The organism is Bifidobacterium pullorum DSM 20433, assembly GCF_000771405.1.
Lineage (GTDB): Bacteria > Actinomycetota > Actinomycetes > Actinomycetales > Bifidobacteriaceae > Bifidobacterium > Bifidobacterium pullorum.
Window position 1 is genome coordinate 1 of sequence record NZ_JDUI01000007.1, and the last position, 115,343, is coordinate 115,343.

Below are 115,343 nucleotides of genomic sequence, written 5' to 3' on the forward strand. Positions count from 1 at the left end.
CGAAACCTCAACAAACAATTGAACAAAAACATTTCGGGCACCCACGGGCGTGGCGATGCACCGCACCCCCTCGTCGCGGTGGTATTGTGTTTCGTGAAACACAAAGGAGTCAACGATGTCCCATTCAGAAGTGACATTTCTAAAAGGCAAGACGAAGCAAACCATCCCACCGGCCAAGGTGAAACAGGCAGCGCTCCTCGCCAAGGCGTATCTGGACGCCCAGTCCCCGCAGGACGGTACGCATCAGTCGATGGCCTCCTTGGCCTCCCGCCTCGATAACCCAGAGGTGCAGGCGGCATCCGAAGCCTTCACCGATTTCCTCGAAGGGCTCCCCGCCGAGCACTTGCGGGACCTCGAAGTGCTGTACTACCAGCAGAACCCCTACACGAGCTTCGCGGAAGGGTGGGATGAGCTGGCGGTTAGGTTCAAGACCGTCACCCATGACGAGCTGGTCCGCGACGTATCCGGACACGCCAGGCTGATTGCCGGGCTGCCCGCCCGGCTCGACCAGTAGTTTTTCACCGCTGGCGGCCACCCGATGTCCCTCACCCTGCCGAAGCTGTCGAAGCCGGTCAATTCCTGCAAGGCATACCTCGGACCAATCTCTTTGAGAACCCCTCGGTTTATTCTGAACCGCACCCCGATTGTTGGACTGAAGAAATTCAGATTCGATGATCGGAGGTGCGGTTTTTCGTATGTGTGAGGGTCGGAGAAGGCATTATGACGACGGGTTCCGGCGAGAGGCATTGAAGCTCATCAGAGCGGGTGTGGGCTGCAAGTCGTTGGCCCGCCGGCTTGCGATGCCGGTGTATACCGCGAAACAATGGGTCATGCTGTATAGATCCGGCGGGGAGGAGGCGGTCATGGGCTCGCGGGGCAATCGACGGTACGCTTGGGAGACGAAGGTCGCGGCCGCGCGCGACCACGTCGAGAACGGCCTGACCAAGACGGAGGTCATGGCCGAGCACGGCATCGCCAGCATCGCGACGCTGGAGCGCTGGTGCCGCGAGTACCGGGCCGGCGGCGCGGATGCGTTGAGGCCGAAGCCCAAGGGCAGGCCCAAAGGCTCGAGATCCAGACCGAAACCCGAGCCGACGCGCGAGCAGGAGCTCGCCGAGGAGATCGCCTATCCGAGGGCGAAGGTCGCGTACCTGGAAAAACTGCGGGCCCTGCGGGCGAACAAGTCACGAGACGCGAGAAAAGCGCCGTCGTCCGACTGCTCGCAGGGCAGGGACACCGGCTCGACCATTTGCTGAGGATAGCCGGGCTGGCCAGATCCACATACTTCCATCACCTGTCGCACCCGGGGCATGTGACGCGGGCCGACCTCGAACCGTTGGTCGGCGAGATCTGGGCGCGGACGGCGAACGGATGCGGCCACCGGCAGATCCACATGTGCCTGGTCCACGAGTTCGGCCAGAAGGTATCGGCCAAGACCGTGCTCAGGGTCATGCGCCGCATGGGGCTCAGATGCCCGATCCGCGCGGCCAACCCCTGGAGGAAATACAGCTCGTACAGGGGCGACACGGGCGGGAAGGTGCCGAACCTTCAAACGCGACTTCGAGGCGGACGGGCCGTTCGAGAAGCTCGGCACCGACGTCACCGAGTTCAAGGTCGCCGGCTCCAAGGCGTACCTCGCGCCCGTGTACGACATGGCCAGCAAGGAGATCACGGCCTGGGACGCCGGCCGGCACCCCGACATGAACCAGCAGAAGCGCCTGCTCGCCATGCTCGGGGACAAGCTGCCCGACGGCGCGAACCCGATCCTGCATTCCGACATGGGATGGCAGTACCAGCACCCGTGGTGGAGAAAGGAGCTCGAACGGCTGAACATCCGCCAGTCCATGAGCCGCAAGGGCAACTGCCTGGACAACGCCGCCACCGAACAGGTGTTCGGCCACCTCAAGGACGAGTTCTACCGGGGACGCGAATTCGACTCGTACGAGCAGTTCAAGTCCGAGCTCGACGCCTATATCATCCACTGGAACACCAAACGACGCCAGATACGACTCGAGGGACACACCCCGGAGGAATACCGGAGCATGTCCCTCGCAGCCTAGAACGGTATCCTAATAAACAACGTCCAACAAACGGGGCGCAGTTCACTATCGGTGCGTTAGGAGAACGACATGATTGACCTTTCCCGTTTCGCCGAGGTGCTCACCCTCTACAAGCAAGACTTCGTTGCCGTCACCTGGGGTAACGAGAAGTACAAGTGGGAGGCCGTGAAGCACTTCCAGGACAACTGGGACATCAATGCTGACGACTTCGCCGAGATGCTCGAAAGAGCGCTGGCCAAGACCTACAACCTACTTGCCTCCATGAACAGCTACCCCAAGGGGATGATCGTCAACAGCGCCAAAGCCGCGCCCGAGGACGTGCGGGCTATGTTCATGGCCCTCTTCGACGAGAGCCGCGACTACTGGGAGCGCATCAACGAATTCAAGCAGCGGAGCAACGACCTGCTCGAGCAGACCGGGCAGAAGGGCCAGAGCTACCAGACCGAGAACGCCATAACCACCTACCTCTGGCTGCGCTACCCGGACCGCTACTACATCTATAAGTACGGCGAGGTGCGCAAGACGGCACAGGAGCTCGGCAGCGACTGCGTTATCAAACAGGGGCGGTACGCAGACAACGTTCGCAACCACCTGGCGCTATACGACGAGATCAACGCCGAGCTTCGCAAGGACGAGGAGCTTCGGGCTCTCCTCAGCGCAAGCCTCACCCCAGACTGCTATCCCGACCCGGAGATGCGCACGCTTACCATCGACTTCGGCTTCTACATCAGCCGATACCTGCACGACCACAATAAAGACGACGACAAGTGGTGGCCCGATAAGAGCGAGTACGACCCGGGCCTCACCGCCGACGACTGGGCGGTCCTGCTCGGAGACCCTGAGGTGTTCACCGAGAGCAGCCTGCAGATCATGCGGCGCCTGCTGGACTACGGTGGCGCCGCCACGTGCACGCAGCTCGCCGTGAAATACGGCGAGGCCAAGAACTTCTACAACAGCGGTTCCGTAGCCCTTGCCAAGCGCGTCGCCGAGAAGACCGGATGCGCAGTGATGGACCGCGACTCCGAGAACTCCCGATGGTGGCCCGTGCTCTACGTCGGCAGACATGCCGGCAAGGACGAGGACGGCTCATACGTATGGAAGCTGCGCGACGAGCTCGCCGAGGCCCTCGGCAAGGCGAACCTCGACGGCGTGCGCCTCTACGCGTCTGCCGGCGGCGACGAGGACGAGCCCGGCTACTGGTGGCTCAACGCCAACCCGAAGATCTGGAGCTTCGCCGACATAGCCGTCGGCGAGGTGCAGGACTACACCCTCTACAACGAGAACGGCAACAAGCGCCGAATCTTCCAGAACTTCCTGGACGCCAAGGCCGGCGACATGATCATCGGCTACGAGTCATACCCCGTGAAGCAGGTCGTCGCCATCGCCAAGGTGAGCGCCGAGCAGGACGGAGAGAGGCTCTACTTCGAGAAGGTGGAGGGCCTGGCGACCCCCATAGACTACAAGACGCTGAGGGAGTGCCCCGAGCTCGAGCGGATGGAGTACTTCGTCAACCAGCAGGGCAGCCTCTTCAAGCTGACGCCCGGCGAGTACGACTTCATCCTCGACCTGGTGCGCGAGGAGAACCCGCTGCCCGACGAGAAGAAGGCCGACCGCTACGACAAGGCGGCGTTCCTCAAGGACGTGTACATGGACGACGCCCGCTACGAGCAGCTGCGGGCGATCCTGATGCACAAGAAGAACGTGATCCTGCAGGGCGCGCCTGGCGTCGGCAAGACCTTCTGCGCGCGCAGGCTCGCCTGGTCGATCATGGAGGAGAAGGACGACAGCCGCATCGAGTTCGTGCAGTTCCACCAGAACTACTCCTACGAGGACTTCGTCATGGGCTACCGGCCCGAGGGAGACACGTTCGAGCTCAAGTACGGCATCTTCTACCGATTCTGCCAGAAGGCCGCCAACCAGCCCGACAGGCCATTCTTCTTCATCATCGACGAGATCAACCGGGGCAACATGAGCAAGATCTTCGGCGAGCTGCTCATGCTCATCGAGGCCGACTACCGTGGCACCAAGGCGACCCTCGCGTACAACGGCCTGCAGTTCAGCGTGCCGGAGAACCTCTACATCATCGGCATGATGAACACCGCCGACAGGTCCCTCGCCATGATCGACTACGCCCTGAGGCGCCGGTTCAGCTTCTTCGACATGGAGCCCGGCTTCGACACCAAGGGATTCTCGGAGTACCGCGAGGGCCTGGGCAGCGAGACGATTGACGAACTGGTCGGCAAGGTGAAGGACCTCAACGCAGAGATCGCCCGCGACAAGTCGCTCGGCAGGGGCTTCTGCATAGGCCACAGCTACTTCTGCGGGAGGAAGGCCACCGACGACGCCGACGAGTGGGGCAAGCAGGTCGTCGACTTCGACATCCTGCCTATGCTTCGCGAGTACTGGTTCGACGACGAGGCAAAGGTGACCCGCTGGGACAACATACTGCACGGGGTGTTCCAGTAGTGGCCACGAAGGACAAGAGCATCTTCATCAAGAACGTCTACTACATGCTCGCCTACGCGTTCCGGGCGTTGAAGATGGGCGAGTACGATGACCTCGCCGGCGAGGACTTCGAGCACATGCACGACCTCTTCGCCGCCATACTCGCCAAGGGTATCGCTCGGCAGGTGAAGCAGGGCCTCTACCGGGAGTACCTGGGGCGCACGGAGGACCTAGCGACGGTGCGTGGGAAGATAGAGCTGCAGGGAACCCTGCTCAACCGGATAGCTCGGAGCCGGCGCATAACGTGCGAGTTCGACGAGCTCTCCGAGAACAACGTGCACAACCAGGTGCTCAAGACCACGTCGATGATCCTTCTGAGGCACGGCGAGGTGAGCGAGGAGCGTCGCGCGGACCTGCGCAAGGTGATGCTGTACTTCTCCGACGTTGATGAGATCGAGCCGGCCGAGATCCGCTGGGACGCCATACGCTTCCAGCGCAGCAACGTCTCGTACCGCTTCCTGCTGAGCATCTGCCAGCTCGTGCTCGAGGGCATGCTGATCACGACCGACGAGGGCGAGCGAAAACTTGCGAGATTCGTCGACGACCAGCTCATGAGCAGACTGTACGAGAAGTTCATCCTCGAGTACTACGCGGCCGAGTGCGACTGCGCTAGCGCGTCGTCTCCGCAGATCAAGTGGGCGCTCGACGACGGCCTCGGGACCATGCTGCCCGTCATGCAGAGCGACATCGTGCTGAGCCGCAGGAACAGGGTGCTCATCATCGACGCGAAATACTACACGCACGCAACGCAGCAGTCATTCAACGTCGCCACGATCCACTCCGCGAACCTGTACCAGATCTTCACCTACGTGAAGAACAAGGAGGCGGAGCTCGCCGACCTGGAGCACGAGGTGAGCGGCATGCTGCTCTACGCCAAGACCGATGAGGAGATCCAGCCCGACGGCGTGTATCAGATGAGCGGCAACCAGATAAGCGTGAAGACGCTGGATCTGAACATGGAGTTCGAGGAGATACGCAAACAGCTCGATACGATTGCAGTGTCGCACTTTGTAAGGAGCGCCAATGGATGACGACTTTAGCTTTACAATCGAAATACCCTGTGATGAGGATGGGTTCGTATTGATGCAATGCCCTCAATGTGGCGAATTCTTCAAGCTTAGACCTACCGATTATGAGTCTGACGACGTTCTCGAGGTGAGTTGTCCCGCATGCGGCATCGCATCCGAAAACTACCTTACAGAAGACGTCATTGAGCTGGCCATGGTTGTCGCAAAGAATAGAGTATTCGAGGCTTGAACTGGTCTGGTTTTTGTTCCGCCTTTATAGTAAGGCGGCTTGTGTCGCCTGGTTCGTATAGTACTCGGTTTCGACCTGCTCGGGTGTCCTGTAGCCCAGGCTGGCGTGGAGGCGTTTCGAGTTCCACCATGAGACCCATCGGAACGTCGCCAGCTCCAGGTCGCCCACGTCCCGGAACGGCTTGCGCCGCCAGACCAGCTCGGTCTTGTACGCGCCGTCGGCGGACTCGGCCATGGCGTTGTCGTAGGAGTCGCCGACCGTGCCGGTCGAGGGCAGCATCCCGTACTCGCGCACGCGCGTGGTGTACACCGTGCCGATGTACCGGGAGCCGTGGTCGCAGTGGTGGACGAGCCCCCGGGTGCCGCCGTGCCCCGCGGCCCAGGAGATCGCCTGCTCCAGCGCCTGCAGGGGCAGCTCCTCGGTGTTCATGCTGGTGGCGCACGCCCATCCCACGATGCGGCGGGCGAATACGTCGGTGACGAACGCGGCGTAGCCGAACCGCCCGTCCGTCATGCGCACGTAGGCGATGTCGGCCACGTGCAGCCGGTTCGGCGCCATGGCCCGGAACCTGCGCTCCACGAGGTCGGGCCCGCCGCCCGCGCCCTTCGCCGGCCCGGTGGTCGCCGGCGTCCTGCCGCGCCTGACGCCTTGCATGCCGAGCTCGCGCATGATGTTCATCACCTGGGCGCGGCCGACCTCGGACGGATCCCACCCCTCGGCGAGCAGCCGGGCATGGACCTTCCCGTATCCGTACACGGCCATGAAGAAATCCGAATGGATCCGGAGGATGTCCCGGGCCGGCGCCTCGTGGCGCGCCTTCATGCGGCCGGGCGGCCTGGTCTTGAACATGCGGTAGCCGCGCGGCGTGAGAAACCCGCAATCCGACGCCGCGCCCAGCACCCTGCAAATCGGCCCGACCCCGAAACAATCCCGATGCGCGTCGACGTACGCGGCCATCAGGGCCGTGTCCGGTCGAGCCGCGCCGCGAAAAAAGCCGACGCCGTCGTCAAAATCTCGTTCGCCCGCCGCAGCTCCGCGTTCTCCGCCCGCAGACGCCTGAGCCCGGCCATCGCCTCCTGCGCGGACTGTTCCGACTGTTCCGCGGCCGACGCATCCGACTGGTTCCGCCAACGCCGCAGCGTCTCGGACGAGACGCCCGGATCCCCGGCCACCTCGGCGATCGCCTTCGTCTCCGACGAATACGAGGGACGGGACTCCGTCAACAGCCTGACGGCCTTCGCCTTGAACTCATCCGTGTATCTCGTGCCCTTGGACATGATTCCATCATCTCCCATCGAGTTAGGTGAAATGCGGAACAAAAACCAGGCCATATCAGCTCGGGCAGGTCAGCTCGGTGGAGCGCATCATCGCCCTGGCAGCCGAGCCCATCGGCGCGCTGGCGGGCGGACCGTTCGCGGACATGATCGGAGAGGACATCGCCCTGTACCTGTGCGCGGTGGGACTGGCCGCATCCACGGCCTGGGCGTTGGACGAACACGGGATCCTGTCCTTCCGTAAGCCGGACGAATGGCAGTGCTGAATCCGCAGCCCCGTCCTTCCCACGCGACAGAACATGTCATGATCGGCATGATCGCGGAATCATTCGCTCCAGGGAATCGGTGCGGACTATTGTCATGCGTTGGGAGCAATTTCGCGACCGCGTTTGACATTTCCAGGGAGACCTCGTAGATTGGACCCGTCTAAAATCGTGTGGACTTTTCTGGGCGTAAGCCACCTTTTTGCCACGCAGCCGAGCGTCGGTCGCGTGGTTTTTGTATTGGTCGGCAACATCCGACGAGATGACCTCTCTTCCGAAGACTCGGGACGTGTGAAGCTTGCCTTGCATGGGATGGGGCGAAGGAAGGAGAGAGTATGGAAAACGCAATCGATTCGCAGACGACGTCTGTGGTTACCTCGGCTTCGGGACATCGCCAGGTAACGGCTGCCCTGCAGGTATTTGCAGGTGGTGCCTGCTACGGCGCAATGGCCACTACGTACAAGCTCGCCTACGCGGCGGGTTACACTTCGGCGCAGGTGGTGGCGAGTCAGGCGTGGTTCGGCTGCCTGTTCTTCATCCTCGCAACGGTCGTACGTTTGCTGCGCGGCGGCCGTCTGAGCCGTCTTGGGGGCGCACAGGTGTTCAAGCTCATGGGGCTTGGTGCCCTCACCTGCACCACCTCGATTCTGTATTGCTATGCCATGAGCGTGCTGCCTGCTCCGGTGGCCCTCACACTGCTGTTTCAGTTCACTTGGATGGGACTTGTCTGGCAAACCATTATGATGCGGCGCGCGCCCAGGCTTCTTGCGATCGCCTCGGCCGCGCTCATCGTGTTCGGCACCGTGTTCGCGAGCGGCGTCTACAGGACGGGACTCGCCGGCTACAATCCTGTCGCGCTCGTCTGCGCCCTCGGCGCAGCGGTCACCTGTTCGTTGTTCGTCACACTTTCCGGAAAGGTCAAGGTGGACTGCTCCAACGAACAGCGAGGTGTTGTCGTGTGTCTGGGCGCGGGTCTCATGTCGCTCACCGTGTGCCCGGACTACCTCTTCTCCGGTGTTGTTTTCCAAGGCATCCTGCCTTTCGCCGCCATAGCGGGATTCTTCGGTCTTACATGTCCGGTGCTGCTCTTTGGCCTAGGCTCCCCGCACCTTCCCGCCGGGCTCTCGACCGTTATGGCCGCTGCGGAGCTTCCCGCCGGCCTCCTCATCGCCATGATCGTGCTCGGCGAGCCGCTTGGCATTGCCGAGTGGCTGGGCGTGGTTGTGATTCTTGCTGGAGTGTGCCTTGCACAGGTGCCTGGTTTCCTCGCGCGGCACCGCGAGGAAGTCTGACCGCCGTTCCGATGGCTTATGCGGAGAGCAAGGCGCTCCTCAGGGAGTGGGGCCTGCCCGAGACGCTGCGCGGCGTGGGCGCCATCGCCTTGGGATACGCCGCGGGGCCCGAGGGCGCGGCCGCCCCGCGCAAGGACGGCTATGTTGTGCGCATCTAGCAGGATTTGGTCTTGCCAGAGGCGTCCGTCCTCCTCGGCGGGAATGCAAGCCGCTCGGAAGCTGTCGAGCGAACATCGGCGTTGAGTTCATATTGAGTTCAACTCAAGTGCTCGAAAATTGCCAGATTCCGGCGAATAGGGGGACACCGATACACCACGTGGACGAGAGGCTATGGAAGTGCACGATTTGATTACTGAGTGGGAGTGATGTAGACAGGGCGCACATAACGGCCCGATACGATGACATTGACTCTGTAGGGAGGTCTTCGGACCTCCCTTTGCTATTGTCTGGTCCTATTCCGGCTCTCGTGCGGGCATTCGTTGGCGCATTCGGTCGTACGCATGGGCCGGTTCCCTGTAGCGTCAGTCCAAGTGCAATCTATGGTGATGCTACCGGGAGTGTTCCATCCAAGACTGATCTGGCTGCGAATTACACTTGTATACCAATCGAACGGGAAGAGCGATTGGGACGGATATGGAAGAAGCCTTGACCTCAGCGAGCATGTGTTTCGCTCGCAAACCTGTGCCGAAATCATGGAAACGATGGGGGCTGTACCTCATTGAGTCCATGGTTCTCATCGGCCTGCTGTTCCTGATGTCTCGTCTGGTACCGGTTATGCCTTCATTCGTGATTGCGCTGCTTTGGGCGGTGCTGACTTTTGTCATGACGATCGGTCATGTTTACCGTGTCGTTGTAAAGAAGACATATCGTCAGGTCAGATATCGTGAAGGCGGTATGCACGCCCGCTTCAACAATGGGCGAATTCTGTCCATCATTATTGGATTCGTGTTTTCCGCGGTATGTTCGGCCGGATTGATCCTGAGCACTCCTCGATGGGGAACCCTCGAATGGATCCTTACCGTGATTTCGATTCCGCTGTATATTGTCGTGTTCCTTGTCGCGGACAAGTTGTCGCGTAGGGAATATACGGAGAATTACCGTTTGTCGGGCTGTTTGTTCTGGAGCTATATCGTCGTGGGGGTGCTACTGGTTGTTTTGTATACCGTCGCCACGTTGGTACGGCCGATGACGACGTACGACAGTGCGGTTGATGCGTTCCTGGCTGCGAAGAACCCTCTCGAAGGCGCATCTTCCACGTTGGTGTCCGAGTCGGGGATATTGATGAGTTTCGTGGATGGGATGAAGCTGTATGGCATCTCGACGGCATCCCACGTGTCCGCGGCCATCTCATTCGCGATCGTGATCATCTTGTCTGTTTCCACGTTCTTCGGCATCGCGGGTTTACTGAGGGTGGCTTCCATCGATATCGGTGAGATGAAGAGGGTGTTTTCGCCTTTGCCGGCGGAGGGACAGAAGATTGCGGATCTGCATGTCAAGAAGGCGTATATCGTCGTGGCTGCGGCTATGCCTGCCGTCCTGATCGCATCATTCGTCGGCGCCGATTCCTGGATGGCCACTGTAGCGACGACTCGAGGATATACCATGGCCGAACGATTCGTCCGTGACCAGATGGATCTTGCCATATATGTGCTCGACGGCAAATACTACGACCAGCGGGCAGTCGAAATGGTGCGTGAGGAAACCGAAAGGAAGGTCGCCAAGCTCAGCGAGAAGAATAGCGAGGTGCTAACGAATCTCATTAACGAATCGTTCGATAAGCGTCTCGAGAATGTGGATGACTACCTTGATTGGTACTACAGCCTGCCTGCCGATTACGAACGATTGGCGAGTATGATCACCGGTTCCGCGGAGGAATTCGTAACCGATCAGTTCACCGCGCACATCGAAAACGGCATCGACGACTCCGCTATTGACGAGCAGTTGGAGCGTTACGCCGCCCAGATCGACCAATATCGCACGGATGCGGAGGAGGAGCTCGCCGCGTATGAAATGGATGACGTACCCGAATGGCTGATCGTCGAGAAGGAAGAACTGGATGACGATTTCTTCTCCGACTCGTTTGAACCGGCCCAGCGGCTACTCGATGCGAATGATCGGGTCGTGATAAGCAGTACGATCGGCCTGGCCGCCGGTGTGCTCATGAAAGCGGCATCGAAACAGTTCTTTAAGAAATTCGTAAGTCAGATCGGAAGCAAACTCGGTGCGAGCGCTATAGGAAGCGCCATCGGCGGTACTGCGGGTACCGTTGCGGGTCCACTCGGCACGGTTGCGGGGCTTGCCGCCGGTGCCGCGGTCGGAGTCGGCGTGGACGCATTGATGTTGAACATCGACGAATGGCAGAACCGCGACGAGTACAAGGCGGAGATCGTCGAAGCCATCGAGGAACAACGCAGTGAGGTTTTGGGCGCATTGGGATAGGAGCCAGTCTGTTCTTCATCCACGCATGGTCTTCGCGGCAAGGCTGAACGAAGAGGCACGATATGGCGGAGCATCGACTCGGCATCGGCGTATTTCGCTGCAATGTCGTGTCGTGACATGGATGGAATACGACCGTGACGGGGGATGATTTCTGCCGCGACACGCCATTGATGAAACGCTACGTAGCCACGCTGCATGACTCTCGGGCGAACATCAGGTAAACTCAGGGTGTTCACTGTTGAAAACCGAGTAAAAAGGTGGCGAGTCCGTTGGACGTTTCATTCATGTACTTCATCCAACAGATCCTCACCAACCCCGCATTGACCGTGACTACGTTGCTCACGCTTGGCGTGATCTTCGTCAACGGATGGACCGACGCCCCCAACGCCATCGCCACCTGTGTGACCACGCGCTGCATGCGTGTACGCTCCGCGGTCATCATGGCCGCGGTCTTCAATTTCCTGGGTGTGTTCATCATGACCCAGCTGAACGCCTCGGTGGCCTCCACCATCAGCAACATGGTGGATTTCGGCGGCAACACGCATGAGGCGCTGATCGCCCTGTGCGCCGCGCTGTTCTCCATCGTCGTCTACAGCGTGATCGCTTCGCTGTTCGGCATCCCCACCTCGGAAAGCCACAGTCTGATCGCCGGCCTGTCCGGTGCGGCCATCGCCATCCAGAGCGGCATCGGCGGCATCAACATGGACGAGTGGGTCAAGGTGCTGTACGGTCTGGTGGCCAGCCTGGTCATCGGCTTCGCGATGGGCTGGGTCGTCTGCAAGCTGGTCACGGTGATCTGCGCCGGCATGGACCGCCGCCGCACCAACGGGTTCTTCAAATACGCGCAGATCGTGGGCGCCGCCTCGATGAGCTTCATGCACGGCGCGCAGGACGGCCAGAAGTTCATCGGCGTGCTGTTCCTGGGCATGGCGTTCTGCAACGGGCAGTCCAGCGTGGCCGGCGTGGTGATCCCGGTGTGGCTGATGCTGCTGTGCAGCGTCATCATGGGCCTGGGCACCTCGGTGGGCGGCGAGCGCATCATCAAGTCGGTCGGCCAGGACATGGTCAAGCTGGAGAAGTTTCAGGGCTTCTCCGCCGACCTGTCGAGCGCGTTGTGTCTGCTGCTGATGACGGTGCTCGGCATCCCCGTGTCCACCACGCACACCAAGACCAGCGCCATCATGGGCGTCGGCGCGGTCAAGCGTCTGTCCGCCATCAACTTCGGCGTGGTCAAGGACATGATGCTCACCTGGGTGTTCACATTCCCCGGCTGCGGCATCATCAGTTACATCATGGCCAAACTGTTCATGTTCATCTTCTAACGGAAGGAACTGCTTCACATGGCAAGAAAGAACGACGCGTTCTATTTCGACTCCTTTGACAGGAGCGCCGAATACGCCTGTCAGGCCGTGCAGCTGCTGGCGGACGTCATGCGCCATTACGACCCGGATACGCTCCAGGAGCGCATGGGGCAGATGCACGCCATCGAGCAGGCGGCCGACGAGGTGCGTCACGCGTTGGTCGACGAGCTGGTCACCGCGTTCATCACCCCGATCGACCGCGAGGACATCGCGCTGCTCAGCGACTATCTGGATAGCGTGGTCGATGAGATCGAAGGCGTGCTGCACCGGCTGTACTACGATAACGTCCGCGAGATCCGCCCCGATGCGCTCGTCACCCTCGACAAGGTGGTCGAGGAGGTGGGCCAGATGAGGGACCTGGTCGCCGAGATGCGCCGGTTCAAGCGGTCCAAGACCCTGCGCGAGCGTGTGTTCGCGATCAACCGCATCGAGCAGGATGCGGATACGATGTTCGTGGATGCGTTGCGCACGCTGCACACCGCCGAGACCGACCCGCTGCGCGTGTTCGCCTGGCATGAGGTGTACACGCAGCTGGAGGAGTGCGCCGACGCCTGCGAGAAGGTGGCCGACGTCATCGACAACGTGGTGATGAAGAACAGCTGAGCCTACCGCTCGCCCTTGAGCCAGGCGATGGCCAGCTGCGTGCGGTTGGTCATGCCGAGCTTGTCCAGGATTCCGCTGATGCGGTTGCGCACGGTGCCCTCCGACAGGCACAGACATGCCGCGATGTCACGGTTGTCGAGTCCCTGCGCGACCAGCGCGGCGATGTCCCGCTCGCGGTCGCTCAGATTCGGGAACGGATTGCTGGGCACGTCGCCGTCGTGGCGGTGGGGCCGTTCCTCCGTCAGTTTGCCGAGCACCTCGGCGCCGAGTACGACCTGCCCCGCCATCACGGCCTGCAAGGCGGGGGCGACGGCGGACACGTCCTGCTTGATGAGGTATCCACGGGCGCCGATGGCGATGGCCTCGTCGATATAGGCCCGGTCCGAGAACGTGGTCAGGAACAGGATGCGCGCGGCATGGTCGAACGCCAGGATGCGCCGGGCCGTGTCCAATCCGCTCACGCCGGGCATCTGGATATCGAGCAGCAGCACGTCCGGCCGGTGATGCGGGCCGGATCGAAAGCGTTCCACGGCGTCGGTTCCGTTGTTCGCCGTCCAGAGCACCTCGGCCGCCCCGGTGGCGGAGAGGATGGTGGCCAGCGACTGGCAGACGATGGGGTCGTCATCCACGATGGCGGTTTTCATGCGTGCCCTCCCTCGGCGGTCCATGGTGTTTTGGGAATCGATGCGAAGACGCGCCATCCGTCGTTGAACGGTCCGCACAGCGCCGTGCCTCCCAACGCCCTGACACGGGCCTCGATATCGGCCAGCCCCATGCCACGCGGAGCGGTGGCCGCGGCGTGCGGCATGCGGCCTCCGTCATCCTGCACGGTCAGCTGCCAGAAGGCGGGGAACTCGTGCAACAGCACCGATACCTGCGCGGCGTCGCTGTGATGGGCCACATTCGACACGGCCTCGCGGATCACCGCGGCCAGGCACCGTGCAACCGGCGCGGGCGCCGTTCTGATATCGTTGCGCAGCCGAACGTCGAAATCCGCCGCACCGTCGAACGCGTGCGCCGCGGCATGGATCTGCGCGGCGAAATCCGTGCCGTCATCCTCCAGATCGTGGACGGAACGGCGGATCATCGTCATCGCCTGGTCCGCCGTATCGTGGATCTGCGCGAACCCACGGGCGGCATCGTGCGCGCCGCCGGCCTCGGCCACCAGCCGTCCCGCCTCGGCCTGCATGATGGCGCGGGTGAGCAGATGGCCGACGTTGTCATGGATATCGCGGGCGATGCGCGTGCGTTCGTTGACGGTGGCCGTATGGATGGCCGCGGCGCGTTCCTCGCTGCCGTCGGCGAGCCGGATCCGGTAGCGGCGCAGCATGTCCCGGGACTCATCCTCGATCCGGGTCCTGCCGGCGTCGAGCGCGTTGCAGCGTCTCGCGGATTCCCCGAGCAGCGCACCCACCGCCGCAACAACGACGATGAGATACGAATCCGGCCCGGCCTGCCCGCGGTCGGCACCCAATCCGAACAGGCGCATCGCCAACGGCGCGATCCACAGCCAGCACGACACGGCCATCATCCAACGCGGCGGCCCGTCCGCACCGCTCCCGCGGACGGGCGATGCGCCGGCACGTATTAAGCGGAGGGGCCGCAGACGCATGGCGTCATAGGCGATTGTCGGCAGGAACCAGAGGAATTCGGCGGACAGGCAAGCCATAACCGCGTAGCAGCCCGGCATCAGGGGACGAAGCCGTGCGGCCGGCAGCCATTCGCACAGCGACGTGCAGCAGACCGCGGCCAGCAGCGCCACGACCGAACCCGGCCGCATATCGCCGGTGAGGGTGATATGCAGGATCAGGCACAAGGCGAACAGTACGGCCTTGTCGAGGAGTGTGCGCATGTCTCCACCATACCGTGACTTCGGGGACGGGCATGGTGACATTCGTCACGATCCGGGCGGGAACAATGACGTGTCTCACCATGCAGGCCCCGCCGGCATCCTGCATCATGGAGATACCTACACAAGACAGGAGGCAGCGATGACCACATCCGTTCCACCCGCGGTCAGCGTTCATGGGCTGGTCAAACGGTACGGCGACGTGCTCGCCCTCGACTATTTCGACCTGGACGTCAGACAGGGGGAGATCTTCGGCCTGCTCGGCCCGAACGGTTCGGGCAAAACCACCGCCATCAACTGCATCCTGGCGCTGCTGACCTACGACGCCGGGCAGGTGGGCGTCTTCGGATCGCCGATGACGCCCACCAGCTATGCGCTCAAACGACGCATCGGCGTCGTGCCGCAGGAGGTCGCCGTCTTCTACGAGCTGACCGTCGAGGAGAACATCGACTATTTCTGCTCCCTGTACGTGCCCGACAGACGCACCCGAACCCCCATGGTCGACGAGGCCATCGCCTTCGTGGGACTCGACGACTACCGGCGGTTCCGTCCGGGCAAGCTCTCCGGCGGTCTGCTGCGCAGACTCAACATCGCCTGCGGCATAGCGCACAGGCCCGACCTCATCTTCTTCGACGAGCCGACCGTGGCCGTGGACCCGCAAAGCCGCAACGCCATCCTGGAGGGCATCATGACCCTGCGCGACCGCGGCACCACCGTCGTGTACACCAGCCACTACATGGAGGAGGTCGAGCAGATCTGCGACCGGATCCTCATCATGGACCACGGCCGGCATCTGGCGCTCGGCACCGCCGAGGAACTCAAACTCATGATCGACACCGGCGAACGCATCACCGTCCAGACCCTGGACCTCACCCCGGCCACCCTGGAACAGGTCGACGCCCTGCCCGCGGTCATCGAGGCCACCTACGACGGCCAGCAGCTGGACATCCGCTGCCGGCGCGGCGAGACCAACCTCATCGACATACTCGGCGTGCTGGAGCGATCCGGCACCAACATCGGACACCTGACCTCGCGCCCGCCGAGCCTGAACGACGTGTTCCTCGAACTGACCGGCACGGCGCTGCGCGACTGAAAGGAGCGGACGATGCTCACCACATTCATCGCACAGATCAAAACCATGCTGCACCGGCCGGCCATGATCTTCTGGGCGCTCGCCTTCCCGATCATCCTGGCCACCATGTTCCACGCCATGTTCCAGAACATCGCGAGCAGCTACAGCATCGAGGCCCAGCCCATAGACATCGTGCGTGACGACGCATGGGACGGCCTGACAGGCGCGCAGGACCTCGTGGAAGCCCTGCAGGACGCCGACACGGCCGTGCTCAAGGCCACGCAGGTGCCGGACGCGGACGCGGCGCTCGCCGACCTGCGTGAGGGTCGCGCGGTGGGCTATCTGGCCGCGCGGGACGGCGAACTGGCGTTCGTCATCAGCGATTCGGCCGCGACCACGGCCGAATCGGACGGGGCCGTGGGCATAACCCTCAGCATCATCTCGGATGCCGTGGCGCGGTACAACGACACGGCGCAGCTGGGGGAGGCGGTGGGGCGGTACGCTCCCGAAGCCTTTCTGGACGACTCCTTCACCGGGCAGCTGGGGGCCACCGCGGGGTTGAGCGAGGAGATCCGGCTCACCCGCACGGCCCCGGACGAACCCGTGCGCTACCAGTTCGCACTGCTGGGCATGGCCTGTCTGATGACCATGACCCTGGCCATCGGCGCCATCAGCGAATCCCAGCCGAATCTGTCCACCCTCGGCGCGCGCCGCTGCCTGGCGCCGCTGCCGAAGTGGCGCATACTGACGGCGGGGTTCCTGGCCGCCTGGCTGGTGTCCGCATGCTGCATGAGCCTGTCGTTTGTCGTCATCCGATACGTGTTCGGCGTGGGCGTGGCGGGGCGTGAACCGTTCGCGTTCCTTGGCATCGGCGTGGCCACGTTCATGGCGTCGTCGCTGGGCTCGCTGATCGGCGCGTTGCCGAAACTGGGCGTGGGCCCGAAGGTGGGCATCTCCACCGGCATGACATGTCTGCTGTCGTTGTTCGCCGGGCTCTACGGCCAGCCGGCCATGCAGCTGGGCGACATGATCCAGCGGGAGCTGCCGCTGCTGGCGGACATCAACCCCGTCCGGCAGGTCTCCCAGCTGTTCCACGACATCCTGTACTACGACAGCCTGCAGCCCTTCGTCCGCACGGCCGCGCTGCTGGCGGTGATGAGCATCGTATTCCTGGCCATTGCGGCGCTGATGTTGAGGAGGCAACGCTATGAACACCTTTAAGGCCGCATTGCGGGTCATCTGGCGGCACCGCGCCTATCTGCTCGTCTACCTGTTCGGACTGAGCCTGATGATGATCGTCCTGATGTCCGGCTCGGTGGCCGGCGCGCAGCAGGATGCGGCGTCCGCCGACGTCTACGAGCCCGATAGGGCCACGGTCGCCGTGGTGGACCGCGACGGCGGTGAGGCCGGCATCGCGCAGGGATTGCGCGAGGGGCTTTCCGACGGCTGCGATCTGATTGCGCTCGACGATACCGAGCGCGCGTTGCAGGACGCCGTGGCCACGAACTATGTGGGCCTGATCATCATCGTGCCGGAGGGTTACGCCGCACGGTTCGCCGAGGCGGTCCGCACAGGCGGCGACGTGCCGGCGGTGCGGACCGTGACCAGCTACACCTCCGGCGTGGGGGCGATGGCGAGGATGCAGATGGAAGGGTTGCTATCGTCGCTCCGATCGGAGTACCGCGCGCGGCTGGTGCATGCGGGAGTCGACGCGGACGCCGACGGGACGCTGCTGGCGCACAGCGTGCAACAGGTGGTGGACGAGGCGCAGGCCGACGGGCGCGACGGCATCGCCGTGGCGCAGACGGGAACGGCCGGCGACTCCCGCACCGGGGCGTCGGTGTTCGGCGTGTCGATGAGATTCGGCGGGTATCCGATCATGGCGTCGATGACCGTGACCGTGGCGCTGGTGGCCGGTGTGTTCAACGCGGGTCGGGTCCGGCGCAGGCTGGCCGCGTCGGCGGAGCATCCCTCTCGGCGGGGGATGGGCGTGTTCCTGGCCTGCCTGCTGCTCGGCGTCATCGCGTCGGCCTATTACCTGGCGCTGTCGGCGCTGCTGATGCTGCCGTTGGGCACGGACGCCTCGATCGCGCCGGAGTCCTTCGCGCTGTGCGCGGTGACGGTGCTGACGTACGCGCTGATGGCCGTGGCGTTGGGATTCGCGCTCGGGCAGTGCGGCGTGTCCGAGGAGGCGGCGAACGGGTTCGCGAATGTGTTCTCGCTGGTGGTCGCCTTCACCGGCGGCGCTTGGTTCCCCGCCTCGCTGATGCCGGACGCCATGCTGGTGCTCGGCCATCTGCTGCCCGGCTGGTGGTACGGCGACGCGCTGGGCGCGGCGCTGGGACTGGGGGAGCATGCCGCCTCCGGTCCGGATGCGGGGGCGTGGGCGTCATCGACCGGTCTGGTGCTGATGTATGCGGCCGCCTTCACCTGCGTGGGATTGGCCGTGGGCGCCATCCGGGCGCGCCGGCCGCGCTCGGATACCGCGGAGAGGACCACCGAGCTGGCCGTCGGCTGAGTGCGATCGGTGGACGGTTCCGGGCCGCGCCGCCGGCCGCGATGATAGAATGCGGGCGTGAGTAGAGGACACGGAACGGCTGCGGCAGCATCGGACGTCCATGCCAAGGCGGACGCGAAGTACGTCCAAATGACCCGATCCCCGCTGGAACCGCTGATTCTGCGTCTGGCCGTGCCGGCCATCGTCTCGAATCTCGTCACCGTGACCTACAACATGGCCGACACCTGGTTCATCGGCCGGCTCGGCACCTCGCAGTCCGGCGCCGTGGGCGTGGCCTTCTCGGTGATGACCATCATGCAGGCCATCGGCTTCTTCTTCGGCCAGGGCGGCGGCAACTCGCTGTCGCGAGAGCTCGGCAAACGCAACGAGGAGCGCGCCTCAAGACTGCTGTCGGTCGCCTTCTTCGGATCGGTGGGCTTCGGCGTACTGCTGGGTGTGCTGGGGCTGCTGGTCCTGCAGCCGCTGGTGCACGGACTGGGCGCCACCGACACCATCGCCCCCTATGCGGTGCAGTACCTGACGCCGCTGCTGGTCGCCACGCCCTGCGTCACCGGCTCGTTCACGATGAACGGCCTGCTGCGCTTCCAGGGGTTGTCCGCCTATTCGATGATCGGTCTGGTCACCGGGGCGATCCTGAACATCGCTCTGGCCCCGGCGCTGATCTTCGGCGCCGGTCTGGGCATCTTCGGCGCGGGCTTGGCCACCGCGATCTGCCAGACCATCAGCTTCACGATCCTGACCGTGATGTGCGTCAAGGTGGGCGTGGTCCGGCTGTCCCCGCGATGGTTCCAGCCGGACATGCTGCTCATCCGGGAGATGATCGGCGGGGGACTGCCGTCGCTGCTGCGCAACGGCGTGGGGTCGGTGGCCGTGACCTGCGTGAATCTGGCCGCGAACCCGTTCGGCGATGCGGCGATCGCGGCCATGGCGATCGTCAACCGCATTGCGTTGACCGCCAACTCGATGATCGTCGGTTTCGGACAAGGGTTCCAGCCGGTGTGCGGCTATAACTACGGCGCCGGTCTGTTCGCCCGCGTCCGCCGCGGATTCTGGTTCGGTGTGCGCGTGGAGACGGCGATCCTGGTCTGCGCGACCGTGGTGTTCGCGCTGTTCGCCCCCGAATTGGTCGGCCTGTTCCGGGCCGACCCCGACGTGATCCGGATCGGCGAGGTGGCGTTGCGGCTGCAGTGCTGCACGCTGTGGATGAACGGGTTCAACATGATGTCGAATATGAGCCAGCAGACCATGGGCAGGACGTTGGCGGCCTCGATCCTGGGTGTGGCCCGTCAGGGGCTGTTCCTGGTGCCGCTGGTCTGGCTGCTGCCGGCGATCCTGCCGGCGTTCGGCCTGCCGGCGCTGCTGGGCATCCAGATGGCCCAGCCGATCTCCGACCTGCTGACGTTCGCGATCACGGTGCCGATCCAGCTGCGTATGCTGTGGGGGCTGAAGACGGCGGATGGTCTCCAAATGACCGCGACTTCGCTGTCGTCGACCATGCGCTGACCCGACGGGCCGAGGCCATCGGCCGCGGAGCGTGCCGATGACCCCGGAATCAGCGATGTCAGGCGTGCCGGTCGTCGTCGATGGCGCGGATGGACGGGATCAGTACCATCGTTACGGCTAGGGCGAGTATGGCGACGCCGGATCCCATGAACCAGACCGTCGCGCCGACCGAATCGACGAACAGCGAGGATATGGCGGTACCGAGCGGTAGAGCCCACGCCATCAGACTGCCGTACAGGCCGAACACGCGCCCGAGATACTCGGGGGCGATGCGTTCCTGGATGAGTGCGATCTGCGGCGCGGAGTACAGCGGCGAGCTAAATCCCATGACCACGGCCGAGGCCAGGAACGCCGGGAACATGGAGGGGGCGGCCGAGCCCGCGATCAACGTGGCCACGCCGTATGTGACCGTGGCCAACTCCACGCTCACAACCCGGCGTCGGAATCCGCCGGTGGCGCCGATGACAAGACTGCTCACCAGCATGCCGGCGGAGAATGCGACCTCGGCGGTCGCGGCTCCGGAGGTGCCGCTGTTGAAATGGTCCAGACACATGACGGGGAACAGGGCGCTCACCGGCGAAATGACCAATGAGAACGCGAATCCGCAGATCAGCAGAGCGAACAGACCGCTGTCCGCCCGGAGTACACGGAAGCCATCCCGGGTCTCCGAGAGCATGCGTCCGACCGCCACGGACAAGCCCTCGGAGTCCGTCGCGGTAGTGGAGACCGGACGGACGTACGTGGTCAGGCGCGTCATCCATACGGCCAGGGAGGCCACAAGTGCGCCGACCACATCGATCAGGGCCATGACTCCTAACCCGAATATCGGATACAGGACGGCGGCCATCGCGTAACCGGCGATGTAGCCGAGCGATTGCACGCATTGGGCGATGCCGGACAGCCGACCTAGCTGCTCCGCCGGGGCCACCATCGGGGTGAGCGCGTTGAACGCCGGCGTATGCAGGGACGAGCCAATCGCCCGCAGGAACAGCGATGCCATGATCAGCCACACCGGTGCGTGTCCGAGCAGGGCCGCCATGGCCACGACAAGACTGATGGCGGCGATGAACAGGTCCGAACCGATAAGGGTGGCCGTAATCGGATGCCGGTCCACAATGACACCGGCGAACGGGCCGATAAGCGCCAGTGGCAGGAACCCCGCCATGGAGGCGAGCGTGATCGTGCCGGCGGAACCGCCCTGCGCCGCAATATGCCAGATCAGCCCCATCTGCACGATGGAACTGGTCAATACGGAGAAAAGCTCGCCACCCCACACGATGGCGATGGTCGAAACCCAGGCATATGGGCGCGACGGAACAGGTTTGGGGGTATTCATAACAAACTCCTATGGTCTGGTACGGAATCGTGATGCCGATGCCACGCCACGGAGCACGGGTCCGCGGCGGATCAGACCAGACGCATACGCACGATGTACATCCAAATCTCCTTTGACGAAATGGGACGATGAAAGTCATTGTAGCGCAGGCAAGTCGTCGGTATATGCATTGGCGGCGGACAGGCACCCTAAGCCCTCCGCTGCCGATGCATATACCGGAGATGCTCAGACCGCGGCGTCGTTCTTCGCCGTCGGAACGCTCAGGAAATGCTCCTCGCTCGGCAGGACCAGGCTGAGGATCAGCGCGACGACGAAGGCCACCGCAATGCAGTTCGAGGCGAAGATCTGCTGGAACAGGGCGGGGAAGTGCACGAAGATGTCGCTCACCTGCGTGAATCCGATGCCGATCGTCAGGCTCAGCGCCGCGATGGTGATGTTGCGCTGGGTGAAGCCCGCCTCGGCGATCATCTGGAATCCGGAGAGGATGATGTTGCCGAACATCATGATCGTGCAGCCGCCGAGCACCGCCTGCGGCATCGAGTTGAACACCTCGGCGATGGCCGGCACGAAGCTGGCCAGGATCAGGATCAGACCGCCGGAGAGGATCACCTTGCGGTTGACCACCTTGGTCATGGCCACCAGGCCGATGTTCTGGGCGAAGCTGGTCAGCGGCAGGCATCCGAACAGGCCGGAGACCGAGGAGATCAGGCCGTCGCCGGCGATCGCGCCCGCCGTCTCGCGTTCGGTGGGCAGACGGTTCAGACCCACCTTCGTCAGCGCGGCCGTGTCTCCCAGCACCTCCACGGAGGAGACCACGTACAGCAGGCCCAGCGAGATGATCGCACCCGGGTCGAACTCGGGCTTGAACGGCATGATCCGCGGCACGGACACGATCTGAAGATCGGCGAAACCGGAGAAATCTACCTTGCCCATGATGATGGCGACCACATAGCCGACCACCAGGCCGAACAGTACCGAAAGCTGCTTGGCCGTGCCCTTCATCAGCAGCTGGAACGCCAGACAGGCGACCAGCGAGATCAGGCCCAGCGTCAGGTTCTGCCAGCTGCCGAAATCCTCGGCACCGGAGCCACCGCCGAAACTTTCGGCGCCCACGGTCAGCAGCGAGAAACCGATCGATGTGACCACAATGGCCGAGACGATCGGTGGGACGAACCGACGCCAATATTTGGCGGTCAGACCCAGGACCAGCTCCAGCAGGCCGCCGACCAGCACAGCACCGACCACGGCGCCGTATCCCTTGTCCGCGCAGATCGCCACGGCGGCCGCCACATAGGTGAACGAGATGCCCGTCACCATCGGCAGACGGGAGCCGATCATCCATGCGCCGTACAATTGCAGGCATGTGCCCAGACCTGCGGTCAGCAGACCGGCCTGAATGACGGTGGCCGACTGCTCCGGCGTCATGTTCGCGGCGGAAGCGACGATGAAAATCGGCGCCAGATTGGCCACGAACATGGCCATGACATGCTGCAATCCAAACGGTATTCCGCGCCAGAACGATACCGGCGCATCCAGACTGCTGAGCGCCTCGAACGAAATACCCGAAGCCTTACCGCTCTTCTTCTCACTCATTCGGTGTTCCTTCCGCACGCCGTGCCGCGTGTTATCTCTTCATCGGACGGGCGATCGACGTCGCACGACCGTGTCTACGATCAGTGACGGAATTCGATCGAACCGGTCTGCGGATCCATCGATTCCACGATCGCCAGCGAGTCCACGTCGTAACCCTCCTCGCGCAGCTTGTCGCCGCCGCCCTGGAAGCCCTTTTCGACGGCGATGCCGATGCCCTCGACGGCGGCGCCGGCATGCTCGCAGATATCGATCAGGCCGCGCAGCGCCTTGCCGTTGGCGAGGAAATCGTCGATGAGCAGGACGTGGTCCTCGGGGCCCAGATACTTCCTGGACACGATGACGGGGAACTCGCGCTGCTTGGTGAACGAATACACGGTGGACACATACTGGTCGCCGTCCAGGTTGATCGACTGCGCCTTCTTGGCGAACACCACGGGCACGTCGCCGAAATGGCGGGCGGCCACGCAGGCCATGCCGATGCCGGAGGCCTCGATGGTGAGGATCTTGGTGATCTGGCGCCCGGCGAAATGCTCGGCCCAGGCCCTGCCCATGGCGTCGTACAACGCCACGTCGCACTGATGGTTCAGAAAGGCGTCGACCTTGAGCACATTGCCCTGCTTGACGGTGCCTTCTTTGCGGATACGTTCCTCAAGTTCCTTCATGGATCGTCCCTTTGCTCTGCTGATGGATGGGAAACGTGCTGACGCGCGTATGAGTCCCCAGCTTACGTCCGTCCGCTGACGGGAGCCGACGGTGTTTTCCCGTGCCGCCGTTAGCCGTCATGGTAGGCTGTGCACTGCCGGAAAGAGAGGAAGGCATCGTGCGAAGAACCATGCGGTATTCGGGTATGGACGGTATCAAGGGACTGGCCTTGATCGGCGTCATTTGGTACCACCTGTCGCAGAGGACGCTGCCCGGCGGCTTCATCGGCGTCGAGGTGTTCTATACGGTATCCGGTTTCCTGCTCGCCACGAGTCTGCTCAACGAGTATCGGGAGCGGGGCGCCATCAGGGTCGGCCGGTTCTATGTGCGTCGTCTGCTGCGGCTGTGGCCCGCGCTGGTCGTGATGGTTCCGGCGGTCGCATGCCTGGGTATGATCATCGACCGCGACACGCTGGTGGGCATCGCGGGGCGCAGCATGGCCGCGCTGACCTTCTCCACAAACTGGTATGAGATCGCCACCGGAGGCAGCTACTTCGCATCCACGTCCCCGCAGCTGCTGCGGCATCTGTGGTTCGTGGCGTTGATGGCGCAGGTCATCGTCGTCCTACCGGTTCTGGTCGCGCTGACCGAACGTCTGGTCGGCGAGAGACTGCGGCCATTGGTGCCGCTGGCGCTCGCCGTCATATCCGTGGTGCTGATGGGCGTGCTGTATACGCCGGGCGCCGACCCGACCATGGTGTACTTCAACACGGGCACGCACTGCTTCGGCATCCTGTTCGGCGTATTCCTGGCCTGGCTGGCCGCCGGGCATGAAGGCATGCCGCGGTTCGCGCTTGCGATCGCCGGCCATGTCATGCCGTGGATCGCCACTGCGGCGTTGATCGCCATGGGGGTGATCGCCACGCGCATCGAACAGGATGGCGCGGCGTTCCGTGGCGGTTTGGCCATCGTGGCGCTGCTGACCATGCTGGTGATCGTCGGAACCATGCCCCGCAGCTCGTGGATGCATGGACTGCTGTGCTGGCGTCCGCTGGTCCTGTTGGGCAGGTATTCATATGGGCTGTATCTGTGGCACTGGCCGTTGTATCTGCTGATGCAATGCCTGCTGCCGGGCTGGCGCGGCGACGGCATCTGGCTGATCTGGACGCTGACGCTCGTGGCGAGCGCGGCGATGACGGCCGTGTCATGGGTGTGCGTGGAGCGTCCGCTGCTGCGTTGGTCCAAGGCTGGCCGGGGGAGCGCCGGACGCGACGGTACGGGCTGCCGGTCGGTGGCATGGTTCCGGATCGGCGTCGCCGCGGTGGTCGTCATCGCACTGTACCTGGGGTTGGCCCAGGCGATCAGCGTCGCGCCCGCGAAATCCAGCGTGCAGGCGATGCTGGAGCAGAACCAGGCCGCGCTGGACGCGGAAGCGCAGCAGCGCGAAATCGACGCCAAGGCAGCTGAGGAGGCCCGGCGTCGGGCCGAGGAACTGGCCAAAGCCCGGGAGCAGGCCAAGGCGGAGATTCTGCAGACAATGGACGGGCATGACATCACCGTGGTCGGCGATTCGGTGACGGTCGGCTCGACTCCGGCATTGCAGCAGGCCCTGCCGGGCGTGGTCGTGGATGCCAAGACCTCCCGGTTCATCCAGGATGTGCCGCAAATCGTCAGCCAGCTGAAGGCCCAGGGGCAGCTGCGCCGGTTCGTGGTGATTTCCGCCAATACGAACGCCGCCGCCACCCAGGACTCCTTCGAACAGATCGCCGCCGCCGCAGGCGAGGGGCATGTGCTGGTCATCATGACCGGATACGGCGACCGCAGCTGGATTCCCGTAGCCAATCAGGGTGCGGGCGATTACGTGCGTGCGCATCCGGATTCGGCGGTCATCGCCGACTGGTCGACGGCCATCGGCGCGCACACCGAGATGCTGACCAGCGACGGCATCCATCCCACAACGGACGGCATGGCGCTCTACGCCGACGTCGTCAAGAACACCATCGCCGACTGGATGGCGATGGAGGCGACCGCATCCTGACGGCGGTCGGCTCTGCGACGTGCTCTGACCGAACGGTGTGATAGACATGAATGCGCCGATACGTGACCTATCGGCAGCCAAGCCATTCGACGACAGGATGAAAGGGAGCAACGTGCAACAGGATCCGGACCTCATCGTGCGTGCCGCCGACGATCTCATCGGCGATCTGAACCCCCAGCAGGCCGAAGCCGTGCAGTACCGCGGACAGGCCCTGCTGATCGGCGCCGGCGCGGGATCGGGCAAGACCCGTGTGCTGACCCGCCGCATCGCCTGGATCCTGACGCAATTCGGCGCCTGGCCCAGCCAGATCCTGGCCATCACCTTCACCAACAAGGCCGCGGCCGAGATGCGTGAACGTCTGGGCGGACTGATCGGTCCGGTGGCCCAGCGCATGTGGGTATCCACCTTCCACTCGGCATGCGTGCGCATCCTGCGCCGCGACGGCGAGCGGATCGGACTGAAATCCGGGTTCTCCATCTACGACACCGCCGATTGCGAGCGTCTGGTCAAACTCATCGGCACGGACCTGAACATCGATCTGAAGCGGTACACCCCGCGCGCGATCCTGTCACGCATCTCCGACTACAAGAACAACCTGCAGGGTTGGCGGGAGCAGCTGAACGCCTACGCGGCCGACTACAAGCCGGGGCAGAAGGGCTATCAGCTCGGCCGGTTCGGCAACGTCGAGGAACTGTACGCGGTGGTCTATGCCGAATACCAGCACCGCCTGGCCATGGCGAACGCCGTGGACTTCGACGACCTGATCGCCCGCACCGTGGAGCTGCTGCGCACCTGCCCGGATGTCGCCGAATACTATCGGCACAAGTTCCGCTACATCCTCGTCGACGAGTATCAGGACACCAACCACGCCCAGTATGTGCTGGTGCGCGAGCTCGCCGGCGTCGACGCCAACGAGCCGACGCAGCCGGGCGCAGTGGCCGCCGGACGGCAGGGGCCCGCATGGATCACGGTCGTCGGCGATTCCGACCAGTCCATCTACGCGTTCCGTGGCGCGGACATCCGCAACATCCAGGATTTCGAACAGGACTTCCCGAACGCCAAGACGATCATGCTCGAACAGAACTACCGTTCGACGCAGACCATCCTGGACGCAGCCAACGCCGTCATCGCCCACAACGAGGGACGCAAGCCGAAGAAGCTGTGGACCGCGCTGGGCAAGGGGGAGCCCATCGTCGGCTACGCGGCCGACAACGCGCAGCAGGAGGCGGCGTGGATCGCCTCCGAAATCGCGCGCCTGCACGTCGAAGCCGGTGTCGCCTACTCCGATGTGGCCATCATGTACCGGGCGAACGCACAGTCGCGCTCGCTGGAGGAGGCGCTGATCAAGGCGGGTCTGCCGTATCAGCTGATCGGCGGCACGCGCTTCTACGAACGTCGTGAGGTCAAGGAGGCCATCGCCTATTTGCAGGCGATCGTCAACCCCGCGGACGACGTGAACATGCGGCGCATCCTCAACGTGCCCAAGCGAGGGCTGGGGGCACGAGCCGAATCATTGGTCACGATGTACGCCGACACGCACGCCGCCACGTTCTTCGACGGCGTGCTCCACGTCGACGAGCTGGGCGCGCCCACACGCACCGCGACACAGCTGCGAGCGTTCCGCGACCTGATGACGGCGTTACGCGAGTTCGCCGTCGCCCATGACGGCAAGCCCTCCGAAATCGTGGCGGAGGTGCTCTCCAAGTCGGGGCTGCTCGAGGAACTGCAGCGTTCCGATGACCCGCAGGATGCCTCCCGCGTCGAGAACCTGTCCCAGCTGCAATCCGTGGCCGCCGAATACGAGCAGAAGACCCCGGACCCCTCATTGGCGGGGTTCCTCGAGACCACGGCGCTGGTGGCGGATTCCGACCAGCTGCCGATGCAGGGCGAGGACAGCGGTTCGATCACGCTGATGACGCTGCACACCGCCAAGGGTCTCGAATATCCGGTCGTCTTCTTGACGGGCCTCGAACAGGGCACGTTCCCGCACTCGCGCTCGATGGAGGACACCAGCGAACTGGCGGAGGAACGTCGTCTGGCCTACGTGGGCATCACCCGCGCCCAGCGTCGGCTGTATGTGACCCGTGCCGCCGTACGCGCCCAATGGGGGCAGGCCGCCGAGATGATGCCCAGCCAGTTCCTCGACGAGATTCCCGACGAACTCATCGATTGGAAACGTCGCGAGGCGGGCATGGAGCGCATGCGCGGCGGCTGGGGCAACGGCGGTTTCGGCGACGACGAATTCGGCGGATGGGATGACGACGACTTCGGCGGCGTCAGCTACGGGGGAGCGGGGTCGACGTTCGGCTCTACCTACGGGTCGGCCCGTGGAACGGGCTCCTCCTATGGGTTCGGTTCGTCCTCCGCGGCGCGGTCCGGGTACGGATCAGGCAGGTCGTATGGTTCCTCGTACGGCTCTCGGTCCACCTATGGCGGTTCCGGACGCTCGTACGGCTCCTCAGGCTCGTCGTATGGCTCGCGCTCGTCGAAATCGTATGGTTCCTCCGGCTCACGTTCGTCGTCCTACGGATCGGGTTCCTCCGGATCCGGCCGCAGCGGGAAGGTGACGACCCGCCGCATCGCGCCGTCGGCGGGAAGCAAGCCGAAGCAGAACCCGGGGGTGTCCACGGCAGGCAACGGGCTGTCGATCGCGGATTTCCAGATCGGCGACAAGATCACGCACGACAAATTCGGTCTGGGCACGGTCGTCGACCTGCAGGACAAGGGCCCCAAGTCGGTGATCACCGTCGACTTCGGGTCGGACGGCGTCAAGCGGCTGATGCTCGCGGTCGCCCCCATCGAAAAGCTCTAGTCCTCACCCGGGCGTCTTCCTCAGCGGGGAGCGCCCGGACCGCGTCCCGCAGTGGTCCACCCCCTGCGCGTATACTGGACGATTGGTGTCTGCCTGCCGGCTGACACCGTCTGGAGCCTTAGCCCATCAACGGGTCGGCGGCCGTCGGAATCCCGTTTCGCGGCCGTTCGTGCCTCGGCACGAGGAAGCGTTGGAGAGGCCGGCTCAGCACAAGGCGGTTCGCCGCCCTGTGTTCCGTTCAAACAACGACAGAAGGAATATCTCAATGACGAACGTTCAGCGTTCCCGCCGTCAGGTGCGTCTTTCCCGCGCCCTCGGCATCGCACTGACCCCCAAGGCTCAGCGCATCTTCGAAAAGCGTCCGTATGCCCCGGGTGAGCATGGCCGCACCCGCCGTCGCACCGAGTCCGATTACGCGGTGCGTCTGCGCGAGAAGCAGCGTCTGCGCGCCCAGTACGGCATCTCCGAGAAGCAGCTCCGCGCCGCTTACGAGAAGGGCACCCGTACCGCCGGCCAGACCGGTAACGCGATGCTCTCCGATCTGGAGACCCGCCTCGACGCCCTGGTGCTGCGTGCCGGCTTCGCCCGCACGACCGCCCAGGCCCGTCAGTTCGTGGTGCACCGTCACATCCTGGTCGACGGCAACATCGTCGACCGCCCGTCCTACCGCGTCAAGCCGGGCCAGACCATTCAGGTGAAGGCCAAGAGCCAGACCATGGTGCCGTTCCAGATCGCCGCCGAAGGCGTGCATCGCGACGTGCTGCCGGCGGTTCCGGGCTATCTCGATGTGAACCTCCCGTCGCTCAAGGCGACCCTGACCCGCAAGCCGGAAGCCGAGGAAATTCCGGTGCAGGTCAACATCCAGTACGTCGTCGAATTCTATTCGCGCTGATCTGGATCCCATACCAACAAGGACATACCGCAAAGGCCCCGCAGGAATCCCTGCGGGGCCTTTGCGTTGCGGCGTTGCAGTGGGCCTTTGCGTTGCGGCGCCCTCTTCGTGTGTGGCGACTCTGTCGGACTCTGATGCATCGTGACCGTGACATAAGTTCATAAAACGTTGAAATCCCAACGATTCGGGGACCTGTGTCACGGTTGTGAAGTGTCAGAGTCCGCATAGGCCGGGCATGTCGGACTAGTCTCCGATCACGCTGCCGACGATGGCCGACACGATCGACAGGATCAGCGAGCCGAGCACGGACCACCAGAATCCGTCGATGATGACACCGACGCCGAAGATCGACATCGCCAGCCAAGAGGCGAGCTCCATGAACAGCCAGTTGATGATGAGCGCGACGATGCCGAGCGTCAGAATCGAGAACGGTAGCGCCAGCAACTGCACGACGGGCTTGATCGAGGCGTTGATCAACGCCATGAACAGGGCGAACGCGGCGATGCCGAGCACCGGCGGCTCGCCGAGCGCGGTCATCCCCGGCAGAAGAGCGACCATGACACCGGCCGCGATGGTCATAACCAGCCAACGAGAAATAAAACGTCCCATATCAGCCAGTAAACCATGGTAGGCCGGCGAACGACACGCCGTGATGGTGGCAAACCACCCCCCGAAGTTTGCCGGGAATGGCCATATAGTGCGGATCACGGCAAACTTCGGCCATAGGTTTGCCACCGTTCCGGCGTGTCATGGGCATGGCGGCACCACGTAGGTGCGCACCTCGCGGTCGGTGAGCCGCCGCTCCGGCGTGCTACGGGCATGCTGGCGGCACCCTCCATGACGTCGCGCCATGCGTCCAATCGGCACGGATAATGGAGGTCATGAGAGTGCATCTGCATATGGTCCGCCACGGACAGACGTTTTTCAACCGATACAACAGGCTGCAGGGATGGTCGAACGCCACGCTGACCGAATCGGGCCTGGCCGATGCCGCCACGGCGGGAGGCAAGCTCAAGGACATCGATTTCGCTGCGGCTTACTGTTCCGACACCACGCGGGCGCAGCTGACGGCGCAGACGATCCTCGACATCAACGAGGCGGCGGGGCACAGGCGCCCGGCGCTCGTTTCGGACATGCACTTCCGTGAACAGTATTACGGCTACTTCGAAGGACTGGACATGGCGATGGCGTGGTATGCGGCCGGTGCCCCGCACGGCACGCCGACCTACAACGCGATTGTCGAACGGTACGGGCTCGGAGCCACCCGCGATTTCCTCAAGGAGGCGGATCCGTTCCACGACGCCGAATCGGACGCCGAATACTGGACTCGTGTGGAAGGCGCCTACACGCTGATCGCGGGCAATGCCGATCTGCGGGATGGCGATGACGTGCTGGTCATCGGACATGGCAACACGCTGCTCAGCCTGATGCACCGGTTCGCTCCCTCGGGCTACGACCTGAGCGAGAGACCGGCCAACGGCAGCGTGACGGTGTTGGATTTCGATACCGAAAAGCCTTTTGCCGAAGCGTTGAGCGTGGTTTCCTACAATCAGTAGGCAGTCTCCGGGTTCGGTTCGATTGCGCCCGGAGTCTTCAGGCTATGGCCTGAGTCTGGGGCGTTGGCTACCCTTGTGTAGGTATCGTGTGCGCGGCATGAGGCCGCGTACCGGGAAATGTGAGGTTCATGATGGGTGTTGGAGAGATCGCCGGCCTGATTGCGGCGATAGCGTTCGCCATTCTCGCCGGATTCCTGATCTATCCGCTGATTCGCCTCGGCAAGTTGTTCGACCAGCTGGCTGAAACCGTCAAGCAGACCGGGGACCACGCGATTCCCGCCCTGGATGAGAGCGTGACGACGGTCAAGCAGGTCAACAAGTCCCTCGAGGACGTCAACAAGATCTCCTCCGCCGCCTCCACCACGGCCAATAACGTCGGCGCACTGACCGACCTGTATGGCTCGTTCCTGGGCAAGCCAGTGATCAAGGTCGCCTCCACGGTGTACGCGTTGAAGTCCACCGCCCAGTCGTTCCTGTCCAAGCGCGGCGCCCAGTCCGCCACGACATCCGGCAAGGGGGAGTGATGCTCAAACGTCTGTTCTGGATCGCCGTGGGCGTGGGCATCGGCATCGTGGTCGTCAGCAAGGCGCAGGCGTATGTGAAAGCCAATACGCCCGACGCGGCCCGCCAGTTCCTGCTCGGTCCCGACCAGGACCATGTGCCGATGCGCACGCTCGAGGGTCTAGTCAGCGAATTCAACGCCACACGTCGGGCCCGGGAGGCTGAACTCAACGAACGCTACATCGGCCGCCAACGCTGACCTTCCCGGAGAAGACCGGGAGTGCGGCGCGAGTCGTCAAACGCCAATCCACACCATCCATCATGCCAGCGGGCGGCATCATGCCCGGAGCACAACCAAGGAGCACAACCATCCATGCGCACTGCTGAAATCGCGAAGCGTTTTCTGACCTACTTCGAGCAGCACGACCATCTCGTCGTGCCTTCGGCGTCCCTGATCTCGCCGAACCCGACCACCCTGTTCACCATCGCCGGCATGGTGCCGTTCATCCCGTACCTGATGGGCGAGCAGACGGCCCCCCATCCGCGCATGGCCTCGAACCAGAAGTGCGTGCGCACGCTGGACATCGACGAGGTGGGCAAGACCACCCGCCACGGCACGTTCTTCCAGATGCTCGGCAACTTCTCGTTCGGCGACTACTTCAAGGAAGAGGCCATCCATTACGCCTACGAGCTGCTGACCAAGCCCCAGGATCAGGGCGGCTACGGCTTCGACCCGGAGAAGCTGTGGATGACCACGTTCACCGATGACGAGGAGGCCCGCGCCATGTGGCGCAACGAGGGCGTGGATCCCGAGCACATCCAGATCATGGGCATGGAGGACAACTTCTGGACCACCGGCGGCCCCGGCCCCGGCGGTCCGTGCTCCGAGATCTACGTGGACCGTGGCCCCGAGTTCGGCATCGAGGGCGGCCCGATCGCCGACGAGAACCGGTACATCGAGATCTGGGACCTCGTGTTCGAGAACTACGAGGTCGACAACGTCAAGTCCAAGACCGACCTGCACATCGTGGGCGAGCTGGAGAACAAGAACATCGACACCGGCGCCGGCCTGGAACGCATGGCCTACCTGCTGCAGGGCAAGAACAACATCTACGAGACCGATGAGGTGTTCCCGGTCATCGAGGCCGCGCAGCGCATGTCCGGCCGCCTGTACGGCGACGACGAGGCGATGGACGTCAAGTTCCGCGTGGTCGCCGACCACGTGCGTTCCGCGCTGATGATCATGAGCGACGGCGTGCGCCCGGCCAACAACGGCCGCGGCTACGTGCTGCGCCGCCTGCTGCGCCGCATCGTCAAGGCGATGCGCACGCTCGGCGTGACCGATCCGGTGCTGCCGACGCTGTTCCCGGTATCCAAGGACGCGATGGTGCCGAGCTACCCCGAGCTGGAGCAGACCTTCCATGACGTGTCCGAGGCCGCGTACGGCGAGGAGGACGCCTTCCGCCGCACCCTGGAATCCGGCACCGAGATCTTCGACATGGCCGTCGCCAAGGCCAGGAATGCCGGCAAGGACACCGTCTCCGGCGCCGACGCCTTCACCCTGCATGACACGTACGGCTTCCCGATCGAGCTGACACTGGAGATGGCGGCCGAACAGGGCGTGAAGGTCGATGAGGCGAAGTTCCGCGAGCTGATGGCCGAGCAGAAGTCCCGCGCCCGCGCCGATGCGCTGAAGAAGCGCCACAACGTGGACCTGTCCGTGTACGACGACTTCAAGAAGACGCTGGCCGCGCCGATCGACTTCCTCGGATACACCGACTACTCCAGCCGTTCGAAGGTCCTCGGCATCATGCAGGAGGGCAAGGGCTCCGTGCCGGCGGTCACCGCCCCGGCCACCATCGAGGTGATCCTCGACCGGACGCCGTTCTACGCGGAGGCTGGCGGCCAGCTGGCCGACCAGGGCGAGATCCTGTCCGACGACGGCGCGGTGCTTGAGGTCGATGATGTGCAGAAGCCGATCAAGGACCTGATCGTGCACCAGTGCCGCCTGACCGAGGGCACACTGGTCGTGGGCACCGAGGTCAACGCCACGATCGATCTGGACCGCCGCGGCGCGATCGCCCGCTCGCACACCGCCACCCACATGGTGCACAAGGCGCTGCGCGAGGAGCTCGGCCCGCAGGCCACCCAGCGTGGCTCCGAGGACGCGCCGAACCGTCTGCGCTTCGACTTCCAGTGGTCCAAGGCGCCGGCCAAGACGATCATGAGCGCCGTCGAGGCCCGCGTCAACGACAAGCTGCGCGACAACCTGGCCGTCACCACGCAGGAGATGAAGTTCGACGACGCCATCGCCCTCGGCGCCATGCACCTGTTCGGCGAGAAGTACGGCGACATCGTGCGCGTCGTCTCGATCGGCGAGGACGGCTGGAGCCGCGAGCTGTGCGGCGGCACCCATGTGGACCACGTCGGCAAGATCGGCCAGGTCAGCATCCTGTCCGAGGCGTCGATCGGTTCCGGCGTGCGCCGTGTGGACGCCCTGGTCGGCCAGAGCGCCTACGAGTACAACGCCCGCGAGCACGCGCTGGTCTCCCAGCTGTCCGACAAGCTCAACGCCCGTCCGGACGAGCTGGCCGAACGCGTGAACACGCTGCTGGCCAAGCTCAAGGAATCCGACCGTCGTCTGGCCGCCATGTACGAGAGCCAGCTGGCCTCCACGGTGCCCGGACTGGTGGCGGAGGCCAAGGCTTCGGCCGCGCCGGTCAAGGTGGCCGTCAGGAACGTGGGACATTTCGGCTCGTTCGACGCGCTGCGCAAGACCGTGCTGGACATCCGCGGACAGCTCGGCGAGGACGCCCCCGTGGTGGTGGCGCTGGCCGGCGTGAGCGCCGACGACAAGCCGATGGTCGCCGTGGCCACCAACGAGGCCGCGCGCAAGGGCGGCATCAAGGCGGGCGATCTGGTGCGCGGCGCCTCCAAGATCCTCGGCGGCGGTGGTGGCGGCAAGCCCGACTTCGCCCAGGGCGGTGGCGCGGACGCCACCAAGATCGACGAGGCGTTGCAATCGCTGACGCACGAGGCGATGAAAGGCTGAGTCCACCTATGGTGTGGCTTGGCGTTGATCTGGGGAACGCCCGGGTCGGACTGGCATTGTCCGACCCGGAGCTGACCCTGGCGCATCCGGCGGGGAACATCGCGGTCAACGGGGACTCGTTCTTCGCCTTGGACCCGGTCATCACGCTCATCGAGGAAGAAGGCGTGGACCATGTGGTCGTCGGACTGCCGCTGCAGTTGGACGGGTCCGAGGGACGTAGCGCGAAGAAGGCGAAACGCTGGGCGGATAACCTCAAAAAGAGAATATCCGGATTGATTGATGACGGACAATTCGCTTTGTCCGCCGTTCCGACGGTAACATTGGTGGATGAACGACTGACTACGGTCAGTGCTCACCGACTACTGTATGAGGCCCAGGTTACCGGCAGACGGCATCGGCCGATGGTCGATCAACAGTCGGCGATAGTGATATTGCAGACCGCGTTGGACAGCAGAGAGAGATAAAAGAGGAGCGAACAGTGGCCGACAGCTTCAATGGTTTTTTTGAAGAGAACACGCAGTGGACCGACATGGATGGTGATTCCTTCACCGACATGCCCCCGCTTCCGCCGCGCTCCCGCAAGGAGATGCGTCGCAAGCGTTCGGTCCGCAAGCGCCGGCATGTCATCACGGCCGTGGTGGTCGTCGTCGTATTGGCATTGATCGGCGTGGGCGCGTTCTTCGGATACCGTGCGTTGCGGCAGTGGCGCATCAACCGTGAGCTCGCCAGCCAGCAGCAGGTGGTCATCGAGGATTATCCCGGTCCAGGCAACGGCAGCGTGCAGTTCACGGTGGACAGCGGCAGCGACTGGTATACCGTCGCGCAGAACCTGACCGACCAGGACATCATCAAATCCCCGGAGGCTCTGACCAGCATCGCCGGGTCGTCCACCCTGTATCCGGGCACCTTCTCCCTGCAATACCAGATGAAGGCGGAGGACGTGCTGGCCGTATTGTCCGACCAGCAGCAGGCGAGCGGCTTCCTGGAGGTTCGGCCCGGTGAGCGTGTCTCCGACGTGATCGCGGCGGCCGCGCAGATGACGGGCATCCCCGAAAGCGATTTCCAGGCGGTCGTCGACGGCGGCGGCGACGGCATCCTGCCCGCCGAAGCGAACGGCAGCTTCGAGGGATGGCTGGAGCCGGGCTCGTACAATCCCGCCGGCAAGACCTCGGCCGCTGACATCCTTACCGAGATGGTCAACGCCCGCGTCGCCAAGCTGGATGAGATGGGAGTCCCGACCGGCGAGGAGCGCGAGAAGATCATGATCATGGCCTCGATCGCGGAGGCCGAGGTCAACTCGCAGGAATACTACGGCAAGGTTACGCGCGTGATCCTCAACCGCATCGATGTCGGCATGCCGCTGGGCATGGACACGACCGTCGCCTACGGTCTGGGCATCACGGCGGCCGAACTGACCGATGCCATGCTGGCCGACGCGTCCAACCCGTACAACACGCGCATCAACCTGGGTCTGCCGCCCACCCCGATCAGCAACCCCGGCGACAATGCCATCCAGGCGGCGCTGAACCCGGAGGAAGGCGACTGGCTGTACTTCGTGACCACCGATCTGCAGACCGGCGAGACCAAGTTCGCCAGCACCGAGGACGAATTCTGGAAGATCCGCGACGAGTACAAGACCAACAACCCCGGAGCGAACTGATTCGAATCATCCGACAGGACACATGCGTGGCCGCGGCGACAACCGCGGCTCCACGCGTATATTCGCTACAATCCCAACGGCAGCACCAGAACGGCGGCCAGCAGAATGACCGGGGCGAACGGCGCCTTGCCGGCATACGGCGAATCCCGCTGCCCATCGAATCGGCGCCAGAGGACGATCCACACCAGTCCCAGCACCCCCATCGCCAGCCACCAACAGACCACACCGGTCAAACCGGTCATCCCCACGGCCAACCCCATCATCAGGGTCATCGTCACATCACCGAAGCCCAACGCACCCGGTTTGATCAGCGCGAGACCGCACTGCACCAAGGCGCACAGCACGGCGAACAGCGCGGACTGCATCACCGCAAACAGATCATTGGCGACCAGGGCGTATACCAGCGTCGCCGCCAGTTGCAGCAGGCAGCCCACGGCGATCCAACGCCGCGGCACTCGGCGGCATCGGATATCCTCAACACTCACGGCCAGTCCACATAGAAGACTCGGCAGCGCAACAAGGTAGCCCATGCCGGTAGGATAGACCGAAGTCGCAAGGAACACCACTTACGAAGGAGCACAGGCATGTTGCGTTGGCAGACGGCAGGGGAATCACACGGCGAATCGTTGGTGGCCATGATCGAAGGGCTGCCCGCCGGCGTGCAGGTGACCTCGGGGGACATCGTCGACGCGCTGGCCCGTCGCAGGCTCGGATATGGGCGCGGCGCGCGCATGTCGTTCGAACAGGACCGGGTGCGGCTGCTCACCGGCGTGCGGCACGGCCTGACGCTGGGTTCGCCGATCGCCATCGAGATCGGCAACACCGAATGGCCGAAGTGGACCGAGGTCATGAGCGCCGATCCGCTGGACCATGAGCTGCCGCGCGAAGGCCGCAACGCGCCGCTTAGCCGTCCGCGCCCCGGCCACGCCGACCTGACGGGCATGCGCAAGTACGGGTTCGACGACGCCCGGCCGGTGCTGGAACGCTCCAGCGCGCGCGAAACCGCGTCCCGTGTGGCGTTGGGTGCCGTGGCGGCACGATTCCTGGAACAGGTGCTGGGCATCCGTACCGTCTCCCATGTGATCTCCATCGGCGGCGCCGGCGTTGCAGAAGGCGCCGCCTCGCCGCTGCCCACCCCGGATGATGTGGCGGCGCTGGACGCCTCCCCGGTCCGCACGCTGGACAAGGACGCGGAGGCACGGATGATCGCCCGCATCGATGAGGCGAAGGCGAACGCCGACACGTTGGGCGGCGTGGTCGAGGTCGTCGCCTACGGCGTGCCGGCGGGACTGGGCACCTACGTGGAATCCGACCGCCGTCTCGACGCGGCGTTGGCTTCGGCGTTGATGGGCATCCAGGCCATCAAGGGCGTGGAGATCGGCGACGGGTTCCTGGAGGCCATGCGTCCCGGTTCCCAGGCGCACGACGAGATCGCGGTCGGTGACGACGGGCGCATCATGCGGCTGAGCAACCGCGCCGGCGGCATCGAAGGCGGCATGTCCAACGGACAGCCGATCCGCGTACGCGCGGCGATGAAGCCGATCCCGTCCATCCCCAAGGCGTTGCGCACCGTTGACGTGCTGACCGGCGAGCCGGCGCAGGCCATCAACCAGCGTTCCGACTCCACCGCCGTTCCGGCCGCCGCGGTTGTGGCCGAGGCGATGGTGAGGCTGACCCTCGCACGGTACGTGCTGGAGAAGTTCGGTGGCGACAACATCGCCGAAACACGGCGCAACGCGGAGACGTATCTGGCCTCCTGGCCGGAGCACATGCGCTGATTCCAGCTGGAATGCGTGCGGTTCGGCGGCGGTCGGAGCATACCATGCCGCCGCCGGGCATGAATCATCCGTCGCGGTGGACGGATAGGAGGAGAGGACGGAAGATGACGAACCATCCGCAGGCCGTTATCATCGGCATGATGGGCGCCGGCAAAACCCGCGTCGGGCGTGAGACCGCGCAGGTCATGGGCCTGCCGTTCCTCGACGCGGACGTGGAGATTGAGCGTCAGGTGGGCATGTCCATCCCCGAATACTTCGAGCGGTACGGTGAACCGGCGTTCCGGGATGTGGAAAGCGACCTGATCCGCAGAACGGTCGATGGGTTCGACGGCATCTTCTCCCTGGGCGGAGGCGCCCCGATGACGCCTGCGGTACAGGAGACACTGGCCGGTTACATCGCCGACGGCGGCAAGGTGATATACCTGATGGCCGATCCGCGAGAGGCGATGGAACGCGCGCGCAGGGGCGGAGGCAGGCCGATGCTCAACGGCGACGCCGACGAACGTTGGAAGACGCTGTACCGTCAGCGCGACCCGGTGTTCCGCGACGTGGCGAACGTGTACGTGCGAACCTACGGGTTGACGCCGGCGCAGGCTGCGAGGAGGATGAAGGACATGATCGAGGAACGTTGCGTGTACGTGACCGGATCCGGCATCGACGCATACGATGTGCGGATCGGCGAAGGGGCGATGGGGCACCTGCCCGAGCTGCTGGGGCGGAAGGCGACCCGTGTGGCACTGATTCATACGCAGCCGGTGCAGCGTCATTCCGACCACGCACGCGCGTTGCTGCGCCAGGGCGGCTATGAGGTGTCGGACATCGTTGTGCCCGATGCCGAAGCCGGCAAGACCGTGGACGTGGCCAACGGCATCTGGCAGCGACTCGGTGAGGAGGGATTCACACGATCCGATGCGATCGTGGGCGTCGGCGGGGGCGCGGCCACCGATCTGGCCGGGTTCATCGCCGCCACATGGATGCGCGGCGTGCGCTACGTGAACTGTCCCACCTCGCTGCTGGCGATGGTCGATGCGTCCACCGGCGGCAAAACCGGCATCAACACGCCGCAGGGCAAGAACCTGGTCGGCTCCTTCTACACGCCGGCCGGCGTACTCGCCGACGTGCGGACCCTGGCTTCGCTGCCCAACGACATCTTCATCGAAGGGCTCGGCGAAGTGGCCAAATCCGGGTTCATCATGGACGGGGAGATCCTGCGGATCCTGGAATCCCATGCCGCGGCGCTGCGCGGATTCGATGGCGCGACGTTCCTGGAATCCCCGTTGAAGGATGTGGTCGGCGAACTGATCGAACGCACGGTGCGCGTCAAGGTGCATCACGTTTCCTCCGACTTGAAGGAGCAGGGGCTGCGCGAATTCCTCAACTACGGGCATACCCTCGGCCATGCCATCGAGAAGATCGAGCATTTCCGCTGGCGGCACGGCAACGCGGTGGCCGTCGGCATGGTGTATGCGGCTGAATTGTCGAACCTGCTCGGGTATATCGACCGTGATCTGGTCGACTATCACCGCTCGCTGCTCGGAGCGTTGGGCTTGCCGACCTCGTGGGGCGGCGGCTCTTGGTCCGACGTGCTGGCGCTGATGCACCGGGATAAGAAGGCGCGCGGCAACATGCTGCGGTTCGTGGTGTTGGACCGTGTCGGCCACGTCATCCACCTGGAGAACCCGCCGATGGAGGCCGTGGAAGAGGCGTTCCGCCGCATCCGCCCCTGAGGGCGGACATATCAACCGCCGACGGGATGGTGACGTATGGTCGCGTGGCCATTGGAGAGTTGATCGCGGACACGGAACGGCTGCCTCTCCACGTATCAGCCCGAACCGCACGGAGGCGCCTCGATCCTCTCGCGAACGAGAATGAACCGGAGAACCGGAAGAACCGACAGAAAGGAAACATCGAATGTCTCGTAAAGTCATCGTCGTCAATGGTCCGAATCTCGGCCGTCTCGGTGTGCGCGAACCCGACGTGTACGGGCATCAGGATCTGGAGACCCTGCGCCGCGATTGCACGGCCTGGGGCGAGGAACTGGGGCTTGAGGTCGAGGTCCGCCAGACCGACGACGAGGCGGAGATGATCGGTTGGATGCACCGGGCCGTGGACGAGCAGACGCCGGTGGTCATGAACCCGGCGGCGTTCACCCACTACTCGTACGGCCTGTCCGACGCCGCCCACATGGTGACCGATGCAGGGCTGCCGCTGATGGAGGTACATATCTCCAACCCGTCGGCGCGTGATGCGTTCCGCAAGTATTCGGTCATCAGCCCCGTGGCCACCGGCACCATCACCGGCATGGGCTTCTACGGGTACCGTCTGGCCCTGGAGGCCGTGGCGCACCTCCTGGAGGCGTGAGAACGAATCTAGGTTCATCAATGACGACAGGTGTGATGCGCAATAGGTGCCGTGTAATATCCAAGCCGTTCGAGGAACTGACGGTGACGGAATTGTATGAGATCCTGCGCCTTCGCTCCGAGGTGTTCGTGGTGGAGCAGGAGTGCGCCTATCAGGACATCGACGGCAAGGATCCCGGCTCATGGCAGGTCATGGTGTGCGATGACGCGGGGGAGATGGTCGCCGGGCTGCGCGTGCTGCGGCCTGGCGTCTCGTTCCCGGATGCGAGCCTGGGCCGTGTGGTGACGCGGATTCGCGGCAAAGGCTACGGGGCTGTGGCGATGCGTGAGGGAATTCGGATCGCGCGCGAACAATACGGCGCCAAAACGCTACGTATCGAAGCCCAATGCCATGCGATCGGCTTCTACGAACGCTTCGGCTTCCGCGTCGATTCCGCCGAATTCCTGGAGGATGGCATCCCGCATGTCGAAATGGTCATGAATCTCATCCCCTGGACGGGGGATTACGGGGGAGGGCTGCAAATCGGCCCCGCCTAAGGCCGTGGCAATCAAGGTAGGGTTGCATCGTGGACATACGTCATCGTGACGTCACACATCGTTGATATGATGGAATCCCATGGTTAGAAGACATCATGGCAATTCATCCGAACACATCACCAAGCACATCTTCGTCACCGGAGGCGTGGTCTCGTCGTTGGGCAAGGGACTGACTGCCTCCTCGCTCGGCCGTCTGCTGCGTTCGCGTGGCATCCACGTGCTGCAGCAGAAGCTCGATCCCTACATCAACGTGGACCCGGGCACGATGAACCCGTTCCAGCACGGCGAAGTGTACGTGACCGAGGACGGTGCCGAAACCGATCTGGACATCGGCCACTACGAGCGCTTCCTCGACGTCTTCCTCAGCCAGAAGGCGAACGTGACCACCGGCCAGATCTACCAGTCGGTGCTGCGCAAGGAGCGCGCCGGCGAGTACCTCGGCCAGTGCGTGCAGGTCATCCCGCATATCACCGACGAAATCAAGTCCCGCATGCGCGCCCAGGCCTCCGACGATGTGGACGTGATCATCACCGAGATCGGCGGCACCGTCGGCGACATCGAATCCCAGCCGTTCCTGGAGGCGGCGCGCGAGGTGCGCCGCGACCTGGGGCCGGACAACTGCATGTTCGTGCACGTCTCCCTCGTGCCGTACATCTCCGCCGCGCACGAGTTGAAGACCAAGCCCACCCAGCATTCGGTGATGATGCTGCGTCAGTTGGGCATCTCCCCGGATGCGCTGGTGCTGCGTTCGGACCGTCCGCTCAACCAGTCCATCAAGGACAAGATCTCGCTGATGTGCGACGTGGATTCGGAGGGCGTGGTCAACTGCGTGGACGCGCCGAGCATTTACGACGTGCCGAAGATCCTGTTCGACGAGGGTCTCGACGCCTACGTGGTGCGCGAGCTGGGTCTGCCGTTCCACGACGTGGACTGGGACGAGTGGGCCGACCTGCTGGAGCGCGTGCACCATCCGAAGCATGAGGTGAACATCGCGATCGTCGGCAAGTACATCGACCTGCCGGACGCGTACCTGTCCGTCACCGAGGCGATCAAGGCGGGCGGTTTCGCCAACTGGGCCAAGGTCAACGTCAAATGGGTGGCCGCCGACAAGTGCGCGACCCCGGAGGGCGCGGCGGCCGCGCTCGATCAGGTCGACGGCATTGTGGTGCCGGGTGGATTCGGCATCCGCGGCATCGAGGGCAAGATCGGTGCGCTGCGGTTCGCACGCGAGAACGGTCTGCCGGCGCTCGGCCTGTGTCTGGGATTGCAGTCGATGGTCATCGAATACGCCCGCGACGTGCTCGGCATCGAGGATGCGGACTCCACCGAGTTCGATCCGAACTGCGCGAATCCGGTCATCGCCACGATGGAGGAGCAGAAGGATATCGTGGCCGGCAAGGGCGATATGGGCCATACGATGCGTCTGGGATCCTACCCGGCCGAGCTGCTGGAGGGATCGCTGGTCGCTGAACTGTACGGCACCACGCATGTCACCGAGCGGCACCGCCACCGCTACGAGGTGAACGTGGCCTATAAGGACCGTCTGCGTGAGGCCGGTCTGGTGATCTCCGGCCAGAGCCCGGACGGCGAGCTCACCGAGTTCGTGGAGCTGCCGCGCGAGGTGCATCCGTTCTATGTGGCCACCCAGGCGCACCCGGAGTTCAAGAGCCGTCCGACCAAGCCGCACCCGCTGTTCGCGGGTCTGGTCAGGGCCGCGCTGGTTCACCAGTCCGATCGCTGACGATTCAGTACTGTGCTGATTGCGGTGCCACACGAGTTTCGTGTGGCACCGTCTGTTTTCCGGGGATGGCATTGGACGATGAGGCTCCGCCGGCACCCCCGTGAGCTTCCTCACATCCGCCTGGGGAGGATTTTTCGAGCGGATACTAGTGTTTTCCCGCCGTTTCCGTTAGTGTTGCGGATGGAAGCAATTCGTACGAAGGAGGCAGCGCGCAGTGACGGATGAGATGACGCCACAGTCGCCCGAGCAGACGGGCGGCGCCGCGGCTGACGTGGAGATGAGCCAGTATGTGGCCGGCCGTTCCCGCGTCAACGAGGACAAGATCAGGCAGGATGACGAGATCATCAGCCAGTTCGGCGAGTACGAGTACGGCTGGCATGATTCCGATGCGGCCGGCGAGGCGGCGAAGAAAGGCATCGACGAGAACGTGGTGCGCGCCATCTCGGCCGACAAGGGCGAGCCCGAGTGGATGCTCGACATCCGTCTCAAGGGCTATCAGGCGTTCCTGGACAAGCCGATGCCGGACTGGGGCGTGGATCTGAGCGGGTTCAACGCCGACGACTTCAAGTACTACGTCAAGCCGATCGACAAGCAGGCCGCCACCTGGGAGGATCTGCCGGACGACATCCGCAACACCTACGACCGCCTGGGCATCCCCGAGGCGGAGAAGAAGCGTCTGGTCTCCGGCGTGGCCGCCCAGTACGAGTCCGAGGTCATCTACAACTCCATCCAGCAGGAGCTGAAGGACCAGGGCGTGATCTTCGTGGACACCGACACCGCGGTGCGTGAATACCCGGATCTGGTGCGCAAGTACTTCGGCACCGTGGTGCCGCCGGACGACAACAAGTTCGGCGCGCTGAACACGGCCGCCTGGTCGGGCGGCTCGTTCATCTACGTGCCGAAGGGCGTGCATGTGGACATCCCGCTGCAGGCCTACTTCCGCATCAACACCCCGAATATGGGCCAGTTCGAACGCACGCTGATCATCGCCGACGAGGGCTCCTACGTACATTACGTGGAGGGCTGCACCGCGCCGATCTACTCGACCGACTCGCTGCACGCCGCCATCGTGGAGATCATCGTGGAGAAGCACGCCCGCGTGCGCTACACCACCGTGCAGAACTGGTCGAACAACGTGTACAATCTGGTCACCCAGCGCGCCTACGTGCGCGAGGGCGGCACGATGGAATGGGTGGACGGCAACATCGGCTCCAAGGCCACGATGAAGTACCCGGCCTGCATCCTGGCCGAACCGTACGCCAAGGCCGAAACCATGTCGCTGGGCTTCGCCGGCAAGGGGCAGTACCAGGATACGGGCGCCAAGATGATCCATCTGGCCCCGCACACCAGCTCCACGATCGTGGCCAAGTCCATCTCGCGCGGCGGCGGCCGGTCCGCCTACCGCGGTCTGGTCAAGATTGTCAAAGGCGCCGAAGGCTCCTCGAACTCCACGGTCTGCGACGCGCTGCTGGTCGACGACTACTCGCGCTCCGACACCTATCCGCATGTGGACGTGCGCGAGGACGATGTGTCGATGGCGCATGAGGCCACCGTCTCCAAGGTCTCCGAGGACCAGCTGTTCTATCTGATGAGCCGCGGTCTGAACGAGGACGAGGCGATGGGCATGATCGTACGCGGCTTCGTCGAGCCGATCAGCCGTGAGCTACCGATGGAGTACGCGCTGGAACTGAATCGTTTGGTGGAACTGCAGATGGAAGGATCGGTGGGCTGAGTCCGATGGCAGAGAATACCGAAATCACCATTCCCGTGGCGGATCCGAACGACCCGTACGCGGTGCCGGCGGCCATGCCGTCGAGCGCGGACCGTGCGCCGCGCAGCTTCGACCTTGACGCGTTCGCGATGCCGACCTCCCGTCAGGAGGAGTGGCGGTACACGCCGCTGGACCGCGTCGCCGAATTCCTCGATGTGTTCGAGCCGAGCGGCCTGACCACGGTCGAGGTGACCGGCATCGACGGTTCGCCGTTGGACCCCGCGCAGGTCGGCGTCGAGGTCGTGGACAGGACCGTCGCGCCGAGCGGCACCGTGTCCAAGCCGAGCGACCGCATCTCCGCGGTCGAATGGAACGTCGTGAAGACCGCGACCGTCGTGACCCTGCACGGCGACGTCGCCCAGCCGGTGCGCATCACGGTCACCGGCGGCGGCGACGCGCCGGATGCGCTGCACCTGGTCATCGCGGCCGACGCCGGCACCCATGCCGACGTCGTCGTCGAACACCATGGCATGGCACGTCTCGCGGAGGGTGTGGAGATCGTCACCGGCCGCGATTCCAACCTGTCCACCACCTTCATCCAGGAGTGGGAGAAGGGCTCCAAGCATGTCGGCGGCCACCGCATCCATGTGGGCGAGAACGCCAGCCTGCGTCACTCGATGGTCACGCTCGGCGGCGATGTGGTCCGCATCCGTATGGACCAGGACTTCGGCGGCCCGCAGGGCGACCTGAACATGCTGGGCATCTACTTCGCCGATCCGGGCGAGCACATCGAGCACCGCACGATGGTGGTGCACAACCATCCGGATTGCAAGTCGCGCGTCGTGTACAAGGGCGCGCTCGACGGGCAGGGGGCGCACTCCACATGGGTCGGCAACGCGCTGATCCAACCGACCGCGCCGGGCACCGATTCCTACGAGCTCAACCGCAACCTGGTGCTGACGCCGGGCGCGATCGCCGATTCGGAACCGAACCTGGAGATCGAGAACGGCAACATCATCGGCGCCGGACACGCCAGCTCGGTCGGCCGGTTCGATGACGAGGAGCTGTTCTATCTGCAGTCGCGCGGCATTCCGGAGACGGAGGCCCGCAAGCTGGTGGTGCGCGGGTTCTTCGGCGAGCTGGTCGAGGAGATCGGCATCCCGCAGATCGGCGACCATCTGATGAGCATCATCGACCGCCGGCTTGCCCGCGGCGAAAGCGAAGCCATGACAACCGTTTGGGAGGAGAAGTAAGATGTCGACGTTGGAAATCAAGGACCTGTACGCCTCGGTCGAAACCAAGGACGGCCGCAAGCAGATCCTCAAAGGCGTGAACCTGACCGTCAACTCGGGGGAGACCCACGCCATCATGGGCCCGAACGGCTCTGGCAAGTCCACGCTGGCCTACACGCTGGCCGGCCACCCCAAGTACGAGGTGGAATCCGGCCAGGTGCTGCTGGATGGCGAGGACCTGCTGACGATGACGCCGGACGAGCGCGCCAAGGCCGGCCTGTTCCTGGCCATGCAGTACCCGGTGGAGGTGCCGGGCGTGTCGATGACCAATTTCCTGCGCACCGCCAAAACCGAGATCGACGGCCAGGCGCCGGCCATCCGCACCTGGACCAAGGAACTGACCGAGGCCATGAAGCGGCTCAAGATGGATCCGAAGTTCGCCACCCGTTCCGTGAACGAGGGCTTCTCCGGCGGTGAGAAGAAGCGCGCCGAGGTGCTGCAGCTGGAACTGCTCAAACCGAAGTTCGCCGTGTTGGACGAAACCGATTCGGGCCTCGACGTGGACGCGCTGCGCATCGTGTCCGAAGGCGTGAACCGCGCCAGGGAGAACACCGGCCTGGGCATCCTGATGGTCACCCACTACACGCGCATCTTGAAGTACATCAAGCCGGATATCGTGCACGTGTTCGCCGACGGCCATTTCGTCAAGACCGGGGGCCCCGAGCTGGCCGACGAGCTGGAGGAGAGCGGCTACGACCAGTTCCTGCCGGAGGGTGCCGACAGCGAATCCGCGCTGGCGTAAGCGCCATGGTGGTGCGGACCGTTACGCGCGCCGCGGTCCGCACCTCCGGCAAGGCGACCATGGGCGGAGCACGCCGACGGCGAAGGTGCGGCGGCAGCGGTTTCGACGTGCCGACAGATGGTGCCGGTGGCGGACCGCACGTCGTCGGATTGCATGATGGAAGGCAAGGGTATGGTTGATTTCGATGCGATTCGGGCGGAATTCCCGATTCTCGATCAGACGATTCACGGGCATCCGCTGGTCTATCTGGATTCGGCGGCCACCGCGCAGAAACCGCAGTGCGTGATCGACGCCGAGTCGTCCTTCTACCGACGTGATAACGCCGCCGTGCACCGTGGCGCGCATGAACTTGCCGCGCGCAGCACCGTCGCCTTCGAACGGGCCCGCGCGTCGATGGCGCGTCTGGTCGGCGCCTGCGCGGACGAGGGCGGCGAGGAGATCGTCGTCACCTCCGGTGCCACAGCCGGACTGAACCTGCTGGCGACCGCATTCGGCAACGCGTCGCTGGGACGCGGGGGAGCGGCCGCCCAACAGTTCGCCCTGCATCCGGGCGACGAGATCGTGGTCTCCAAGGCCGAGCACCATTCGGTGCTGCTGCCGTTCCAGGAACTGGCCGCACGCACCGGTGCCACGCTCAAGTGGCTGGACCTGGACGAAGAGGGGCGTATCCGTTCGGACACAGCCGACGAGGTGATCACCGAACGTACCCGCGTGGTGGCGGTCACCCATGTGGCGAATGTGACCGGCGCGATCACCGACCTGACGCCGATTATCCGCAGGGCGCACGCCGTCGGCGCGCTGATCGTGCTGGACGCCTGCCAGTCGGTGCCGCATCTGGCCGTGGATTTCCATGCGATGGACGTGGATTTCGCGGTCTGGAGCGCACACAAGATGTATGGTCCGACCGGCGTCGGCTTCCTGTACGGGCGTCGCGAGCTGCTGGAAGCGCTGCCCCCGGCGAATTTCGGCGGTTCGATGGTCGAGCTGGCCTGGATGGACCGTCCGGCGCAGTACATGGCGCCGCCCGCCAAATTCGAGGCCGGCACCCAGCCGGTCGCGCAGGTGGTGGCCGCCGGCGCCGCGGCGGAGTGGATGATGGCGATCGGCATGGACGCCATCGAGGAACACGAGCACGCGGTGGCCGCCGAACTGCTCAAGCTCGGCGAAACCGACGGTGTGCGCATCCTGGGACCGCGTGGGAACACGGATCGGATCGGCACGGTGGCGTTCGACGTCGCCGGCGTGCACCCGCATGACGTCGGGCAGTTCATCGACGCGCAGGGCATCGCGATCCGTGTCGGCCACCATTGCGCGCAGCCGGTGCACCGCCATTTCGGCATCTACGCGTCGAACCGCGCCTCCAGCGGCGTGTACAACACCGTGGCGGACGCGCGGGCGCTTGTCGACGCGGTGGGCAAGGTGAGGGCGTTCTTCCGGGTCTGACCGGATGACCTATCGCCTCGCATCTGCCACGGTATCGGCATCGTGCCTGCCTGCGGATACGATGGTTGCGGTGTGAACGCTAGGAAGAACGGTGTTCGTCCGGTAAGGAGCTGGCTATGGATTTCGGCATGAGTGGAGACGACCTGGAACAGATGTACCAGGAGGTGATCCTGGAGGCATCCCGCAATCCGCACGGCCGTGAACGGTTCGCGCCTGATCTGGCGAACGAACAGTCCGCGCAGGCGGGGCAGAGCGTCGTCCGCGCCAGCCACGAGTATTGCGCGGCCGGCGAATCCCACCAGTTCAACCCCACATGCGGGGATGAGGCGACGATTCACGCCGAGGTTTCGGACGGCAGCGACGGCCGTCCCCATACCATCGACCGAATCGTGTGGGATGGTCACGGCTGTTCGATCTCCCAGGCCAGCCTGTCGATCATGGTGGATCTGGTCGAAGGTAAAACCGTGGATGAGGCGATGCGGCTGGCCGGGCTGTTCCACCAGCTGATGGACTCGCGCGGCGTGGGGCTGGAAGACGAGGCCGCCGAGGACGATTTGGGCGACGCCGTGGTGTTCCAAGGCGTCTCGAAATACCCGATGCGCATCAAATGCGCGCTGCTTGGCTGGGAAGGCATGAAGGCTTCCGTGGCCGAGGCGCTGACGGGCATGGAGTGAGCGCGGGCGATCAGCCGTCCACCGTCATGTGAGCGGTATGCGGTCGGTGCCGGCCGCATGATGGTCGTCATCGAACGGCTGCAATCCGATGCCGGCGGAATTCCCGGAATAGGTCTTGTCGCGGCGGGTTGCGCCACGTACAATGGTCGGGACTAGCGATGGATGGGAGTGCGAATGAGCGACAATCTGGTGCCTGAACCGCGTAATACGGTGTTTGATTCCGTGCAGAAGGCGTTGGGTGATGAGCAGGCGGCTCGCCGTGTGATGTTGAATCCGGCGTTGGCCAAGGGCTTGTCCGGTACCGGTCTGCAACAGGAGGATACCGCTGCCGCGGCCTCAACGGAACACGCCTGCCAGTGCGGCAGGCAGGATGCCAAGGAGACCGCCGACGACGGCGGCATCCCGCTGACGTATGTCGATGAGATCGGGCGGGCGACCGCCGCCGACGTGCGCGAGGCGCTACATCAGGTGATCGATCCGGAGCTGGGCATCGATGTGATCGATCTGGGCTTGGTATACGGCATCGAAATCGATGCGCTGGGGCGTGCGATCATCACGATGACGTTGACGACGCCGGCCTGCCCCCTGACCGATCTGATCGAGGACGAGTGCGCGGCCACACTGGCCGGACTGGTGGAGGAATTCCGTATCGACTGGACCTGGCAGCCTCGCTGGACCATGGACATGATCACGCCGGAGGGCCGTGACCAGTTGGCCGCGCTCGGCTTCAACTTCGATGCCATGCCGAAGTACTGACGGACCGGACAACCTTTCCGCCATTTTCCGTGGAACATACGAGAGGGGGCCATCCTGACGGATGGCCCCCTCTCGGCGTCCGTACTTCGATCAGTCGTCGACGATCGTGTTCTTCGGCACGACGGTGATGCCGTCTGGCGTCACCGTGAATCCGCGGGCAAGATCATGCTCGGTGTCGATGCCGACCGTGGAGTTCTCGGTGAGCACGACGTTCTTGTCGAGGATGGCCTTGTACACGCGGGCGCGGCGGTTGACGACCACGCCGTCGAACAGGATCGAGTCCACGACCTGCGACCAGGAGTGGATGCGCACGTTCGGGGAGAGCACCGAGTGATGCACCTCGCCGCCGGAGACGATGACGCCGGGGGAGATGATCGAATCGGTGGCGTGGCCCAGACGGTCGCGGCCTGCATGCACGAACTTGGCCGGCGGCAGGTTGCCGGACATCGTGTAGATCGGCCACTCCGAGTTGTACAGGTTGAACTCGGGCACATAGGAGATCAGGTCCATATGCGCATCGTAGAACTGCTTGAGCGTACCCACGTCGCGCCAGTAGGCATGATCGGTGGAGGTGGAGCCGGGGATCTCGTTGGTGTTGAAGTCGTAGACGCCGGCCTCGTTGCGGCTGGCGAAGTACGGGGCGATGTCGCCGCCCATGTCGTGCTTCGTGTTCTCGGCCTTCTCGTCCTGCGCCAGCGCGGCGAACAGGGCGTCGGTGTTGGCCACGTAGTTGCCCATCGAGGCCAGGAACGAATTCGGATCGTCCGGCAGGCCGGTGGTGGTCTCCGGCTTCTCCTGGAAGCTCTTGATCATGTTCGGATGGTCGGGATCGACCTCGATCACGCCGAACTGGTTCGACTGGCTGATCGGCTGGCGGATGCCGGCCACCGTGAACTCGGCGCCGGACTCGATATGCTGCTGCACCATCTGGCTGAAGTCCATGCGGTACACGTGGTCGGCGCCGACGATGACCACGATATCCGGCTGGACGTCCTCGATGATGTTGATGGTCTGGTAGATCGCGTCCGCGGAGCCGAGGTACCAGTGCTTGCCCAGACGCTGCTGCGCCGGGACCGGGGACACGTAGTTGCCCAGCAGCTGCGAGAACCGCCAGGTCATCGAGATGTGACGGTCGAGCGAGTGCGACTTGTACTGGGTGAGCACGATGATCTGCTGATACCCGGAATTGACGAGGTTGCTCAGCGGGAAGTCGACCAGACGGAACACGCCGCCGAACGGCACAGCCGGCTTGGCACGGTCCCTGGTCAACGGCATCAGTCGGGTGCCTTCACCGCCCGCTAGCACGATGGACAGAATCTTCGGATTGGATTTCGACATCCGATCACTCCTCTCTTAGAGCGTCTTACGACACCGTACTGCATTGCTGTTGGCCCGCTTCCTTGCAGACCACCTACAGTGTCAATAATTACATATTTTTTTCGTTTCGCAAGACAGGACGCCCCGCATGTCATCGACTTTTCAGTGAACGCGAGTCGAATAGAAGGCGACGGCGCTGGAGGCCGCCACATTGAGGCTGTCCACGCCGTGGCTCATCGGAATCCTGACGGTCAGATCGGCGTGGGCGATCGTGCGGCGGCTCAGACCATCGCCTTCGGTGCCGAAGATCAGGGCGAGCCGCTCGATGTGATCGGGCGCGTCGGCGCCGTTGTCCAGCCGGCGTACCAGCTCGTCCAGCGAGATCGAATCATCCTCCAGCGCCATCGCCGCGGTCGTGAATCCCAGTCGGTTCAGCTCGGCGAGCCCCTCGACGGGCCAGTAGTGCGTGTTGTCGCCGCCGATGCGGGTCCACGGGATCTGGAACACCGTGCCCATGGATACGCGCGCCGCACGCCGGTACAGCGGATCGCCGCACGACGGGGTCACCAGCACGGCGTCGACGCCCAACGCCGCGGCCGAGCGCATCAGCGCGCCGACATTGGTGTGGTCCACGATGTTCTCCATCACGGCGATGCGGCGCGCGTTCCTGCACACCTCCTCGACACTGGGCAGCGGCCACCGGCGCATGGCCGCCAGTGCGCCGCGGTGCAGACGGTATCCGGTCAGTCGTTTCAGCTGTTCGGGCGACGCCACATACACGGGCACGTCGGGGCCCCAATGCCCGTCAACGAACCGGAAGGTCTCAGCCATGCCGTCGATCCACGGCTCCTCGACCAGCAGCGAGATGGGCTCCCTGCCGGCGGCCAGCGCCCGGTCGATGACCTTCGGCGATTCGGCGATGAACAATCCCTTGGACGGTTCCAGACGGTTACGCAGCTGGAGTTCCGTAAGATTCGTGTAGGCCTCGACGCGTTCGTCGTCGACCGACTCGAGTTGGATGAACCGCATGCCGCCGCCTTTCCTCTGGATACAACAAAACCCCTTGGATTCCAAGGGGTTTTAGTCGGTGTCCGGAGCGGGACTTGAACCCGCACGCCTGTATAAATAGGCACTAGCACCTCAAGCTAGCGCGTCTACCATTCCGCCACCCGGACAGGTGCCGTTCGGCAACGAGAAGAAACTATACCAGTGCGCGTCGCAAATGCAAATACGGTGTGTCGTGGATGGGAGCGATGTGTAGCCTAGTAGTCATGACCGAACCTGTGTTCCTGCTCGACCCGGACCATGACGACGTTCCGGTGAACAGCGACGAGATCCACGCCGGGTGGATCCTGACGTTGCCTCCGCATATCCGCAGACACGCCGTGCAGGCGATGCGCCTGGGCAAAGGCGATGCGCTCACCTTGTCGGACGGCAGGGGATTGCGCCTGCGCGCCACGATGGTCGACCCGGAGTCGGGAACCGCCGAGGTCGTGGAGTTCGGGCGCACCCCGCAACCGACCATACGCCTGTGCCTGATCCAGGCCCTGGCCAAGAACGGCCATGATGAACAGGCCATCGATATGGCCACGCAGATCGGCGTGGACCGTGTGATTCCCTGGCAGGCGGACCGTTCGATCGCCAAGTGGAAGGACGGCAGGACCGATCGCAAATGGCGGCAGGTGCTTGAGGCCGCCACCGAACAGTCGCGGCGTTGCTGGGTACCGGAACTGGCAGATTGCGTTTCCAGCAAGCAGATCGTGGCCATCTGCAGGAGGGCCTGCGTGTACGGCGATCTGGTCATCGTGCTGCATCAGGATGCCACACGCAGCTGGCAGGACATCGAAGGGGCGATCGCCCAGCTGTCCGACCGTTGCCTGGATGACGGCAGGCCACGTACGATCAACGTGGTCGTCGGACCGGAAGGCGGCATCAGCGACGCCGAGATCGAATCGTTCCTCGATGCCGGCGCGGTGTGCTGTGTGCTCGGGGAGAATATCCTGCGGGCGTCGGCGGCCGGCCCGGTGGCGTTGTCCTTGCTGTCCCGTGCGGTGGGACGGTACGCCTAGTGCGGAATATCCGCGCGGCGCAATAGCATGGGTATGGCAGTAGTTCAACCAGGAGGATCATATGTGCGAGCCCGATTGCCTGTTCTGCAAGATCATCGCCGGCGAGATTCCCAGCGACAAGGTCTATGAGGACGAGACCACCTATGCCTTCAAGGACATCAATCCCAAGGCCGCGGTGCACGTTCTCATCGTGCCGAAGCAGCATTATGCGAACGTCGCCGAGCTGGCCGGGAACGATCCCGCGCAGCTCGCCCACATGGCCCAGGTCGCGCAGTCGATCGCCGATGACGCCTTCCATGGCGCCTATCGTCTGATCTTCAACACTGGCCGTGACGCCGGGCAAAGCGTCTTCCACGTCCACGCCCACGTCCTGACCGGGGAAACGCTCGACGAATAGCAGGTTGGCGCCGCGTGCGGCAACGCAGCGGACACAACAATTGTCATCCATTCACGAGAAGGGATTCCGTGGCCACCACGACACGAACCATCACCATCCCAACACAGCTTGACCCCGTCTCGGTTCTCGGTCCGGTGGACGAGGTGCTCCGGGAGGTGGAGCGGGCGTTTCCGGACCTGACGATCATCGTGCGGGGCAACCGCGTCGCCATCATGTCCAGATCGAAACAGACGGAAGCGCAGGCGGCACGCGCCGAGGAAGTCGTCAACACCATCATCCAGGCCGCATACACCGCGCCGATGGACGCCGATACCGTACGCCGGATGCTCGATCAGGACGTTTTGCCGAACCGGGTGCGCCGCACGCATCCCGGTCATGGTACGGTCGCGGAATCGTTGCGGCGCACGTTGCCTGAATCCCCGTCGCGTCGGGACGAGGTTTCGCAACACCATAAACCGCATGTGCCCGGCGTCATCGCGTTCGCGAACGGATCTCCGGTCCGCGCCAAAACCGCCGGACAGGTGGCGTACGTCAACGCCATCGAATCGCATACGATCACCTTCGCCATCGGCCCGGCGGGCAGCGGCAAGACCTATCTGGCCGTGGCCAAGGCGGTGCGCGCGTTCCAGGACCGTAAGGTGCGCCGCATCATCCTGACCCGTCCGGCCGTGGAAGCGGGGGAGAACCTCGGCTTCCTGCCCGGAACGCTCAACGAGAAGGTGGATCCGTACCTGCGTCCGTTGTACGACGCGCTGTCCGACATGCTCGGACCGGATCAGCTGCGGCATTTCATGGACGACGGGACGATCGAGGTGGCGCCGCTGGCCTACATGCGCGGCCGCACGCTCAACGACGCGTTCGTGATCCTCGACGAGGCGCAGAACACCACCGAACAGCAGATGAAGATGTTCCTGACCCGATTGGGATTCAACACCACGATGGTGATCACCGGCGACGTCACCCAGATCGACCTGACCGTACCGAACTCCGGACTGGCCTCCATCGAGCGGATTCTCGGCGACATCGATGACATCGCGTTCGTGCATCTGAATGCGGACGATGTGGTGCGCCACGCGCTGGTGGGCAGGATCGTCGAGGCGTATGATCGGCACGCCTACGCCATCGGGCGTGGGACACGGCAGCGAAAGGGTAATGATGAGCGTTGAGGTGATCAACGAGACGCAGTGGGTCATCGATCCGAAGGTCTTCTCCGACCTCGGGGTGTGGGTGCTGGACCAGATGAAGGTCAGCACGCAGTCCGATCTGACGATCATGTTCGTGGACCCCGAACCGATCGCCACCCTGCATGAACGGTGGATGAACCTGGAGGGCCCCACCGATGTGATGAGCTTCCCGATGGACGAGCTGCGCCCCGGCGACGGCCGCACGCTGGTCGAGGGCATCCTCGGCGACATCGTGATCTGCCCGTGGGTGGCCGCCCAGCAGGCCGCGGCCGCCGGGCACAGCGCGTTGGAGGAGATGCTGCTGCTGACGATCCACGGCACGCTGCACCTGCTCGGCTACGACCACGTGACCCCGGATCAGGAACGGCAGATGTTCGGCCTGCAGCGCCAGCTGTTGCTCACGTTCTTCGCGCTGCACCACGGCATCGGGGAACCGGCCACACTGCCCGCCGGCACCCCCGATGCGCTGGCGCAGTACGATGAACGCCGCCGGCTGACGCGCGGACCGGAACAACAGTAAGGATGAGGCATGATATTCGATGATCCCTCGCTGATCGCGGTGATTGCGGCGCTCGCCGTGGCCGCCGCGCTGCTGATCTGGCTGTCGTTGACGATGGCCTCCGCCGAAGGCGCGGTCTCCCGCGTCACCAGGGCCAGTCTGAACAACCTGATCCTGGAGACGCAGACCGATCAGGAGATGAGCCAGTTCACCCGCATGAAGCGCATCGAGCGCATCCATAAGGTGCAGAAGCTGATCGCCGACCGGTACGCCACCTCCGGATCGTGCATGTTCTTCCGCATCTCCTGCAATGTGCTGGACGGCGTGCTGGTGATGTGCATCGCGTCGCTGTGCGGGGCGCCGCTGTGGCTGGAGCTGGTGTGCGGCGTGCTGTTCGCGCTGATCGTGGCCGTGGTGTCGGTGCTGGTGCGTCCCCGTGCCGTGGGGGCGTTGAAGCCGGTGGACATCATGATCAAGCATGCGGGCGTGATCACGGTGGCCTCCGCCCTGACGCCGTTCGCCCGCGTGGGCGGCCAGAACGGCCAGAAGCGCAGGCGCGAGTCGGAGCTCTCCGACGACGAGGAGCTCGAAAAGCTGCAGATGGAGCAGGGCAAGGCCATGATCGACCGGCTGGTCGAGGCCAACGATTTCGATCCCGAGACCTCGGAGATGCTGCGCAACGTGCTCAAGCTCTCGGACACGCTGACCCGCGAGATCATGGTGCCGCGCACCGACATGATCTGCATCGGCAAGGAGCAGACGCTGGTCTCGATGCTGAAGCTGTGCTCCCGCTCCGGATTCTCCCGCGTGCCGGTGATAGGCGAGGACGTCGACGACCTGATCGGCGTGGCCTACCTCAAGGACGCCGTACGCGCCACGGCATTCAACCCGGCGGCCTGCGAACGCACCGTCGATTCGATCGTGCGTGACCCCCTGCTGGTGCCGGAGTCCAAGCCGGTGGACGACCTGTTCCACCAGATGCAGCGGCTGCGCCAGCATGTGGCGATCGTGGTGGATGAGTACGGCGGCATCGCCGGCTTGGTGACGATCGAGGACACCATCGAACAGATCGTCGGGGAGCTGGAGGACGAGCACGACCGCACCCAGCATGCCGAACCGGTGCAGATCGGGGAGCGCAAGTGGAGCATGCCCGCCCGCACGCCGATCGCCGACCTGGAGGAGATCTTCGAGATCGACATCGACGAGGACGATGTCGACACCGTGTTCGGTCTGCTGACCAAGCTGCTGGGACAGGTGCCGATCGTCGGCGCGTCGGCGGTCACCCGCGGGCTGCGGCTCACCGCCGTGGATTCGGCCGGTCGCCGGAAGAAGGTCTCGACGATCGTGGTGGAGCCGGCGCATACCGATCAGAGCAACGACGAGGATTCGGACACGTCGGCCGAACAGGACGAAGCAGAGAACAAGGAGCAGTGAACCAGTGAACGACGCAGCCCAGCAGACGCAGGACCAGACGGTGTACAGGTCGGGATTCGTGGCCGTGGTCGGCCGCCCGAACGTCGGCAAATCCACGCTGATCAACGCGTTGATCGGCACGCAGGTGGCCATCGCCTCCTCCCGGCCGGAGACCACACGCAAGGCCATCCGCGGCATCCTGACCACCGACCATGCGCAGATCGTGCTGGTGGACACCCCGGGCATCCATCGCCCGCGCACGTTGCTCGGCCAGCGGTTGAACGATGTGGTGGACGAATCGTTGGCGGACGTGGACGCCATCGCGTTCCTGCTGCCGGCCGACCAGGAGATCGGCCCGGGCGACAAGCGCATCCTGAGCCGGTTGCGCGCCGAGTTCGCCACCAAGCGGGACGACGGGAGCTTCTCCTGGAAGGTGCCGCTGATCGCCATTGTCACCAAGATCGACGAGCTCAACCGTGAGCAGCTGATCGCCAAACTCATCCAGATCAACGAGTTCGCCGATTTCACCGACATCGTGCCGGTGAGCGCGCTGCAGCATGACAATCTGGCCGAGGTGCGCAACGTGCTGATCGACAATATGCCGGAGGGACCGCAGATGTACCCGGCCGATCAGATCACCGAGGAGCGCCCCGAGGACACAATCGCCGAGCTGGTGCGCGGCGCGTTCCTGGAGGAGCTGGACGACGAGCTGCCGCATTCGCTGGCCGTGGTGGTCGATTCGATCGAATATCCGGAGGACAACGAGACCGGCGAGGCCTATGACGGCAAGGTCGAGGTCATCGTGTCGATCTATGTGGAGCGTGATTCGCAGAAGCCGATCATCATCGGCAAGGGTGCCGAGCACCTGGTGCGCGTCAAGAAGAAGCTGCGCACGCCGGTCAACCGCATCGTCGGGCGCAAGGCCAAGCTGGACCTGCATGTCAAGGTGGCCAAGGGCTGGCAGTCCGACCCCAAGCAGCTCGAACGCCTCGGATTCTGAAAGCCGGTGCGTCCGGCGTTCTCCGTTGCGGCGGAGGCGCTGCAAACGACGCGGAGATCAACAGTGATGCGCATATGGCATATGACTGTGGGGTGCCGCCGGAGAATTCCGGACGGCACCCCACAGTCATATGTGTTTGGATGCGCAGCGGCGCTACTTGCGCTTGGTGTACATCTGCGTGTTGAGCAGCGTGGCGTAGCGCTTGATGACCTTCGGGCGGATGACCTTCATCGAGGCGGTCATCAGGCCGTTCTCCTGCGTGAACTCCTCGGGCAGGATGATGAACTTGCGCACCGATTCGGCGCGGGACACGCCCTCGTTGGCCTGATCGACGTACTTCTGCACCTCGGCGCGGACCACGGCGTTCTCGGCGGCCTCCTCCAGCGGCATATCGCGGTCCAGACCCTTGGCTTCCAGCCACGGGCGCAGCGACTCCTCGTCCAAGGTGACCAGCGCGGAGATGAACGGGCGCTTGTCGCCGAGCACCAGCGCCTGGGAGACGAACTCGCAGCGCTGGATGACCTCCTCGATCGGGCGCGGAGCCACGTTCTTGCCGCCGGCGGTGATGATCAGGTCCTTCTTGCGGCCGGTGATGTAGAGGAAGCCCTCCTCGTCCAGACGGCCGAGATCGCCGGTCATGAACCAGCCGTCCTCGGTGAACGTGTCGGCCGTGGCCTCGGCGTTCTTGTGGTAGCGCGGGAACACGGCGGGTCCCTGGATCTGGATCTCGCCCTCCTCGCTGATGCGCACATGGAAGCCGGGGTAGGGGATGCCGACCGAACCGGCCTTGAACGGCGTGCCGATCGGGTTGAACGCGCAGGGAGCGGTGGTTTCGGTCAGACCGTAGCCTTCATAGACCGGAATGTTCGCGCCGCGGAAGAACGCCAGCAGCTCCGGGTCCAGCGGGGCGCCGCCGGCCACGATCCACTGGGCACGGCCGCCGAGCACCTGGCGCAGCTGCGCGTAGATCATCGGGTCGAAGGTGGCGCGGCGGGCGGCGGTCAGGGCCTTGGGCTTGCCGTTGGCGCTGATCTCCTTCATGTAGTTCTGCGCGGTGACCACGCCGGCGGCGAACGCCACGCCCTTGACGCCGTGTCCGGCCTTCTGCGAGGCGGCGTTGTACACCTTCTCCAGCACACGGGGCACCACGATCATGACGGTGGGCTTGGCCTCCTGCAGATCGTTGATCAGCGTGGCGATGCCCTGCGCGATGTAGATGCGCAGGTTGCTGGCGACGACGATGTAGTTGACGGCGCGGGCGAAGGTATGCGCCTGCGGCAGGAACAGCAGCACGGAACCGTTTCTGTTGTTCAGCACGGCCGGCATGAACGACTGCAGCGTCATGGCGGTGGTGCAGTAATGCTCGTGGGTCATCTCCACGCCCTTCGGCGCGGCGGTGGAACCGGAGGTGTACACGATCGAGCACAGATCGGTCTTCTTCACCGAATCGATGCGCGCATCCAGCTCCTCGTCGGAGACCTGGTCCGCGTACGCCTGGATCTCGGCCAGGCCGCCGGTCTCCAGGCACAGGATGCTCTCCAGCGAAGGGCATTCCGCGATTGTGCCGTCGGCCTTGTTGCGCATCTCGACGGTTTCCACGATGAGCAGCCTGGCGTCGGAGTTGTCCACGATGTTGCGGATCTGCTCGGCCGAATCGGTCTCGTAGATCGTGGCCATCACGCCGCCGCACGCCATGATCGCCGCGTCGATGACGTCCCACTCATAGGAGGTGCGGCACATGAACGCCACGGTGTCGCCCTTGCGCAGGCCGCGCTGCATCAGGCCCTTGGCGGTGACGCGGATGTCCTCCAGCACCTCGGTGGCCGTCTTGGTCACCCAGGCGTCGCCGGACTTGTATGTGTACAGCGGGTCGTCGCCCATGCGTTCGGCGCGCTGCGCGTACAGGTCGTAGATCGTCATGCCCTCATCCAGCGGGGGAATGCCCTCGGTGTAGGCGGTGAGCAGGCCTGTCTGCTGATCGATGTATGTGGTCGTCGGACGGTCCTCGCCCCAGGTGTGCGAATGCGGCAGACCGGTGACATCCAGCTGCCCGGCACCGGAGGGGGCGGCGTAGTCGGGACCTTCGCCGGAGTCGTCGCTGACCGGGTGGACGAAGTCGCCGCCGAGCTGCAGTGCCTTCTGCGCCAACGAGGTGGCGGTGTTCTTGAGTGATGTGATGACAGACACGTGATTCTCCTTATAGCCTGATATGGCCTCTCTCTGTCGAATGATAACCGGTCATCGGCGACACGTCACCTTACGGTAGCGTAGGAACGCCGGCGCTGCACCGTTCATGCGCCGCAATCTGCATATTGGGACGGCGCTGTTGGTTTGGTCGGCTCCTTGGATAGACTGTAAGGCTGTAACATACACCGAATCTTTTCTTCTGATAAGAAAGAGGAAGGGCTCACATGGCTGAAACAGCACAAGCCACCGTGACGTTCGGCGTTCTCAACGAAACGTCGGACCACGAGTCCCGCGTCGCCCTGACGCCGGACATCGTCGCACGGCTGCGCAAGGCGGGCGTCTCCTGCCTGATCGAAAGCGGCGCGGGCGTCGCCGCCAACTATGTTGATGAGGATTACACGAAGGCGGGCGCCGAGGTGGTGTCCGCGGATGACGTGATTTCCCGTTCGGACGCTCTGGGCTTTATCGACCGCCCGGATGCCGAACTGATCGCCCGCATGAAGCCGGGCACCTGGGTCATCGGCATGCTCGGTTCCTTCACCGATACCGATTACATCGCCTCCCTCGAACAGGCCGGCCTGGTCGGCGTGGGCATCGAGAAGCTGCCGCGCCAGCTCAGCTCCGCGCAGTCGATGGACGAGATGACCTCCCAGAACTCCGTGATGGGCTACAAGGCCGTTCTGGTGGCCGCCAACGCCTACGGTTCGTTCTTCCCGATGATGACCACCGCCGCCGGCACGATCCGTCCGGCCAAGGTGCTCATCCTCGGCGCCGGCATCGCCGGCCTGCAGGCCATCGGTACCGCCCGCCGTCTGGGCGCGGTCGTCACCGCGTACGACGTTCGTCCCGCCGCCCAGGGCGAGGTCGAATCGCTGGGCGCGAAGTTCCTGGACCTGGGCCTCGACTTCTCCAAGGGTCAGGGCGAGGGCGGCTATGCCCGCCAGCTGACCGCCGAGGAGCAGGCTGCGCAGCAGGCCGCCGTCGATGAGAAGGCCGCCGGCTTCGACGTCATCATCACCACGGCCAAGGTCCCCGGCCGCAAGCCGCCGATGCTGCTGACCAAGGCCGGCGTGGACGGCTTGAAGCGCGGCGCCGTGATCGTCGACTGCGCCGCCAGCGAACTCGGCGGCAACGTCGAGGGCTCGACCGTCGGCACCCAGGTGACCGAGGGCGGCGTGACCATCATCGGCGCGCCGTATCTGGCCAGCGAAGTGACGAACACCGCGTCGAACCTGCTGGCACGCAACGTGGCCGACGTGCTCGCCCACTTCGTGCGCGACGGCAAGCTGGCGATGGACCTGAACGAGGAGCTCGACAACGCCCTCGTGGTCGCCGGCCGTGCCGAAGCCCCGGCTGCGGAAGGAAAGTGAGAAGAGACATGGATATCGTCGTTGCAATCACGCTGTTCATCCTCGCGCTGCTCATCGGCGTCGAGGTCATCGGCAAGGTCCCCGCGACCCTGCACACCCCGCTGATGTCGGGCGCGAACTCCATCCACGGCATCGTGATCGTCGGCGTGGTCATCGTGGCCGCGCACGCCACCTCGCCGCTGGCCTGGGTATTCATCTTCCTGGCCGCCGTGCTGGGCACGATGAACGTCGTGGGCGGCTACGTGGTCACCGACCGCATGCTGGAGATGTTCAAGTCCGATAAGTCGAAGAAGAAGGGGGAGGACAAGTAATGGGTACCCTCGCCGAAACCCTGAGCACGCCGCTGGGCGTGATCGAATGGTTCGTCTATCTGGTCTCCGCCGTGATCTTCGTGATCGGCCTGCACCTGATGAACTCTCCGAAGACCGCCCGCAAGGGCAATCTGATCTCCGCCGCCGGCATGATTCTGGCCTGTGCGATGGCCTTCATCGTGCTGTTCGTCAATGAGATCTCCAACGGCTTCCAGCACGGCGTGGCCGTCGCGCTGCTGATCGTCGGCATCATCATCGGTACGGTGGCCGGCGTGGTCTCGGCCAAGAAGGTCAAGATGACCGACATGCCGCAGCTGGTCTCCATCTTCAACACCGTGGGTGGCGGCGCTGCCGCGCTCGTGGCGCTGAACGACATCCTGACCTCCGAGAGCCTGCCGACCATCGTGGTGCTCATCACCGCCGGCCTGGGCATCCTGATCGGCTCGGTCACCTTCTCCGGCTCGCTGGTCGCCGCCGGCAAGCTGCAGGGCCTGAAGTTCATGCGTAAGCTGACCATCCCGGCCAAGGGCGTGGTCAGCGTGGTGTGCATCGTGCTGATGCTCGCCTCGTTCGTCATGCTGTGCGTCATGCCCGAGCAGCGCCTGCTGTTCAGCATCCTGACCACCGTGTTCGCGCTGATCTACGGTCTGGTGTTCGTCATCCCGATCGGCGGCGCCGACATGCCCGTGGTCATCTCCGTGCTCAACGCCTGCACCGGCACCGCCGTGGCCATGAGCGGCCTGGCGATCAACAACATCGCCCTGATCGTGGCCGGCGCCCTCGTCGGCTCCGCCGGCGTGACCCTGTCCATCGACATGTCCAAGGCCATGAACCGTCCGCTGATGAGCGTGCTCGCCGGCGGCTTCGGCGGCGGCTCCTCCGCCGCGGGTTCGGCCGAAGGCCCCGAGGGCACGATGAAGGAGACCACCGCGGACGACGTTGCCGTGCAGCTCGTCTACGCGGAGAAGGTCATCTTCGTCCCCGGCTTCGGTCTGGCCCAGGCCCAGGCCCAGCGCGAGCTCGCCGACCTGGGCGAGTTGCTCAAGGGCCATGGCGTCGAGGTCTCGTACGCCATCCACCCGGTGGCCGGCCGTATGCCCGGCCACATGAACGTGCTGCTCGCCGAGGCCAATGTGCCGTATGAGGAGCTCATCGATCTGGACGACATCAACCCGCAGTTCCCGCAGGCCAACGTGGCGCTGGTCGTCGGTGCGAACGACGTGACCAACCCGGCCGCCCGCAAGCCCGGCACCGCCGTCTCCGGCATGCCGATCCTGGACGTGGACATGGCCCAGAACGTGGTGGTGATGAAGCGCGGCCGTGGTCGTGGCTACGCCGGCATCGAGAACGAGCTCTACTTCAAGGACAACACGCAGATGCTGTTCGGCGACGCGAAGGCCGGTCTGCAGGCCGTCATCGCCGCCGTCAAGGAGCTCATCAACTGACCGTAAGGTCCGAAAAGCTCAAACAAGCGAATGGGGCATCCTCTTAGGGGATGCCCCATTGTCGTATCCGTCAAGCATTTGTTTGATGCCCGGCATGGAACGCGTTCGCGAGCCTTTCGGGGATCTCGCTCGTCGGTGTACCGGTGTCGATTAGATTGCTGAAATACTGGACACGTCCGGCCAAGACATCGTTGTAGAAGGTTTGTTTGGCGTCGACATAGTCGATGCTGCGTTGAATCTCCTCCATCCGTTGGACAAGGATGTGACGTTTCTTCGCAAGGATACGTTGACGCTCCGGAATCGTCGGCTCGCCTTCCAGACATAATTCCATGTACTGACGCATCTCATCAACTCCCATACCACAGGCGCGCAAACAGTTGAGACTGTTGATCCATGCGATGTTGCGGTCGTCGAAGATTCTGCGATTGCGCTCGTCCCGGCGCAGATTGGGTACAAGTCCCGATTTACAGTAGAACTTCAGCGTCTCATAACTCATGTTGACGAGTTCGCAGGCTTCCTTCATCGTGTACATAGCTTTTCCTTGCCGAGTTGTTCGCCATGGGATTAATCCATGATTCCAAGACTTGACCGGTAGTGGCTACCGGTTCCTACCATCAAGGATAACCGCTCGCTGGAACGTGCGGCCAGAAAGGTTGCAATATGGAATACGCAACGTTAAGCAATGGTGTGATCATGCCGAAGTTGGGTTTCGGCGTTTTTCAGGTGCCCGGTGATGAAACGGCGCGATGTGTATCAGATGCCGTCGAAGTCGGGTACCGTCATATTGACACAGCGCAGTCCTATATGAACGAATCCGAGGTCGGCCAGGGTATTCGCGATAGTGGCATCGATCGCAGCGAACTGTTCATCACCACCAAGGTATGGATTGAGCATTACGGATACGTCGAGGCGCGCGAATCGGTTGAGCGTTCTTTACGGAGGTTGGGACTGGATTATCTGGATTTGGTCCTGCTGCACCAGCCATTCGCCGATGTATACGGTTCGTGGCACGCACTCGAAGAACTCTACAAGGAAGGCAAGGTCCGCGCCATCGGCGTGAGCAATTTCAGCCCAGTACGTCTGGCCGATTTGGCTGCATTCAACGAGATCGCACCGATGATCAACCAGGTGGAGACCAATCCGTTCCATCAGCAGATCGCCGCACACGAGCATATGGTGGCCCGACACGTCCAGCATGAGGCATGGGCGCCGTTCGGTGAGGGGCGCAGCGGCATGTTCACCAACCCCGTGTTGTCTCAGATCGCTGAAGATCACGGCAAGTCTGTGGCACAGGTGGTGCTGCGCTGGCTGATGCAGCGTGACATCGTGGCGCTCGCCAAATCCACCCACAAGGAGCGCATGGCCGAGAACCTGGACATCTTCGATTTCACGCTTACCGACGCGGAGATGCAGAGCATCGCTACGCTCGACACCACCGCCAGCCTGTTCTTCGACCATGACGACCCGCATACCGTGGACATGTTCGTCCGCATGGTCGGGGAGCGCCACGGGCGGGCATGACCCCGTCGCAATTTCAGCAACAGAACATATATCATCTGAAAGGAACCTCCATGTCGATAGCACGCAACCGCTTCAACACCGTTATGGCCGCGTTCTCCGGGCTGGCCATGACCTTCGGCCTCGCGGCCTGCTCCGGACAATCCGGGTCCGATTCCGCCGATGACGCCTCCGCATCCAGCACCCAGCAATCGCAGCAGGGGCAAGAGGCAGGCGCATCCTCCGACGGCGATGTGCTCGTCGTCTACTATTCCGCCACCGGCAACACCGAACGTGCGGCGCAATACATTGCCGACGCCACCGGCGGCGATCTGTTCGAACTCGAACCCGTGGAACCATATACCGACGACGATCTGAATTGGGCCGACGAGAACAGTCGCGTCAGCGTCGAGCATGAAGACGAGTCGCAACGCGATGTCGCGCTCGTGGCCGACACGGTGGACAATTGGGACGACTACAGCACCGTGTTCATCGGGTATCCGATCTGGTGGGGAATCGCCGCCTGGCCGGTCGACGGTTTCGTCGAGGCCAACGACTTCACCGGCAAGACGGTGATCCCGTTCTGTACCTCGTCCAGCTCCGGCATCGGCAGCAGCGGCGAGCAGCTGGCCGAGATGGCTGGTACCGGCGACTGGCTGGAAGGCGAACGCTTCTCTTCGGGCGCCAGCGAATCAGACGTCCAGGATTGGGTAAATGGCCTAGGACTGTGATCTATTCCCTACGAAAACCATCAAGCGCCGATGCCGCACGGATCCGCACCGCAGCATCGGCGCTCTTTTACGTTGAAACAATGAAGGACTGCGATGACGAAGCGGATTAGGCCTATGGCATTGGCGATATGGATTGTGTTTCTGCTGGTCATACCGACGACGCCGGTCATATTGTTGCATGCCACGATGGACGCATTCTTCGCACCGCTGTTGCCTCGTGTTGATGCAGGTGTTCTGTCGTACGCGTGGATGCTGCTGGCGGTGTATCTGTCCACACGACCGCATTGGCTTGATCGTTTGATTGGACTGCCTGCGATATATATGATGCATGGCGTACTCGGCATGGCGGCACTCGTGCTCGCCATAGTGCACCGAATCGACCTACCCGCATACGGGTCGGCGAAATTGACCGGTGAAGTGGGATTCTGGACGTTGCTGGCGTTGGTTATTGTCGCATTGATCACCATGGCCGGATGGTTGAGCAGTCGTATCCCTGCCGTCGCTGCGCTGAGACGACTTATCGAACGCGTGGTGTCTCGTGAAGGATCGGTATGGTTGCATCGACTGTTGTTGATTGCCGTCATAACAGTGGGCATTCATATGAATTTGGTATGGTACATTGCCGAAAATACGGTTTTCATTACGGTGACAAATATATGTGCGGTTGCGATCATCGGATGGTATGTCATATCGAAGCTACGTGAACGATTCGGTGCTGCGCATGGTACCGTACTGTCGGTAACCGCGTTGTCTGGCGACACAATGCAGGTTGAAATGGTTGTTCCTTCGATGGGCGATGGTTGGCTTGAAGGCGACTTTGTGTTCCTGCGTTTTCCAAGTATTCGCGGTATGCGCTCTATGCATCCATTCTCAATGGTGAATCGTCCGAACGCAGCTGGGCTCATGACATTCGCCATTCGTGCCGATGGCGACTTCACACGGCTGGTGAGTACGGCACTGAGTCCGGGGACATCGGTAGAAGTCGTCGGCCCATACGGTAGGTACCGCCGTTTTATCGATGGGCATAATCGCCGTTCGTCATCGAGGCAGTGCGTTGAGTCCCGGTCAATCGTCGTATATGCCGGCGGTATCGGTATCACTCCACTATTGCCAGTCATCCAGTATGCCGACGAACTCGGGTATGACATCGTAGTCCTGTATTCCGCAAGGGCAAGTGAAGGTTTACTGTACCATGACGATATATTGCAGTGGGCTGCCCGGACCGGTAACCGCATGCAACTGCGTGTTGGGAGATTTTCGGAGCGAGAATTCGCTGATGCCATGCGGCAGGGCGCATTGTATGTAATCGGCGGGCCGGAATCAATGCGTCGTGATATCACACACATGCTGATTCGTCACGGTGTTCGGGCTGTCGACATATGTTATGAGTCTTTTGTCTGGTGACAATTTGCCGAATTTCAATCCATGACATGCTGTATCAACCGACATTATGGGGCAACGGCTGGGTTGCGACCCAGTCGCACACCTTGCGCACAATATCCCCGGCATCGGCGCGCACAACAAGATGGTAGGTCACGTGTACCTCGTCATCATTGATCGGTACCACAACATGGCTTCCTGTGATCGCGTTCAGGTCGAACTGGGGTGCGTCGGTGGCGAAGTATGCCATCGATGTGGTGCGCTGCAGCTGCGTGAACACCTCGCGGTCCTCTTGAACAAGGAATCTCGCATGCGGCATCAACGTGTCGCATAATTCTCGCCAGAATCCAATGGCTGCGAACAGCAGGAACGTTTCTCCATCAAGCTGGGACATCGAGACTGCTGACTCGTGGGCGAGCGGGTGATCGCTCGGTAGGACGACGAACAAATTCTCGTGCATAAGAGGGCACGAGCGGAATGCCGGGAACTTCAAGTCGGATAGCGAAATTGCCAACGAGATGGTGCCGCTGAACAGGGAACGCTCAATCTCTCGTTGGGTGATGGTTTCCGAGGACAGCAGTATGCCGGGAAAACGTTCCACCAGCATGGCCGTCAAATGCCACAGCGGTGCCGGCGCGATGGTGCCGATGCGCAGCGCATTCGTCGATGCCTCCAAACGATCCAGCGCATCGCGCATCAGCCGTTCGTCACGCAGTATCGGGCGCACGTATTCCAAGGCCAGACGACCCGCCTCGTTGAGTTCGACATGGCGTCCCTCGCGTAACAGCAGGTCATGGCCGAGCTCCCGTTCCAGTCGTCTGATGGAGCGGCTGAGCGTCGGCTGAGGCATGCGCAACTCATCCGCGGCGGCGCTGATCGTGCCGTAGGTTGCTATCGCATCGAGCTGACGGAGCTGATCGATATCCATATACCCTCCTTGGAACGCTTGACTGATATATGCATATTACGCATAAGGACACGGATGGTGGGTATTTTACCCGCCGTATGTTACGGAGAACAATCGCATATAGCAGTACACCGGATTCATTTGATACGACGAATGAATATCAGGTGTATCGAAACGGAAGGAGTGCACGATATGATGACCTACACGATGAACGACGGACATACGATCCCGGCGGTCGGCTACGGCGTGTTTTTGATGTCCCCTGCCGAGGTCGAGGAACATCTGCCGGAAGCCATCGAGGCGGGATATCGACACATCGACACCGCCAACGCTTATTTCAATGAGAAAGCCGTCGGCCGCGTGGTCAAGCGTAGCGGGCTCGATCGTAGTGAGTTCTTCATCACCTCCAAGTTGTTCCCGCAGGATTATGGCTATGAGGATTGCGGCAAGGCCATCGACGCGACACTGCGCCGCTTGGACACCGACTATCTCGACCTGCTGCTCCTGCACCAGCCGTATGGCAAATACACCGAAGCGTGGAAAGCCATGGAGGAAGCCGTCGCGGCAGGCAAAGTGCGTTCCATCGGTCTGTCGAACTTCAACCAGGCCAAGACACAGCAGATTCTCGACGTCGCCGATATCGTGCCGGCGGTGATGCAGGTTGAGATGCACCCGTATTGGAACCAGCACGAGATGAAAGCGTTCCTCAAGGACCTTAATGTGACCTTCGAGGCATGGTATCCGCTCGGCCACGGTGACACAGCCCTGTTGAACGAGCCGGTCTTCGCCGAACTGGCGCACAAGTACGGCAAGACCCCGGCGCAGATTATCCTGCGCTGGCATGTTGAGGAAGGCAACGTCATCTTCCCGAAGACGCTGAACCCGGAGCATATGGCCGACAACATCAACATCTTCGACTTCTCGCTGACCGCCGACGAGGTGGCACGTATCAACGAGCTGCCGCAGAAGGCCTACTACACCGTCGCCGATGAAGCTCCGGACTTCGTCACGGCACACTCGGACTGGGACGCCCAGGAGTGAGGGAGACCGTCATGGAATACCGTGAGTTGTCCAATGGCGTGAAGATGCCGCTCATCGGATACGGTGTCTTCCAGATCCCTCCGGATGAGACCGAACGTTGCGTGCGTGACGCGCTTGAGGTGGGCTACCGCTTGATCGACACCGCCCAGGCGTACGGCAATGAGGCGGGTGTCGGCAAGGCGATCCGCGAGAGCGGCATTGCACGCGACGAGATCTTCGTGACCAGCAAGGTGTGGGTCTCGAACATGAACTACGAGCGGGCCAAGGCTTCAATCGACGCCTCACTTGAGGCCATGGGGCTGAACCACATCGACCTGATGCTGCTGCATCAGGCCTACGGCGACTACCATGGCGCCTGGCGCGCCCTGGAAGAGGCGTACCGTGACGGCAAGCTGCGCGCGATTGGCGTCTCGAACTTCTATCCGGTCCGGCTTATGGACATGTGCGCCTTCGCGCAGGTTTCGCCGATGGTGAACCAGGTGGAGACGCATGTGTTCTGCCAGCAGGTGGAGGCGCATGAGAATATGAACCAGCTCGGCGTGGTCCATGAGGCGTGGGGACCGTTCGCCGAAGGCCGCAACACCGTGTTCACGAACCCCGTGCTGACGCAGATTGGGGAGAAGTACGGCAAGTCCACCGCGCAGGTCATGCTGCGCTGGATGATCGACCGTGGCATTGTGCCGCTGCCGAAATCCACCCACCGTGAACGCATGGCCCAGAATCTGGACGTGTTCGACTTCACGCTGGACAAGGCCGATCATGCCGCCATCGCCGCAATGGATGGCGGACACCCGATCGTCTGGGATCATGCCAGCCTTGAGGTCGGCGCGGGACTGCTCAACATGATCGCCAGCGCCCAGCTGCAGGGAGCCAAACTGTACTGACGCCGGCACACGGGAAGGGATGCGTATGACATATCGGAAGATCGGACGACTAACCGCATGCATCGCGGCCGCGGTCATGCTCGCAACCGTCTGCGGTTGCACGGGCACGACGGCGAATCCGGCAGAACGTGCGGCCTCCGACGGCGCGAACACGTCGCAGGACGGCGCATCCCAACCCGAACCAACCGAACCATCAGATGAATTCGGGACCGTAACCCAAGGGACGGACACCTATCGCGGGTTCGTCATGGACAACGTCCTGCATTCACCCGACGACGGCGACATCCATTTTCACATCCACGTCCCGGATTCATACGACGGTTCGGAGCCGGTGGCGTTGTTCCTGACACTGCCGGGATACCAAGGACTGTATTTCCAAGGTGTGGGGGAGAACCTCTACACCGAGGACTTCGCCTTCCAAGCGGAACAATACGACGATCGGATGATCATCGCAGCCCCGCAGCTGTCGGACTGGGGCGAGACCTCCTCCCGGCAGGCCATCGCGCTGACCGAATACCTGCTCAACGCCTACACCATCGACGCCTCGCGCGTCTTCGCCGAAGGGTATTCGGGCGGGGGCGAGACGATGTCGCGCGTGATGGGCATGCGCCCCGACCTATTCTCCGCATATCTGCATTGCAGCTCGCAATGGGACGGTGACATCGCCACGTTGGCGGAGAGCGAAACCCCCGTATATCTGGTCGTCGGACAGGATGATGAATACTACGGCAGCGAACCCTCCGAAACCGCCTATGATCGGATCCGCGACCAGTACAAGGATCGTGGTCTTTCGGAACGACGCATCAACGAACTGGTGACGTTGGACGTCAAGGATGCCGCGTACTTCGCAAACCAAGGGATAACCAACCAGCACGGTGGCGGAGGCACGCTGTTCAGCCATGATCCCGACATCATGGGATGGCTGTTTAACCGGTGAACCATCGCGGCGTTCTGCACATCCTTTGTTTCAAAAGCAAAAGGAATCGATATGACCGATACAACACCGACCAAGACAACCCGGGAACGTCGGCGCAGACTACCGATGATCATCGGGGCGATCCTCGCCGCTCTCGTCATCATCGCCATTGCCGTCGTGCTGATCTTCCGGTGGACGTTCCCCTCCGGTCCCGCATTCAGGAACCTGCCCGTATCCGGAGATTCCGAAGTGCGGACCACATACGGCGACGTTCGAGGCGCCCGACAGGACAGCGTCTTCCGGTATCTCGGCATCCCGTACGCCACGGCGGACGAACGGTTCAAACCGGCGCATGACGTGGAACCATGGGACGGCGTCTTCGAGGCGAACGCGTATGGCCCCACATCGCCGCAGGGTGCCATGTTCGGCGGCTCGGCACCGTCCGATGACACCGGAACCGACAATAACTGCCAGAATCTGAACATCTGGACCCCGGACATCAACGACCACGGCAACCGTCCGGTTATGGTGTGGCTGCACGGCGGCGGCTTCTCCACAGGGTCCGCCAATGAACGCAACTACGATGGTGCGAACCTGAGCGAAAGCCAGGACGTGGTGGTGGTCTCGGTGAACCATCGTCTCAACGTGTTCGGCCATCTGGACCTGTCCGCATATGGTGAGGAATACGCGGCTTCGGGCAACGTGGGCCTACTGGACATCGTGGACGCGTTGGAGTGGATTCGGGACAATATCGAAGCGTTCGGCGGCGATCCGGACAACGTGACGCTGTTCGGCCAATCCGGCGGCGGCGCGAAGGTCCTGGCGTTGATGACGATGCCCTCGGCCCGGGGATTGTTCGATAAGGGCATCGTGCAGAGCGGTGCCACGGAGACGATGGGCGTGACGTTCGCCACGCAGGAGCAGGGCCAGGCGCTCGCCGCCCGCGTGCTGGACGGACTCGGCATCGACCCGGAACATCTGGATGCATTGCAGACCGTCCCCGTGGATGAGCTGCAGGCGGCCACCGTGGACGCGCTGCAACAGACCGCCGATGAATATGAGATTCCCGCGCCATTGGGATCCGGGTATCAGATGGAATGGGGGCCGGTGGTGGATGGTGACATCCTACCGACCAATCCGGTGACCGAGGACTCCTTCGCGCAGGCAGGGCGGGATGTTCCGCTGCTCATCGGCAGCAACCTCAACGAGTGGACGAGCTTCGGCTCTCCGACCCAAGTGCCTGTAGGACAGGAGCAGGCGGTTCAGGAGGCCGTGGCCCAGGCGTATCCGGATATCAACGGTTTGGAAGCCAACCGTGTGGATACGCTGATCCGGTTGCCGATGCTGAAGATCATGTCGCATAAGGCCGACCAGCACGGTGCCGACGTATATGCCTACGTATTCACGCGCAACAGCGGTGCGGCGGGCTCCTACCATGGTGCCGAGATCCCGTACGTGTTCCATAACGTCGACAACGCGGTATCGGACACGGTCAGTCAGGCGTGGGCGAACTTCGCCCGAACCGGCGTGCCGTCGGCCGATGGTCTGCCCGAATGGGAACCGTATACGCGTGACGGCGGCGCCACCATGCTGTTGGGCGATGACACCGAACTCGTGCATCATCACGATCGCGAGCTTATGGCGCTGCTCTCGCCGGAGTACGAATACTGAACGGCGGATAGTAGATGGCTCCGATTCCCCCGATTCGTATGTGTCCGAATCGGGGGAATCGTGCTCCTTGGACATGATGGTTGCGCTAACAACGTAAGAATCTGGGGATTCGGACAAATATGGCGGTCACAGCCCGAAGGTGCGCGTGACGAAGTTGGTGACACGGCGCCAGTAGCGTTCCGGATCCGTGGATGCGGCCATCGTATGCCCGGCCCCGGGGATCATCATCTTCTGACGGTCGATGCTGGCGCAGGCGTCGAAGTTCCTCTCCAGCGAGGCGGGGGAGACGAAGTCGTCGGCGCCGCCGTGGATGAACAGCATCGGGATCGTCGTATGGTGCAGCTGTCGTACGCACGATGCCTCACGGAACCCGTAGCCCGCGCGATGCCGGCAGATCAGGCTCATCGTGGCCACGAGCGGACGCGCGGCCCAACGCGGCAGATGGTACAGCGAGCGGGCGTTGAACATGAACTGGTCCCACACGGAGGTAAAGCCGCTGTCCTCGATGGCGGACACCACGTTGCGCGGCAGCGAGGCCTCGCCGGCCGCCATCATCACCGCCGCGCCGCCCATCGAATTGCCGTGCAGCAGGATGCGTGCCTGCGGATCCGCCGCCGTGATCACGCCGATCCAGTCCATCAGGTCCACACGTTCCATCCACCCCATGCCGATGTAGCGCCCCTGGCTCAGCTCGTGCCCGCGCGAGGCGGGCACCAGCACCGTGAATCCCATCCGGGCGTACCGGTGCGCGTACTTGGCCATCTCGGCCGGGTCGCCACTGTATCCGTGGCAGCAGATCGCGTACAGGTGCGGAGTGGGGCTCACGCAATCGGGGTCGACGAGCCAGCCGTGCAGCTTGAACCCGTCGCGGCTCATCATCGAGATCGGCTGCTTGGACTCCTCGAACCAGTCGGCCGCCTCCTCCTGCTCCGCCATGTCGGCCGCAGGCGTCTCCGGTTGCGGATCCTCCAGCTCGCCGTCCTGCAGGCGGCGCATCATCGACCGCCGAGCCTGGGTGTCCAGGGCGAACGAGAAGAGGAGATTCGCCGTGGCGTATAGTGCGCCAACCGTGGCCGCGGCGGCGACGCCGGCTCCGATCAGAACCTTCTTCGTCAGCGTTGATGTTGTCTGCGTCATTGCAACCTCTTCCATGGACGGCCTTCTGTTGTTCAGTCTAGCGCCCGGTACACGGGTACGACGACCGCAACACGGCGGGCGTGCGATGCAGCCGGCGCGTGGGGCGCTGTCCGGGGTGTGCGTATACTTGATGACTGTTGCTTTGGCGAGGGAAACCGCCGTGGGTGGTTTCCGTAATCGACTCGGCGCATTCAGCCCCTCCTGCGGGGTCGTTCTGCGGCGCGTCGTGGCGTCAAAAGACAGAACGACAAGTGACATGCAACCCAAAGGAGGCCAGCAATGGCTAGCAACATGATCGTCCTCGAGGGCGAAGTTCGTGATGAGTTCGGCAAGGGCGCCGCGCGTCGTATGCGCGTGGCCAAGCAGATCCCGGCGACCATCTACGCCGGCGGTGCCGACCCGGTGTTCGTCAAGCTCCCGATGAAGGAGACCACGCTCGCCCTGCGTCACACCAACGCCCTGTTCACCATCAAGTTCGGCGGCGAGCAGAAGATGGCCGTGGTCAAGGACGTGCAGCGCAACCCGGTCAAGCGCATCGTCGAGCACGTGGACTTCTATGAGGTCCGCGCCGGCGAGAAGATCGACGTCGAGGTGCCGGTGTTCGTCGAAGGCGAGCCGAAGGGCGCCGCCGTGGCGTTCGTGGACATCCAGGAGCTCAAGGTCCGCGCCGATGTGGCCAACCTGCCGGAGCGCATCGTGGTGAACGTGGACGGCATGACCGACGGCACCAAGGTGTTCGCCAAGGACGTCGTGCTGCCGGAGGGCGTCGAGCTGGACGTTGAGGATCCGGAGGAGTCCGTGGTCACCGTTGAGGTGCCGGAGGACGCTTCCACCGAGGAGGCCCCGGAGGCCCCGGCCGAGGCTCCGGCCGCCGAGTGAGCGCGCCCCGCTGAGGCATGACCATGCATCGGAACCCGCCTTCGAGCGGGTTCCTTTCATATTGTGGTCGCTTACGCACATCCCGCTCATGGGGTGTGAGAGAGTACCAATCATGAAGCCCGGGCCACAAGCGCGGGAGGACGTATCCTGAGCGCCGCCGCAAGGCGGCAGGAAAGAAGTTGAGAATGACCGAACAGAACCATCACGATCCCGCGGCGCTGGATAAGCTCGCCGAACCGTTCACCGTGCTGCCGAACGACAACCCGGCCTCCGACGCCAAGCGTCAGGAGCTGATCGACAAGCCGGCGTTCGGACAGATCTTCTCGGACAACATGGCCCACATCTCCTGGACCAAGGGCGAGGGATGGAACGACCGCCGCATCGAGCCGTACGCGCCGCTCAAGCTGGATCCGGGCGCTTCGGTGCTGCATTACGCGCAGGAGATCTTCGAAGGGCTGAAGGCCTACAAGCACGCCGATGGTTCGATCTGGATGTTCCGTCCGGATGCGAACGCCGAACGCTTCCAGAATTCGGCCAAGCGTCTGTATCTGCCGGAGCTGCCGGTCGACGATTTCATCGGCTCGTGCGCCGCGCTGGTCAAGCGCGATGCGGCCTGGGTGCCCTCCCGCCGCGAATACACGCTCTACCTGCGTCCGTTCATGTTCGCTTCCGAGCCGTTCCTGGGCGTGCGCGCCGCGCAGGAGGTCGACTACTGCGTGATCGCCAGCCCGTCCGGCCCGTACTTCCAGGGCGAGAGCCGCCCGGTGAGCATCTGGGTGGAGGACAAGTGGTTCCGCACCGGCCCCGGCGGCACCGGCTTCGCCAAGTGCGGCGGCAACTACGCCGCCTCGCTGATCGGCGAGTACAAGGGCATCGAGAACGGCTGCGAGCAGGTGTGCTTCGTGGACGCCGCCACCAAGACCTATCTGGAGGAGCTGGGCGGCATGAACATGATGATCGTCCACAAGGACGGCCATATCGAGACGCCGAGCCTGACCGGCAACATCCTGCCGGGTGTGACCCGCCGCTCGCTCATCCAGCTGGCGCAGGACAAGGGCCATGACGTGGTGGAGACGATGATCAAGCTCGACGACCTGCTGGAGGACATCAAGTCCGGCGAGGTCACCGAGGTGTTCGCCTGCGGCACCGCCGCCATCATCGCGCCGATCGGCCGTTTCAAGTCCGAGAAGTTCGACGTGACCGTGGCCGGCGGCGAACCCGGCGAGCTGACGATGGACCTGCGCAACACGCTGCTCGGCATCCAGCTCGGCGAGATCGAGGATCCGCACAACTGGATGTGGAAGGTCTGCTGACCTGCCAGTTCCCGCCGCAGCGCCCCCGGGCCGGAGGATATCCGGTTTCGGGGGCGCTGCCGTTTTTCGCATCGCGTGTCATCCGGTCGGACTGGGTATGCTCTGTACGGGACCCCGAGCCCCTCATGGCAGGGCCGACACAATGGGCGTGATGACGGAAAGGACGACGTGCATGGAGATGGCGTTGGAGAGCAACATGTTCTTCCTGGCTATCGAATATATCGCCATCCTCTGTTGCGGCATGGTGGGCGGATTATCCGCGATCCGCAAAGGATATGATCTGTTCGCCATCCTCATCACGGCATGGCTGACAGCGTTGGGCGGCGGCATCGTGCGCGACGTGATGCTGGGCGCGGTGCCGCCCGTGGGCATAGCCGACAAGGGGTTCGTGTTCACCGCGCTGGCCTCCGGAATCCTGGTGGCCGTGATCCATCCCGAGGTCGACAAGCTCAAATGGCTGATGACCACCTTCGACGCGATCGCGGTCGGCATGTTCGCCGTCAACGGCACCGAGAAGGCCATGCTGTACGGCACCTCGGGCATGACCGCGGTGTTCATGGGCATGTTCACCGCGTTGGCCGGCGGGCTGATCCGGGATATGCTCATCAACGAGGTGCCGGTGGTCATCCGGGACAAGCACTGGTACGCTGTGCCCTCCGCTGTGGGATGCATGGCCACGGTGTTCGTCTGCAAGGGTGTGCAGGCGGGTGTCATCAACCAGACCGCCGAGATCGTCATCGACGTGTGCATCGTCGTTCTGGTGGTGGCGATGCGGCTGCTGTCCGTCAAATTCAATCTGATGCTGCCGGGGGCGGTGGAACGCCACCATACCTATCTGCCCGGCGGCAGACGCTGATCACGCGTCTCGACGGTGTGTTGCGAATGCGGGATCCTGCGGCTGGCCGATACGAGAAAGTCCCGCACCTCTTGCGAGATGCGGGACTCAAGCGATGACCTATATGGTCAGGCTCACAGGGCGTTGATGGCCACAGCGAGGCCGGACTTGCGGTTCGCGGCCTGGTTCTTGTGGATCACGCCGGCGCCAGCAGCCTTGTCGAGCTTCTGGGCGGCGACCTTGTAGGCGGCCTCGGCGGCGGCCTTATCGCCGGCGGCGATGGCCTCGCGGGTGGCGCGGATCGCGGTCTTCAGGCTGGACTTGACGGCCACGTTGCGCTTGTGCGCCTTCTCGTTGGTCAGCACGCGCTTCTTCTGCGACTTGATGTTTGCCACTATCTACTCCAAACGACGGTTATACGGTAAGGACATACAAAACCATGATGATAGCATGTCGGGTGGAAAAACGCGCGTCCACACTCGGCGGGGGAGTTGCTAGGATGATATGAGTTTTCCATCCCCTGCCATTGAGGAGGCCTTTTTGGTGGCTACGCAGCACAACCAGCCGGGTTTCACCGATCAGTCGCTGATTCGTAACTTCTGCATCATCGCGCATATCGACCACGGCAAGTCGACCGTGGCGGACCGCATCCTGCAGTTGAGCGGCATCGTGCCCGAGCGCGAGATGCGCGACCGCTTCCTCGACCGCATGGACATCGAGCAGGAACGCGGCATCACCATCAAGTCGCAGGCCGTGCGCGTGCCGTGGACGTTCGACGGCACCGAGTACACGCTCGGCATGATCGACACCCCCGGCCACGTGGATTTCACCTACGAGGTCTCCCGCGCTCTGGCCGCCTGCGAGGGCGCGGTGCTGCTCGTGGACGCCACGCAGGGCATCGAGGCGCAGACCCTCTCGAACCTGTACATGGCCATCGACCACGATCTGGCCATCATCCCCGTGCTCAACAAGATCGACCTGCCCAGCGCCGAACCGGACAAGCACGCCGAGGAAATCGCCGGCCTGATCGGCTGCGACCCGTCGGATGTGCTGCGGGTCTCCGGCAAGACCGGCGAGGGCGTGGCCGAACTGCTCGACCGGATCGTGATGGACGTGCCCGCGCCGAAGGGCGACCCGGACGCCCCGGCCCGCGCGCTGATCTTCGATTCGGTGTACGACTCGTACCGCGGCATCGTGACCTATATCCGCATGGTCGACGGCGAGCTGCGCAGCCGCGAGAAGCTGCACATGATGGGCATCGGCATGACCCATGATCCGATCGAGATCGGCGTGATCAGCCCGGATATGACCCCGACCAAGGCGTTGGGGGCCGGCGAGGTCGGCTACGTGATCACCGGCGCGAAGGACGTGAGCCAGTCCAAGGTCGGCGACACGATCACCTCCGCGTCCAAGGGCGCCACCGACCCGCTGCCCGGCTACCGCGACCCGCAGCCGATGGTGTACGCCGGCCTGTTCCCGATCGACAACGCCCAGTATCCGGAGCTGCGCGACGCGCTCGACAAGCTCAAGCTCAACGACGCGGCGCTGATCTACGAGCCGGAGACCTCGGTGGCGTTGGGCTTCGGCTTCCGCTGCGGTTTCCTGGGCCTGCTGCACATGGAGATCGTCTCCGAGCGCCTGGAACGCGAGTTCGGACTCGACCTGATCTCCACCGCGCCGAACGTGCCGTACGAGGTGACCGCGGAGGACAACACGGTCCATCACGTCACCAATCCGAGCGAGTTCCCCGACGGCAAGATCAAGAGGATCGTCGAACCGATGGTGGCCGCCGACATCATCACGCCGAAGGAGTTCATCGGCGCGGTGATGGACCTGTGCCAGGACCATCGCGGCCAGATGGGCACGATGGAGTACATCAGCGCCGACCGCGTGGAGATGCACTACCGCATGCCGCTGGCCGAGATCGTGTTCGACTTCTTCGACCAGCTGAAGTCGCGCACCAAGGGCTACGCCTCGCTCGACTACCATGAGGACGGCGAGCAGAGCGCCGACCTGGTGAAGGTGGACATCCTGATCCAGGGCGAGAAGGTGGACGCGTTCAGCGCCATCGTGCACCGCGACAAGGCGTACAGCTACGGCGTGATGATGACCAAGAAGCTGCGCGAGCTGATCCCGCGCCAGCAGTTCGAGATCCCGATCCAGGCCGCGATCGGCTCGCGCATCATCGCCCGAGAGACCATCCGCGCGCTGCGCAAGGATGTGCTCGCCAAGTGCTACGGCGGCGACATCACCCGTAAGCGCAAGCTGCTGGAGAAGCAGAAGGCCGGCAAGAAGCGCATGAAGATGCTCGGCCATGTGGAGGTGCCGCAGGAGGCGTTCATCGCCGCCCTCTCCACCGGCGAGGGCGCGAACGACCGCGACACCAAGGACAAGATCCGCGCCGCGCAGAAGTCCGAAGGCTGATGGCGTTCGAGGTCTACGTCCATGTGCCGTTTTGCCTGCGGCGCTGCGGATACTGCGATTTCAACACGTACACGGCCGTCGACCTGGGCGGCGGTGCGTCGCGCGGCAACTACGCCGCGATGACGATCTGCGAGATGCGGCTGGTCCGCGACTGGCAGGAGCGTCACGGCATCGCCGAACCGCCGGCCTCGACCGTGTTCTTCGGCGGCGGCACGCCCACAATCCTGCCTGCCGACGACCTGATCGCGATCCTGAACGCCATCCGCGAGCTCTGGGGCGTCGAGGACGGCGCCGAGATCACGACGGAGGCGAATCCGGACACGGTGGATGCGGCGACCATCCGCGCGCTGGCCGACGGCGGCTTCACCCGCGTCTCGTTCGGCATGCAGTCGGCCGTGCCGCATGTGCTGAGGACGCTGGACCGCACCCATACGCCGGCCAACGTGGAGGCCGGCGTACGCGCCGCCGAGGCGGCCGGCCTGCGCAGTTCGGTCGACCTGATCTATGGCGCGCCGGGGGAGAGCCTGGAGGATTGGCGCACGTCGGTGCGCACGGCCATCGATCTGGGTGTGAACCACATCTCCGCGTACGCGCTGACCGTGGAGCCGACGACCAAGATGGGCCGGCAGATCGCCGCCGGCGTGCTGCCGAAACCGGATGACGACGACGAGGCGGCCAAATACGAGATCGCCGACGAGTTGTTCTCCGCGGCCGGCCTGCAATGGTACGAGATCTCCAACTGGGCCCGCCCGGGGTATGAGAGCCGCCACAACCTGGGGTACTGGCGCAACGTCGACTGGGCCGGCATCGGCCCGGGCGCCCACTCGCACTACAACCGCGTCGAGCCTGCATCATGTCGCAGCGAGTCGGAACGCTCCGCCCGGCCGCATGGATCGTCCCCTCAGGACTGCGACGCCCATGGCGCCATTCGTTCCTGGGATCTGGCCCACCCGCGGTTGTGGAGCGAACGCATCAACGCCGGACAGGTGCCATGGGCCGGCAGCGAATCCATCACGCCGATGGAGGCCCTTGAGGAAACGATCATGCTGAGCCTGCGTCTGCGTGAAGGCCTGGACCTGATGGCGCTCAGGACGTCCCTCGATATCGGTGGGACGTCATCCGCGGCACTCGACGCGGGCGTCGCGGAGTTGGAGCGCGAGGGGCTGGTCGAACGCCGCGGTTCCCGGCTCATACCCACGCTGCGCGGCCGTCTGCTCAACGACGCCGTCATCGAGCGCATGTTCGACTGCTGCGGTCTGTAGCCGCGGGATGGTCTGCGCCAGACAGTCGCCGGGCGACGCGGTGATTCGAAATGTGGACACTGAAGTTGCGTGGTAACATCCGGGCGGTACTCTCAAGCGCAGTCAATCCGGATTGGGAGAGAACGGCCGTGCCGCAAGGCGCAGGATGTCTCATTGTGCGGACATTTGTGGCCTGCGGGTCGTATCCTGTCCGTAACGCAAGAAAGGTGATCCAAGTGACGTTGCATGCTCCGCTAGATCTGACCGTCCGATGCAAGGAGGGGCTCTACGACCCCGCCGCGGAACACGACGCCTGCGGCGTCGGCATGGTGGCCACGATGAACCGTCGGCCGGAGCGGCGCGTCATCGACAAGGCCATCGAGGTGCTGAGGAACCTGGACCACCGCGGCGCGGTGGGCGCCGAGGAGAACACCGGCGACGGCGCGGGCATCCTGATGGGCATGCCCGACGCGTTCATGCGGGCCGTGGTCGACGCGCCGCTGCCGGAACCGGGCCATTACGCGGCGGGCATCGCGTTCCTGGACCGGGACACCGCCGCATGCGGCCGCCAGCAGCAAGCCATCGCCGCCATCGTGCGCGAGGAGGGGCTGGAACCGCTCGCCTGGCGTACCGTACCCACCGATCCGAACGGGCTGGGATTGCAGGCGCTGGCCTCGATGCCCGCATTCGTCACGTTGGTTGTCGCCTCCCCGGACGGCTCCCTGGGCGGGCTGGATTTGGAACGCAAGGCGTTCCGCATCCGCAAGCGCGTGGAGCACGAGGTGGGCGTGTACTTCGCCTCGCTGTCCGGCCGGACCATCACCTACAAGGGCATGCTGACCACCATGCAGCTGACCGGGTTCTTCCCGGACCTCAACGACGAGCGGATGGCGGCGCGCGTGGCCATCGTGCACTCGCGTTTCTCCACCAACACGTTCCCCAGCTGGCCGCTGGCCCAGCCCTTCCGCCTGCTGGCCCACAACGGCGAGATCAACACCATCCAGGGCAACCGCAACTGGCTGCAGGCGCGTGAAGGCCGTCTGAGCAGTAAGTTGCTCGGTGAATTCGAACCGCTGCTGCCGATCGCCACGCCCGGATACTCGGATTCCGGCACCTTCGACGAGTGTCTCGAACTGTTGCATCTGGCCGGCCGCAGCCTGCCGCACGCCATCCTGATGATGCTGCCGCCCGCCTGGGAGAACGACGACACGCTCGACCCCGACGTGCGCGCCTTCTACGAGTACAACAACACGCTGATCGAACCGTGGGACGGTCCGGCGCACATCATCTTCACCGACGGCACGCAGGTCGGCGCGCTGCTCGACCGCAACGGCTTCCGCCCGGGCCGCTGGCAGCTGGACGACACCGGTCTGGTCGTGCTCGCCTCCGAAGCCGGCGTGCTGCCCGACGTGGCCGCCGAACACGTGAGCGCCAAAGGGCGTCTGGAACCGGGGCGGATGTTCCTTGTGGACACCGCCGAAGGCCGCATCGTGCCGGACGACGAGATCAAGCACGCGCTCGCCGCGCAGCACCCGTACCGGCAGTGGGTGGAGGGCAACAGCGTGCACATGAACGAACTGCCCGCCCGCGAACACGTCAACCACTCCTACGAATCGGTGCTCCGCCGCCAGCGCGCCTTCGGCTACACCGAGGAGGACATCAAGCTGATCCTCAACCCCATGGCGGACACCGGCAAGGAGCCGCTCGGCTCGATGGGCAACGATACGCCGATGGCCGTGCTCTCCGACCGCAGCCGCATGCTGTTCGACTACTTCACGCAGAAGTTCGCGCAGGTCACCAACCCGCCGCTCGACTGGGAGCGCGAACGGATCGTCACCTGTCTGGAATCGGCGATCGGCCCCGAGCCGAACCTGCTGGAGGACACCGAGCTGCACGCCAAGAAGATCCTGATCCCGCTGCCGGTCATCAACTCCGAGGAGATGGCGCAGCTCAAGCGGCTCGACCGCGCCGCCATCCTCGACGGCTACTACCGGCCGTTCGTCGTCAAGGGCCTGTATCAGGTCGCCGGCGGCGGCCCCGCGCTCGAATCGCGGCTCGACGAGATCTTCGCCGACATCGACCGGGCGATCGCCGACGGCGCGAACTTCATCGTGCTCTCCGACCGCGGCTCGGACCACACGTGGGCACCGATCCCGTCGCTGCTGCTCACCTCCGCGGTCCAGCATCATCTGCTGCGCCGGCACACGCGCACCCAGGTCTCGCTGGCCGTGGAGGCCGGCGACGTGCGCGAGATCCACCATGTCGCGCTGCTGATCGCCTACGGCGCCGCCTGCGTGAACCCGTACCTGGCGTTCGAGACCGTGGAGGACCAGGCCCGCCGAGGCTATCTCAAGGTCGATGCGGCCACGGCCGTGACGAACGTGACGCACGCCCTGTCGATCGGCGTGCTCAAGATCATGAGCAAGATGGGCGTCTCCACGATCATGAGCTACCGCGGCGCCCAGCTGTTCGAGGCGGTCGGCCTGAACAAGACCGTCATCGACCGGTATTTCACCGGCACCACCTCGCAGGTCGGCGGCATCGGACTGGACGAGATCGCCGAGGAGGTGGCCCGCCGCCACCGCGTGGCGTATCCGAACCAGTGGACCGTCACCGCGCATGACGAGCTGCCCACCGGCGGCGACTACAAGTGGCGGCGCACCGGCGAGAACCACCTGAACGACCCGGAGGCCATCTTCCTGCTCCAGCAGTCCACGCAGCGCGGCGACTACGGCATGTTCAAGCGGTATTCGGCGCATGTCAACGACACGTCGAACCGTCTGATGACGCTGCGCGGCCTGATGACGTTCAAGCCGACCCGCCAGCCGATCCCGATCGACGAGGTCGAGCCGGCCAGCGAGATCGTCAAGCGCTTCTCCACCGGCGCGATGAGCTACGGCTCGATCTCGCAGGAGGCGCACGAGACGCTCGCCATCGCGATGAACATGATCGGCGCGCGCTCCAACTCCGGCGAGGGCGGCGAATCCGACGACCGGATCAACGACCCGCTGCGCGTCAGCCGCATCAAGCAGATCGCCTCCGCGCGCTTCGGCGTGACCAGCGACTACCTGGTGCACGCCACCGACCTGCAGATCAAGCTCGCCCAAGGCGCCAAGCCGGGCGAGGGCGGCCACCTGCCGGGCGCCAAGGTGCCGCCGTGGATCGCCAAGGTGCGTCATTCCACGCCCGGCGTGGAGCTGATCTCCCCGCCGCCGCACCATGACATCTATTCGATCGAGGACCTGAAGCAGCTGATCAACGACGCGAAGATGGCCAATCCGAAGGCCCGCATCCACGTCAAGCTCGTCTCCGAGTTCGGCGTCGGCACGATCGCGGCCGGTGTGGCCAAATGCCATGCCGACGTGGTGCTGATCTCCGGCTACGACGGCGGCACCGGCGCGGCCCCGCTCAACGCGATCAAGCACGCCGGCACCCCGTGGGAGATCGGCCTGTCCGAAACCCAGCAGACGCTGATCCTCAACGGTCTGCGCTCCCGCGTGACCGTGCAGTGCGACGGCGAGCTGAAAACCGGCCGCGACGTGGTGATCGCCACCCTGCTGGGCGCCGAGGAGTTCGGCTTCGCCACCGCGGCGCTGATCGTGGAGGGCTGCGTGATGATGCGCGCCTGCCAGAAGAACACCTGCCCGCAGGGCATCGCCACGCAGGATCCGGAGCTGCGCGCCCGGTTCACCGGCAAGCCCGAGCATGTGGTCAACTTCTTCATGTTCATCGCCGAAGAGGTGCGCGAACTGCTGGCCCAGCTCGGCTTCCGCACGCTTGAGGAGGCCGTGGGCCACGTGGAGTGCCTGGATCAGGACGAGGCGGTCAGCCGCTGGAAGGCGGACGGCGTGGACTTGACGAACGTGCTGATGCAGCCCGGCCCGGTCCCCGGCACGATCCTGCACAAGACCATCGAACAGAACCATGAGCTCGACAAGGCGCTGGACAATGAGCTGATCCGACTGGCCGAACCCGCGCTGGAACGCCGTGAGCCCGTGCGCATCGACATTCCGATCCGCAACGTCAACCGCACGCTCGGCACGATGGTCGGCTACGAGATCACCCGCCGCTACGGCGCGGAAGGTCTGCCCGACGACACGATCGACATGACCCTGCGCGGCTCCGGCGGCCAGTCCATCGGCGCGTTCATCCCGCGCGGCGAGACCCTGCGTGTGGTCGGCGAGGTCAACGACTACGCCGGCAAGGGCCTGTCCGGCGGACGCATGGTCGTCCGGCCCGAGGAAGGCGTGACGTTCGACCCGCATACGAACGTGATCGCCGGCAACGTGACCGGTTTCGGCGCCACCTCCGGCGAGATGTTCGTCGGCGGCAAGGCCGGCGAACGCTTCGCGGTGCGCAACGGCGGCGCCACGTTCGTGGTCGAGGGCGTGGGCGACCACGGCTGCGAGTACATGACCGGCGGCACCGTCGTAGTACTGGGTCCCACCGGACGCAACTTCGGCGCCGGCTTCTCCGGCGGCGACGCGTTCGTGCTCGACCTGGATACGTCCAAGGTCAACCCCGAGGCCGTCGAACACGGGTCGCTGCTGTTCGAACCGCTGGACGGGGCGACATCCGCGAAGGTGCGCGACCTGGTCAAGCGTCACGCCGAGGAGACCGGCTCGGCGTTCGCCGCCGCGTTGCTGGAGGACTGGGACGCCTCGGCCGTCCGGTTCACGCATGTGGTGCCCAGGCAGTATGTGGCGATGACCGCGGCGATGCGCCGCGCCGAAGACGAGCATATCGATTTCAACGAGCCCGGCGTCTGGGAACAGGTGTACGAGCAGGTGATGGAAGGAGCGCGCTGACATGGCGGACCCCAGAGGATTCCTTAAAGTACGTACCCGCCGCGAACCGGCCGAACGCACCGTCGAGGAGCGCATCCGCGACTGGATGGACGTGCACGCCGAATCCGGCTTGCAACCGTGGACGCGCGAGCAGGCGTCGCGCTGCATGGACTGCGGCACCCCGTTCTGCATGACCGGCTGCCCGCTGGGCAATCTCATCCCCGAGTTCAACGATCTGGTCTGGCAAGGCAAGTGGGAGGACGCCTACCATCGATTGTCCTCCACGAACAACTTCCCCGAGGTCACCGGACGCATCTGCCCGGCGCTGTGCGAGGCGGCGTGCGTGCTGGGCATCCACGAACCGGCCACGATGATCCGCAACGACGAGTGCACGATCATCGACCAGGCTTGGGATCTGGAACTGGTCAAGCCGATGCCGCCGCACCGCCTGACCGACATGACCGTGGCCGTCGTCGGTTCCGGCCCGGCGGGACTCGCCTGCGCGCAGCAACTGACCCGCGCCGGGCATACCGTCGTGGTCTACGAGCGTGACGACGCGATCGGCGGCCTGATGCGCTACGGCATCCCCAACTTCAAGCTCGACAAGCGGCTGATCGACCGGCGCGTGGAGCAGATGGAGGCCGAAGGCACCCGATTCCGCACCGGAGTGGAGGTCGGCAAGGACATCTCCTGGGACGAGCTGCGCTCGCGGTACGACGCAGTGGTGGTGGCGATCGGCTCCACCGTGCCGCGCGACATGAACCTGCCGGGGCGCGAGCTCGACGGCATCCACTTCGCGATGGAGTACCTGCCGGATGCGACCCGCCGTGTCTACGGCGTGGAGCCGGTCCACGACATCACCGCCGAAGGCAAGGACGTCATTGTGATCGGCGGCGGCGACACCGGCTCCGACTGCCTGGGCACCGCGATCCGCCAGGGCGCCAAGAGCGTGACCGTGTTGCAGATCATGCCCAAGGAGCCGACCGAACGCCCCAGCAACCAGCCGTGGCCCACTTACGCACGCCTGTATCAGAAGACCAGTTCGATGGAGGAGGGCGGCGAGTACCTGTACAACACGGATTCGGTGAACTTCATCGGTTCCGACGACAACGAGGCGGGGGAAGGCCAAACCGAAGTCCGTGTCGAGCATTCGGCCACGGCCGCCGGATTCGTGGCCGACGGGCACGGCCATGTGACCGGGCTCAAGGTCGTCAACGTCGCACCGGGGGAGGACGGGCCGTTCACCCGTCAGCCGGGCACCGAACGCGTGCTGCCCGCCGACCTGGTGCTGATCTCGGTCGGCTTCCTGCATCCGGACACGACGACGCTGAGCGAGCAGCTGCCGGTCGAGCTGGACGGGCGCGGCAATGTGGCGCGTGACGACTCGTACGCCACGTCACAGGACGGCGTCTTCGCCTGCGGCGACGCGGGCCGCGGCCAGAGCCTGGTGGTCTGGGCCATCGCCGAAGGACGCTCCTGCGCCGCCGCCGTGGACCGCTACCTGACAGGCGACACCGAGCTGCCCGCGCCGATCGCCGCCTCGCGTCGGCCGATGGCGTTGCCGCGGTAGGGGCGGAACATCCGTTAACGGCTGCCGTGGGTCCGCGGCAGCCGAGTCGCCTGTTCGGGTCTGGAAACTACCGAGCGGACGTCGGATTCACTGCCCACGCCGGCATCCTGCCCACCGGCATGGGTGCGGAGCCCTGAACCGTCAACAATCTGTCTATTTCGGCGGTTGCTGTTGTACAGTAGCTTGCAGTGAATCCGTTCGCATCATGAAGGAGTGAGCATGCCGAACCGTGCAGAACGCCGCGCGCAGGAGAAGCGCAACCGCAGGGGCATCCCGCAGCAGTACGACCAGACCCGGGGTCGTGGCCGTTCCGGGATGATCGACGAGTACGCGCTGCAGCAGAAGTCGATCCGTCTGCAGGAGGGCACGGACGGTGAGTGGAAGCCGACCGCCTCGTTCGAGACGCCGGAGATGACGGCCGATACGGATATCGCGTTGCGCAACCCGAAGCTCGTCAAGGCGCCGCATTCGGTGCGCCAGTGGTTCCGCGTGCTGAGCTGGGCGCTGATCGTCATCGCGGCGATCGCATTCGTGGTGGTCATGTGGCTGCCGACCAAGCCAATCTGGCTGGTGGGCGGCGTGGCCGTGGTCTTCGCGGTCGGCGTGCTCAGCCTGTTCTTCACCGCGGGTGATTCGAAGCACAACCCGAATCTGGACGCCAACGGCACCGCCGTGTGATACGGCGACAACCGTTCTTGACATCTCCGATCGCCTCCGACGAACGTCTCCTGTGAGTTCGTCGGAGGCGATCTGCGTTATACGTCACCAACCCAACGGCGCGTCCAGCATGACGTGGGTCGATGAGGTCACCAGCACGTCGATCGAACGGCCTTCGGTCGGATGCGACGAGGTCGAGAACGAGAAATGCCGCGTCTTGCGGTCGGAATGGGTCTTGGCGACGATGTCGCACAGGTCCGCGTACGTCTTCGTCGCGGAATCGGCGGAATGGAACTCAAACGGAACGCCGTCGATATACAGACGGTAAATTGCATAATCTTCAGCCATATGCTCATGTAAACACCGAAATCTTAAAATGCGGTGCGGGGCGTGTTGCGGCATGGGCGCGCGGATTGTCGACAACGGCGCACAACTTGTCGCAACATGGGCGGTATGTTGTGCGTTTTTTGTGTGCGGATGTCATACAGTAGACAGTGGCAGAGTCCATTTTCTACAGAGAGGTGACCAATGAAGGTCGATATCCTGACCCGTGAGTATCCGCCCAAGGTCTATGGCGGCGCCGGCGTGCACGCCGAGGAGCTGAGCAAGGTCCTGGCCGAACGCATCGACGTGACCGTGCGCGCGTTCGACGGCCCGCGCACGGAGGCCGATGTGCCGGCCATCCCCGGCAGCGATCCCAAGGGCAGCCTGACGGTCGTCGGCTATGACACCCCGGCCGAGCTCAAGGACGCGAACGGCGCGATCAAGACGTTCGGCGTGGATCTGCAGATCGCCAACGACGTCGACGCCGACATCATCCACGCCCACACCTGGTACGCCTGCCTGGCCGGCCGTCTGGCCCAGCAGCTGCACGAGATCCCGCTGGTCATCACCGCGCACAGCTTGGAGCCGTTCCGCCCGTGGAAGCGCGAGCAGCTCGGCGGCGGCTACAACCTGAGCTCCTGGGCCGAGAGGGACGCCTATGAGCACGCCGACGGCATCATCGCAGTCTCCGGCGGCATGAAGGAGGACATCCTGGCCGCCTACCCGAACGTCGATCCGGACAAGGTGCACGTGGTCTACAACGGCATCACGATGGACGACTTCGCCACCCCGGCCGATGACGATCCGGCTTGGGGTGTGTTCGACCGCTACCACATCGACCGCAGCAAGCCGACGCTGCTGTTCGTTGGCCGCATCACCCGCCAGAAGGGCCTGCCGTACCTGCTGCAGGCGCTGCACTTCGTGGACAAGGACGTGCAGGTCGTGCTGGCGGCGGGAGCCCCGGACACCCCGGAGATCATGGAGGAGGTCAAGTCCGCCTTCGCCAAGCTGGACGAGGAGCGCGGCAACATCATCTGGATCGAGGAGATGCTCCCCAAGCCGGAGCTCAACGCCCTCGAACACGGCTGCGACGCGTTCATCTGCCCCTCGATCTACGAGCCGCTGGGCATCGTGAACCTGGAGGCCATGGCCTGCGGCCTGCCGGTGGTGGCCAGCGCCACGGGCGGCATCCCGGAGGTCGTGGTGGACGGCGAGACCGGCTACCTGGTCCCGATCGACCAGCTGCACGACGGCACCGGCACCCCCACCAACCCGGACAAGTTCGTGCACGACATGGCCGACGCGATCAACAGGATCATGCGCGACCCGGAGCTCGCCAAGAAGATGGGCGAGGCCGGCTACGCGCGCGCCCGCGACAAGTTCAGCTGGGAGTCGATCGCCGACGCCACCATCGAGGTCTACAAGAAGATCCTCGGCGAGTGATCGCTGACTGAGGTTCGCACTACCTCAAGGTTCAGAAACAGAGTGGCGGTTTTCCGCCATGGCAAATCTGAACCTTGAGGTAGTGCGAACCTCTTTTTTCGTCCTTATGCTGGCTATCGGCCGCCATGCCCTGATTCCCGGGCGTACAGTGAACCTATGACCGATAACGAGATCGCATTGAAGCTTTCGCAGGTGGAGTTCCGTCGTCAACGCCGTGTGATTCTGGCGGATGTGAATCTGGAGATCCGTCGTGGCGAGAAATGGGTGCTGTTCGGCCCCAACGGCATCGGCAAATCCAGCCTGGTGCAGATGATGAGCACGCGCGGATTCCCGTCCTCGGGCACCGTGGACATCCTCGGCAACCGGTTGGGCAAGGTGGACGTGTTCTCCTACCGCAACCGCATCGGCTTGAGTTCGGCCGAACTGGCCCGGGCGTTCCCGCCGAACGAGGACCCGCTGGACGCGGTGGTGACCGCCCTGACCGCCACCACGGGGCGCTGGCGCGACGCCTACACGGCGGAGGATTTCGCCAAGGCGCGCGGGCTGATGGAGGAGTTTGGCATCGCCTATCTGGAAGGCAAGCAGATGTTCAAACTCTCGGAAGGGGAGCGCACGCGCGTGCTGATCTGCCGTGCGCTGATGGCCGACCCGGACCTGCTGATCCTCGACGAGCCGACCACGGGTCTGGACCTGGGCGGCCGCGAGCTGGCGCTGCGGGCGTTGAGCCGCATCGGCGCCGAGGACACCGAGCGCACCGTGCTGCTGGTCACGCACCGTCTGGAGGAGATTCCGACCGGCTTCGACCATGTGGCCGTCATGGGACGCATGAGCGGCGACGAGGCCGACGCCTACAAGGCGAACGTGGCGGGCAACAATCCCTCGCCCGGCACCATTGTGTACACCGGCGACCTGGAGCACGGGTTCACCTCGGAACGGCTGACGGCCGTGTTCGGCCTGCCGCTGGAGGTGACGCACACCAACGGCCGCTGGTCCGCGTTCGCACGCTGACGGCCGGGAGCGAATTCGCTAACCCATAGGTGACGCCGCACGGGATATGGCGCAATGTGTCAGAGTCCAGTGGCACAGCGCCGCGTGTCCTCAGCTGATTCCGGAGTGGACATTGCAATATAGCTTACGGTGAAAGATATTTCCTTGCGTGTGTGTAGTCTGGTCTCGATTCACTGGACGATACGACGTAAGGAAAGGAGTTGAATGACGCATGTTCCGCATCATGACGCACTATCTCAAAGCGTATAAGTGGCAGGTGCTGGCGCTGATGGTCTTCCAGATCGCGCAGGCGCTGCTGGCACTCTACCTGCCGAATCTGAACGCCGACATCATCAACAAGGGCGTCGCCTCGGGCTCCAGCTCGGAGATCTACCGCTACGGCGCGATCATGCTGGGCTTCAGCCTGTTGCAGGTCGCCGCGGCCATTGTGGCCACGTACTTCTCGTCCCGGTTGGCGATGCGCCTGGGCTATGAGGTCCGCCGCGACTACTTCAAGGCGGTGGAGGGCTTCTCGCTGCAGGAGGTGGAGCGTTTCTCCGCCGGCTCGCTGATCACCCGCGCCACCAACGATGTGCTGCAGGTGCAGATGATGTTCTACCAGGGCTTCGCCGTCATCCTGCAGGCGCCGATCATGTTCCTGGGAGGCATCATCCTGGCCATCAAGCAGGATGCCACGCTCACCTGGCTGCTGGTGGTCATCATCCCGGTGATCTTCATCGTGGCCATGCTGCTGATGGGCCGCATGCGCCCGCTGTTCGGCCAGCTGCAGGACCGGCTTGACAACCTCAACCGCATCGTGCGCGAGCAGATCACCGGCGTGCGCGTGATCCGCGCGTTCACCCGTGAGGCCACCGAGGCGGAGCGCTTCGAGAAGGGCAACTCCCAGCTGCGTCAGACCATGGTCGGCGTCGGCCGGCTCATGAGCCTGATGATGCCTCTGATGATGTTCATCATGAACCTGTCGAACATCTCGATCATGTGGTTTGGCGGCAAACGCATCGACGCCGGCGGCATGGAGATCGGCAGCCTGCAGGCGTTCATCCAGTATCTGATGATGATCCTGATGAGCCTGATGATGGCCGCGATGATGTCGGTCATGATCCCGCGCGCGATGGTGTCGGCCAAGCGCATCAACGAGGTGTGCGACACGACCTCGTCGATCACCGCGCCCGAACACCCGTATCATCCGACCGACCCGAAGGGCGTCGTCGAATTCCGTCATGTCTCCTTCCGTTACCCGGGTGCCGAGGAACCGGTGCTCGATGACGTGAGCTTCACGCTCGAACCGGGCAGGACCCTGGCGATCATCGGCTCGACCGGCTCAGGCAAGTCCACGATCATCCGCCTGGCCCAGCGCATGTTCGATGCGACCGACGGCCAGATCCTGGTCGACGGGCACGATGTGCGCGAATACGATCCGCACGAGCTGGCCGCGCTGTTCGGCACCGTGCCGCAGAAGGCCCTGCTGTTTACCGGCACCGTGGCCAGCAACTTGAAGTTCGGCGACCGTAACGCCGACGAGGCCAAGATGTGGAAGGCGCTGGAAATCGCCCAGTCGGACGGCTTCATCCGGGAGAATCCGGAGGGCCTGGACGCGCCGGTGGCCCAGGGCGGCACGAACTTCTCCGGTGGCCAGCGCCAGCGTCTGTGCATCGCGCGCGCCATCATGCGCGATCCGAAGATCTTCACCTTCGACGACTCGTTCTCGGCGCTCGATTTCGCCACCGACCGCGCGCTGCGTGACGCGTTGAAGCCGATCACGGAGCATACCTCGGTCATCATCGTGGCCCAGCGCATCTCCACGGTCATGGACGCCGACCAGATCATCGTCATGGAGAACGGTCGTATCGTCGGCAAGGGCCGGCATGAGGAACTGATGCAGGACTGCGAGACGTACCGTGAAATCGCGGATTCGCAGCTGAAGAACGAGGAGGTGGACTGATGCCCGGACATGGACGCGGCAACGCAACCACCACGGCTCCGACGACCACGAAGCCGCGCAGCCACACGCTCAAGCGTCTGGTGAAGTACATCCTGGCCGACAAGCTGCGCGTGGCGATTGTCATCATCGCCTGTGGCCTGGCCACCACCACCATGGTGCTGGGGCCGAAGATCATGGGACAGGCCACGAACGTGCTGTTCGAAGGCGTGATCTCCAAGATGCTGCCCGCCGGCGCCACCAAGGAGCAGGCCATCGCGGCCCTTGAGGCTAACGGCCAGGGCAGCATGGTGGATATGGTCTCCTCGATGGACATCCACCCCGGCCAAGGCGTGGACTTCGGCAAGGTGGCGGCGATTCTGGGAATCACCGCCTGCGTGTTCCTCTGCACCGTCACGCTGCGCTGGATCCAGGGCTGGACGCTGACCCGCCTGGTCTCCAACGCGGTCTACCGCATGCGCCAGCAGATCGAGGCCAAGCTCGATCATCTGCCGCTGAGCTACTTCGACCGCGTGCCCCGCGGCGAGGTGATGAGCCGCACCACCAACGACATCGACAACATCGGCCAGTCGCTCCAGCAGGTGCTGGGCGAGTTCATCTTCGCCCTGTTCTCGATCATCGGCACCGTGATCATGATGATCACGATCTCGCCGCTGCTGCTGCTCATCTCGCTGATCGTGATCCCGTTCCTGCTGGCGGCCGCGTACTTCATCATCCGCAAGTCGCAGCCGTACTACATCCGGCAGTGGGATGCCACCGGCAAGGTCAACAGCCAGGTGGAGGAAATGTTCTCCGGTCATATGGTGATCCGCGCCTACGGACAGGAGGACGAGACGATCGACGAGTTCGACCGCCGCAACCGCGAGCTGTATGATAGCTCGTTCATGGCCACGTTGATCGCCGGCATCAACATGCCGGTCACGCAGTTCTTCGGCAACCTGAACTTCGTGATCGTGGTGGTCGTCGGCGGACTCAAGGTGCTCTCCGGCACGATGACGCTGGGCGACCTGCAGGCGTTCTCCCAGTATTCGCGCCAGCTCTCCCAGCCGCTCGGCCAGTTGAGCTCGATGGCCACGATCCTGCAGAGCTCCCTGGCTTCGGCCGAACGCATCTTCGAGTTCCTGGACGAGCCCGAGGAGGTGGCCGAACGCGAGCACACACGGGATATTGAGGACGTCAAGGGCCTGGTGCGCTTCGACCACGTCAAGTTCAGCTATGATCCGGCCGAGCCACTGATCGAGGACTTGTCGTTGGAGGCCAAGCCCGGCCAGACGATCGCCATTGTCGGCCCGACCGGCGCCGGCAAGACCACGCTGGTCAACCTGCTCATGCGGTTCTATGAGATCCAGGGCGGCTCAATCACGATCGACGGCGTGGACACCCGTGACATGACCCGGCACGACCTGCGCCGGCACTTCGGCATGGTCCTGCAGGACACCTGGCTGTTCGACGGCACGATTCGCGAGAACCTGCTCTATGGTGTCCGCGAGGGCGAAACCATCAGCGAGGAACGCATGATCGAAGGTGCCAAGGCCTGCCATGTGGATGAGTTCGTGCGCCGTCTGCCCGACGGGTACGACACCGAGCTCAAGGATGAAACCGCGGAGATGAGCCAGGGCGAACGCCAGTTGATGACCATCTGCCGCGCGTTCCTCTCCGACCCGGACATCCTGATCCTGGACGAGGCCACCAGCTCGGTCGACACCCGCACCGAGGTGCTGGTCCAGCAGGCGATGAACCATCTGCGTGAGGGCCGCACCAGCTTCGTGATCGCCCACCGCCTGTCCACGATCCGTGACGCCGACCTGATCCTGGTGGTCAACCACGGTTCGATCGTGGAACAGGGACGCCACGAGGAGCTGCTCGCCAAGGGCGGCGCCTACGCGAACCTGTATCAGGCGCAGTTCACGAACGGCGACAACATCGAGGAGGACTGATTCCTTCCGTAGGCGATTCTCGTCTTCAGTTGGAAACCGTTGAACGATTCAGGCCCGGATATGCCGCATGATGGCGTGTCCGGGCCCGCTTATACCCGGTTCAGTTCCCAACTGAACCGATGATTCCCATATTGAATGCATGCTAACCGGGCACGAAGGCGGCTTCCAAGACGTTTCCGATGTTCATCGCGTGTGGAACATCGCCGGATGCGGCATGTGCGGGCCGATTCCGCCCCGGACGGTATGCTCGGGTGAGGAATCGGACACGAGGAAAGGACGCGCATGCGCAGAGGGCCGCTGCAGGCGGGCGAGAAGGTGCAGTTCACCGACCGCCGGGGCAAGAAGATCACCGACCAGCTGGTGCCGGGCGGCACCACGCAGACCGAACACGGCCTGATCCTGCATGACGAGGTGATCGGACGGCCCGAAGGCAGCGTGACCGTGACCGTCAGCGCCAAGCGTGAGGCGCAGGTCAACGTGCAGCACCCCGAACGCGACGCCGGCAAACCGTGGAAGGGCACGCGCGCCATCGGCGGCTGGCAGTTCGCCGTCATGCGCCCGCGTCTGGCCGACTACGTACTCTCCATGCCGCGCGGCGCGCAGATCATGTATCCGAAGGACATCGCCCATGTCATCCAGCTCGGCGACATCCGCTCCGGCATGACCGTGCTTGAATCCGGGGCCGGATCCGGCGCGATGAGCATCAACCTGCTGGACGCCGTGGGGGAGACCGGGCATCTGACCACCATCGAGATGCGCGGCGAGTTCGCCCGCGTGGCCGAGGCGAACGCCACCGTGTACTACGGGTCCCGGCCGCAGTGGTGGAACCTGCTGACCGGCGACTTCGATTCGGTGGCCGCCACGTTGCCGGAACATTCCTTCGACCGCATCATGCTGGATATGCTCGACCCGTGGAACCGGCTCGAACAGGCGTATCGCGTGATTGCCCCGGGTGGCGTGCTGATCTGCTACGTCACCACCACCACCCAGCTGAGCCGGCTCGCCGAGGCCCTGCGTGAATCCGGCGTATGGACCGAGCCGGACGTGCAGGAGACATTGGAACGCAACTGGAAGGTGCAGGGGCTGGCCGTGCGTCCGGATCATCAGATGATCGGCCACACCGGGTTCCTGGTGATCTCACGCGCGATGGCGGAGGGATTCCAGGCGTTGAAGAAGCGCGACCGTCCGACCAAGGACACGACCAGCGACATCGACGAGCTGACCGCCGAGGAGCGCGCCGCCCAGCTGGAGGATCTTGAGTTGCGCGATATCTCCGACCGCAAGCTGCGCAAGGTGCTTCGGGACTTGGATATCCAGGTTGCCGCCCTCGAACGGCCCGGGTCGTCGGATGGCGCTGAATCCGCATGACGATCAATCTACGTAGTTTCCGCCTTCGGCGTCGTTCAGGCAAGCCGAAGCCCGGACTCTGCGACAATGGGAACTAAAGACACATGGGCGCGAGGAGCATGACATGGGCATGAAACTGAAGAAGGTGGCCAAGGCGGCCAAGGATTACCGGCATATCCTCATCGTGATGCGCCATGCCAAGGCCGAATCCCTCGGCAAAGCCAGCGATCGTGACCGGAACCTGACCGATAAGGGGCTCAAGCAGGCCAAGACCGTGGCCAAGGGTCTTGTGGAGCTTGACCTTGTGCCCGACCGCATCGCCTGTTCGGGCGCGGCCCGCGCGCTGCAGACCTGCGAGCGCATGCTCAAGACCTTCGGCGACCATCCCGCGGTGGATTACCGCCAAAGTCTGTACGAGAGCGGCGTGCAGGCTGTATTCGATGAGATCGCGCAAACCAAGGACAAGCATCGGGTGCTGATGGTGCTCGGCCACGAGCCCACGGTGTCGATCAGCTGCCAGTGGTTGGCCTCCGAGGATTCCGATCCGTCGTTGTTGGACCTGCTGAACCTGGGTCTGTCGACCGCCGGCGTGGTGATCTTCGGCTCCGACGAGCCGTTCGAGCGCTGGCAAATCCGCACCGGCCGCCTCCTGGCCGTCCTCACCCCCAAGGACTTCGACTGATTCGCGACTCTGACACATTCCGGCCACGGGCGTATTTTCAAAATCGTTGAAATTCCAACGTTTTAACGACATGCATCAGAGTCACAATGCATCAGAGTCCGGTTCGAGGGGCGCAACGAGGGCAGTGGATTAGCATATAAACACAATTTATAACGACACTCAAATTGAGCTGATGCCTTATATCCCGGGGTTGTCTGATAGGCTGACCGCAACACGATAGCGAACGCATCAGGCGCGCAACGCTTCGGGAACACCTGGGAACCGAACACGCAGGCGCCATCGACAACGGTCAGGAGGCATCATGTCCACACTCACTTCGGTTTCCGGCTTTCCCCGCATCGGCGGCGACCGCGAATTGAAGAAGGCCATCGAGGGTTATTGGAAAGGCAAGCACGGTCTGGATCAGGTGCGCGCCACCGCCAAGGAGCTGCGCGAGCGCCATTGGCGGCTGCAGGCCGAGGCCGGCATCGACCTGATTCCGAGCAACGACTTCAGCTATTACGATCAGGTGCTGGACACCGCCATCCTGCTCAACGTGATCCCGCAGCGCTACGACCGTCTGGCCTTCGAGAACCCCGAGGACACGCTGTTCGCGATGGCCCGCGGCTACCAGGGACCCAAGGGCGACGTGACGGCCCTGCCGATGAAGAAGTGGTTCACCACCAACTACCACTACCTGGTACCGGAGATCGACAGCGCCACCGACATCCATCTCAACGGCACCAAGCCGTTCGACGAGTTCGAGGAGGCCAAGGCGCTCGGCATCCACACCAAGCCGGTGCTCGTGGGCCCCTACACGTTCCTGAAGCTCGCGCGCAACGCCAAGGCCGAGCCGCTGGAGCTCGACAAGGGTCTGGTCAACGCCGTGGCCGCCGTCTACGCCGAGATCCTGACCCGCTTCGCCGCGCTCGGCGCCACTTGGGTCCAGTTCGACGAGCCGTATCTGGTGCTGGACAAGGAGGACGGCGACGTCGAGCTGTTCAAGACGCTGTACGCCAAGATCCTGCCCGCCCGCACCGGCGGCGTCAAGGTGCTGCTTAACACGTATTTCGGCCATATCGCCGACGTGTACGAGACCGTGAGCCTGCTGGGCTTCGACGGCATCGGACTGGATCTGATCGAGGGCCGGGACGAGAATCTGGAGGCCGTCGGCCGTTACGGCGTGGGGGAGTCGACCACGCTGTTCGCCGGGGTCATCAACGGCCGCAACATCTGGCGCAACGACTACGCGGCGAGCCTGGGGCTGGTCGACGCGCTGCGGCAGGTCACGCCGAATGTGGCCGTGGCCACCGCCTGCTCGCTGCTGCACGTGCCGTTCAGCACCGCCGGCGAGGATGGCCTGGGTGATGAGGTGCGCCGTCATTTCGCGTTTGCGGTGGAGAAGCTCGGCGAGCTGCGTGCGGTCGCCGACCTGTCCGACGCCGACGAGGATGCGAAGAAGGCGTCCGAAGTGCTACGCGACAACCAGGCGCTGTTCGACGGCACACGTGTCGAGCCCGATCGGGCCGTGGCCGACCGTTTGGCCGCGCTGACCGATGAGGATGCGACCCGCCGGCCCGCCCGCGCCGAGCGCCAGCGTCTGCAGCGCGAGGCGTTGCGTCTGCCGCTGCTGCCGACGACCACGATCGGCTCGTTCCCGCAGACCGCCGAGGTGCGTGCCGCCCGCGCCCGTCTGCGCAAGGGCGAGCTGACCCGTGAGGATTACGACGCGTTCATCCGCTCGCAGATCGACCAGGTCATTGCCTGGCAGGAGCAGATCGGACTCGACGTGCTGGTTCACGGCGAGTTCGAACGTAACGATATGGTCGAATACTTCGGCCAGCGACTCAATGGGTTCCTGTTCACCAAGAACGCCTGGGTGCAGTCCTATGGCACGCGCTGCGTCAAGCCGCCGATCGTCTGGGGCGACGTCTCGCGCCGCGAGCCGATCACCGTGGCCTGGAGCTCGTACGCGCAGAGCCGCACAGACCATGTAGTCAAGGGCATGCTCACCGGACCGGTGACGATCCTCAACTGGTCGTGGCCGCGCGAGGACATCTCCAACGAACTGCAGACCAGGCAGCTGGCGTTGGCGATCCGCGACGAGGTGCTCGATCTGGAGAACGCCGGCATCCGCGTCATCCAGATCGACGAGGCCGCGTTGCGCGAGAAACTGCCGCTGCGCAAGTCCGATTGGCACAAGAAGTACCTGGACTGGGCGATTCCCGCGTTCCGGCTCGTGCACGCGGCCGTGCAGCCGACCACGCAGATCCACACCCACATGTGCTACTCGGAGTTCAACGACATCATCCGCGACATCGACGCGATGGACGCCGACGTGATCTCCTTCGAGGCCTCGCGCGCCGACCTGGTGGTGTTGGACGCCATCCATGACGCGCATTTCGAAACCGAGACAGGCCCGGGCGTCTACGACATCCATTCCCCGCGCATCCCCTCGGTCGACGAGATCGAGGAGCGCATCGACGAGATCCTGACCAAGGTGGACGCCAGCAAGCTGTGGATCAATCCCGACTGCGGACTCAAGACCCGCGGCAACGAGGAGACCTGGCCGAGCCTGAAGAACATGGTGGCGGCCACCCGCATCGTCCGCGCCAGGCTGGCCGCCCGCTGACCGGCGCATCGTACCGCACCATCTCGTTTCGGGCCGGTGATCCCTTGGGGATGCCGGCCCCGACATAGGAGAGTCGTTCACCATGAGCAAGCCGCTGTTCTCCCTGGAGGTGTTCCCTCCCAAACGCACCGCGCCGATCGGCACGATCTACGACACGCTCGACGGCCTGCACGGCGTCGATCCCGCATTCATCTCGGTGACCTACGGCACCGGCAAGCAGTCGGACCGTACAATCACCGCGCGCATCGCCAACACGATCCGCACCGAATACGGCATCCCCGCCGTCGCCCACCTGACCGCCCAGTATCTGGACCGCGATCAGACCGACGAGGCGCTGGACATGTTCGCGCAGGCCAAGGTCGCCGCCGTGCTCGCGCTGCGCGGCGACCGCAACCCCGAGCGCGAACCGGCCGGCGTGTTCATGCACGCCAGCGACCTGACCCGCTACATCCGCGAAACCCACCCGGAGATGACCGTATACGGGGCCTGCTATCCGGAATGCCATCCGCAGTCCAAGGACCTCGACGAGGACATCGGCTGGCTCAAGGTCAAGGTGGACGCCGGCGCCAGCCACCTGATCTCCCAGCTGTTCTACGACAACGCCGACTATCTGAAGTTCATGGACAAGGTGCGTGCCGCCGGCATCGACGTGCCGGTCGAGGCCGGCATCATGCCGGTGACGAACGCCGCATCGGTCCGCCGCATGACCGGCATGTGCTCCTCCAAGGTGCCCGAACGGCTCGCCACCATCTTGGATCGTTGGGGCGACGATCTCGAACACGTTGAAGGAGGCGGGCATCATCTACGCCTCCGAGCAGATCGCCGACCTGGTGGCGCGCGGCGTGGACGGCATCCACCTGTACACGATGAACCATCCGGGCGTGACCCGCCGCATCTGGGAAAACGTCAAGGGACTGTTCTGACCGATTCGTGCGTGGTCATGAGCGCGCACGACGGCGATACGGCATGTAGATTGGAATCATGGAATCACGGCAGGATCTCACCATCAGCGTCAGGGAACTCATCCATGCGGGACTGCAGGACCTCGATCAGGCCAGGGAATCGTTGCGCCGCCTGTCCGACATGGGCATGGACGCGGATCAGTTGACGCTGACGCTGCGCACGTTGGAACGCACCTGCGACCCGGATACGGCGTTGACCAATCTGGTGGCGATCGTGGCCGCGCAGTCCGACGCCGGCGGATGGCTGGGGAAGGTCCTGCCCGATGCGGAGTCGTTCGTCCGGCTCATGTCCGTGCTCGGCGCCTCGGACGCGATGGGCAAGATGATGCGCGCCCGCCCGGATCTGGTGGAGGCGGCGGCTGTCGACCGCTGCCGCAGCCGTGACTTCGACCATGAGCAGCGCCGCGCCCATATCCTGCAGGCGGTCGGCGCCGACCCGGCGGACCGGACCGCGCCCACGGCCACGTTGGATCTGGCCCGTGCCGCCACCGGGCTGCGCGTCGCCTACTACAAGCAGCTGGCCACCATCATGGCCGTGGATATGACCGCCGCCGACCCGATCAGCGAACAGCCGCATATCAGCCGGATGCTCTCCGACCTGGCCGACGCCGCGCTTGAAGGCGCGCTGGCCATCGCCCGGCATGAGGTGCAGGGCAGCGAACACTGCCGGTTCGCCGTCATCGGCATGGGCAAACTCGGCGCGCAGGAACTCAACTACGTCTCCGACGTGGACCTGATCTACGTGGTCGAGCCTACGGACGGCACCGACGGCATGACGCTCACCCGCATCGGCACCAAGATGGCCACCACGCTGCAGCGCGTCTGCCAGGCCGTGGTCATGGGCGTCACCGAGCCGGCGCTCTGGCAGATCGACGGGGGACTGCGCCCCGAAGGCAAGGACGGTCCGCTGGTCCGCCGCCTCGACTCGCATCAGGGCTACTACGAGCAGTGGGCGGAGAACTGGGAGTTCCAGGCGCTGCTCAAGGCGCGCGCCGCGGCGGGCGACCCGGAACTCGGACAGGCGTATATGGACATGACCCGCCCGTTCGTATGGAAAGCGTCCCAGCGGGACAATTTCGTCAACGACTGCCAGCAGATGCGCCGGCGCGTGGAGGATCTGATCCCCGCGCCGCTCAAAGACCGTGAGATCAAGCTTGGGCGCGGAGGGCTGCGCGATGTGGAGTTCACCGTACAGATGCTCCAGCTGGTGCACGGGCGCACCGACGAGTCGCTGCGCACCCGGTCCACGCTCGAATCGTTGCAGGCGCTCTCCGACGGCGGCTACGTCTCCCGCAAGCAGGCGGTGCGCCTGTCCTGGGATTACCGGTTCGAACGGGTGCTCGAACACCGCCAGCAGATGTGGTCGCTGAAACGCACCCACCTGTTCCCGGATCTGGGAGTGGCCAGTCTCGGCGGTCTGGAACGCAAACGCGAAGCCAATATCGACGAGCTGAACCGCAACACCGAACTGCGGCGGCTGGCCCGCGCCCTGCGTATGCATCCGGAGGAGCTCGTCGGCAAATTCGACGAGACGCGCCGCGAGGTGCGGCACCTGCATCTGGACATCTACTACCGGCCGATGCTGCCGATCAGCGCCCAGCTTGACGACGACGAGGTGCGTCTGTCCGACAAGGCGATGCACGACCGGTTCGCCTCCATCGGATTCGAGGACCCCGATGCCGCGATGCGCCACGTGGACGCGCTGACCTACGGCATCTCCCGCGCCGCCAAGATCAACCGGATCATCCTGCCCGCCGCCCTGCAATGGCTGGGGGAGGGACAGAACCCCGATATGGGCCTGCTCAACTGGCGCAAGCTCGAGGAGCATTTCGGCGAGGAAAGCGAATACCTGGGCTTCCTGCGCGATTCGCCGTCGGCGGCGCAACGCCTGTGCCACGTACTGTCGAACTCCCGGTTCCTGGGGGACGCGCTGAACAAATCCGTGGAATCCGTCACCTGGCTGGGAGACAGCAAACGCCTGGCCCCACGCACGCGCGAAAGCCTGGACACCCACTGCCAGGCCGCGCTGGAACGCAACGGCGGCGATATGCGGGACTTCGCGAATTCGGTGCGGGCACTGCGCCGCCATGAGATCGAACGCATCGGCCTGGCGTGGATGAACGGGGTCATCGACGACGACGCGAGCCTGGGCGGCATGACCGCCGTGTACGACGCGATCATCGACGCCTCACTGACATGGGCCATGCGCAACCAGACGGCGCTGCTGGGGCGAAAGGAGCCTCCCGCCGCGATCTCGGTGATCGCGATGGGCCGCTACGGCGGACGCGAGGTGAATTTCAGCTCGGACGCCGACGCGATGATCATCTACCGGCCGAGCGATGAGGCCGATGAGGCGACCGCCAACCGTTTCGCACGCAAGGTGGCCGACGATCTGCGCGCGATCCTGCAGGGACCGGTGTCGTTGGAGCAGAAGATCGAACTGGACCTGGATCTGCGTCCGGAAGGCAAGAACGGGCCACTGGTGCGCTCCTACGTCTCCTGCAAGGAATACTACGGATCATGGGCCAGCACCTGGGAGCATCAGGCGCTGCTGCGCGCACGGCATGCGGCCGGCGACCGCACGCTGACCGAGGACTTCCTCAAGAACCTGGCCGATCCGCTGCGCTACCCGCAGGCTCCGCTGGGCGAATCCGAGCTGGCCGAGATCCGCAAGCTCAAGGCGCGCATGGAATCCGAACGCCTGCCGCGCGGCGTCAGACGCGAACGGCATCTCAAGCTCGGCAAGGGCGGCCTGTCGGACGTGGAATGGACCGTGCAGCTGCTGCAACTCGAACACGCGGGGGAGAATGAGCAGCTGCGCGTCAACTCGACGCTCGGCGCGCTCGCCGAACTGGAACGATTGGGATTCGTGGACCCGCCGGACGCCGCGCAACTGCGCCACGCCTGGCGGTTGTGCACGGCGGCCCGCAACGGCAACTACCTGTGGAATGGCCGGGCCAACCAGGCCGACATCCTGCCCGACGACATGTACTCGCTGGGCGGCATCGCCGTATATCTCGGCTATGACGCGCACCGCGGGCAGCGCTTCGAGAACGATCTGCTGGGGGCCATGCGCCGCTGCCGCGACATCGTCGAACGCCTGTTCTACGGGCTGGACGAGGAAGCTTCCGACATGAACACGCGGTGAACGGACGAGTCCCCAATTCGGTCTATAGTCGGATAGGTCACAACACGTGGCCACCTGGACGTAACGAAAGGTGAGCCGTTGTCTACTGAAGTCCCACCGTCGGAAACCCCGTTCGTCGGCAAGAGCGTCGTCACGCTGGACGACCTGTCTCGCCGGCAGATCCTCGAACTGCTGCACAAGGCCGCATACATCGACTCCCATCGCCGTGAGGTATCCCACACCTGCGAGGGACGCGTGCTGGCCACACTGTTCTACGAGCCGAGCACGCGCACGCGCCTGAGCTTCGAAACCGCCATGCTGCGCCTGGGCGGCAAGGTCATCGGCTTCGCCGGCGCGCAGCTGGCCTCGGTGACCAAGGGCGAGTCGATCTCCGACACCATCAAGACCGTGTCCAACTACGTCGACGCCATCGCCATCCGCCACCCGAAGGAGGGTGCGGCTCTCGTGGCGGCCCGCGCGGCCTCGGTGCCCGTCATCAACGCCGGCGACGGCGGCCACATGCACCCCACGCAGACCCTGGCCGACCTGGCCACCCTGCAGTCGCGCTTCGGCCGCATCACCGACCTGACCGTCGGCCTGTGCGGCGACCTGACCTTCGGCCGCACCGTGCACTCGCTGATTGAGACGCTGTGCCGTTTCGGCAACGTGCGCTTCGTGCTCATCAGCCCGGACGAATTGAAGACCCCGCAGTACGTCATCGACCGCATCAACGCCACGCCCTCCTGCTCGTACGTGGAGGTGCGCGATCTGGCGTCGGTGATCGGCGACCTGGACGTGCTGTACATGACGCGCGTGCAGAAGGAGCGCTTCTTCAACGAGGACGACTACCTGCGCCTGCGCGACACATACATCCTGGACGAGGCCAAGCTGAGCCTGGCGCAGCCGCATATGGCGGTGCTGCACCCGCTGCCGCGCGTCAACGAGATCGCCGTCGAGGTGGATGACGACCCGCGCGCCGCCTACTTCGAACAGGTCAAGAACGGCATGCTGATGCGTATGGCGCTCGAAAGCTCCGTCATCGGCGACGAACTGCCCGGATACGTTCCGCTCGAACCCAAGGAGGTGCAGGCCTGATGGAGGTCACCAGCATCCAGGACGGCATCATCATCGACCACGTGCCCGCCGGCACGGCGCTGAAGGTGCTCCAGTATCTGAAGATCGACCCGTCCAAGACGCGGCTCGCGCTCATCATGAACACCGACAGCCCGCGCTACGGCACCAAGGACATCATCAAGATCGAGAACGTGGAGGGCATCGACCTGGACGTGCTCGGGCTCGTCGCGCGGCAGGCCACCGTCGACATCGTCCGCGGCGGCCGCATCGTGGAGAAGGTCCAGCCGCACCTGCCCGAACGTGTCGTCAACGTCATCACCTGCGTGAACCCGCGCTGCGTGACCACCACCGAACGCGGCATCGACCAGATGTTCCACCTCGCGCACTCCGAGCGGCAGGAATACCGCTGCGACTACTGCGACGAGGAAGCCAAGCTCTGAACCCGACCGAAAGCGAGACAGCATGATCACCCTGCATGACGTCAAGGTATGGGATACCGGCGAGGTCATCGACCTGGTCATCCCCGGCACCGCCGCCGACCTGCTCACCGACGCCGACAGACCGTTCCCGCCCGCCGCCACGCAGGTCGCGGACGGCGACGTGCACATCGATGCGACCGGTCTGACCGTCGCCCCGGGTCTGGCCGATCCGCACGTCCACTTCCGCGACCCCGGCCAGACCGCCAAGGAGACGATGGTCTCCGGCTGCGCGGCCGCGGCCTCCGGCGGGTACACGAACGTGCTCATCATGCCCAACACCGTGCCCGCGATGGACGGCGAGAAGGTCGCGGCGGGGCAGCCCGGCGCCGACGAGGTGCTGGCCGCCGGGCACGAGAACGTGATCGACTTCCTGCAGCACTACGAGGCCGACCACGGCGTCACGCTGCCGGTGGCCTACGACCTGTGCGTGTGCGCGTCCAAGGACCGCGCCGGCAAGGAGCCGACCGAGCTGGCCGACATCGCCTGGTACATGCCCGGCAGGCATACGGGCGAGAAGGACGCCGCGCAGCTCGCGCATCCGGTCACCGCGGTCAGCGACGACGGTTCCGCCGTGCCCGACGCGATCCTGGACGAGGTGCTCACCCGCATCAAGGACGCGGGGCTGTACCTGATCGAGCACTGCGAGCACCACGACACTGGCTTCATCAACGAGGGGCCGGTCTCCCGCCAGCTCGGGCTGCCCGGCATCCCGGAGGACACCGAGCTGCGGATCGTGGCGCGCGACATCGAGGCCGCCCGCCGCACCGGCGCGCACGTGCACTTCCAGCACGTCAGCACCGCCGGTTCGTTCGAGGCGATCCGCAAGGCCAAGGCCGAAGGACTGCCGATCACCTGCGAGACCGCGCCGCATTACATCGCGCTGACCGACGAGGCGATCCTGGAGTACGGCCCGCTGGCCAAGATGAACCCGCCGCTGCGCTCCGCCGCCGACCGTCAGGCCGTGCATGTGGCCATCGCCGACGGCACCGTGGACCTGATTGCAACCGACCACGCCCCGCACACGATGGAGGAGAAGAACGCCGGGCTTGAGGCCGCGCCCAACGGCATCATCGGCCTGGAATGCGCCTACGGCGTCTGCCACAAGGTGCTGGTGGACGGCGGCATCATCTCCGACCAGCGGCTCATCGAACTCATGTCCACCGCGCCGATGCACCTGATGGGCCACACGCCCACCGACGTGGCCGGTCTGCTCAACACCTCCAGCGCCTGCGCCACCAAGCGCACGCTGGACCTGGGCGCGGTGGAGCATCCCGAATCGGTGAACCTGGTGGTGCTGGATACCGACCGCGCCTGGACGGTGGATCCGGAACGGTTCCACTCCAAGGCGCGCAACACCCCGTTCGGCGGGTGGCGGGTGACCGGCATGCCGCTGGCCACCGTCATCGCCTCGAAGCTCGTCTTCAGCAGACTCTAACCGGAAGGAACCGCCATGGATCGACTTATCGAGGCCATCGCAGCCACGCAGAACCCCAGCGTCGTCGGCCTGGACCCGACCGAGGCGCTGGTGCCGGCGCAGGTCATCGCCAGCTTCGCCGACGAGATCGCCGACGAGGTTGAGGATGCCGCCGACCGCCCGGCCGCGCAGCTCGCCGTCGCCTACTTCGAATACAACCGGGCGATCATCGACGCGATCGCCGACATCGTGCCCGCCGTCAAGCCGCAGATCGCCATGTACGAGGCGCTCGGCCCCGCCGGCGTGGACGCGTACACGATGACCTGCGAATACGCGCAGTCGCATGGCCTGTACGTGATCGGCGACATCAAGCGCGGCGACATCGGCTCCACCGCGGCCGCCTACGCCGGGCACTTAAGCGGCGTGGCGTTCGGCGCGGGGGAGAGCGGGCCGTACGACCCGTGGCATGAGGATGCGGTGACCGTGAACCCGTACCTCGGCACCGACGGCATCACCCCGTTCGTCGAGGCCGCCACCGCCGCCGACAAGGACATCTTCGCGCTCGTGCGCACCTCCAACCCCTCCAGCAGCGAGATCCAGGAGCTCGAACTGGCCGGCGGCTGCCGCGTCTACGAGCATGTGGCCGATCTGGTGGAACGTTGGGGCCAAGGCACCGTCGGGCAGCACCGCTATTCGAGGGTCGGCGCGGTCGTCGGCGCCACGCACTCCGAGGAGGGCCGCGCGTTGCGCGCACGCATGCCGCACACGTTCTTCCTCGTGCCCGGCTACGGCGCGCAGGGCGGCACCGCCCGCGACGTGGCCGGCATGTTCGACGACGCCGGCTCCGGCGCGATCGTCAACTCCTCGCGCGGCATCATCGGCGCGTGGAGGAAGACCGGCGCGTACAGCGAGACGATGAGCGCCGAATCCGCGCTCGACCTGGTGGCCGACGCCGCACGCAACGCCGCCATCGCCATGCGCGACGACCTGCGCGCCGTCATGCCGTAACCGACATCCGACACCCCAACCATCAGGAATCCCCAGCACAAAGGAAACCACAGCAACACAGACAAGGAGTCCCCGTGTCCAGCGCAACGTTCCTGCCGACCGTCGCCGAGGCGACCGCCGCGGGCTACTTCCCCGGCCGCCACACGGTCGAGGTCACCGAAGTGACGGAACTGACGCCCGGCGTCGTACGGTTCACGTTCCGCGACCCGTACATCGCCGCGCATGCCAAGCCGGCGCAGTTCGTCAACCTGTTCTCGCACGACCCGATGCGGCTGCTGCCGCGCCCGTTCGGCGTCAGCGAGGTCAGCGGCGACCTGGTCTCGCTGATCTTCGCGGTCGTCGGCACCGGCACCGCCGAATTCGCCGCGATGCACGCCGGCGACACGATCGACGTGCTCGGCCCGCTCGGCGGCTCCTTCAAGGTCAAGGAACCGGCGCACTACGTACTTGTCGGCGGCGGTCTCGGCGTGCCGCCGCTCATCTACGCGGCGCAGCGGCTTGCGGAACGCGAAGATTGCGCGACCACCGCGGTGTTCGGCTATCGCGACGCGCATTTCGCCGACGCGTTCGTCTCCCGATACGTGGATACGCGCAGCATCGACGAGACTGAGGGCAACGTCGTCACGCTGCTCGACCGCATGGAGGCCGAGCTGACCGCGCCGCGCGAGGACAGCCTGAAGACCGTGTTCCTGACCTGCGGGCCGACGCCGATGATGAAGGCCGTGGCGTTGTGGGCGTCCGAGCGGGGCATCGACTGCCAGGCGAGCATGGAGCAGCGGATGGGCTGCGGGTACGGCACCTGCGTGGTCTGCGTGGTCGACACGGTGGACGGCCGCAAGAAGGTGTGTTCGGACGGCCCGGTGTTCACCGCGCAGCAGCTGGGATGGGAGGCGTGACGATGACCACGACGATTACGGAGCAGCAGATGAACGAATCGCACATCAACGTCTACGAGCCGCACGAGTGGAAGCACAAGACCGTGGTGGCTGGCGTGGAATGGAAGAACCCGGTCGGCACCGCCTCCGGCACGTTCCAGCTCGCCGCCTGCCGCTGGTTCTACGACGTGGCCCAGCTGGGCGCGATCTGCACCAAGGGCGTCTCGCCGGTGCCGTGGGAGGGCAACCCCGGGCCGCGCACCGCGGAATGCCCGGGCGGCATGGTCAACGCGGTCGGCCTGCAGAACCCCGGCGTGGACCACTATCTGGTCGATGAACTGCCCAAGCTCAAGGAGATGGGCGCCACCGTCATCACCAACGTGGCCGGCCACAGCGACGACGACTACGCCGAGGTTGTGGCCAAGCTCGCCGATTCGGCCGCCGACATGCTGGAGATCAACGTGAGCTGCCCGAACGTCAGCCACGGCGGCATGAGCGTGGGCACCGATCCGGTGGGGCTCGCACGGCTCATCGACCGGCTGCGCAAGATCACCTCCAAGCCGATGATCGTCAAGCTCACGCCGAACGTCACCGATATCGCGGCCATCGCGCGCGCCGCCGTGGAATCCGGCGCCGACGCGCTGAGCCTGATCAACACGCTGGTCGGCATGCGCATCGATATCCGCACCGGCGAGCCGATCATCGCCAACCGCACCGGCGGTGTTTCCGGGCCGTGCGTGTTCCCGGTGGCCCTTGGCTGCGTGTGGCGCGTGCGCCAGGCTCTGCCGGATATTCCGATCATTGGCATCGGCGGCATCGACTCTGGCGAGAAGGCGCTCGAATTCCTGTACGCCGGCGCGAACGCCGTGGAGGTGGGCGCCGCCGCGCTCTATGATCCGACCGCGCCGATGCGCGTGGCCCGCGAACTCGACGACCTGCTCGACTCGCGCCCCGAACTCGCCGCCAAGCTCGCCGCCGGGCAGACCTGGCGATAGCACGTCAACCTCGAAAGGAGCATATTATGACCGAATCGCTCGATCTGCGGTTCACCCGCTTCCTGCTGGAATCGCAGGCGCTCAAGTTCGGCGACTTCACGCTGAAGTCCGGCCGCAAGTCCCCGTATTTCATCAATGCCGGCGCATTCAACGACGGTAGCAAGATCGCCCGGCTCGGTGCGTTCTACGCCGAGAAGATCGCCGCCGAGATCGCGGCGGGTTCGCTGCCGGGCGACATCGACACCGTGTTCGGCCCGGCGTACAAGGGCATCCCACTGGCCGTATCCACCGCCATCGCGTTGACCGGCGGCCACGGCATGCAGGTCGGGTACACGTTCGACCGCAAGGAGAAGAAGGACCACGGCGACGGCGGCATGATGGTCGGCACGCAGCTGACTGACGGCATGAAGGTGCTGCTCGTCGACGACGTGATGACCGCCGGCACCGCCGTGCGCGAGGTCGTGCCCAAGCTCAAGGCAGAGGCGGACGTGGAGATCGTCGGCCTGGTGCTCTCGGTGGACCGCATGGAGAAGACCAAGGACTCCGACCTGTCCGCGGTCAAGGCCGTGGAAGCCGAGTTCGGGTTCCCCGTCATGGCGATCGCCAACGTGCGTGAGATCTTCGAGGCCGGCCGGTCCATCATGACCGCCGACGGCACCCCGTACGTGACCGACGGGATCGCGGCCGCCGCCGACGCCTACCTGGCGCAATACGGCGCCTGACGCCGTTCCTGAGTGCAAGTGCCGAGGCCAACGGAGGCCTCGGCACTGTATTCTGAGAGCTTTGGCGGAAGGATAGGACGATGATCGATCTGAAGACATGGAAGCCGGCGGCGATGGCGGCATTGAAGGCAGCATTCGGCGAGCGCCTGCTCTGCCTGGGATTGCAGGGGAGTTATCTGCGCGGCGAGGCCACGGCGGATAGCGATATCGATCTGTTGGTGGTGCTCGACCAGGTGACGATCGATGATCTGGACGCATTCCATGCGGCGATGCGTTCACTGCCCGATGGCGAGCGCGCGGTCGGCTTCACCTGCGGGCGTGCGGAGCTGGCGGCCTGGCCGGCGTATGAGCTGTATCAGTTCGAGCATGGGACCGAGGTCTGGCTGGGCGATCTTCACACCCTGCTGCCGGAGTATGACGAGGATGACATCCGTCTGGGTGCCCGAGTCAGCGTCGCCAACCTGTACCACATGGTCAACCACACCTATCTGACCACGCGCGACCTCGATGAAACAGCACGGACGGATGCCCTCAAGGCATTGCTGAAGGCGTTCTTCTTCTCCCTGCAGATCGTCCACGCAGTCCGTACCGGAGTCTTCACGCCCACCAAGCGGCAGATGCTCACGGAACTCACCGATGAGGACGAGCGGACGCTGCTTCGCCATGCCATGCCGAGCAACGCCGTCATGTCCGTCGGCAAGGCCAACGTCAGCAACGATGACATCGTGGGCGAGACGCTCTACGCGCTTCTCCAAGCATGGTGCTCCCGCACGCTGATTGCCATCCGTTGACGCTCAGTTGGGGATTTTCTCGTTCGGTTGGGAACTCATGGGCGTTTCAGCGGCATGGATGGCTTGATATTGCGGGGCCGACGAGGAAAGAACACGGTCCGGTTCCCAACCGAATGTTATTTTCCCCAACTGAACGTATATGGACTTAGTGCAAGGAGCGCCCATCCTTGAACCAGTGCAATATGCACCAGTTCCGTAAAAGGACCATACGGCGGCTGAATGCCGGACTGATACGGTTGTCGTATGGATGTCGTCCATCACCGGCGGCGGAGGGAAGGGACTCACGGCCATGAGCAGATTTCGTGACATTCTCGACGAGCAGGAACGTGCGGAAGCCGCCGCCTACCAGTCGGATGAGTCGATCCTAGCGATGATGCGGCAGGATTTCTCCGATGCCGAGCTGGTTGAGGCGCAAATCACCCGTCACGAACGGGAGCTGGTCCGTCTGTTCCGGATGCGCGATCTGACGGCCTTATCGGCATGGCATATCCCGATCCGGACCTGCGGTTTCATCCATGCGGCGAAGCATACACGCAGCCAGGTCGCCTACTTCCATAATCATGACTGCTATGAACTGATCCTTGCGATGCATGGCACCTGCATCCAACGGTTTCTGGACCCGGACTCCACGCTCACGCTGTCACAGGGCGACGCCTGTCTCAACGCTCCCGGCACCGTGCACGCCATCGAACCAATCGACTCCGATCAGATCATTCTCAAGATCATGATCGCACCATCCGTGTTCGATCAGACGTTCGCCCCAATACTCCGGGAAACGGAACGTTCCGAATCATTCTCCGGGCATGCGCCGTGCATCCGCGTATTCCGGCATTGCTCCGACCTGACCGCAGGGCTGGCGCGTATGCTGACCGTCGAGACATCGGATCGACCCGCGCATTGGCGCAATACCGCATCTGCCTACTGTTCGTTGATCGCCGTCGAACTCGCACGGAACGCTGCCGGGGAGTGCACAACGTTCTCCGCACTGGCGCATTCCTTGGAACGGTATGTGCGCTCGGATCCCGCCCACGCCGATCTCGCGGGTTTCGCCCGGATGCTGGGCTACAGCGAGGATTATGCCGGTCGACTGGTCAGGGAATCCACCGGTCGCACCTTCCGCGATCTCACGGGAACACTCAGGATGGAGATCGCGGCCTCGCGTCTGCTTGACACCGACGACACCGTTGCCTCGATAGCCCGTGCGGTCGGGTATGACAACCGTTCGGGGTTCCATAAACGGTTCCTGTCCGTATACGGTCTAACTCCGAGCGAGTATCGGTCCATGTTCCGGATGTGATGACCCGTCTGTTCGCGGATGCGGATACATGGTGGACGGATTCGGCAACATGTGCGCCGGCGATCGTGACGAGCCCGCGGATAGATTGGAACATGTCGGCAAGGAGGCGCGATGAAAAGCAGGACGAAGAACCATCTCGACGAAGCGACGATTCGGACGCTGGTCCGCGAACAGTTCGGCCGGGAATGCCGTGTGACCGGCATCACCGAGCTCGAGGGCGGCATGTTCAACGCGATCTACCGCATCAAGTGCACCGCATTCGACCGTGACATCGTGCTCAAGGTAGGGGTCAGGCCGGGGATACCGTTGCTGACCTACGAGCGCGACATCATGCCCGTGGAGGTGGAGGCGTACCGTCTGATCAGCGAACGGACCACGGTTCCGGTACCGCAGGTCCTGGCCCACGATTTCAGCAAAACGCTGATCGACGCCAACTATTTCTTCATGACCGCATTGGACGGCGTGCCATTGTCCAAGGCGTCGCGCCGCATGTCGCCGGAGAATCTGGCTCAGGTCAAAGTGAAGCTTGCCGAATACCTGGTGCAGCTGCATGGCATCACCAACACCTACTTCGGCTATCCCACCGACGATCCGGCGTTGCGGTACGCCACATGGCATGAGGCGTTCCTGGGCGTGTTCGAGCAGTTGCTGCGCGACGCCAGGGATCATGGCATCCGGCTGCCGTTCCTGAGCATCGAGCGGGCGCTGGAACGCCACGGCGATCTGCTGGACGCCCTGGAACGGCCTTGTCTGGTTGATTTCGACTGCCACGAGGGGAATGTCTTCGTGCGGCGCAGCGGCGCCGGTTACGCCATCGAGGGCATCCTCGATTTCGAACGCATGTTCTGGGGCGACCCAATCGCCGATTTCCCGACCGCGTTCGTATTCTGCGACGATATCCGGGAGGAACCCGATTTCCTCAAGGGATTCCTCGCCGCCAGCGGCCGCCGCGAGTTCACCCGAGACGACGATCGGCGCTACCAGCTGTACCGCCTGTACATCGCCACGATCATGGCGGCGGAGACGTTCCGCTACGACCGGATGTACGGCACCGCGCAGCGGATCTGGGCCACGGCCCAGGTACGCAAATGCCTGAGCAATCTCGACGCACGATGAACGCCCGAAACACCGCCTGCACGTCGTCCGAGCGCCACCGCGATGACGAGCTCGCCGTCGCGCCCATAGGCCGGCTGATGGCGAGCATGTCGTTGCCCTCGATCATCGGTGTGCTCGCATACAACCTGTACAACATCCTGGACACGCTGCTGCTGTCGCAAGGCGCGGGCATGGACGCCGTGGGAGGCGTGGCCGTTTCCTTCCCGCTGTTCATGCTGCTGTCGGCCGTCGCCTCGACGCTGGGAACGGGGGCGGCCTCGGTCATCTCCCGTGCGCTGGGACGCGGAGACGACGAGGAGGCGGCGCGGGCGGCGGCCAACACGTTCCTCGTCTTCTATGCGACGGCGCTGGCCATGGCCGTGGTGGGGCTGCTGTTCCTCGATCCGATCCTGCTCATGATGGGCGTGACGGATTCGCTGCTGCCGGTCGCCCGCAACTACACCCGCATCATCCTGATCGCCGCGGTCACCAGCACCGGTTTCTCCAATCTGATCAGGTCCGAGGGCGCCAGCCGCTACGCCATGGCAATCTGGGTGATACCGTTGAGCGTCAACACGGCGTTCGACATCCTGTTCATCTTCGGGCTTGAATGGGGCGCGACGGGCGCCGCACTGGGCACGGTGATCGGACAATGCGTGTCGATGGCGATGAGCGTCAACTTCTTCCTGCTCTCCGGCAGAAGCCGTCTGCGGCTGGCGGCCCGCCATTTCCGTCCGGATATCCGGCTTATCGCCACGATTCTATCCACGGGACTGCCGTCGCTGGCGCAATGGTGCGAGCAGGGCCTTGCCATCATCGCCGCCAACCGCATGCTGCGCACATTCTCCGCCGACCCGACCGTGCTGGGTTACGGAGCCGGCGGCGATCTGCCGATCAACACCTACGGTCTGGCATCCCGCATCCTGCTCCTACTGCTGTTCCCGGTAACCGGTCTGGCTCAGGGCATCCAACCGATCATCGGCTTCAATTTCGGTGCCGGACTGCATAACCGGGTCCGACGCACGCTTGCGTTGTCAACGGCGATCACCATCGTCTACGGCGTCGCATCGGCCATCATCACAGCCGTGTGGGCGGCCCGTCCGATGATACGCCTGTTCACAGGGGATACGGCAACGATCAGATTGGGTGCCCAGGCGCTCGCCATTATGGGTGCGGCGACGGCGTTCACCGGGATCCAGCAGATACACGCGACGTTCCTCCAATCGATCGGTCGACGGACGGCCGCCATACTGGTATCGGTGTGCGGCCAGCTGCTGGTGATGCCCGCGCTGCAGATCATGGGCCGCTTCGGACTGGTCGGTGTGTGGTGGGCGTTTCCTGTTGCGGCTATTGCCGGAAGTTTGGTGTCTTCGCTGGCGGTGTGCCGCGCAAACGTCCGCGCCTTGTACGCTTCGGATGGGCATCACTCCGGCAATTCCGTTCCTTAATCCTTTCTTCATCGTCCGACGGTCCGTATCCCCGCACGGTGCGCTACACTCGGTAGGGTTCGGCTGGCTTCGGCGACGAGTGCAAGGAGGGTGCCGTGAGCGGTGACGGCGGCAAGGGGACCGTGCTGATCGTGGACGACGAGAAGGAGATCGCCGATCTGGTCGCCGTCTACCTTGAGGCCGAGGGCTATCAGACCCGGGTCCGCTATGATGCGGCGGGTGCGCTCGAAGCGGTCGCCGACCCCGACATCGCCATCGACCTGGCCGTGCTGGACGTCATGCTGCCCGACATGAACGGCTTCCATCTGTGCCGCGAGATCCGCAAAACCCGCCGCTGGCCGATCATCATGCTGACGGCGCGCGACGATGAGGTCGACAAGATCACCGGACTGAACTTCGGCGCCGACGATTACGTGACCAAGCCGTTCCGTCCGTTGGAGCTCGTCGCCCGCGTCAACGCCCAGCTGCGCCGCTACACGCATTACGACCGGTCAGCCGGCGACACCCGACGCGAGGAGGAACGCTATGAATACCGCGGGCTGGCGGTGGATCTGCGCACCCGCGCCGTGAGCGTGGACGGACGGCGCGTGCGCCTGACGCCCAGCGAGTTCGCCATCCTGGTGGCGTTGTTCCGGCATCTGGGCGAGGCGGTGAGCGCCGAGGAGCTGTTTCACGCGATGTGGGACGGAGAGCCGTATCTGAAGACCAGCAATGCCATCAGCGTGCATGTCAGGCATCTGAGAGACAAGATAGGAGACCAGGTTGATCGACCGCGATTCATCCACACCGTCTGGGGCGTCGGCTACCGGCTCGGCGACGACTGCTGAAGCCCCGGCCGGACAGTACCGCACCGATCGCATGCACCGTCCGACGCGACGGCCCGATTCCGGTTCCGCGTCCATGCCGTCGGTTCGGGGCGGGGGTGCGCCGATTCCGGATGTCGCCAAGCCGGAGCATCGCAGACGGCGGGGTGCCGGCGGCCGGTTCGCCTTCATCCTGGCCCTGCGCATGCTGGGTGCCCTGGGACTGGGTCTGGCGGCCGTGCTGCTGTTGCGGCTGATGTGGAACGCCGATGCGATCGCCACCTGGCTGACCGACGTGTGGTATGTGGATTGGGAATCCGCGGTATATATCATCCAGGGCATGCGCAATCTGGCGCCGGCGGTGGCGGTGCTGGTGTTCGTGCTGGCATTCTTTCTCGGCTATCTGCTCATCGTCAGGCCGTATGTGGTGAGAATCTTCTCGACGCTGACCGATGGGATCGCCCAGCTGCTGGCGGATGACGGGCGCATGTCGGAGCTGCCCGACGAGCTGGATGATGTGGCGGTCGCGCTCGGCGAGGTGCGTCGGAGATTGGACCGCCGCGCGTTCGAGGCGCGGATGGCCGAACAGCGCAAGAACGATCTGGTCATGTATCTCGCACATGACATCCGCACGCCGATGACCTCGGTGGTCGGCTATCTGAGTCTGCTGGACGAGGCGCGGGACATGCCGGAGGAGCAACGACGCCGGTACACGCATACCGCGCTGGACAAGGCCCAACGCCTGGACGCGCTGGTCGACGAGTTCTTCGACATCACCCGGTTCAATCTGTCAAACGTGCCGTTGGAGGTCGGCCCGGTGGATGTGAGTCTGCTCATGATGCAGATGGTCGAGGAGTTCCATCCGCAGCTTGAGGCGCACGGCAACACCGTGCGGCTGCATATGCCCGACGCCCTGACCATTACGGCCGATGCGGAGAAACTGGCCCGCGTGTTCAACAACCTGATGAAGAACGCCATCGCCTACAGCGAGCGCGGCAGCGTCATCACGGTCGAGGGCACGGCGGACGAGGCGACCGCCCGCATCGCGATCAGCGATCATGGCCGCACCATCCCCGCGCGCAAGCTCGACATGCTGTTCGACAAGTTCTACCGTCTCGATGCGTCCCGCAGCAGCGCCGACGGCGGCGCGGGCCTCGGCCTGTCCATCGCCCGGCAGATCACCGAGGCGCACGGCGGCTCGATCGCGGCCTCCAGCGCCGACGGCGTCACCACGTTCACGGTGACGCTGCCCGTCACAGCCTGAAGCCGCAGAGCAGCGGCCTTCATCGTTCCTTAATCAAACGCTCATCATCCCGGGGCCTTCGGCAGGCGCGACTCCTCTAGCGTGAGGTGCGAATCAACCACCTGGAGGAAAGAGGCTTGAGATGAGCGCATCCCGATATGACCACCCGATACTCCGCCCGACGGCGACCAGTCCCGCACGGCGAACCGATGCGGCGCCGGTGCCGACGGTCCCGCGTCGACGGTTGCATTCGTGGCGGACGGCGGTCGCGGTGGTGATGGCCGCCGCCATCGTCTGCCTGGCGGCGTTGCTGTATGCGACCGGCGGCGCGCCGTTCGGCCCGACCGTATCGTTCGATGGGCTGAACAGCCGGTACGCGATGCTCATCGACGCCGACAGCGGCGAGGCCATCGCATCGCGAGACGCCGACGCACGCATGTATCCCGCCTCGCTGACCAAGGTGATGACCGCGGTGGTGGTCCTCGACCACGCCGAGACGTTGGACGACGTGGTCGAGGCCCCGGCCGACATGTTCCCGGAGCTGT

The 115,343-nt window shown here is 64.1% G+C and carries 96 protein-coding genes, 1 tRNA gene and 3 pseudogenes (1 of these 100 running past the window's edge); 83 read left to right on the plus strand and 17 right to left on the minus strand.

What is annotated here, in order from left to right; translation table 11 throughout:
* Nucleotides 1–178 precede the first annotated feature (178 nt).
* From OU11_RS03515 to OU11_RS03540, 6 genes and pseudogenes are all read left to right on the plus strand, one after another.
* Entirely contained in the window at nucleotides 179–514 is a 336-nt protein-coding gene (locus OU11_RS03515) for a hypothetical protein (protein ID WP_152597055.1), read from the plus strand.
* Nucleotides 515–695: 181 nt separating this feature from the next.
* Nucleotides 696–1,256, plus strand: a complete 561-nt coding sequence (locus tag OU11_RS03520) for a helix-turn-helix domain-containing protein (RefSeq protein ID WP_033514694.1) — start codon at nucleotides 696–698, stop codon at nucleotides 1,254–1,256.
* Nucleotides 1,217–2,060 (plus strand): annotated as a pseudogene (locus tag OU11_RS08625) (IS3 family transposase). Before OU11_RS03520 ends, OU11_RS08625 begins: the two are co-directional and overlap by 40 nt.
* 69 nt (nucleotides 2,061–2,129) lie before the next feature.
* Nucleotides 2,130–4,526, plus strand: coding sequence for an AAA family ATPase (locus OU11_RS03530; RefSeq protein ID WP_033514547.1), 2,397 nt, complete (start codon nucleotides 2,130–2,132; stop codon nucleotides 4,524–4,526).
* The gene (gene mcrC, locus OU11_RS03535; protein ID WP_033514548.1) at nucleotides 4,526–5,596 is read left to right on the plus strand and encodes a 5-methylcytosine-specific restriction endonuclease system specificity protein McrC; all 1,071 of its coding nucleotides are present in this window, start codon (nucleotides 4,526–4,528) and stop codon (nucleotides 5,594–5,596) included. Before OU11_RS03530 ends, mcrC begins: the two co-directional genes overlap by 1 nt.
* On the plus strand, nucleotides 5,589–5,822 hold the full coding sequence (locus OU11_RS03540; protein WP_188599673.1) for a hypothetical protein: 234 nt from the start codon (nucleotides 5,589–5,591) through the stop codon (nucleotides 5,820–5,822). Before mcrC ends, OU11_RS03540 begins: the two co-directional genes overlap by 8 nt.
* Here the strand turns inward: OU11_RS03540 and OU11_RS03545 are convergent.
* Nucleotides 5,773–7,099, minus strand: a pseudogene (locus OU11_RS03545) (IS3 family transposase). The gene OU11_RS03540 and the pseudogene OU11_RS03545 overlap by 50 nt on opposite strands.
* Nucleotides 7,100–7,125: 26 nt before the next feature.
* Here OU11_RS03545 and OU11_RS03555 point away from each other — a divergent pair.
* The 6 genes from OU11_RS03555 to OU11_RS03575 all read left to right on the plus strand — a co-directional run bounded on the left by OU11_RS03555 (nucleotide 7,126) and on the right by OU11_RS03575 (nucleotide 13,054).
* Nucleotides 7,126–7,362: a hypothetical protein gene (locus OU11_RS03555; protein ID WP_152597056.1), complete on the plus strand. Its 237-nt coding sequence runs from the start codon at nucleotides 7,126–7,128 to the stop codon at nucleotides 7,360–7,362.
* Between the two features lie 332 nt (nucleotides 7,363–7,694).
* Complete coding sequence (locus OU11_RS03560; protein ID WP_052122602.1) at nucleotides 7,695–8,651, plus strand: DMT family transporter; 957 nt, start codon at nucleotides 7,695–7,697, stop codon at nucleotides 8,649–8,651.
* Between the two features lie 11 nt (nucleotides 8,652–8,662).
* On the plus strand, nucleotides 8,663–8,809 hold the full coding sequence (locus OU11_RS08945; protein WP_188599670.1) for a hypothetical protein: 147 nt from the start codon (nucleotides 8,663–8,665) through the stop codon (nucleotides 8,807–8,809).
* A 475-nt stretch (nucleotides 8,810–9,284) separates the two neighbouring features.
* Nucleotides 9,285–11,090 (plus strand): hypothetical protein, encoded by a 1,806-nt coding sequence (locus OU11_RS03565; RefSeq protein WP_152597057.1) that lies wholly within the window; start codon nucleotides 9,285–9,287, stop codon nucleotides 11,088–11,090.
* Between the two features lie 269 nt (nucleotides 11,091–11,359).
* On the plus strand, nucleotides 11,360–12,412 hold the full coding sequence (locus OU11_RS03570) for an inorganic phosphate transporter (RefSeq protein WP_033514552.1): 1,053 nt from the start codon (nucleotides 11,360–11,362) through the stop codon (nucleotides 12,410–12,412).
* Nucleotides 12,413–12,430: 18 nt separating this feature from the next.
* The gene (locus tag OU11_RS03575; protein ID WP_033514553.1) at nucleotides 12,431–13,054 is read left to right on the plus strand and encodes a DUF47 domain-containing protein; all 624 of its coding nucleotides are present in this window, start codon (nucleotides 12,431–12,433) and stop codon (nucleotides 13,052–13,054) included.
* A gap of 2 nt (nucleotides 13,055–13,056) precedes the next feature.
* Here OU11_RS03575 and OU11_RS03580 read toward each other — a convergent pair whose 3' ends face one another.
* Together OU11_RS03580 and OU11_RS03585 are read right to left on the minus strand one after the other, a co-directional pair.
* Nucleotides 13,057–13,698: a response regulator transcription factor gene (locus OU11_RS03580; protein ID WP_033514554.1), complete on the minus strand. Its 642-nt coding sequence runs from the start codon at nucleotides 13,696–13,698 to the stop codon at nucleotides 13,057–13,059.
* Nucleotides 13,695–14,906: a sensor histidine kinase gene (locus tag OU11_RS03585; RefSeq protein ID WP_033514555.1), complete on the minus strand. Its 1,212-nt coding sequence runs from the start codon at nucleotides 14,904–14,906 to the stop codon at nucleotides 13,695–13,697. Before OU11_RS03585 ends, OU11_RS03580 begins: the two co-directional genes overlap by 4 nt.
* A 139-nt stretch (nucleotides 14,907–15,045) precedes the next feature.
* Here OU11_RS03585 and OU11_RS03590 point away from each other — a divergent pair, with 139 nt between their 5' ends.
* The 4 genes from OU11_RS03590 to OU11_RS03605 all read left to right on the plus strand — a co-directional run bounded on the left by OU11_RS03590 (nucleotide 15,046) and on the right by OU11_RS03605 (nucleotide 19,996).
* Nucleotides 15,046–15,996, plus strand: coding sequence for an ABC transporter ATP-binding protein (locus OU11_RS03590; RefSeq protein WP_033514556.1), 951 nt, complete (start codon nucleotides 15,046–15,048; stop codon nucleotides 15,994–15,996).
* Nucleotides 15,997–16,008: 12 nt separating this feature from the next.
* On the plus strand, nucleotides 16,009–17,196 hold the full coding sequence (locus tag OU11_RS03595; RefSeq protein ID WP_033514557.1) for an ABC transporter permease: 1,188 nt from the start codon (nucleotides 16,009–16,011) through the stop codon (nucleotides 17,194–17,196).
* The gene (locus OU11_RS03600) at nucleotides 17,183–18,493 is read left to right on the plus strand and encodes an ABC transporter permease (protein ID WP_033514558.1); all 1,311 of its coding nucleotides are present in this window, start codon (nucleotides 17,183–17,185) and stop codon (nucleotides 18,491–18,493) included. Before OU11_RS03595 ends, OU11_RS03600 begins: the two co-directional genes overlap by 14 nt.
* A 129-nt stretch (nucleotides 18,494–18,622) precedes the next feature.
* Nucleotides 18,623–19,996, plus strand: coding sequence for an MATE family efflux transporter (locus OU11_RS03605; protein ID WP_052122603.1), 1,374 nt, complete (start codon nucleotides 18,623–18,625; stop codon nucleotides 19,994–19,996).
* A gap of 58 nt (nucleotides 19,997–20,054) precedes the next feature.
* On the opposite strand, the gene OU11_RS03610 is transcribed toward OU11_RS03605, so the two are convergent.
* The 3 genes from OU11_RS03610 to OU11_RS03620 form a co-directional block, all read right to left on the minus strand.
* The gene (locus OU11_RS03610; RefSeq protein ID WP_052122604.1) at nucleotides 20,055–21,332 is read right to left on the minus strand and encodes an MFS transporter; all 1,278 of its coding nucleotides are present in this window, start codon (nucleotides 21,330–21,332) and stop codon (nucleotides 20,055–20,057) included.
* A 225-nt stretch (nucleotides 21,333–21,557) separates the two neighbouring features.
* Entirely contained in the window at nucleotides 21,558–22,925 is a 1,368-nt protein-coding gene (locus OU11_RS03615; protein ID WP_033514559.1) for a nucleobase:cation symporter-2 family protein, read from the minus strand.
* 80 nt (nucleotides 22,926–23,005) lie between these two features.
* Complete coding sequence (locus tag OU11_RS03620; RefSeq protein WP_033514560.1) at nucleotides 23,006–23,587, minus strand: xanthine phosphoribosyltransferase; 582 nt, start codon at nucleotides 23,585–23,587, stop codon at nucleotides 23,006–23,008.
* A 158-nt stretch (nucleotides 23,588–23,745) separates the two neighbouring features.
* Between OU11_RS03620 and OU11_RS03625 the strand changes: the two genes are divergently transcribed.
* From OU11_RS03625 to rpsD, 3 genes are all read left to right on the plus strand, one after another.
* Entirely contained in the window at nucleotides 23,746–25,605 is a 1,860-nt protein-coding gene (locus OU11_RS03625; RefSeq protein ID WP_223224136.1) for an acyltransferase family protein, read from the plus strand.
* A gap of 112 nt (nucleotides 25,606–25,717) precedes the next feature.
* On the plus strand, nucleotides 25,718–28,417 hold the full coding sequence (locus OU11_RS03630; RefSeq protein ID WP_152597058.1) for an ATP-dependent helicase: 2,700 nt from the start codon (nucleotides 25,718–25,720) through the stop codon (nucleotides 28,415–28,417).
* A gap of 265 nt (nucleotides 28,418–28,682) precedes the next feature.
* A complete protein-coding gene (gene rpsD, locus OU11_RS03635; protein ID WP_033514563.1) occupies nucleotides 28,683–29,309 on the plus strand; it encodes a 30S ribosomal protein S4 in 627 nt (208 codons plus the stop codon).
* 243 nt (nucleotides 29,310–29,552) lie between these two features.
* Here the strand turns inward: rpsD and OU11_RS03640 are convergent, their stop codons facing one another.
* Nucleotides 29,553–29,918, minus strand: coding sequence for a phage holin family protein (locus tag OU11_RS03640; RefSeq protein WP_033514564.1), 366 nt, complete (start codon nucleotides 29,916–29,918; stop codon nucleotides 29,553–29,555).
* A gap of 272 nt (nucleotides 29,919–30,190) precedes the next feature.
* Between OU11_RS03640 and OU11_RS03645 the strand changes: the two genes are divergently transcribed.
* From OU11_RS03645 to mltG, 6 genes are all read left to right on the plus strand, one after another.
* Nucleotides 30,191–30,865, plus strand: a complete 675-nt coding sequence (locus OU11_RS03645; RefSeq protein WP_033514565.1) for a histidine phosphatase family protein — start codon at nucleotides 30,191–30,193, stop codon at nucleotides 30,863–30,865.
* 131 nt (nucleotides 30,866–30,996) lie between these two features.
* Nucleotides 30,997–31,389: a DUF948 domain-containing protein gene (locus tag OU11_RS03650; RefSeq protein ID WP_033514699.1), complete on the plus strand. Its 393-nt coding sequence runs from the start codon at nucleotides 30,997–30,999 to the stop codon at nucleotides 31,387–31,389.
* Nucleotides 31,389–31,625: a hypothetical protein gene (locus OU11_RS03655; protein WP_033514566.1), complete on the plus strand. Its 237-nt coding sequence runs from the start codon at nucleotides 31,389–31,391 to the stop codon at nucleotides 31,623–31,625. The genes OU11_RS03650 and OU11_RS03655 overlap by 1 nt, the downstream gene beginning before the upstream one ends.
* A gap of 114 nt (nucleotides 31,626–31,739) precedes the next feature.
* On the plus strand, nucleotides 31,740–34,418 hold the full coding sequence (alaS, locus tag OU11_RS03660) for an alanine--tRNA ligase (RefSeq protein WP_033514567.1): 2,679 nt from the start codon (nucleotides 31,740–31,742) through the stop codon (nucleotides 34,416–34,418).
* Nucleotides 34,419–34,426: 8 nt separating this feature from the next.
* Nucleotides 34,427–34,882, plus strand: coding sequence for a Holliday junction resolvase RuvX (gene ruvX, locus OU11_RS03665; RefSeq protein ID WP_033514568.1), 456 nt, complete (start codon nucleotides 34,427–34,429; stop codon nucleotides 34,880–34,882).
* Nucleotides 34,883–34,896: 14 nt separating this feature from the next.
* Nucleotides 34,897–36,078, plus strand: a complete 1,182-nt coding sequence (gene mltG / locus OU11_RS03670) for an endolytic transglycosylase MltG (protein ID WP_033514569.1) — start codon at nucleotides 34,897–34,899, stop codon at nucleotides 36,076–36,078.
* 65 nt (nucleotides 36,079–36,143) lie between these two features.
* On the opposite strand, the gene OU11_RS03675 is transcribed toward mltG, so the two are convergent.
* A complete protein-coding gene (locus OU11_RS03675) occupies nucleotides 36,144–36,608 on the minus strand; it encodes a prepilin peptidase (protein ID WP_052122605.1) in 465 nt (154 codons plus the stop codon).
* A gap of 54 nt (nucleotides 36,609–36,662) precedes the next feature.
* Here OU11_RS03675 and aroC point away from each other — a divergent pair, with 54 nt between their 5' ends.
* The 11 genes from aroC (at nucleotide 36,663) to OU11_RS03730 (ending at nucleotide 49,112) form a co-directional block, all read left to right on the plus strand.
* Nucleotides 36,663–37,856, plus strand: coding sequence for a chorismate synthase (gene aroC / locus OU11_RS03680; RefSeq protein ID WP_033514571.1), 1,194 nt, complete (start codon nucleotides 36,663–36,665; stop codon nucleotides 37,854–37,856).
* Between the two features lie 104 nt (nucleotides 37,857–37,960).
* The gene (locus OU11_RS03685; RefSeq protein WP_033514572.1) at nucleotides 37,961–39,583 is read left to right on the plus strand and encodes a bifunctional shikimate kinase/3-dehydroquinate synthase; all 1,623 of its coding nucleotides are present in this window, start codon (nucleotides 37,961–37,963) and stop codon (nucleotides 39,581–39,583) included.
* Between the two features lie 184 nt (nucleotides 39,584–39,767).
* Complete coding sequence (locus OU11_RS03690) at nucleotides 39,768–40,217, plus strand: type II 3-dehydroquinate dehydratase (protein WP_033514573.1); 450 nt, start codon at nucleotides 39,768–39,770, stop codon at nucleotides 40,215–40,217.
* 83 nt (nucleotides 40,218–40,300) lie between these two features.
* Nucleotides 40,301–40,753 carry a GNAT family N-acetyltransferase gene (locus tag OU11_RS03695; RefSeq protein ID WP_206538220.1) on the plus strand — a complete coding sequence of 151 codons (453 nt, stop codon included), beginning with the start codon at nucleotides 40,301–40,303 and terminating at the stop codon, nucleotides 40,751–40,753.
* 79 nt (nucleotides 40,754–40,832) lie between these two features.
* Nucleotides 40,833–42,494 carry a CTP synthase gene (locus OU11_RS03700; RefSeq protein ID WP_033514574.1) on the plus strand — a complete coding sequence of 554 codons (1,662 nt, stop codon included), beginning with the start codon at nucleotides 40,833–40,835 and terminating at the stop codon, nucleotides 42,492–42,494.
* A 226-nt stretch (nucleotides 42,495–42,720) separates the two neighbouring features.
* Nucleotides 42,721–44,226 carry a Fe-S cluster assembly protein SufB gene (gene sufB, locus OU11_RS03705; protein ID WP_033514701.1) on the plus strand — a complete coding sequence of 502 codons (1,506 nt, stop codon included), beginning with the start codon at nucleotides 42,721–42,723 and terminating at the stop codon, nucleotides 44,224–44,226.
* Between the two features lie 5 nt (nucleotides 44,227–44,231).
* Nucleotides 44,232–45,458 (plus strand): Fe-S cluster assembly protein SufD, encoded by a 1,227-nt coding sequence (gene sufD / locus OU11_RS03710; RefSeq protein ID WP_033514575.1) that lies wholly within the window; start codon nucleotides 44,232–44,234, stop codon nucleotides 45,456–45,458.
* A 1-nt stretch (nucleotide 45,459) separates the two neighbouring features.
* Entirely contained in the window at nucleotides 45,460–46,239 is a 780-nt protein-coding gene (sufC, locus tag OU11_RS03715; protein WP_033514576.1) for a Fe-S cluster assembly ATPase SufC, read from the plus strand.
* A 171-nt stretch (nucleotides 46,240–46,410) separates the two neighbouring features.
* Entirely contained in the window at nucleotides 46,411–47,682 is a 1,272-nt protein-coding gene (locus OU11_RS03720; RefSeq protein ID WP_033514702.1) for a SufS family cysteine desulfurase, read from the plus strand.
* A 116-nt stretch (nucleotides 47,683–47,798) separates the two neighbouring features.
* Nucleotides 47,799–48,356, plus strand: coding sequence for a Fe-S cluster assembly sulfur transfer protein SufU (gene sufU, locus OU11_RS03725; RefSeq protein ID WP_033514577.1), 558 nt, complete (start codon nucleotides 47,799–47,801; stop codon nucleotides 48,354–48,356).
* Between the two features lie 174 nt (nucleotides 48,357–48,530).
* Nucleotides 48,531–49,112, plus strand: a complete 582-nt coding sequence (locus OU11_RS03730; protein WP_033514578.1) for a metal-sulfur cluster assembly factor — start codon at nucleotides 48,531–48,533, stop codon at nucleotides 49,110–49,112.
* A gap of 90 nt (nucleotides 49,113–49,202) precedes the next feature.
* On the opposite strand, the gene glgC is transcribed toward OU11_RS03730, so the two are convergent.
* The 3 genes from glgC to OU11_RS03745 form a co-directional block, all read right to left on the minus strand.
* Complete coding sequence (gene glgC, locus OU11_RS03735; RefSeq protein ID WP_033514579.1) at nucleotides 49,203–50,450, minus strand: glucose-1-phosphate adenylyltransferase; 1,248 nt, start codon at nucleotides 50,448–50,450, stop codon at nucleotides 49,203–49,205.
* A gap of 141 nt (nucleotides 50,451–50,591) precedes the next feature.
* Complete coding sequence (locus tag OU11_RS03740) at nucleotides 50,592–51,458, minus strand: TrmH family RNA methyltransferase (RefSeq protein WP_033514580.1); 867 nt, start codon at nucleotides 51,456–51,458, stop codon at nucleotides 50,592–50,594.
* Between the two features lie 59 nt (nucleotides 51,459–51,517).
* A tRNA-Leu gene (locus OU11_RS03745) sits at nucleotides 51,518–51,604 on the minus strand.
* A gap of 96 nt (nucleotides 51,605–51,700) precedes the next feature.
* Between OU11_RS03745 and OU11_RS03750 the strand changes: the two genes are divergently transcribed.
* The 6 genes from OU11_RS03750 to era all read left to right on the plus strand — a co-directional run bounded on the left by OU11_RS03750 (nucleotide 51,701) and on the right by era (nucleotide 56,991).
* The gene (locus OU11_RS03750) at nucleotides 51,701–52,498 is read left to right on the plus strand and encodes a 16S rRNA (uracil(1498)-N(3))-methyltransferase (protein WP_033514581.1); all 798 of its coding nucleotides are present in this window, start codon (nucleotides 51,701–51,703) and stop codon (nucleotides 52,496–52,498) included.
* Between the two features lie 61 nt (nucleotides 52,499–52,559).
* The gene (locus OU11_RS03755) at nucleotides 52,560–52,895 is read left to right on the plus strand and encodes a histidine triad nucleotide-binding protein (protein WP_033514582.1); all 336 of its coding nucleotides are present in this window, start codon (nucleotides 52,560–52,562) and stop codon (nucleotides 52,893–52,895) included.
* A 68-nt stretch (nucleotides 52,896–52,963) separates the two neighbouring features.
* Nucleotides 52,964–54,061: a PhoH family protein gene (locus tag OU11_RS03760; RefSeq protein WP_033514583.1), complete on the plus strand. Its 1,098-nt coding sequence runs from the start codon at nucleotides 52,964–52,966 to the stop codon at nucleotides 54,059–54,061.
* Nucleotides 54,051–54,599 carry an rRNA maturation RNase YbeY gene (ybeY, locus tag OU11_RS03765; RefSeq protein WP_033514584.1) on the plus strand — a complete coding sequence of 183 codons (549 nt, stop codon included), beginning with the start codon at nucleotides 54,051–54,053 and terminating at the stop codon, nucleotides 54,597–54,599. Before OU11_RS03760 ends, ybeY begins: the two co-directional genes overlap by 11 nt.
* 9 nt (nucleotides 54,600–54,608) lie before the next feature.
* The gene (locus OU11_RS03770; RefSeq protein WP_033514585.1) at nucleotides 54,609–56,012 is read left to right on the plus strand and encodes a hemolysin family protein; all 1,404 of its coding nucleotides are present in this window, start codon (nucleotides 54,609–54,611) and stop codon (nucleotides 56,010–56,012) included.
* A 4-nt stretch (nucleotides 56,013–56,016) separates the two neighbouring features.
* Complete coding sequence (gene era / locus OU11_RS03775; RefSeq protein ID WP_033514586.1) at nucleotides 56,017–56,991, plus strand: GTPase Era; 975 nt, start codon at nucleotides 56,017–56,019, stop codon at nucleotides 56,989–56,991.
* A gap of 153 nt (nucleotides 56,992–57,144) precedes the next feature.
* On the opposite strand, the gene OU11_RS03780 is transcribed toward era, so the two are convergent.
* Nucleotides 57,145–59,178 (minus strand): AMP-dependent synthetase/ligase, encoded by a 2,034-nt coding sequence (locus tag OU11_RS03780; protein WP_033514587.1) that lies wholly within the window; start codon nucleotides 59,176–59,178, stop codon nucleotides 57,145–57,147.
* A 224-nt stretch (nucleotides 59,179–59,402) separates the two neighbouring features.
* On the opposite strand from OU11_RS03780, the gene OU11_RS03785 reads away from it, so the two are divergent.
* Genes OU11_RS03785 through OU11_RS03795 form a run of 3 tightly spaced genes read left to right on the plus strand, consistent with a single transcriptional unit; the run spans nucleotide 59,403 to nucleotide 62,304 of the window.
* Nucleotides 59,403–60,548, plus strand: a complete 1,146-nt coding sequence (locus OU11_RS03785; RefSeq protein ID WP_033514588.1) for an NAD(P) transhydrogenase subunit alpha — start codon at nucleotides 59,403–59,405, stop codon at nucleotides 60,546–60,548.
* An 8-nt stretch (nucleotides 60,549–60,556) separates the two neighbouring features.
* The gene (locus tag OU11_RS03790; RefSeq protein ID WP_033507434.1) at nucleotides 60,557–60,859 is read left to right on the plus strand and encodes an NAD(P) transhydrogenase subunit alpha part 2; all 303 of its coding nucleotides are present in this window, start codon (nucleotides 60,557–60,559) and stop codon (nucleotides 60,857–60,859) included.
* The gene (locus OU11_RS03795; protein ID WP_033514589.1) at nucleotides 60,859–62,304 is read left to right on the plus strand and encodes an NAD(P)(+) transhydrogenase (Re/Si-specific) subunit beta; all 1,446 of its coding nucleotides are present in this window, start codon (nucleotides 60,859–60,861) and stop codon (nucleotides 62,302–62,304) included. Before OU11_RS03790 ends, OU11_RS03795 begins: the two co-directional genes overlap by 1 nt.
* Before the next feature lie 70 nt (nucleotides 62,305–62,374).
* On the opposite strand, the gene OU11_RS03800 is transcribed toward OU11_RS03795, so the two are convergent.
* Complete coding sequence (locus tag OU11_RS03800) at nucleotides 62,375–62,836, minus strand: MerR family transcriptional regulator (RefSeq protein ID WP_081963429.1); 462 nt, start codon at nucleotides 62,834–62,836, stop codon at nucleotides 62,375–62,377.
* A 128-nt stretch (nucleotides 62,837–62,964) separates the two neighbouring features.
* Here OU11_RS03800 and OU11_RS03805 point away from each other — a divergent pair, with 128 nt between their 5' ends.
* From OU11_RS03805 to OU11_RS03815, 3 genes are all read left to right on the plus strand, one after another.
* On the plus strand, nucleotides 62,965–63,825 hold the full coding sequence (locus tag OU11_RS03805) for an aldo/keto reductase (protein ID WP_033514590.1): 861 nt from the start codon (nucleotides 62,965–62,967) through the stop codon (nucleotides 63,823–63,825).
* A 50-nt stretch (nucleotides 63,826–63,875) separates the two neighbouring features.
* Nucleotides 63,876–64,532: a flavodoxin gene (locus OU11_RS03810; RefSeq protein ID WP_033514591.1), complete on the plus strand. Its 657-nt coding sequence runs from the start codon at nucleotides 63,876–63,878 to the stop codon at nucleotides 64,530–64,532.
* Between the two features lie 93 nt (nucleotides 64,533–64,625).
* A complete protein-coding gene (locus OU11_RS03815) occupies nucleotides 64,626–65,936 on the plus strand; it encodes an FAD-binding oxidoreductase (protein WP_033514592.1) in 1,311 nt (436 codons plus the stop codon).
* A 34-nt stretch (nucleotides 65,937–65,970) separates the two neighbouring features.
* Here the strand turns inward: OU11_RS03815 and OU11_RS03820 are convergent, their stop codons facing one another.
* Nucleotides 65,971–66,840, minus strand: a complete 870-nt coding sequence (locus OU11_RS03820) for a LysR family transcriptional regulator (protein WP_033514593.1) — start codon at nucleotides 66,838–66,840, stop codon at nucleotides 65,971–65,973.
* 171 nt (nucleotides 66,841–67,011) lie between these two features.
* On the opposite strand from OU11_RS03820, the gene OU11_RS03825 reads away from it, so the two are divergent.
* The 4 genes from OU11_RS03825 (at nucleotide 67,012) to OU11_RS03840 (ending at nucleotide 71,331) form a co-directional block, all read left to right on the plus strand.
* Nucleotides 67,012–67,860 (plus strand): aldo/keto reductase, encoded by an 849-nt coding sequence (locus OU11_RS03825; RefSeq protein ID WP_033514594.1) that lies wholly within the window; start codon nucleotides 67,012–67,014, stop codon nucleotides 67,858–67,860.
* Nucleotides 67,861–67,871: 11 nt separating this feature from the next.
* Nucleotides 67,872–68,744: an aldo/keto reductase gene (locus tag OU11_RS03830; RefSeq protein WP_033514595.1), complete on the plus strand. Its 873-nt coding sequence runs from the start codon at nucleotides 67,872–67,874 to the stop codon at nucleotides 68,742–68,744.
* Between the two features lie 247 nt (nucleotides 68,745–68,991).
* The gene (locus OU11_RS03835) at nucleotides 68,992–69,681 is read left to right on the plus strand and encodes a prolyl oligopeptidase family serine peptidase (protein WP_081963440.1); all 690 of its coding nucleotides are present in this window, start codon (nucleotides 68,992–68,994) and stop codon (nucleotides 69,679–69,681) included.
* A 51-nt stretch (nucleotides 69,682–69,732) separates the two neighbouring features.
* Nucleotides 69,733–71,331, plus strand: coding sequence for a carboxylesterase/lipase family protein (locus tag OU11_RS03840; protein ID WP_052122607.1), 1,599 nt, complete (start codon nucleotides 69,733–69,735; stop codon nucleotides 71,329–71,331).
* Between the two features lie 126 nt (nucleotides 71,332–71,457).
* Here the strand turns inward: OU11_RS03840 and OU11_RS03845 are convergent, their stop codons facing one another.
* On the minus strand, nucleotides 71,458–72,468 hold the full coding sequence (locus tag OU11_RS03845) for an alpha/beta hydrolase (protein ID WP_033514596.1): 1,011 nt from the start codon (nucleotides 72,466–72,468) through the stop codon (nucleotides 71,458–71,460).
* A gap of 279 nt (nucleotides 72,469–72,747) precedes the next feature.
* Between OU11_RS03845 and OU11_RS03850 the strand changes: the two genes are divergently transcribed.
* The 3 genes from OU11_RS03850 to OU11_RS03860 all read left to right on the plus strand — a co-directional run bounded on the left by OU11_RS03850 (nucleotide 72,748) and on the right by OU11_RS03860 (nucleotide 75,516).
* Nucleotides 72,748–73,347, plus strand: a complete 600-nt coding sequence (locus OU11_RS03850) for a 50S ribosomal protein L25/general stress protein Ctc (protein WP_033514597.1) — start codon at nucleotides 72,748–72,750, stop codon at nucleotides 73,345–73,347.
* A gap of 185 nt (nucleotides 73,348–73,532) precedes the next feature.
* Nucleotides 73,533–74,660, plus strand: a complete 1,128-nt coding sequence (locus OU11_RS03855; RefSeq protein ID WP_033507418.1) for a branched-chain amino acid aminotransferase — start codon at nucleotides 73,533–73,535, stop codon at nucleotides 74,658–74,660.
* Nucleotides 74,661–74,832: 172 nt separating this feature from the next.
* Nucleotides 74,833–75,516, plus strand: a complete 684-nt coding sequence (locus OU11_RS03860; RefSeq protein WP_052122608.1) for a trimeric intracellular cation channel family protein — start codon at nucleotides 74,833–74,835, stop codon at nucleotides 75,514–75,516.
* A gap of 113 nt (nucleotides 75,517–75,629) precedes the next feature.
* Here OU11_RS03860 and rpsT read toward each other — a convergent pair whose 3' ends face one another.
* Nucleotides 75,630–75,890, minus strand: a complete 261-nt coding sequence (rpsT, locus tag OU11_RS03865; RefSeq protein ID WP_033507416.1) for a 30S ribosomal protein S20 — start codon at nucleotides 75,888–75,890, stop codon at nucleotides 75,630–75,632.
* 148 nt (nucleotides 75,891–76,038) lie between these two features.
* On the opposite strand from rpsT, the gene lepA reads away from it, so the two are divergent.
* The 5 genes from lepA (at nucleotide 76,039) to OU11_RS03890 (ending at nucleotide 86,195) form a co-directional block, all read left to right on the plus strand.
* Nucleotides 76,039–77,919 (plus strand): translation elongation factor 4, encoded by a 1,881-nt coding sequence (gene lepA, locus OU11_RS03870; protein WP_033514707.1) that lies wholly within the window; start codon nucleotides 76,039–76,041, stop codon nucleotides 77,917–77,919.
* Nucleotides 77,919–79,181 carry a radical SAM family heme chaperone HemW gene (hemW, locus tag OU11_RS03875; RefSeq protein ID WP_033514598.1) on the plus strand — a complete coding sequence of 421 codons (1,263 nt, stop codon included), beginning with the start codon at nucleotides 77,919–77,921 and terminating at the stop codon, nucleotides 79,179–79,181. Before lepA ends, hemW begins: the two co-directional genes overlap by 1 nt.
* Before the next feature lie 215 nt (nucleotides 79,182–79,396).
* Nucleotides 79,397–83,968 carry a glutamate synthase large subunit gene (gene gltB / locus OU11_RS03880; RefSeq protein WP_033514599.1) on the plus strand — a complete coding sequence of 1,524 codons (4,572 nt, stop codon included), beginning with the start codon at nucleotides 79,397–79,399 and terminating at the stop codon, nucleotides 83,966–83,968.
* 1 nt (nucleotide 83,969) lies between these two features.
* Entirely contained in the window at nucleotides 83,970–85,517 is a 1,548-nt protein-coding gene (locus tag OU11_RS03885) for a glutamate synthase subunit beta (protein ID WP_033514600.1), read from the plus strand.
* Between the two features lie 219 nt (nucleotides 85,518–85,736).
* Nucleotides 85,737–86,195, plus strand: a complete 459-nt coding sequence (locus tag OU11_RS03890; RefSeq protein WP_033514601.1) for a hypothetical protein — start codon at nucleotides 85,737–85,739, stop codon at nucleotides 86,193–86,195.
* 84 nt (nucleotides 86,196–86,279) lie between these two features.
* Here OU11_RS03890 and OU11_RS03895 read toward each other — a convergent pair whose 3' ends face one another.
* Nucleotides 86,280–86,522, minus strand: a complete 243-nt coding sequence (locus tag OU11_RS03895; RefSeq protein WP_033514602.1) for a hypothetical protein — start codon at nucleotides 86,520–86,522, stop codon at nucleotides 86,280–86,282.
* A 180-nt stretch (nucleotides 86,523–86,702) separates the two neighbouring features.
* Here OU11_RS03895 and glgA point away from each other — a divergent pair, with 180 nt between their 5' ends.
* The 23 genes and pseudogenes from glgA to OU11_RS04010 all read left to right on the plus strand — a co-directional run.
* Nucleotides 86,703–87,941 (plus strand): glycogen synthase, encoded by a 1,239-nt coding sequence (gene glgA / locus OU11_RS03900; RefSeq protein ID WP_033514603.1) that lies wholly within the window; start codon nucleotides 86,703–86,705, stop codon nucleotides 87,939–87,941.
* Nucleotides 87,942–88,097: 156 nt separating this feature from the next.
* The gene (locus tag OU11_RS03905; protein WP_033514604.1) at nucleotides 88,098–88,949 is read left to right on the plus strand and encodes an ABC transporter ATP-binding protein; all 852 of its coding nucleotides are present in this window, start codon (nucleotides 88,098–88,100) and stop codon (nucleotides 88,947–88,949) included.
* Nucleotides 88,950–89,160: 211 nt separating this feature from the next.
* On the plus strand, nucleotides 89,161–90,891 hold the full coding sequence (locus tag OU11_RS03910; protein WP_033514605.1) for an ABC transporter ATP-binding protein: 1,731 nt from the start codon (nucleotides 89,161–89,163) through the stop codon (nucleotides 90,889–90,891).
* The gene (locus tag OU11_RS03915) at nucleotides 90,891–92,825 is read left to right on the plus strand and encodes an ABC transporter ATP-binding protein (RefSeq protein ID WP_033514606.1); all 1,935 of its coding nucleotides are present in this window, start codon (nucleotides 90,891–90,893) and stop codon (nucleotides 92,823–92,825) included. The genes OU11_RS03910 and OU11_RS03915 overlap by 1 nt, the downstream gene beginning before the upstream one ends.
* 282 nt (nucleotides 92,826–93,107) lie before the next feature.
* Nucleotides 93,108–94,193 (plus strand): tRNA (adenine-N1)-methyltransferase, encoded by a 1,086-nt coding sequence (locus tag OU11_RS03920; RefSeq protein WP_033514607.1) that lies wholly within the window; start codon nucleotides 93,108–93,110, stop codon nucleotides 94,191–94,193.
* Nucleotides 94,194–94,296: 103 nt separating this feature from the next.
* The gene (locus tag OU11_RS03925; protein WP_033514608.1) at nucleotides 94,297–94,854 is read left to right on the plus strand and encodes a SixA phosphatase family protein; all 558 of its coding nucleotides are present in this window, start codon (nucleotides 94,297–94,299) and stop codon (nucleotides 94,852–94,854) included.
* Between the two features lie 301 nt (nucleotides 94,855–95,155).
* Entirely contained in the window at nucleotides 95,156–97,465 is a 2,310-nt protein-coding gene (metE, locus tag OU11_RS03930; RefSeq protein ID WP_033514609.1) for a 5-methyltetrahydropteroyltriglutamate--homocysteine S-methyltransferase, read from the plus strand.
* Between the two features lie 82 nt (nucleotides 97,466–97,547).
* A pseudogene (gene metF / locus OU11_RS08630) lies at nucleotides 97,548–98,388 on the plus strand (methylenetetrahydrofolate reductase [NAD(P)H]).
* A gap of 58 nt (nucleotides 98,389–98,446) precedes the next feature.
* The gene (locus OU11_RS03940; RefSeq protein ID WP_033514610.1) at nucleotides 98,447–101,575 is read left to right on the plus strand and encodes a bifunctional [glutamine synthetase] adenylyltransferase/[glutamine synthetase]-adenylyl-L-tyrosine phosphorylase; all 3,129 of its coding nucleotides are present in this window, start codon (nucleotides 98,447–98,449) and stop codon (nucleotides 101,573–101,575) included.
* 78 nt (nucleotides 101,576–101,653) lie between these two features.
* A complete protein-coding gene (gene pyrB / locus OU11_RS03945; RefSeq protein ID WP_033514611.1) occupies nucleotides 101,654–102,649 on the plus strand; it encodes an aspartate carbamoyltransferase in 996 nt (331 codons plus the stop codon).
* Nucleotides 102,649–103,068, plus strand: coding sequence for an aspartate carbamoyltransferase regulatory subunit (locus OU11_RS03950; RefSeq protein ID WP_033509955.1), 420 nt, complete (start codon nucleotides 102,649–102,651; stop codon nucleotides 103,066–103,068). Before pyrB ends, OU11_RS03950 begins: the two co-directional genes overlap by 1 nt.
* A gap of 22 nt (nucleotides 103,069–103,090) precedes the next feature.
* The gene (locus tag OU11_RS03955) at nucleotides 103,091–104,542 is read left to right on the plus strand and encodes a dihydroorotase (protein WP_033514612.1); all 1,452 of its coding nucleotides are present in this window, start codon (nucleotides 103,091–103,093) and stop codon (nucleotides 104,540–104,542) included.
* 15 nt (nucleotides 104,543–104,557) lie between these two features.
* Nucleotides 104,558–105,529: an orotidine-5'-phosphate decarboxylase gene (pyrF, locus tag OU11_RS03960; RefSeq protein WP_033514613.1), complete on the plus strand. Its 972-nt coding sequence runs from the start codon at nucleotides 104,558–104,560 to the stop codon at nucleotides 105,527–105,529.
* A 74-nt stretch (nucleotides 105,530–105,603) separates the two neighbouring features.
* Nucleotides 105,604–106,425, plus strand: a complete 822-nt coding sequence (locus OU11_RS03965) for a dihydroorotate dehydrogenase electron transfer subunit (protein ID WP_033514614.1) — start codon at nucleotides 105,604–105,606, stop codon at nucleotides 106,423–106,425.
* A gap of 2 nt (nucleotides 106,426–106,427) precedes the next feature.
* The gene (locus tag OU11_RS03970) at nucleotides 106,428–107,399 is read left to right on the plus strand and encodes a dihydroorotate dehydrogenase (protein ID WP_373869296.1); all 972 of its coding nucleotides are present in this window, start codon (nucleotides 106,428–106,430) and stop codon (nucleotides 107,397–107,399) included.
* A 26-nt stretch (nucleotides 107,400–107,425) separates the two neighbouring features.
* Complete coding sequence (gene pyrE, locus OU11_RS03975) at nucleotides 107,426–108,121, plus strand: orotate phosphoribosyltransferase (protein WP_033514616.1); 696 nt, start codon at nucleotides 107,426–107,428, stop codon at nucleotides 108,119–108,121.
* An 80-nt stretch (nucleotides 108,122–108,201) separates the two neighbouring features.
* Nucleotides 108,202–108,912 carry a nucleotidyltransferase family protein gene (locus OU11_RS03980; protein WP_033514617.1) on the plus strand — a complete coding sequence of 237 codons (711 nt, stop codon included), beginning with the start codon at nucleotides 108,202–108,204 and terminating at the stop codon, nucleotides 108,910–108,912.
* Nucleotides 108,913–109,201: 289 nt separating this feature from the next.
* The gene (locus tag OU11_RS03985) at nucleotides 109,202–110,209 is read left to right on the plus strand and encodes an AraC family transcriptional regulator (RefSeq protein WP_033514618.1); all 1,008 of its coding nucleotides are present in this window, start codon (nucleotides 109,202–109,204) and stop codon (nucleotides 110,207–110,209) included.
* Between the two features lie 111 nt (nucleotides 110,210–110,320).
* Nucleotides 110,321–111,325, plus strand: coding sequence for a phosphotransferase family protein (locus OU11_RS03990; RefSeq protein ID WP_033514619.1), 1,005 nt, complete (start codon nucleotides 110,321–110,323; stop codon nucleotides 111,323–111,325).
* Nucleotides 111,298–112,752, plus strand: a complete 1,455-nt coding sequence (locus OU11_RS03995; RefSeq protein ID WP_152597059.1) for an MATE family efflux transporter — start codon at nucleotides 111,298–111,300, stop codon at nucleotides 112,750–112,752. Before OU11_RS03990 ends, OU11_RS03995 begins: the two co-directional genes overlap by 28 nt.
* A gap of 122 nt (nucleotides 112,753–112,874) precedes the next feature.
* Nucleotides 112,875–113,579 (plus strand): response regulator transcription factor, encoded by a 705-nt coding sequence (locus tag OU11_RS04000; RefSeq protein WP_033514709.1) that lies wholly within the window; start codon nucleotides 112,875–112,877, stop codon nucleotides 113,577–113,579.
* A 73-nt stretch (nucleotides 113,580–113,652) separates the two neighbouring features.
* Complete coding sequence (locus tag OU11_RS04005) at nucleotides 113,653–114,819, plus strand: sensor histidine kinase (RefSeq protein WP_161782757.1); 1,167 nt, start codon at nucleotides 113,653–113,655, stop codon at nucleotides 114,817–114,819.
* Nucleotides 114,820–114,940: 121 nt separating this feature from the next.
* Nucleotides 114,941–115,343, plus strand: partial view of a D-alanyl-D-alanine carboxypeptidase family protein gene (locus tag OU11_RS04010; protein WP_081963432.1) — the beginning only. It continues 587 nt past the right edge of the window; the window shows 403 of its 990 coding nt (coding positions 1–403); its start codon is at nucleotides 114,941–114,943; its stop codon lies off the right edge, out of view.

Excerpts from the sequence above, each read along its gene's own strand:
- OU11_RS03520 (WP_033514694.1), top strand. The coding sequence starts at position 696 with ATGTGTGAGGGTCGGAGAAGGCATTATGACGACGGGTTCCGGCGAGAG.
- OU11_RS03530 (WP_033514547.1), top strand. The coding sequence starts at position 2,130 with ATGATTGACCTTTCCCGTTTCGCCGAGGTGCTCACCCTCTACAAGCAA.
- OU11_RS03540 (WP_188599673.1), top strand. The coding sequence starts at position 5,589 with ATGGATGACGACTTTAGCTTTACAATCGAAATACCCTGTGATGAGGAT.
- OU11_RS03560 (WP_052122602.1), top strand. The coding sequence starts at position 7,695 with ATGGAAAACGCAATCGATTCGCAGACGACGTCTGTGGTTACCTCGGCT.
- OU11_RS08945 (WP_188599670.1), top strand. The coding sequence starts at position 8,663 with ATGGCTTATGCGGAGAGCAAGGCGCTCCTCAGGGAGTGGGGCCTGCCC.
- OU11_RS03565 (WP_152597057.1), top strand. The coding sequence starts at position 9,285 with ATGGAAGAAGCCTTGACCTCAGCGAGCATGTGTTTCGCTCGCAAACCT.
- OU11_RS03575 (WP_033514553.1), top strand. The coding sequence starts at position 12,431 with ATGGCAAGAAAGAACGACGCGTTCTATTTCGACTCCTTTGACAGGAGC.
- OU11_RS03580 (WP_033514554.1), bottom strand. The coding sequence starts at position 13,698 with ATGAAAACCGCCATCGTGGATGACGACCCCATCGTCTGCCAGTCGCTG.
- OU11_RS03585 (WP_033514555.1), bottom strand. The coding sequence starts at position 14,906 with ATGCGCACACTCCTCGACAAGGCCGTACTGTTCGCCTTGTGCCTGATC.
- OU11_RS03590 (WP_033514556.1), top strand. The coding sequence starts at position 15,046 with ATGACCACATCCGTTCCACCCGCGGTCAGCGTTCATGGGCTGGTCAAA.
- OU11_RS03595 (WP_033514557.1), top strand. The coding sequence starts at position 16,009 with ATGCTCACCACATTCATCGCACAGATCAAAACCATGCTGCACCGGCCG.
- OU11_RS03600 (WP_033514558.1), top strand. The coding sequence starts at position 17,183 with ATGAACACCTTTAAGGCCGCATTGCGGGTCATCTGGCGGCACCGCGCC.
- OU11_RS03605 (WP_052122603.1), top strand. The coding sequence starts at position 18,623 with ATGACCCGATCCCCGCTGGAACCGCTGATTCTGCGTCTGGCCGTGCCG.
- OU11_RS03610 (WP_052122604.1), bottom strand. The coding sequence starts at position 21,332 with ATGAATACCCCCAAACCTGTTCCGTCGCGCCCATATGCCTGGGTTTCG.
- OU11_RS03615 (WP_033514559.1), bottom strand. The coding sequence starts at position 22,925 with ATGAGTGAGAAGAAGAGCGGTAAGGCTTCGGGTATTTCGTTCGAGGCG.
- OU11_RS03620 (WP_033514560.1), bottom strand. The coding sequence starts at position 23,587 with ATGAAGGAACTTGAGGAACGTATCCGCAAAGAAGGCACCGTCAAGCAG.
- rpsD (WP_033514563.1), top strand. The coding sequence starts at position 28,683 with ATGACGAACGTTCAGCGTTCCCGCCGTCAGGTGCGTCTTTCCCGCGCC.
- OU11_RS03640 (WP_033514564.1), bottom strand. The coding sequence starts at position 29,918 with ATGGGACGTTTTATTTCTCGTTGGCTGGTTATGACCATCGCGGCCGGT.
- OU11_RS03645 (WP_033514565.1), top strand. The coding sequence starts at position 30,191 with ATGAGAGTGCATCTGCATATGGTCCGCCACGGACAGACGTTTTTCAAC.
- OU11_RS03650 (WP_033514699.1), top strand. The coding sequence starts at position 30,997 with ATGGGTGTTGGAGAGATCGCCGGCCTGATTGCGGCGATAGCGTTCGCC.
- OU11_RS03655 (WP_033514566.1), top strand. The coding sequence starts at position 31,389 with ATGCTCAAACGTCTGTTCTGGATCGCCGTGGGCGTGGGCATCGGCATC.
- alaS (WP_033514567.1), top strand. The coding sequence starts at position 31,740 with ATGCGCACTGCTGAAATCGCGAAGCGTTTTCTGACCTACTTCGAGCAG.
- ruvX (WP_033514568.1), top strand. The coding sequence starts at position 34,427 with ATGGTGTGGCTTGGCGTTGATCTGGGGAACGCCCGGGTCGGACTGGCA.
- OU11_RS03675 (WP_052122605.1), bottom strand. The coding sequence starts at position 36,608 with ATGGGCTACCTTGTTGCGCTGCCGAGTCTTCTATGTGGACTGGCCGTG.
- aroC (WP_033514571.1), top strand. The coding sequence starts at position 36,663 with ATGTTGCGTTGGCAGACGGCAGGGGAATCACACGGCGAATCGTTGGTG.
- OU11_RS03685 (WP_033514572.1), top strand. The coding sequence starts at position 37,961 with ATGACGAACCATCCGCAGGCCGTTATCATCGGCATGATGGGCGCCGGC.
- OU11_RS03690 (WP_033514573.1), top strand. The coding sequence starts at position 39,768 with ATGTCTCGTAAAGTCATCGTCGTCAATGGTCCGAATCTCGGCCGTCTC.
- OU11_RS03700 (WP_033514574.1), top strand. The coding sequence starts at position 40,833 with ATGGTTAGAAGACATCATGGCAATTCATCCGAACACATCACCAAGCAC.
- sufB (WP_033514701.1), top strand. The coding sequence starts at position 42,721 with ATGACGCCACAGTCGCCCGAGCAGACGGGCGGCGCCGCGGCTGACGTG.
- sufD (WP_033514575.1), top strand. The coding sequence starts at position 44,232 with ATGGCAGAGAATACCGAAATCACCATTCCCGTGGCGGATCCGAACGAC.
- sufC (WP_033514576.1), top strand. The coding sequence starts at position 45,460 with ATGTCGACGTTGGAAATCAAGGACCTGTACGCCTCGGTCGAAACCAAG.
- OU11_RS03720 (WP_033514702.1), top strand. The coding sequence starts at position 46,411 with ATGGTTGATTTCGATGCGATTCGGGCGGAATTCCCGATTCTCGATCAG.
- sufU (WP_033514577.1), top strand. The coding sequence starts at position 47,799 with ATGGATTTCGGCATGAGTGGAGACGACCTGGAACAGATGTACCAGGAG.
- OU11_RS03730 (WP_033514578.1), top strand. The coding sequence starts at position 48,531 with ATGAGCGACAATCTGGTGCCTGAACCGCGTAATACGGTGTTTGATTCC.
- glgC (WP_033514579.1), bottom strand. The coding sequence starts at position 50,450 with ATGTCGAAATCCAATCCGAAGATTCTGTCCATCGTGCTAGCGGGCGGT.
- OU11_RS03740 (WP_033514580.1), bottom strand. The coding sequence starts at position 51,458 with ATGCGGTTCATCCAACTCGAGTCGGTCGACGACGAACGCGTCGAGGCC.
- OU11_RS03750 (WP_033514581.1), top strand. The coding sequence starts at position 51,701 with ATGACCGAACCTGTGTTCCTGCTCGACCCGGACCATGACGACGTTCCG.
- OU11_RS03755 (WP_033514582.1), top strand. The coding sequence starts at position 52,560 with ATGTGCGAGCCCGATTGCCTGTTCTGCAAGATCATCGCCGGCGAGATT.
- ybeY (WP_033514584.1), top strand. The coding sequence starts at position 54,051 with ATGAGCGTTGAGGTGATCAACGAGACGCAGTGGGTCATCGATCCGAAG.
- OU11_RS03770 (WP_033514585.1), top strand. The coding sequence starts at position 54,609 with ATGATATTCGATGATCCCTCGCTGATCGCGGTGATTGCGGCGCTCGCC.
- OU11_RS03785 (WP_033514588.1), top strand. The coding sequence starts at position 59,403 with ATGGCTGAAACAGCACAAGCCACCGTGACGTTCGGCGTTCTCAACGAA.
- OU11_RS03790 (WP_033507434.1), top strand. The coding sequence starts at position 60,557 with ATGGATATCGTCGTTGCAATCACGCTGTTCATCCTCGCGCTGCTCATC.
- OU11_RS03795 (WP_033514589.1), top strand. The coding sequence starts at position 60,859 with ATGGGTACCCTCGCCGAAACCCTGAGCACGCCGCTGGGCGTGATCGAA.
- OU11_RS03800 (WP_081963429.1), bottom strand. The coding sequence starts at position 62,836 with ATGTACACGATGAAGGAAGCCTGCGAACTCGTCAACATGAGTTATGAG.
- OU11_RS03805 (WP_033514590.1), top strand. The coding sequence starts at position 62,965 with ATGGAATACGCAACGTTAAGCAATGGTGTGATCATGCCGAAGTTGGGT.
- OU11_RS03810 (WP_033514591.1), top strand. The coding sequence starts at position 63,876 with ATGTCGATAGCACGCAACCGCTTCAACACCGTTATGGCCGCGTTCTCC.
- OU11_RS03815 (WP_033514592.1), top strand. The coding sequence starts at position 64,626 with ATGACGAAGCGGATTAGGCCTATGGCATTGGCGATATGGATTGTGTTT.
- OU11_RS03820 (WP_033514593.1), bottom strand. The coding sequence starts at position 66,840 with ATGGATATCGATCAGCTCCGTCAGCTCGATGCGATAGCAACCTACGGC.
- OU11_RS03825 (WP_033514594.1), top strand. The coding sequence starts at position 67,012 with ATGATGACCTACACGATGAACGACGGACATACGATCCCGGCGGTCGGC.
- OU11_RS03830 (WP_033514595.1), top strand. The coding sequence starts at position 67,872 with ATGGAATACCGTGAGTTGTCCAATGGCGTGAAGATGCCGCTCATCGGA.
- OU11_RS03835 (WP_081963440.1), top strand. The coding sequence starts at position 68,992 with ATGGACAACGTCCTGCATTCACCCGACGACGGCGACATCCATTTTCAC.
- OU11_RS03840 (WP_052122607.1), top strand. The coding sequence starts at position 69,733 with ATGACCGATACAACACCGACCAAGACAACCCGGGAACGTCGGCGCAGA.
- OU11_RS03845 (WP_033514596.1), bottom strand. The coding sequence starts at position 72,468 with ATGACGCAGACAACATCAACGCTGACGAAGAAGGTTCTGATCGGAGCC.
- OU11_RS03850 (WP_033514597.1), top strand. The coding sequence starts at position 72,748 with ATGGCTAGCAACATGATCGTCCTCGAGGGCGAAGTTCGTGATGAGTTC.
- OU11_RS03855 (WP_033507418.1), top strand. The coding sequence starts at position 73,533 with ATGACCGAACAGAACCATCACGATCCCGCGGCGCTGGATAAGCTCGCC.
- OU11_RS03860 (WP_052122608.1), top strand. The coding sequence starts at position 74,833 with ATGGAGATGGCGTTGGAGAGCAACATGTTCTTCCTGGCTATCGAATAT.
- hemW (WP_033514598.1), top strand. The coding sequence starts at position 77,919 with ATGGCGTTCGAGGTCTACGTCCATGTGCCGTTTTGCCTGCGGCGCTGC.
- OU11_RS03885 (WP_033514600.1), top strand. The coding sequence starts at position 83,970 with ATGGCGGACCCCAGAGGATTCCTTAAAGTACGTACCCGCCGCGAACCG.
- OU11_RS03890 (WP_033514601.1), top strand. The coding sequence starts at position 85,737 with ATGCCGAACCGTGCAGAACGCCGCGCGCAGGAGAAGCGCAACCGCAGG.
- OU11_RS03895 (WP_033514602.1), bottom strand. The coding sequence starts at position 86,522 with ATGGCTGAAGATTATGCAATTTACCGTCTGTATATCGACGGCGTTCCG.
- glgA (WP_033514603.1), top strand. The coding sequence starts at position 86,703 with ATGAAGGTCGATATCCTGACCCGTGAGTATCCGCCCAAGGTCTATGGC.
- OU11_RS03905 (WP_033514604.1), top strand. The coding sequence starts at position 88,098 with ATGACCGATAACGAGATCGCATTGAAGCTTTCGCAGGTGGAGTTCCGT.
- OU11_RS03910 (WP_033514605.1), top strand. The coding sequence starts at position 89,161 with ATGTTCCGCATCATGACGCACTATCTCAAAGCGTATAAGTGGCAGGTG.
- OU11_RS03915 (WP_033514606.1), top strand. The coding sequence starts at position 90,891 with ATGCCCGGACATGGACGCGGCAACGCAACCACCACGGCTCCGACGACC.
- OU11_RS03920 (WP_033514607.1), top strand. The coding sequence starts at position 93,108 with ATGCGCAGAGGGCCGCTGCAGGCGGGCGAGAAGGTGCAGTTCACCGAC.
- OU11_RS03925 (WP_033514608.1), top strand. The coding sequence starts at position 94,297 with ATGGGCATGAAACTGAAGAAGGTGGCCAAGGCGGCCAAGGATTACCGG.
- metE (WP_033514609.1), top strand. The coding sequence starts at position 95,156 with ATGTCCACACTCACTTCGGTTTCCGGCTTTCCCCGCATCGGCGGCGAC.
- OU11_RS03940 (WP_033514610.1), top strand. The coding sequence starts at position 98,447 with ATGGAATCACGGCAGGATCTCACCATCAGCGTCAGGGAACTCATCCAT.
- OU11_RS03950 (WP_033509955.1), top strand. The coding sequence starts at position 102,649 with ATGGAGGTCACCAGCATCCAGGACGGCATCATCATCGACCACGTGCCC.
- OU11_RS03955 (WP_033514612.1), top strand. The coding sequence starts at position 103,091 with ATGATCACCCTGCATGACGTCAAGGTATGGGATACCGGCGAGGTCATC.
- pyrF (WP_033514613.1), top strand. The coding sequence starts at position 104,558 with ATGGATCGACTTATCGAGGCCATCGCAGCCACGCAGAACCCCAGCGTC.
- OU11_RS03970 (WP_373869296.1), top strand. The coding sequence starts at position 106,428 with ATGACCACGACGATTACGGAGCAGCAGATGAACGAATCGCACATCAAC.
- pyrE (WP_033514616.1), top strand. The coding sequence starts at position 107,426 with ATGACCGAATCGCTCGATCTGCGGTTCACCCGCTTCCTGCTGGAATCG.
- OU11_RS03980 (WP_033514617.1), top strand. The coding sequence starts at position 108,202 with ATGATCGATCTGAAGACATGGAAGCCGGCGGCGATGGCGGCATTGAAG.
- OU11_RS03985 (WP_033514618.1), top strand. The coding sequence starts at position 109,202 with ATGAGCAGATTTCGTGACATTCTCGACGAGCAGGAACGTGCGGAAGCC.
- OU11_RS03990 (WP_033514619.1), top strand. The coding sequence starts at position 110,321 with ATGAAAAGCAGGACGAAGAACCATCTCGACGAAGCGACGATTCGGACG.
- OU11_RS03995 (WP_152597059.1), top strand. The coding sequence starts at position 111,298 with ATGCCTGAGCAATCTCGACGCACGATGAACGCCCGAAACACCGCCTGC.
- OU11_RS04005 (WP_161782757.1), top strand. The coding sequence starts at position 113,653 with ATGCCGTCGGTTCGGGGCGGGGGTGCGCCGATTCCGGATGTCGCCAAG.